Here is a 115,343-nt window from a genome sequence, read left to right on the forward strand (position 1 = left end):
ACACCCCGCTCGACAAGGCCGGTCCCCAGGCCCTGTTGGGCGTCAGCTCCTTCGGGCTGTCCGGCACCAACGCCCACGTCGTGGTCGGCGAGTTCGTCGACGACCGGCGGCCGGCCGAGCCCGTGGTGCCCGCGGTCCCCGGCCCCCGCCTCCTGGTGCTCTCCGCCCGCTCGGCCGCGGCCCTGCGCCGCCTGGCCGGCGCCTACGCGGACCACCTCGGCCCGGGCGGCGCGGGCCGCGACCAGGCACTCGCGGACATCTGCGCGACCGCGGCGACGCGCCGCGACGCGGGCCCGCACCGGCTCTGGGCCACCGGCACCTCGCACGACGAACTCGCGCAGGTGCTGCGGGCGTTGGCGGCGGGCGAGCAGAGCCCGCACGGCGGCGTCGGCGAGGCGGGGTTCAGCGGTCCGCGGCGTGCCGTCTTCGTCTTCTCCGGACAGGGCTCGCAGTGGCTCGGCATGGGCCGGGACCTGCTCGCCTCCAACGAGGCGTTCCGGACCACCCTGCGCGCCTGCGACCAGGCCGTCCGCGAGGAACTCGGCTGGTCCATCGAGGAGTTGCTGACCGCGAACGCCGATCGCTTCCCCGGCGGGGTGGAGATCGTGCAGCCCGCGCTGTGGGCGGTGCAGGTGGCGCTGGCGGCGGCCTGGCGGGACCTCGGCGTGGCACCGGAGGTGTGCGTCGGGCACAGCATGGGAGAGGTGGCGGCGGCCTGTGTCAGCGGGGCGCTGTCGCTGCGGGACGCGGCGACGGTGATCTGCCGTCGCAGCCGGCTGATGCGACGCGTGGCGGGCGGAGGCGCCATGCTCGTCGTGGAGTTGTCCGCGGACCGGGCCCGCGAGGCGGTCTCCCGGATCCCGTCGGTGTGCGTGGCCGCGGAGAACTCCCCCACCTGCACGGTGCTCGCCGGCGACCCGGAGGCCCTCGCCGAGCTGACGGCCCGGCTGGAGGCCGACGGGGTGCTGTGCCGGCTGGTGAACGTCGACGTGGCCTCGCACTCCCCCCAGATGCGCCCGCTGCACTCGGAACTGGCCGCCGAACTTGCCGGGTTGGCGCCCCGCGCGGCCGCCACCGAACTGTTCTCCACGGTCCGCCGCGCCGAGCTGGCGGGACCGGAACTGGATCCCGGCTACTGGGCGGACAACCTGTGCGAGCCGGTGCGCTTCCGGGAGGCGGTCTCCGACCTGACCGCCACCGGCACGGTGGAGAACGTCTTCCTGGAGATCAGCCCCCACCCGGTGCTCACCGCCTCGGTCGCCGAGACCCTGGCCCACGACGGCTCGCCCGGCACCGCCGTGCCCTCGCTGCGCCGCGACACCGACGAGACGGCCGAACTGGTGCGCGCGGCGGGCCGGTTCTTCGCCGCGGGCGGCCGGATCGACTGGGCGCGGTGGTACGGCCATCCGGTGCGGCCGGTGCCGCTGCCCCACTACCCGTGGGAGCGCACCGAGTTCCGGCAGGTTCCGTCCGCCCCGCGCCCGGCGCGGACCGTTCTGGAGGGCCGGGTGGAGCTGGACCGGTGGGGCTTCGCCGCGTGGGCGGAGCAGCTGACCGTGGCCGGGCTGACCGCGGTGCCGCCCGCCGTGCAGATCGCCGCCGTGCTCGACACGGCCGCCGAGAAGCTGCCCGGCACGATGTACGCGGTGCGCGACGTCCGGCTCGCCCCCGCTCCGGTCCTCCTCCCGGACCCCTCGGCCGCCGTGCTGGCCGTCGTTCTGGAGCGGGGCGGGGACGGATGGCGGGCGGTCGTCGAACTTGAGCGGCCGGACAGCGCCGAGCGGACCTTCTGCGCCACCGCTTCGCTCACCCCCGTGGACGACAGCGACGGCCGCCGGGCGCTCCGCGAGCTGGACGGTGCCCTGGCCCGCTGCCACACGTACCTGTCCGCCGCCGGGTTCCGGGAACTGGCCGGCAGCTACGGGCTGGAGATCGGCGAGACGTCCGGCGCGGTGGAGCAGGTGTGGCGCAGGCGCGGTGAGGCGGTGGCCCGGATCAGGCTCGCCAAACCGGCGCCGGGGCTGTGGGAGGCGGCGCTGCTGCCGCTGGTCGCGGCCTGGCCGCAGGCGCGCCGCGGCGAGGAGGACCGGGGCTTCGTGCCGACCGGCTTCGACAGTGTGCAGCTGTACGGCGAGCTGACGGACGACCTGTGGAGCCTGGCCGTCGTCGCCCCCGGATCCGACGCCCGGCAGGCGCGCGGCGACGTGCTGGTGCTCGACGGGGACGGGCGGGTGCTGGCGGAGTTCCGGGGGATCGCCCTGCGGCGCCCGGGGCGGCCGGCCGGCCCGGCGGCCTCCCTGGTGCGCGCGCTGCCGGCCCGGCTGGGCGCGCCCCGGCGCGGCCCCGCGCGTCCGCTGCTGTCCCGGTTCGCCACCATGATCCGGCCGCCGGCGGCCCGGCGGGCGCCGCGGCTCGGCGAGGCCCCGGCCCGGCCCGCGCCGCTCCGGGCGGACCACCGCGCCGCGGCCCCGACCGTGGTGCCGGCGGCCGGGGCGACGGCGGCCGGGGCGACGGCGGCCGGGGCGACGGCGGCGACGGTCGCGCCGGACGCGGCGACCGTGCGCGTGGACCCGGCGACCGTGCGCGTGGACCCGGCGGACGCGATCCTCACGGCGGCGTCCGAGGTGCTCGGGGTGGCCCGGGCCGACCTGGACCCGCGCCGCTCGCTGCGCGATCTCGGGCTCGACTCGCTCATGGCACTCCAGCTGCGCAAGCGGCTCCAGACCGGCTGCGGTGTGGAGATCACCGCGGGCCGGCTGCTGGGCACGGAGAGTCTGGAGCGGATCGTCCGGGGCCTCGCGGAGGCGCCCACGCCCGTGTGACCCGTCCGGCAACAGGCTCCGGGGCCGTCACGTCCAACTGGCGTGACGGCCCCGGCACTTATCCGGAAATGATACTCGCCCCCATAGTTAGACTGTGGTATAAAAATCAATGTCAAAGCCTAGACGCTACTCAGCGTTGTCAGCCCCGTGAAGCGGAGATGAACATGGCTCCTGGTCCGTCAGGCGGGACGCAGTCGCCCGGTCGACGCGAACGCAACAAACAGCGCGTCAAAGAACGCCTCTACACATCCGCGTTGTCCCTGTTCACCGAACAGGGCTACGACCGCACCTCGGTCGACGAGATCGCGGAACGCGCGGATGTCGCCCGGGGGACGTTCTTCAACTACTTCCAGCGCAAGGAAGACGTCATCAGTGCCTGGGGGGAGGAGCGGCGAACCAAATTGCTCACTTATCTGGAACAGGAAGACGTCCACGGTTCGCACGCCGTCGCCCAGCTGGTGCGATGTATGTCGGTGCTGGCCCGGATCAACGAGGAGGAGCAGGAGGTCACCGCGGCCATGCTCTCCGCCTGGGTGAAGGCGGGCCGGCCGCTGAGCGAGGAACCGTACGTCGCCGAGATATTCGCCGACATCGTCGCCTCCGGCACCCGCTCCGGTGAACTCGACCCCGACCTCGTGCCCGAGCGCGTCGGCAATCTGCTGCGCGACGTCTACTTCGGCGCCCTGTACCGCTGGTCCCAGCACGCCCACAACGAGCGGCCCGGAGAGCTGGACGACGAGTTGCAGGCGGTGCTGAAGGTGCTTCTGCACGGCATCGCCACCGTGGAGCACGCCCACCACGTCTGACGGGACGGGCGCGCGACAGCCGGTGAGATCCCCGCCGTACCCGGGGAGCCCGGGCCGTCGCGACCGAGCCGGACCCCCCACACCGGCCCCTCCCGGCCGTTGTCCGTCACAGCTCCCGCGGCACCCAGTCCGGCAGTGCCTCGGCCCGCCGCGTCCACTCGGCGGGCGGCGCCGCCTTCCCCGCCGCGAGCACCCCGCCCACGATGGCGCAGGTGGTGTCCACATCGCCGCCGACCCGGGCCGTCGTCCAGAACGCCGCCTCGAAGTCGCCGAGGCACCGCGCGGCGGACCACAGCGCGAAGGGCACGGTGTCATGGGCCGTCCTGCGGCGCCCGCACCCCAGTACCGCGGCGACGGTGGTCGCGTCACCGTAGTCGAGCATGTCCCGGGCACGGCGCAGCCCCTGCCCGACCGCGCTCTTCGGCACGAGCGCGATGACGCCGTCGAGCAGCTCCCCCGGTCCGGGCGGACCGTCCGGCGCACCGGCCAGCGCCGCGGCCGCCGCCACCGCCATGGCCCCGACCACCGCCTCCCGGTGCTGGTGCGTGGGATAGGCGGAGATCTCCGCCTGATGGGTGGCCTGCTCCGGATCGTCCGCGTACCAGGCGCCCAGGGGCGCGGTCCGCATCGCCGCGCCACTGCCCCAGGACCCCCGCCCGTGGAAGAGCGCCGCGGCGGGCCCGCGCCAGTCCTCGCCCGCGCGCACGAGCGCCAGCAGCCGGCTCGCCGTGGCGCCGTAGCCCCGGTCCGGGTCGTGGTGATCGGCGAAGGAACGGGCCAGGGCGTCCTGGTCGACGCGCTGGTGGGCGGCGAGCACGGCGAGGACGGAACAGGCCATCTCGGTGTCGTCGGTCCACCGCCAGGGCCCCGGCGGCAGCTCGCGCCGCTTCAGCAGGGCGTGATGGGCGGGCACGAAGAACTGGGCACCCAGGGCGTCCCCGACGGCCAGTCCGCGCAGGCTCGCCAGGGCGCGCTCATGGCGTCCACGGAGTGAGAAAGGTGCGGTCATGGCTCTGCCACTCTATCCGGTGGCCCAGTCCGGCACCGGCTCACGCCAGCGCTCGAAGGGCCGGTCGAGGGTGTACTTGCCGTCGTCGCCGAGCAGCAGCATCCGCATCTCGGCGTTCCCGGGGTTGGACAGCGACTCGAACTCGGCGACCGTCCAGTGGAACCAGCGCATGCAGAACAGCCGCATCGCCAGTCCATGGGTCACCAGCAGCACGTTGGGCGGGTGGTCCGGCGCCTCGAAGCTGCGGAAGAGGCTCTCCAGGAAGCCGCCGACCCGGTCGTAGACGTCGGCCCCGGACTCGCCCTGCGGGAACCGGAAGAAGAAGTGGCCGTAGGCGTCGCGGTAGGCCTTCTGCAGCCGGACGTCGTCGCGGTCCTGCCAGTTGCCCCAGTCCTGCTCGCGCAGCCGGGGTTCCTCGCGCACGCGTATGAGGTCGGGGTCGAGCTGGAAGGCGCGCAGTGTCTCGTGGGTACGGCGGTACGGCGAGACGTACACGCTCACGCGCTCCGGGCCGAACAGCTCACGGAGCCGTTTGCCGGTCTCCTCGGCCTGCCGCCGGCCGCGCTCGGTCAGCGCCAGGGCGTGGTCCGGCTCCCGCTCGTACACGGAGTCGTCGATGTTGCCCGTCGACTCGCCGTGCCGGACAAGAACGATGCGCCGTGGTCGTGCCATGCCAAAACCCTAGATCGAGCGACGCGCGGGCGGGCACCCGGACCGGGCCCATACAGCGTAGGTCACAAGTTTGATTTTCCAACCAGCTCGGTTGGAATTCCGGACCGACCTCCCGCCGACAAGGCCGGCAGGAGGGAGCGGCTCGCTCACACCGTCCAGGACGGCTCCATGTCCACGATGTCCCCGGTGAGCGCCGCGATGTCCGCCTCGGTCTGGGCGCGCAGCGCGAGCCGTTCCACCCGTTCGGTGCGGTACTTGCCGTGCTCGGCCGCCGCCCGCCACATCGAAAGGATCAGGAACTCCTGCCCGGGCGCCTCGCCGAACATCCCGCGGATCATCCCCGGCGAGCCCGCAACGGCCGGGTTCCAGACCTTCTCCTGCATCAGCGTGAAGTGCTCCACCCGCTCCTCGTGGACCCGGCAGTGGGCCAGCCTGAGCAGATCGGCGTCGGTGAACCGCGGCTCGAAGCCCGTCTTCACGTCGAAGCGGTACTCGAACAGCTTGACCTGGGCGTCCTTGAACGTGCCGGACTGGGCCGCCGCCAGCCGGTCGTGCGAGCGGGCCATGAAGGAGTCGTAGAAGGCACGGCTCTCCCAGAAGGCGACGATGTGCGCCACGCCCGGCCGATGCCGGCTCCATCCTCCGCCCTGTCCCCGGAATCCCGGCTCACCCAGAAGCCCCGCCCATTTCCGCTGCCCCCGCTCGAACCCCCGGCGGTCCACCACGGTGCAGCGAATCCACTTGACCAGCACCGCGCCATCGTAAGGCCACCGGACGTGGCGCCGGTCACGCTCCGCGGGAGTTCGCCCGCGCGCACACCCCCGTGTGCGTGGCACGATGGGCAAGCATCCCCGACCTCAGGGGAGTTGGGGACGACGTGCCCACAGGGAAGGGGAGGCCCGGTGACCGGATTCAGCAAGGGACTGCACAAGGTCGAGGTCGCGCTCAAGTGGGACCCCAGTCCCACCGGACAGGCGCCCACCGACCTCGACATCATCGCCGCGACGTTCGAGTCGCGCGACGCCTACGGCGCTCCGGCGTATCTGGTGCACTTCGACAGCCGTTCGCCGGACGGCACCATCTTCCTCAACCGGGACAGCACCGACGGCCGCGGCTTCGGCTGGGACGAGGTCATGACCCTGGAGCTGGACCGGCTCAGCGAGCGGTACACGCGCGTGGTGGTGGGCGCCGTCATCCAGCAGCAGCCCGTACGCCGTACGTTCGGCGAGGTGCTGAACCCGGCCATGCGCGTACGGGAGGGCTACACGGTGCTGTCCGAGGACGACTTCACCTCGGTCCGCGACGCAACGGCGGCCACCCTCGCGGAGTTCGTGCGCAACGAGGCGGGCGAGTGGAACTTCCGGCCGGGCGTCCACGGCTTCGACGAGGACCCGGACACGTTCACCCATGTCATGGGGCGGGCCCACCAGTCCTGAACGACACCTGGTGCACGTGTGAGGGGCGCCGACCGGTGGTCGGCGCCCCTCACTTCAGCGCTTCAGCGCCTCAGCGGCAGTCCGTCAGCTGCAACCGCTGGTGGAGCCGCAGCCCTCGCAGATGTAGCAGGAACCGGCGCGCTGCATCTTCGTACCGCAGGAGAAGCACAGCGGGGCGTCGGCCTGGATGCCCAGCTGCATCTCGACCAGCTCGGCGCTGGTGTGGGCCTGCTTCGGGGCGGGCTTGGCCGCCTCGGTCTCGGCCTTCGGCGCGGCGACGGCCTTCAGCTCCTGGGCACGCGGCGCGGACTGCGCCAGGCCCTCCACGTCGACCTCGTCGTCGGCCGGCTCGTACGAACCGGTCTCCAGGTGACGCTGGCGCTCCTCGGCGGAGTGGATGCCGAGCGCGGAGCGGGTCTCGAAGGGCAGGAAGTCCAGCGCCAGGCGGCGGAAGATGTAGTCCACGATGGACTGCGCCATCCGCACGTCCGGGTCGTCCGTCATACCGGCAGGCTCGAAGCGCATGTTGGTGAACTTCGAGACGTAGGTCTCCAGCGGCACGCCGTACTGGAGGCCGACGGAGACGGCGATGGAGAAGGCGTCCATCATGCCGGCGAGGGTGGAGCCCTGCTTCGACATCTTCAGGAAGACCTCGCCGAGGCCGTCGTCCGGGTAGGAGTTGGCCGTCATGTAGCCCTCGGCACCGCCGACGGTGAAGGACGTGGTGATGCCGGGACGTCCCTTCGGGAGGCGCTTGCGGACCGGACGGTACTCGACGACCTTCTCGACCGCCGTGCGGATCGTGTCCTCGGCCTTCTCGGTGATCTCGGCCTTCTCGTCCTTCTTCTTGGCGGACAGCGGCTGGCCGACCTTGCAGTTGTCGCGGTAGATCGCGAGCGCCTTGACGCCGAGCTTCCAGGCCTCGAAGTAGATCTCCTCGACCTCCTCGACGGTCGCCGTCTCCGGCATGTTGACCGTCTTGGAGATGGCGCCGGAGATCCACGGCTGGATCGCGGCCATCATGCGGACGTGACCCATCGGGGAGATGGCGCGCTCGCCCATGGCGCAGTCGAACACCTCGTAGTGCTCCTGCTTGAGACCGGGGGCGTCGATCACATTGCCGTTCTCGGCGATGTGGGCGACGATCGCCTCGATCTGCTCCTCCTGGTAGCCCAGGCGGCGCAGGGCCTGCGGGACGGTGCCGTTGACGATCTGCATCGAGCCGCCGCCGACCAGCTTCTTGAACTTCACCAGCGCGAGGTCGGGCTCGACACCGGTGGTGTCGCAGGACATCGCCAGACCGATGGTGCCGGTCGGGGCGAGGACGGACGCCTGGGAGTTGCGGAAGCCGTTCTTCTCGCCGAGGCGCAGCACGTCCTGCCATGCCTCCGTGGCGGCGGCCCACACCGGGGTGTCCAGGTCGTCCATGCGCACGGCCGTGCCGTTGGCGTCGGCGTGCTGCTTCATGACGCGCTTGTGGGCGTCGGCGTTGCGGGCGTAGCCGTCGTAGGTGCCGACGACCGCGGCCAGTTCCGCGGAGCGGCGGTAGGCCGTGCCGGTCATCAGGGAGGTGATGGCGCCGGCCAGCGCGCGGCCGCCGTCGGAGTCGTACGCGTGACCGGTGGCCATCAGCAGGGCGCCGAGGTTGGCGTAGCCGATGCCGAGCTGGCGGAAGGCGCGGGTGTTCTCGCCGATCTTCTGGGTCGGGAAGTCCGCGAAGCAGATCGAGATGTCCATCGCGGTGATGACCAGCTCGACGACCTTCTGGAACCGCTCGGTCTGGAAGGACTGGTGGCCCTGGCCGTCGTCCTTGAGGAACTTCATCAGGTTCAGCGAGGCCAGGTTGCAGGACGTGTTGTCCAGGTGCATGTACTCGCTGCACGGGTTCGACGCGGTGATCCGGCCGGACTCGGGGCAGGTGTGCCAGTTGTTGATCGTGTCGTCGTACTGGATGCCCGGGTCGGCGCAGGCCCAGGCGGCCTCGGCGATCTTGCGGAAGAGCGCCTTGGCGTCGACCTCCTCGATGACCTCACCGGTCATCCGGGCGCGCAGCCCGAAGTTGCCGCCCTCCTCGACCGCCTTCATGAACTCGTCGTTCACCCGGACCGAGTTGTTGGCGTTCTGGTACTGGACGGAGGTGATGTCGTCCCCGCCCAGGTCCATGTCGAAGCCCGCGTCGCGCAGGACGCGGATCTTCTCCTCCTCCTTGACCTTGGTCTCGATGAAGTCCTCGATGTCGGGGTGGTCGACGTCGAGCACGACCATCTTGGCCGCGCGGCGGGTGGCGCCACCGGACTTGATGGTGCCGGCGGAGGCGTCGGCGCCGCGCATGAAGGAGACCGGGCCGGAGGCGTTGCCGCCGGAGGACAGCAGCTCCTTGGAGGAGCGGATGCGGGAGAGGTTCAGGCCGGCACCGGAGCCGCCCTTGAAGATCATCCCCTCTTCCTTGTACCAGTCGAGGATCGACTCCATGGAGTCGTCGACGGACAGGATGAAGCAGGCCGAGACCTGCTGCGGCTGCGCCGTGCCCACGTTGAACCACACGGGGCTGTTGAAGCTGAAGATCTGGTGCAGGAGGGCGTAGGCCAGCTCGTGCTCGAAGATCTCGGCGTCGGCGGGCGAGGCGAAGTACTTGTGGTCCTCGCCGGCCTTCCGGTACGTCTTCACGATGCGGTCGATCAGCTGCTTGAGGCTGGTCTCGCGCTGCGGGGTGCCGACGGCACCCCGGAAGTACTTGCTGGTGACGATGTTGACCGCGTTCACCGACCAGAATTCGGGGAACTCGACGCCACGCTGCTCGAAGTTGACCGAGCCGTCGCGCCAGTTGGTCATGACGACGTCACGGCTCACCCACTCGACCTCGTCGTACGGGTGTACGCCGGGCGTGGTGTGGATGCGCTCGATGTGCAGTCCCTTGTTTCCCGCCTTGCCGCCCTTGGCGCGGGAACCTCGTGCCGGACCGCTCGCCGTCTCTGTCATGCCGCCTCCCTGTACGGGCAAAAACGCCCTGAAGTGCCCCGTTTGTTCCCGTGGCACGGTGTTCTGTCATGTGTCGCGGGCACCCTCAGCTGCCGCCCGCAACAGGTCTTCGGTTGCCGCCTCGCGGCAGGAGTCCGGGCCCTCTCCCGGTCTCCGCACCGCTCAGTCGGCGGCGTGCGCGGGTTCGGGGACCTGGCCGGCCCCGCCCGTCCCGCGCTTGTCCTCCCGGCATCCCGCCGCCGTGTCCGTCTCGCCGTCCTCGTCCGCCGCGGGACCCTGCGCCGTCTGCCTCAGTTCCGCGATCGCGGCCTCGAAGTCATCGAGCGAGTCGAACGCCCGGTAGACCGAGGCGAACCGCAGATAGGCGACGAGGTCGAGCTCCTGCAACGGGCCGAGTATGGCCAGGCCCACGTCATGGGTGGTCAGCTCGGCGCTGCCGGTGGCCCGCACCGCCTCCTCGACCCGCTGGCCGAGCTGGGCCAGCGCGTCCTCGGTGACGGGCCGCCCCTGGCACGCCTTGCGCACACCGTTGATGACCTTCGTACGACTGAAGGGCTCGGTGACTCCGGACCGCTTCACCACCATGAGCGAGCACGTCTCCACGGTCGTGAAACGACGGGAGCAGTCGGGGCACTGGCGGCGCCTGCGGATCGACGTGCCGTCGTCGGTCGTACGGCTGTCGACCACGCGGCTGTCGGGGTGCCTGCAGAAGGGGCAGTGCATGATCTCCAACCCTCCTCACAGCAGACTCGATGGCCTCACGAGTCCCACGGGCCCCGCGAAGCAGCCCTAAGCATAGGCGATCGTAGAGCCGCCCCCGACCGGGGGGACCACAACTTGTGGGCTGCTGTAGCCATCCAACCACTACATGTGGGGATCGACTCATTCTTCGAGGCCGGATCGCGTGTCGCGCGGGAACGGCCGCCGCAAGGGCGGCCGGAAGGACACGCGGGCGCGCGTCCGTACCGCTGTGACGCTTACGGAGATACGGTGGGCGCCGCACGGAGGATGCGTAGGACTCCGGCGCAGAACGGCCCCCTGGTCCCGGCGGGCCGGGCTCCGGATGGCAGACTGGGGAAGCACCCACGAGGTCGGCAACCCCGGCGGGGCAGACCATCAACGTACAACAGAGAACGCTTTTGCCCGCCCGGTGCCGCGTCAGCCCATACACCGAAACACACGATCGCAACAGGTGAATCGCTGTTTTTCACTCGAACGTGTGTTTGGCGCAACCTTTCGAAAGCAACTACCGTTGTCCAGCAGGGAGACCATCGAGAGGGGCCGACGTGACCACCACCGCAGACAGTGCCACCATCACCGCCCAGGACCGCTCCCAGGGCCGAGTCGAGCCGGTACACGCGATGAACGAAGCCGCGAATCCCGAGGGACACAAGCGCTCCCTGCCGGGCCGACCTCCAGGCATCCGGGCTGACAGCTCGGGGCTCACGGACCGGCAGCGCCGGGTGATCGAGGTCATCAGGGACTCGGTGCAGCGGCGGGGCTACCCGCCGTCGATGCGGGAGATCGGCCAGGCCGTCGGCCTCTCCAGCACCTCCTCCGTGGCACACCAGCTGATGGCACTGGAGCGCAAGGGCTTCCTGCGCCGCGACCCGCACCGTCCGCGCGCGTACGAGGTGCGCGGCTCCGACCAGGCCGTGTCCGTGCAGCCCACGGACACCAGCGGCAAGCCCGCCGCGTCGTACGTCCCGCTGGTCGGCCGGATCGCCGCCGGTGGCCCGATCCTCGCGGAGGAGTCCGTCGAGGACGTCTTCCCTCTCCCCCGCCAGCTCGTCGGCGACGGCGAGCTGTTCGTCCTCAAGGTCGTCGGCGACTCCATGATCGAGGCGGCGATCTGTGACGGCGACTGGGTCACCGTCCGCCGCCAGCCGGTCGCCGAGAACGGCGACATCGTGGCCGCCATGCTCGACGGCGAGGCCACCGTGAAGCGCTTCAAGCGCGAGGACGGCCACGTCTGGCTCCTCCCGCACAACGCGGCCTACGAGCCCATCCCCGGCGACGACGCCACCATCCTGGGCAAGGTGGTCGCCGTACTGCGGCGCGTGTGACGCCCGCGGCGAGCGGACCCCGCTCGCCCTCCCTGACCGGGCCCCGGAACCCCTGCGCCGGTTCCGGGGCCCTGCCTTGTGCCGCGGGCCCCGCTCACTCGGCTCCCGCGGCCTCCGTCTGCTTCGCCGCCGCGTCGATCGCCGCGAGCGACCTGCGCACCTGGTCGCGGTCCGTGGTGTACCAGAAGTCCGGCAGCGAGGCCTTGAGATAGGAGCCGTACCGCGCCGTGGCGAGGCGTTGGTCCAGTACGGCGACCACACCCCGGTCCCCCGAGGCGCGCACCAGCCGGCCGGCGCCCTGCGCCATCAGCAGGGCGGCATGGGTGGCGGCCACCGCCATGAAACCGTTGCCGCCCGCGTCCTCCACCGCCTTCTGCCGGGCGCTCATCAGCGGATCGTCGGGACGCGGGAACGGGATCTTGTCCATGACGACCAGCTGGCAGCTGGGTCCGGGCACATCGACGCCCTGCCACAGCGACAGCGTGCCGAACAGGCAGGTCCTGGGGTCGGCCGCGAAGTTCTTGATCAGCTCGCCGAGCGTCTCCTCGCCCTGGAGCAAAATCGGGTACTCGGGAATGCGCGAACGCAGCTCCTCGGCGGCGAGCTGGGCCGCGCGCATGGACGAGAACAGCCCGAGGGTGCGGCCACCGGCCGCCTGGATCAGCTCCGTCAGCTCGTCGAGCATGTCGCCCCGCTCGCCGTCCCGCGCGGGCCGGGCCAGGTGCTTGGCGACGTACAGGATGCCCTGTTTGCGGTAGTCGAACGGCGAGCCGACGTCGACGCCCTTCCACTGCGGCAGGTCGTCGCCCTCCATGCCCTCCGGGCCGAGCCCCAGCGAGGCGCCGACGCCGTTGAAGTCGCCGCCCAGTTTGAGCGTGGCGGAGGTGAGGATCACGGCGCGGTCGGCGAACAGCTTCTCCCTGAGCAGGCCCGAGACCGACATGGGGGCGACGCGCAGGGAGGCGCCGAAGCGGTCGTGGCGTTCGTACCAGACGACGTCCCACTCGGAGCCGTTCAGCACCCGTTCCGCCACGTCGTGGACCGTCTCGACCGAGGCCAGGGCCTGCTTGCGGACGGCGTCCTCGTCCTGGACCGACTTGTCACGGGTGGCGCCGATCGCGGAGATCACCGTACGGGCGGCGTCCCGAAGCGTCATCAGGGCGTACCCCAGGTCCTCCGGGATCTCCTCCAGCCGTCCGGGCAGCGCCAGCTCCATCAGCCGCTCGAAGCCCTCGGCGGCGGTCTGCAACTGGTCGGCGGCCTTCTCGTTGACGAGCTTCGCGGCGCGGCGCACGGCACGGTTGACCTGGCCCGGGGTCAGCTCGCCGGTGGCGACGCCGGTGACCCGGGAGACCAGTTCGTGTGCCTCGTCCACGATCAGCACCTCGTGCTGGGGCAGCACCGGGGCGCCCTCGATGGCGTCGATGGCCAGCAGCGCGTGGTTGGTGACCACCACCTCGGCGAGCTTGGCGCGCTCCCGGGCCGCCTCGGCGAAGCACTCGGCGCCGTACGCGCACTTCGTGGCGCCGAGGCACTCCCGCGAGGACACCGACACCTGCGCCCAGGCGCGGTCCGAGACGCCCGGGGTGAGGTCGTCGCGGTCACCGGTCTCCGTCTCGTCCGACCAGTCCCGCAGCCGCAGCAGGTCCTGGCCCAGCTTGCTGGTGGGCGCGGCGGCCTCGAACTGGTCGAAGAGGCCGTCCTCCTCGTCCTGGGGCATGCCCTCGTGCAGGCGGTGCAGGCAGAGGTAGTTGGAGCGGCCCTTGAGCATCGCGAACTCCGGGCGGCGGCGCAGCAGCGGATGCAGGGCGTCCACGGTGCGCGGCAGGTCGCGCTCGACCAGCTGGCGCTGGAGCGCGAGCGTGGCCGTCGCCACGACCACCCGTTCTCCGTGCGCGAGCGCGGGCACGAGGTAGCCCAGCGACTTTCCGGTGCCGGTGCCGGCCTGGACCAGCAGATGGGATCCGTCGTCGATCGCCTCGGCGACCGATTCGGCCATGGTCACCTGGCCGGGGCGCTCCGTGCCGCCGACGGCGGCGACGGCGGCATGCAGGAGTTCGGAGAGTGAGGGCTTCGTCATAGCCCGACCAACCCTACGGCCCGGCACCGACAAACGGATGCCGTTCCCACCCATGGTGACCCCCCGATCACCTGTCGCTACAGCACATCGCGCAGCTCCCGGTCCCTGATCATCAGCGCGGCCCGCTTGCCGGGCAGGTCGGCCTCGGCCGCGTACCGGAACCCGGCGCGAAGGAACGCGGCGACGGACGGGGTGTTGCGCAGGTCCGGTTCCGCCACGACCCGCGCGCAGTGCGGCCGCCGGTCCAGGACGAGGTCGGCCACGGCCCGGAGCAGGGCGGAGCCCAGTCCCCGGCCCCGGTCCCCGGCACCGCCGAGGAGGAGGTGGATCCCGGTGTCGTGCGGCCCGACCGGGCAGTGGCGGGCGAGCGGGTCCAGGTCCGCGCGGTAGATCTCCCAGTAGCTCATCGGGGTGCCGTCCAGCACGCCCAGGCAGGGCACGCTGCGTCCGTCGCCGTCGAGTTGGGCCCGCATGTGCTCCTCGGTCAGGCGGCGGGGCCCGGCCAGTTCCCAGAACTCGGCGACGGCCGGGTCGCACATCCAGCCGTGCACCAGGGGCAGGTCCCGGTCGAGCAGTACGGGCGTCAACCGGAAGACGCCGACGGGGGTGTGCACGGGACCCCAGTCGTGGAGGCGGTCGAGGAGATCGGTGGCCGCGAGGGTGGGAGACACGGTGCGCTCCGCTCTGCGCTGACGAAGTGGCTCAAGGGTGCAGGGGGTTGTCGATGGTGACGTAGACGGACTGGGTGTCGACCGGGCCGACGAGTTCGTCCATGCCATGCAGCCGCGTCAGCAGATTGGCCTTGCAGCGCAGGGTGGGCGAGTCGAGCAGCCGGCCGGGCACGGGGGTGCGCAGGGCCGCGGGTCCGGTGGCGAGGCCGGCCAGGAAGCGGCGGAAGGCGGCGAGGAGCAGCCGCTCGTCGGCGAGGTGCTGGGAGCCGAAGGCGCCGATCAGGCCGAGGACGTTGTTGACGGCGAGGTAGTAGGCGAGGCGTTCGTCGGCGACCTCGTCCGCCACGAAGGTGTCGCTGTGCTCGCCGATGCCGGGCAGCCGGGCGGCGAGTTCGGCGCGCCGGGACTCGCGGAAGTAGTAGCCCTGGTTGTCGCGGTAGCGGCCGCCCGCGGGCCAGCCGTCGCCGTCGAGCAGGACCAGGGTGTTCTGCTGGTGGGCTTCCAGGGCGACGCCGGCCTCCGCGTCCAGCCAGAACACCGGACGGACGACCTGTTCCAGATAGCGCAGGAACCACTCGGTGGCGACGGCTGCCGGGGGCCGGCCGGTGCGTACGGCGAGCCGCGCCACCAGCACGGACAGCCGGGACCGCATGGCCGGCGGATGCCCGCCGGCCGCGGCGCCCAAGGCCGGTTCGGCGAGCGGCCGGGGCGAGACGAGCCCGGCGAGGCAGCCGACGTCGTCGGCCGGGGTGAACGGGTTGTGCCGGATCACGACGTCCAGTCCGGGCACGGGCCGGCCGTCCGGGTCGTCCACGGCCAGCCAAGCCGGGTCGCGCACGATGTCGAAGCCGGGGTGCGCGGCGGCCCACCGCCTGGACAGTCCGGTGCGCAGCAGCCGGTGCACCTCGACGCCGCGGCGCAGTTCCTTGCGCAGGTTCTCCCGGCGGGAGTTGGTGATCCGCAGGCCCAGCGACAGCTTGAGCATCGCGGGGGCGCCGCAGCGGTGGACGGTGCGGACGGAGGAGGTGGGATGCCAGGCGGGTCCGTGCGGGCCGAGGTCCCTGAGCAGTCCCGAGTCGAGCAGGGCGGCGACGGCCGGGCGGTGCCGTACCTCGCGGGCCTGCCAGGGGTGCAGGGGCAGGGCGGTGTGGCCGTCGGGCAGGGGCAGCGCGATGCCCGCGAGGTGCCGGGTGAGCCGGTCGGCGGGGACGGGGCGCCCGCGCTCGGTCCAGGCCGAGTCGGTGGCGAGCAGGGCGGGGGCCACGGCCATCCAGTGCAGCGGAAAGGCTCCGCGCGTCTCCGGTGAGTACAGCGCGGCCTCCCCCTCGGTCAGCCCCTCCCGGCTCTTGGGTGTCGGGTGCAGGGGGTGGCCGAGGAGGAGGGCCTGTTCGGCGTTGAGGAAGAGGTCGGGGCCGTCGGCGGGGTGCGCGCGCCGGTCGCGGATGAAGGTGGCGGTACGGCGCAGGCTGTCGGCGACCCGGGCCACGAGATCGCCGTCGTCGGCGGCGGGGCCCTCCCTGGTGAGCAGCGCCGCGAGGGTGACGGCGTCGACGGGCGGGGCGGCCTCGGGCGCCTCGGCGAGCCGGGGCGGTCCGAAGCGGTGCCAGCCGGTCGGGGACCAGTAGCGGACCGGGACGAGCAGACCGGCACCGCTGGCGGGGAGCGGGATGCGCAGGGTGCCGTCGGCGGGGGCGCGCAGACCGGTCTCGCGGACCCAGCAGCGCAGCAGGTTCTCCACGGCGGCGGACTGCGCCGCGGCGCCCGGTTCGCGATCGTCCAGCGCGTCGGCGCCGGGCTCGGTCCGCCGAACGGGGGCCGAGCCCGGCTCGGTCCGCCGAACGGGGGCCGCGTGCCGCCTGCGCTGCTGCGGAACCGACTCGGTGACGGGGGCACGGGAGCCGGACGCTCCGTGTTCCTCGGGGGCGGGGGTGGCGTTCATGGGGGTCCTCGGGGCGGGGCGGATGACGGAGCGGTCTGGACGGGCGGGTCGGACGGGCGGCTTCGGAGGGCGGCCCCGCGCGGGCCGGGGCGGGGCTCGGCCCGGAGCTGGTCGGACGGCGCGGGCGGCGGCTGCCCTTGCGGGGCCCCGGGACGCGCCGCGGGTCCCGGCCTCGGGCGGACGAGCGTGCCGGTCGCGCCCCTCAAGCCGGGCGCGGCACCGGACCACCTCGGCGGGCCGGCGCGCCGTGGCCGTCGGAGCCGGGGGGCGGGGCCGGGGTGAGCCCATCCCACGGCGGACCGGATCTCCCGGCACGGCGCGGCACGGTCGCCCCGGACCCGCCGGGCGCGGTCGTGCCGGGCCGGCCGGGCGCCGTCACCCCCGGCACGGTGCCGCGTCCCCTCGTCTGGGCCCGGGCGGGCCGCAGGTCTCGTGGTCGCGGGCCACCGTCGCCACCGCGTCGGTCAGCCGGTCCAGTACGGCCGTGGCCTGTTCGTCGCTGATCGTGAGCGGTGGCAGCAGCCGGACCACGGCGCCGTGCCGGCCGCCGAGTTCCACGATGAGCCCGCGCCGCAGGCACTCCCGCCGTACGGCCGCGGCGAGTTCGGGCGCGGCGGGACACGGGACCCCGGCGGGCTCCGGTCCGGGCGGCGCCGCGTACGGGCCGTGCGCGGCGAAGTCCCCGCCGCCCGGAACGGCTTCCGCATCCACGGCGTCGCCCGCCCCGCGGGCCGGCCCGTCGGCAGCCGGCTCCACCATCTCCACCCCGATCATCAGCCCCCGCCCCCGCACCTCGCCCACGCACGCCAACCCGCCGATCTCCGACCGGAGTCTCGCCAGCATCCGGGCGCCCAGCCGCCCCGCCCGCTCGGCGAGCCCGTTCTCACGGACGTACGACAGCGTCGCGGTCCCCGCGGCCATGGCCAGCTGGTTGCCGCGGAAGGTGCCCGCGTGGGCGCCGGGCTCCCAGACGTCGAGGTCGTCACGGTAGACGAGCACGGCCAGCGGGAGGCTGCCGCCGATGGCCTTGGAGAGCACCATGACGTCGGGGGTGATCCCGCTGTGGTCGACGGCCCAGAAGGCGCCGGTGCGGCCCACGCCGGTCTGCACCTCGTCGGCGATCAGCGGGACGCCCCGGTCCGCGGTGATCCGGCGCATCCGGCGCAGCCAGTCGTCCGGGGCCGGGAGCACCCCGCCCTCGCCCTGCACCGGTTCGAGGATCATCCCGGCGGGCAGCGGCACACCGGACTTGGGGTCGTCCAGGAGCGACTCGGTCCAGCGGGCGCCGAGTTCGGCGCCGCGCGGGCCGCCGACGCCGAACGGGCAGCGGTAGTCCTGCGGGTAGGGCAGCCGGACGGCCCGGACCTCCCGCGCACCGCCGGAGGCGGCGAGGGCGCCGGCGGTCATGCCGTGGTACGCGCCGGTGAAGGCGAGGATCGCGCCGCGCCCGGTCGCGGCCCGCACCAGTTTGAGCGCGGCCTCCACGGCGTCCGTGCCGGCCGGTCCGCAGAACTGCCCGCGGGCCCGGTCCGCGAGGCCCGGCGGCAGGGTGCGGAACAGCTCGGTGACGAAGGCGTCCTTGACCGGTGTCGCGAGGTCCAGGACGGTCAATGGAGCGCCGGAGTCCAGGACTTGGCGGATGGCCTGCAACACCACCGGGTGGTTGTGGCCGAGGGCGAGGGTGCCGGCGCCGGAGAGGCAGTCCAGGTAACGGCGGCCGTCGGCGCCCTCGATGGTGAGCCCCCGCGCCCGCACCGGCACGATGGGCAGGGCCCGCGCATAGGTGCGCGCCGAGGACTCGCGCGCCGACTGGCGCCGCAGGATCCCCTCGTGCGCGTCTTCCGCCCTCGACTCCGTAACGGCCACGACTCGCTGCCCTCCCGCTGTGCACCCATCGCCTACAACCGTTCATCGCGCGCCGGGTTACGGCTTTCCTCCGGATCGATGCGTGTCGGCGGCGCGCGCTCGTAGCGAAACCGTTGCCGTTCCGGCGGGAGTCGCCCACGGCGAACGCATAGGGTGTGATGCCGTTCCGAGAAGGTCGTGGCACCGGTCCGAACTCGCCGTCGGCGGGCGGCGGGTGTCACGGCCGAGCGCCGAGTTCCGTCTTCACACGGGGAGTCAAGAGCATGCGATCCATACGGCCGTCGTCCACCGCCCGGCAGGGGAGGGGCCGTCGCACCCGCCGCGCCTCGTCCTCGCTGGCGGCGGTCGCCCTCGCCTCGGCGCTGGCGCTGACCGCCACCGCCTGCGGGGGCGACGACCAGGCCGACGGCAACCCGTCCGCCTCCGCCGCCGCTGCGGGCAGCGGCGACGGCAAGGTCAGGATCCCGGACGACCTGAAGCAAAAGCTGAAGGAGCACGGGATCGACGTCGACAAGTGGAAGAACGGCGCCTGGAAGGACTGGAACAGAAAGGACTGGCTGCGCGAGGCCAACGACTTCATCAACCCGATCATCAAGGGCCTGTGGGACCCGAACCGGATGCGGCACGCGGGCGACCCGGACAAGGGCGTCGACGACAACGACATCTCCGGTGACCAGGGCGTGACCGACCCGACGCCGGCCCCGGTGCAGGCGCGGCAGGTGGCGGCCCCGTACCACGTGAACGCGGCCACCTCGGGCAAGGTGTTCTTCGACTCCCCCGAGGGCCACATGGTGTGCTCGGGCACGGTCGTGGAGGATCCGGCGCACCCGGGCAAGTCCAACCTCGTCTGGACGGCGGGCCACTGCGTGCACGCGGGCAAGAGCGGCGGCTGGTACCGCAACCTCGCCTTCGTGCCGTCGTACAACAACGCGGCCAAGTCCGTCGACCAGCTGCAGAACGCCGCCCGGTCCGACATCGCCCCGTACGGCGTCTGGTGGGCGGATGCCGCGCAGACCTCCCAGCAGTGGATCGACCAGGGCGGCGAGACGGGAGGCAACGGGGCCCCGTACGACTTCGCGGTCATCCATGTGACGCCGGAGCAGGGCAGCGGCGGCAAGTCGCTTGAGGAGACGGTCGGCGGGGCGCTCCCCGTCGACTTCGACGCGCCGGCCGTGCCGAAGGTGCGGACCATGACGGCGTCGGGGTACCCGGCGGCGCCGCCGTACGACGGTCAGCTGCTGTACCGGTGCGAGGACAAGCCGGGCCGGCTGTCGATCGACCGGTCCGCCCCGACGATGTACCGGATCGGCTGCTCGATGACCGGTGGCGCCTCCGGCGGCGGCTGGGTGGAGACCGGCGCGGACGGCAAGCCGAAACTGGTGTCCAACACCTCGATCGGCCCGGTGACCGCGGGCTGGCTGGCGGGTCCCCGGCTGGGCGACGTCGCCAAGGGCGTGTACCAGTCGGTGAGCGAGAAGTTCGCCGGGCGATAGCCCGGTCGCAGGCCGGGGCGGCGCCGGCCACGGCCGCACGATGACGAAGGCCCGCCACCCCGAGGGGGTGGCGGGCCTTGGTGTCGCGGTGGGTCAGCCCGCGGAGACCGGCGTGTACGGCGCCAGGTCCGCGGCCAGCTCCTCGTGCACCCGGACCTTGAGCAGGGTGCCCTCCGCGGTGTGCTCCTCGGAGATCACCTCGCCCTCGGTGTGGGCGCGGGCGACGAGCTTGCCGTGGGTGTACGGCACCAGCGCCTCGATCTCGACCGAGGGGCGGGGCAGCTCGTCGTCGATCAGGGCGAGCAGTTCGGCGATGCCCTGGCCGGTGCGGGCCGAGACCGCGATGGCGCGCTTCTCGACCCTGAGCAGCCGCTGGAGGACCAGCGGGTCGGCGGCGTCCGCCTTGTTGATCACGACGATCTCGGGCACGTCGGTGGCGCCGACGTCCCGGATGACCTCGCGCACGGCGGCCAGCTGCTCCTCCGGGACGGGGTGCGAGCCGTCCACCACGTGCAGGATCAGGTCGGAGTCGCCGACCTCCTCCATGGTGGAGCGGAACGCCTCGACCAGGTGGTGGGGCAGGTGCCGGACGAAGCCGACGGTGTCCGCCAGGGTGTACAGCCGCCCGCTCGGGGTCTCCGCGCGGCGCACGGTCGGGTCCAGGGTCGCGAACAGCGCGTTCTCGACCAGGACGCCGGCGCCGGTGAGCCGGTTGAGCAGGGAGGACTTGCCGGCGTTGGTGTAGCCCGCGATGGCGACGGAGGGCACCTTGTTGCGGCGGCGCTCCTGGCGCTTGATCTCGCGGCCGGTCTTCATGTCCGCGATCTCCCGGCGCATCTTCGCCATCTTCTCGCGGATCCGGCGCCGGTCCGTCTCGATCTTGGTCTCACCGGGACCACGCGTGGCGAGGCCACCGCGACCGCCACCCATCTGCCGGGACAGCGACTGGCCCCAGCCGCGCAGCCTCGGCAGCATGTACTGCATCTGGGCGAGGGCGACCTGTGCCTTGCCCTCGCGGGACTTGGCGTGCTGGGCGAAGATGTCGAGGATCAGGGCCGTACGGTCGATGACCTTGACCTTGACGACGTCCTCCAGCTGGATCAGCTGGCCGGGGCTCAGCTCACCGTCGCAGATCACGGTGTCCGCGCCGGTCTCGAGGACGATGTCGCGCAGCTCGGCGGCCTTGCCGGAGCCGATGTAGGTGGCCGCGTCGGGCTTGTCGCGGCGCTGGATGACGCCGTCGAGCACGAGCGCGCCCGCGGTCTCCGCGAGGGCGGCCAGCTCCGCGAGGGAGTTGTCCGCGTCCTGTGCGGTGCCGGTGGTCCACACGCCGACGAGCACGACCCGCTCCAGGCGGAGCTGCCGGTACTCGACCTCGGTGACGTCCTCCAGCTCGGTGGACAGGCCCACCACGCGGCGCAGGGCCGCGCGCTCGGACCGGTCGAACTGGTCTCCGTCCCGCTCGCCGTCGATCTCGTGGCTCCAGGCGACGTCCTCTTCCATCAGGGCATCGGCCCGAAGACCCTCGGGGTAGGCGTGCGCGAGGCGCTTGGCGTCCTGGGAAGGGGAAGAAGAGGAGGTCATTGGATCCTTACGTCGATGGGAGTCGTTACGGCGTCGGCACGACGGTCACGGCGTGCCGCTCACAGGGAACAACACACGGGTACCCCGGGAGATTCCCGTGTCCCGTGCCGCGCCGACCCGAAGATGGTCGCACGAGGCGGCGCGTCCCGTCACGGTGTTATCCCGGGTCCCGGCGCGGCCCCTCGCGGTCACTTGTGGGCCGGCCGCTGCGCCGCCTTCACGCTCGGGTCCGGCTTCCAGTCCGGGTGGCCGGGCATCGGCGGGGTCTTCTCGTCGTAGAGCCAGGCGTGCAGGAAGCCGCCGAGGTCGCGGCCGGCGACGGCGGAGGCCAGCTCGATGAAATCGCCGGTGGAGGCGTCGGAGTCGCGGTGGTCGCGGACCCAGAGCCGCTCCAGGCGCTCGAAGGCGGGGCGACCGATCTCCTGGCGCAGGGCGTAGAGGGCCAGGGCGGCGCCGTCGTAGACGCTGGGCCGGAAGATGCTGATCTTCTGGCCGGGCACCGGCGGCTTGGGCCGGGCGGGCGGCCCGCCCACGGCGCGCCAGCCGTCGGAGGCGGCGTAGGCGGCCTTCATCCGGTCGGCCATCGGGCGGTGCGCCTTCTCCTCGGCGTACAGCGCCTCGTACCAGGTCGCGTGCCCCTCGTTCAGCCAGACGTCGGACCAGGTGCGGGGGCTGACGCTGTCGCCGAACCACTGGTGGGACAGCTCGTGCACCATGACCGACTCGACGTACCAGGCGGGGTAGGCGGGGTCGGTGAACAGCTTCTTCTCGAACAGGGAGAGAGTCTGTGTCTCCAGTTCGAATCCGGTGGTGGCGTTCGCCATGATCACGCCGTAGTTCTCGAACGGGTACCGGCCGACCTTGCTCTCCATCCAGGCGATCTGGTCGGGCGTCCTGGCGAGCCAGGGTTCGAGGGCCTCGCGGTCTGCGCTGGGCACCACGTCGCGCAGGGGCAGCCCGTGGGGACCCTCGCGGCGCGGTACGGCGGAGCGGCCGATGGAGACCTGGGCCAGCTCGGTGGCCATGGGGTGCTGGGTGCGGTAGGTCCAGGTGGTCTCCCCGCCCGCGCGCCGGATGCCGCCGGGCAGGCCGTTGGCCACCACGGTGTAGGCGTTCGGCGCGGTGACCCGGAAGGTGAACATCGCCTTGTCGGACGGGTGGTCGTTGCACGGGAAGACCATGTGGGCGGCGTCGGCCTGGTTCGCCATGACGAGGCCGTCGGTGGTGCGCACCCAGCCGCCGTCGCCCTTCTGGTCCTCGGCGGGCACGGGGTCGCTGGTGTGCCGCACGGTGATCCGCACCCAGTCGCCCCGGTGCAGGCGCTCGGCGGGGGTGACGACCAGGTCCTCGCCCGCACCGGCGAACTCCGCGGGTACCCCGTCGACCTTCACGGACCGCACGGTGCCGTGCGCGAAGTCCAGGTTGAGGCGGTCGAGGTCGGCGGTGACCCAGGCGTCGATGGTGGTGACGGCCTGGAGCGGCTTGTCGTTGGTGCCGGGATAGGTGAGGTCCACGTCGTACGACGTGACGTCGTAGCCGGGGTTGCCCAGGGTCGGGTAGAGCCGGTCGCCGATGCCGAGCGGCACGGGCGGCGCCGCGGCGGCGACCAGGCAGACGGAGCACAGGGTGGCGGCGGAGGCCAGCAGGACGGCCTTCCGGCGCCGGGCGACAGGGCCGGGGACGCCCCGGCGGCGGGGGTTGAGCAGCATGGACCACCGCTACCAGCGCCCGCCCCCGTCCCCGGGGCGACGCGCACCCGTCCCACCCGAACGGATGGTCCCGGGGCCGCCGTTCTCCGCAGATCCGCCTCCGGGCGCCGGCCTCTTCTCACCATCCCTGTGACTGATGCCGGGCGCGGTCCACGTCGTAGACGCCGGGGACGTCGCGCATGGCGCGCATGAGGGCCGGCAGGCCCGCGGCGTCGGGGAGTTGCAGGGTGTAGGTGTGCCGCACCCGTTGCTGGCTCGGGGGTTCCACCGTGGCGGAGACGATGTCGCCGCCCGCCAGGGCGATGGCCTCGGTGAGGTCGGCGAGCAGGTGCGGGCGGCCGAACGATTCGGCGACCAGCGTGACCCGGCACGCGGTGGAGTCCCCCCAGCGCACCCCGGTCTCCGCGCGCCCCTTGCTCTTCATGTGTGCCACCGCCGCGCACTCCACGCGGTGCACGGTCACCACTCCCCCGCGGACCGGGAAACCGGTGATCTCGTCCGGCGGCACGGGCGTACAGCACCCTGCGAGGCGGACGGCGGCCCCGGGCGGGTCGGTGCGCACGTCGGCGCCTCCGGGGGGCCCGGCGGGCCCGGTGCCGCCGGCGCGCCGCTCGGGGAGACCGGAGGCGGCGCGGTAGCCGCCCGGCTCCTCGGCCGGGGCTCCCCCGTCGGGATGCGTGGCCAGCCACCGCTGGATGGCGATGCGGGCCGCCGGGGTGTGGGCGTGCTCCAGCCACTCGCGGGACGGCTCCGAGGCGGGGTCCTGGCCCATGAGGAGTTCCACCGTGTCGCCGTCCTTGAGGACGGTGCTGAGGGTCGCCAGGCGGCCGTTGACGCGGGCGCCGATACAGGCGTGCGCGTCCTCGCCGTACTGCCCGTACGCCGCGTCCACGCAGGTGGCGCCCTCGGGCAGGCCCAATGTGCCGCCGTCGGGGCGGAAGACGGTGATCTCGCGGTCCTGGGCGAGGTCCTCGCGCAGGGTGGACCAGAAGGTGTCGGGGTCGGGCGCGGCCTGCTGCCACTCCAGGAGGCGGGAGAGCCAGCCGGGGCGGGTGGGGTCGGCGCGCTCGCCGTCGGCGGGATCGTCGGCGCCGGGCGCGTAGGGGTTGCCGAGCGCGACGACACCGGCCTCGGCGACCTGGTGCATCTGGTGGGTGCGGATGAGGACTTCGACCACCTGGCCGTCCGGGCGCGCGACGGCGGTGTGCAGCGACTGGTACAGGTTGAACTTCGGTACGGCGATGAAGTCCTTGAACTCCGAGACCACCGGCGTCATACAGGTGTGCAGTTCGCCGAGCACGCCGTAACAGTCGGCGTCCTCCCCCACCAGCACCAGCAGCCGGCCGAAGTCGGCGCCGCGCAACCGCCCGCGTTTGCGGGCCACTCGGTGCACGGAGACGAAGTGCCGGGGGCGGATGAGGACTTCGGCGCTGATGTCGGCCTCGCGCAGCACCGCGCGCATCTCGTCGGCGACCTCGGCGAGGGGGTCGTCCGGGCGGGCCGCGTTCTCGGCGATGAGTTCCCTGGTGTGCGCGTACTCCTCGGGGTGGAGGATGGCGAAGACCAGGTCCTCCAGTTCGGTCTTCAGCGCCTGCACGCCGAGGCGTTCGGCGAGCGGGATGAGGACGTCCCGGGTGACCCCGGCGATCCGCGCCTGCTTCTCCGGGCGCATCACGCCGAGGGTGCGCATGTTGTGCAGCCGGTCGGCGAGTTTGATCGACATCACCCGCACGTCGCTGCCGGTGGCGACGAGCATCTTGCGGAAGGTCTCGGGTTCGGCGGCGGCGCCGTAATCGACCTTCTCCAGCTTGGTGACGCCGTCGACCAGGTACCGCACCTCCTCCCCGAACTGCTCGCGCACCTGGTCCAGCGTGACGTCGGTGTCCTCGACGGTGTCGTGGAGCAGGGAGGCGGTCAGTGTCGTGGTCTCGGCGCCGAGTTCGGCGAGGATGAGGGTCACGGCGAGCGGGTGGGTGATGTACGGCTCGCCGCTCTTGCGCATCTGGCCGCGGTGCGAGGACTCGGCCAGCACGTAGGCGCGGCGCAGGGGTTCGAGGTCGGCGTCGGGGTGGTGGGCGCGGTGCGCCTCCACCACATGGCCGATCGCGTCGGGCAGTCTGTCCCGGGCGGCGGGCCCCAGCAGCGCGGCCCGGCCGAGCCGGCGCAGGTCGATCCTGGGCCGGGACTTGCGGCGGGCGGCCGCGGGTGCCACGGCGGCCGTCGGGGCCGTGGGCACTACCGGGATGGGGGTCGGGGGGTTCGTGGCCTCCGCACTCATGGGCACCTCCGGCTCGTGGACCGGCGGACGGAGCCCCAGGGCATGCGCGGCTCAGGGTGGCGCGTTCCCCCGTCCGTGCCGGTGCTTGATGCTATCGAGCCGGACACGTGCGACCGACCGCCTCTCGCCGACCGTGAAACGGATCACCCATTCGAGCGACGGAAAAGAGGTTTAAGGTTTGCGCCACCTGGCCTGGGATCGTCCGTGGATTCGATCCGGGCGGGCGCCGCGGAACCGCTGTTCCGGGCGCCCGGAGCCGCCCGGACGACGGTTTCGGCAGGTCAGCGAAGCGCGTTTTCCAGCCACTCGGCATCGATCTCGCCCTCGGCGACGATCACGGCGGGGCCGGTCATCTCGATCTGTCCGTCCGGCCGTTCGGTGATGACGAGCCGGCCGCCGGGCAGGTCCACGGTGTACGTCACCGGGGTGCCGGTGACGGCCGGGCCGGCGCCGTCACGTCGGGCGGCGGCCACGGCGACGGCGCAGGCGCCGGTGCCGCAGGAGCGGGTCTCGCCGGAGCCGCGCTCGTGCACCCGCATGGCGACGTGCCGGGGCCCGCGGTCGACCACGAACTCGACGTTGACCCCGTCCGGGTAGGCGCCCTCGGGGCTCACCGGCGGCGCGCTGTACAGATCCCCGGCGTGCCGGAGGTCGGACACGAAGGCGACCGCGTGCGGGTTGCCCATGTTCACGTTCCGCGCGGGCCAGCTGCGCTCGCCGACCCGCACCGTGACGTCCCCTTCGGGCAGGCGGGCGCTGCCCATGCCCACGGTCACGTCCCCGTCCTTGGCGATGTGGACGCTCTTGACGCCGCCGCGGGTGGCGATCGCGAGGTCGCCCTCGGCGACGTGCCCGGCGCGCTGGAGGTAGCGGGCGAACACCCGGACGCCGTTGCCGCACATCTCGGCGACCGAGCCGTCGCTGTTGCGGTAGTCCATGAACCACTCGGCCTCGCCGGCCATCGCCCGGGCGTCCGGGTGCGCGGCGGAGCGTACGACGTGCAGCACGCCGTCCGCGCCGATGCCGGCCCGGCGGTCGCACAGGGTGGTCACGGCGGCCGGGGACAGCTCGATGGCGTTGTCGGGGTCCGGGACGATCACGAAGTCGTTCTCGGTGCCGTGACCCTTGAGGAAGGCGATCCGCGTGCTCATTCCTCGATCGTACGGGGTGGGTGCGGCAAGGGGGTCGGGCCCGTGCCCCGGCGGCGGTCAGCGCAGCCGGGCCACGCGCCACACGGCGAGTACGGCCACGACGGCGACCAGCACCGCGTACCCGAGGACGACCCGCCAGTCCGGGCGGCGGCCGGAGCCGCGCGGGGGCAGGCCCGGCCACGTGTGGCCCACCCGGCGGGCGGCCATCATGCCCCAGCCGGCGGCACAGCTGCAGATCAGCAGGCCGAGCATGGCGATGACCGCGCCGCTGTCGCCGTCGAAGGCGAGCGGGAAGGCGAACATCAGGGAGCCGAGCGCGGAGAGGCCCACGATCGGCGCGAGCTGCCAGATGCGCAGCCGGCGCTGCGGGCGCAGTTCGACCTCGACCTCGGGGCCGCTGGTGTACATCTCCTCGGGCGCCGGGCCGTCCTCGGTCACGCCGTCCGTGGTCTCGTCGAGCCCGTCGTCGGCCAGAGCGTCCTGGTCGTCGGACGGCCCGGGCGGGTTCTCGGCCGGGCGGTCCTCACCGCCGGACGGCCGGGGCAGGCGGTCCCCGCCCCCGGCGAGCCCGCTCACGCCCTCGGCGGGGCGGTCCTCGCCCCGGTCCGGTTCGTCACTCTCGGTGGTGACGCGCTCGGCACTTGGTGCGGTGTCACGAGGGCCGGCCTCCATCGCCACGCGCCCTCCCAACTAGGACTCCACTTGGTCGATCGAAGCTCGATGATGGCACGGCGCCGAAGGCCCCGATGACCGGCGGCGCATCCCGATGCCATCACGTGATCAGGCTGTAACCGGTCGTTCGACCAACGTCAGGGCCTGCCGCGGAAGTTCCCCGCGGTCGGCCTCGGCCCCGCTCAGCCAGTGCACGCGGGGGTCGCGCCGGAACCAGGAATCCTGCCGGCGCGCGAAGCGCTTGGTGGCCCGCACGGTCTCGGCGCGCGCCTCCGCTTCGGTGCACTCGCCGCCGAGCGCGGCGAGCACCTGCTGGTAGCCCAGCGCGCGCGAGGCCGTGCGCCCCTCGCGCAGGCCGCGCGCCTCCAGCGCGCGCACCTCGTCCACCAGCCCGGCCTCCCACATCCGGTCGACACGCCGGGTGATCCGGTCGTCCAGCTCCGGGCGGGCCACGTCGACGCCGATCTGGACGGTGTCGTACACCGAGTCGTGACCGGGGAGGTTGGCGGTGAAGGGCTGGCCGGTGATCTCGATCACCTCCAGGGCCCGGACGATCCGGCGGCCGTTGCTGGGCAGGATCGCGCGGCCGGCCTCGGGGTCGGCGGCGGCGAGCCGGGCGTGCAGCGCGCCGGAGCCGCGCAGCGCCAGTTCCTCCTCCAGGCGGGCCCGCACCTCGGGGTCGGTGCCGGGGAACTCCAGGTTGTCGACGGCCCCGCGGACGTACAGGCCGGAGCCGCCGACCAGGATCGGCCAGCGACCCTCGGCGAGCAGCGCGTCGATGCGGGCGCGGGCCAGTTTCTGGTACTCGGCGACCGAGGCGGTGACCGTGACGTCCCAGATGTCCAGCAGGTGGTGCGGGACGCCGCCGCGCTCCTCGGGCGTCAGCTTGGCGGTGCCGATGTCCATCCCGCGGTACAGCTGCATCGAGTCGGCGTTGACGACCTCGCCGCCGAGTTGCTGGGCCAGGAAGACGGCGAGATCGGACTTTCCGGCCGCGGTGGGTCCGACGACGGCGATGACGCGGGGGACGAGGGGTGCGCTGCTCACGGCACCAGTCTCGCAAACCCCGCGGCGAGGTCTCGAACGAGTTACGTGACGGGGCGGTCGCCGGGTCGTTGCCCGACGTGAGGTGCCGTCCGCGGGCTGCCCGTGGCGGTGACCCGGGCGGCGCGAGCGTACGCACCGCGTGACGCGGGAACTCCCCCGCGCGAGTACCGTATGGAGTGACTATGGGCGTGTTTGCACGACTCCTCGGCAGGTCGAAGGCGACTCGGGAGGCGTCGGCCGCCGCGGCGATGGCCGGTACGGAGCCGGTGGGGGCCGAGGCGGAGGAATCGCGGTCGGCGCGGCCGGGGGCGAAGGGAGTCGGGGCGGCACAGGCACGGGGCTCCTCCGGGCGTGAGGGGGAGGGTTCCGGGCAGGATGCCGACGAGGGGCGTGCGGATGTGGCGGCGCGGCAGGGCGCCGACGCGGAGGACGCGTCCGAGGGCTCCGGGATTCCCCGGCAGCAGTCGGCCGAGGAGGCGGCCGACAGCGAGACCGGCGAGGGCGTCCGCAAGTAACCGTTCCGCGAGGAAATCCCGCGGGCAGTCCCGCAAGGGAAGGTGGATCATGGGTCTGTTTGACAACATGAAGGCCAAGCTCGGCCCGGCCAAGGACAAGGTGTCCGACCTCGCGCGCCAGCACGGGGACAAGGTGCAGCACGGCATCGACAAGGCCGCGAAGGCCGTCGACGAGCGGACCAAGGGCAAGTACAGCGACAAGATCCAGGCGGGCACCGGCAAGGCCAAGGAGGCGGTGGACCGCCTCGCGCAGAAGGACGGCGGCCCGGACGCGGCACCGGGCGCCCACCCGAACCCGCCCACCCCGCCGCAGGGCCCGCCGCCGGCCTCCTGACCGGGGGCTTGCCCCCGGGGGCCGGGCGGCGGCCGGACCCCTAGGACCAGGTGGCGACCAGATAGCCGACGCCGTAGGGCGCGTCCTCGTGGAGCAGGGCGCCGTCGAGGTCCGCGTCCTCGGCGGCGCCCGCGAGGATCTGCCAGGGGGCGCGGCCGGACGCCTTCAGTTCGCGGGCGAGCCCGGCGTCCAGCGCCCGGACGGCCGCGAGGTCGGCCGCGCCCAGTGCCCGGGCGACCGCCGCGTCGAACGGCTGCGCCCGCTCGTCCAGATAGCCCGGCGCCTTGACCGTGCGGCAGGCGCTGGCGTCCCCCATGACCAGCAGCGCCACGCGCCCGGCCCGGGCCGCGAGTTCCCGCCCGGTCTCCGCGCACCGCTCGGGCGCGAGCGTCTCCTCGACGCCGAGCCCCTCGACCGGGGTGTCCCGTCGGCCGGTCCGCTCCAGCAGCCAGGCGCCGACCGCCAGCGACGACGGCAGCGCGGGCCCGTCGACGGCGCCGTGGCCCAGCCGCACGTCCAGCTCCACCCCGAACCCCCGGAACGACCCCGGCGCGCCCTGCGGGAACGCCCCGCTCTCGCCCTGTCCGGCGGGGCCGACCACCACCAGCAGATCGGGGCGGGCGGCCGCGAGCACGCCGAGCGCGTCCGTGCACGCCGCGCGCAGGGCGTCCAGTTCGGGGGCGGCGCCCGCGGCGACCTCGGGCACGAGCAGCGGCGGGCAGGGGCAGACGGCGGCGGCGACAAGCATGATCGGCAGCGTAACGCGCGCCCGGTGCGCGCGGGCAGCCCCAGGGGGGTGCGCGTGTGGCGGCAGGGGTCGGTCTCCCGGCGCGGAGGCGCTGTCGTACAGGGGTCGGCCGGTAGCTCCGTGCGGACGTCCGGCCGCTCCCCCTTCTGGCCGCCTGTCCGGACGGTCACCGCCCGGACAGGCGCCGCGGTCAGTCGCAGCCGCAGCCGCTCGCGGCGGCCGGCAGCGGCGCCGGAACGCCGACCTTCGGCAGGCCGAGCATGACGCCGGCGGGCTTGGCGGCCTCTTCGGCGGTGCGCTTCTCCCAGGCGTCGCCCGCGCGCGTGCGGCGCACGCCGAGCACGGCGCCCTCGGCGAGCAGGTGGTGCGGGGCGGCGTACGTCACCTCGACCGTGACCACGTCACCGGGGCGTACCTCCTGCTCCGGCTTGGTGAAGTGGACCAGGCGGTTGTCCGGGGCGCGGCCGGAGAGCCGGTGGGTGGCGCCGTCCTTGCGGCCCTCGCCCTCGGCCACCATCAGTTCGAGGGTGCGGCCGACCTGCTTCTTGTTCTCCTCCCAGGAGATCTCCTCCTGGAGGGCGACCAGCCGCTCGTAGCGCGCCTGGACGACCTCCTTGGGGATCTGGTTCTCCATGGTCGCGGCCGGGGTGCCGGGGCGCTTGGAGTACTGGAAGGTGAAGGCCTGCGCGAACCGCGCCTCGCGGACCACGTGCAGGGTCTGCTCGAAGTCCTCCTCGGTCTCGCCGGGGAAGCCCACGATGATGTCGGTGGTGATGGCCGCGTGCGGGATGGCGGCGCGCACCTTCTCGATGATGCCGAGGTAGCGCTCCTGCCGGTACGAGCGGCGCATGGCCTTGAGGATCGCGTCCGAGCCGGACTGGAGCGGCATGTGCAGCTGCGGCATCACGTTCGGCGTCTCGGCCATGGCGGCGATGACGTCGTCGGTGAAGTCGCGCGGGTGCGGGGAGGTGAAGCGGACGCGCTCCAGACCGTCGATCGTGCCGCAGGCGCGCAGCAGCTTGCTGAAGGCCTCGCGGTCGCCGATGTCGGAGCCGTAGGCGTTGACGTTCTGGCCGAGCAGGGTGATCTCGGAGACGCCCTCGGCGACCAGCGCCTCGACCTCGGCGAGGATGTCGCCGGGGCGGCGGTCCTTCTCCTTGCCGCGCAGCGCCGGGACGATGCAGAAGGTGCAGGTGTTGTTGCAGCCGACGGAGATCGACACCCAGGCCGCGTAGGCGCTCTCGCGCCGGGTCGGCAGGGTGGAGGGGAACGCCTCCAGGGACTCGGCGATCTCGACCTGCGCCTCCTCCTGCACGCGGGCGCGCTCCAGCAGGACGGGCAGCTTGCCGATGTTGTGCGTGCCGAAGACGACGTCCACCCAGGGCGCCTTCTTGACGATGGTGTCGCGGTCCTTCTGCGCGAGGCAGCCGCCGACCGCGATCTGCATGCCGGGCCGGGAGGCCTTCCTGGGCGCGAGCCGGCCGAGGTTGCCGTACAGCCGGTTGTCGGCGTTCTCGCGCACCGCGCAGGTGTTGAAGACGACCACGTCCGCGTCGCCGTCGGCGCCCTCCGGCGCCCGCACGTACCCGGCGTCCTCCAGCAGACCGGCCAATCGCTCGGAATCGTGGACGTTCATCTGGCACCCATAGGTGCGGATCTCGTAGCTCTTGGGTGCGGGCACGTCCACTGCGGGGCTCCGGTCGCTGCTGCTGGTCATGGGTCAAGGGTAGGCGGTCCCGGACGCGCCGCGGCCCGCCCTGTGGACAACCCCGGCCGCCCCGGCCGGGACCCCGGACGGCCCGGCCCGGCGGGAAAAAGCGGGTGGTGGACCGGGCGCCGGTCCGCCTAAGGTCGCCGGATGAGCATGCGAACCTTCCGTATCACCGTGCGCGGTGCCTTCGACGGCCTCACCGGGGACCAGCGGGCCGCGCTGCTGGCGGACGCCGCCGCCCATGACGTGCTGCGCGCCGCCTACACCCCCGAGGGGACCCTGACCTACGACATCGCCGCCCGTCCCGCCTTCGTCTTCCGCTTCTCCGCCACCGGGGAGGAAGAGGAGGACATCCTGGAGGCGACCGAGCAGGCCGAGGCGGCGGCCGAGGCATGGCTGACCGAGCGCGGCTACGGCTTCAAGAACCTCCGCTCCTCGGCCGAGGACCTCTCCCAGGCGCCCCTGAGCAAGCGGCAGCGCCGCGCGGCCCGTTCGGCACAGGCATGAGAACGCGACACTTTCCGCCCATAAACTTGAGCAGTCAAGGAGTACACAAGGAAGGGCGGGGGCATGAGTGACACCCTGGACGCGGCCCTGCGGCTGGTGCGGGCCCAGGCGACGCTGGTGCGGCGGTTCGACGCCCGGCTGGGCGGGCTGCACGGGGTGAGCCTCGCCGACTTCACGCTGCTGCTCCGGCTGGGACAGGCACCCGGCGGCCGGATGCGCCGGGTGGACCTCGCCGAGGCGCTGGGGCTGACCGCGTCCGGGGTCACCCGGGCGCTTGCGCCCCTGGAGCGGATCGGTCTGGTGACCCGGGAACCGGACGCCCGGGACGCGCGCGTGGCCTACGCGTCGCTGACCGGGACGGGCCGCGAGCGGCTGACGGAGATGCTGGCCACGGCCGAGGAGACGGCCGACGACCTGTTCGCCGCCCCGGCCTGGGACGAGCGGGACGTCCCGCTGTTCGCGGGCCTGCTGTCCCGGCTCGGCGGCACCTCCTCGCGCCCCTGACCCGGCCGCGCGGCGGACGGTGGGCGCCTCCCCGCACCCCGGGGGCTCAGGCGCCCACCTCCGTGGCGCCCTCCCGCGCCGCCGGCTCCCAGCCCTGGCGGCGCAGGACGGACGACACGTCCGGGGCCCGGTAGAACTCGCCCTTGAGGACCTTGCCGTCGGCGCGGCGCGCGACCTGGCCGTCGGGGCCGAGCTTGCTCATGTTGGCGCGGTGGATCTCGGCGATCACCTCGTCCAGGTCGATGCCGTGGACCAGGGCGGTGCCGTACGCGACGTAGACCACGTCGGCCAGCTCGTGCGCCAGCTTGTCCAGCGGACCTTCGACGGAGACCTCCTCGACCTCCGCGGCCTCCTCGGCGAGCATGTCCCAGCGGTGTGCGGCCAGTTCGGGGGACACCTCGGCCGGCGTGGCCCGGACGTCGAGGCCGAAGGCGCGGTGGAACTCTCGGACGAGGTCGGCGGGGGAAGTGCTCATGCGACGACTCTAACGGCGGCCACCGACAGCGCTCGCCGCCCGGCTCCAAGCCGCCGTACCGCCCCGGCCCTGGTCAGCGCCGTACCCCGCCTGGCAGGATCACCGCCATGTCCACGCTGTTCCCCCGGATCGGCAGGCGCCGGGCGCTGCCGGGCGCGGCCGCCGGTGCCGTCGTCCTCGGCCTGCTGCTGTGGTGGCTGCTGCCCCTGGGCGAGAAGCCGCCGAGCGGGACGATCGTCTTCAGCACCGGCACCTCCAAGGGCGTCTACCAGGAGTACGGCGAGCGGCTGCGCAGCGAGCTGGCCAAGGACATGCCCGGACTGAAGGTGAAGCTGCTCCACAGCGCGGGCTCCCAGGAGAACGTCCAGCGGGTGGCGACCGGGAAGGCCGACTTCACCATCGCGGCGGCCGACGCGGTGCAGACGTACGAGGTGGCGCACGGCGAGGGTGCCGGGCAGCTGCGCGGGGTGGCCCGGCTCTACGACGACTACGTGCACCTCATAGTGCGCAGCGACTCGGGCATCCGGAGCATCCGCGACCTGCGGCACAAGCGGGTGGCGACCGGGCTGCCCGACTCCGGGGTGAAGCTGATCGCCGACCGGGTGCTGCGCGCCGCCGGCATCGATCCGCTCAAGGACATCACCCCGGCCGCCGACGGCATCGACATCGGTCCCGACCAGCTCGAACAGGGCCGCATCGACGCGTTCTTCTGGTCGGGCGGCCTGCCCACCAGGGGCCTGGTCTCGCTGGCCGGGAAGGGCGCCTTCCGGTTCGTCCCGATCGAGGCCGACCTGGTCGCCAAGCTGCACGCCCAGGGGGAGGAGACGCGTTACTACCGGGCCACCAACATGCCCGAGTCGGCGTACCCGGGCGTCCAGCAGGGCGAGGAGGTGCCGACGATCGCGGTGTCCAACCTGCTGATGACCCGCGCGGACATGGACACACGGCTGACCGAGTGGGTGACCCGCACGGTGATCAAGAGCCGGGACGGCATCGGCGCCCATGTCCATTCCGCCCAGCTGGTCGACCTGCGCACCGCCATCTACACCGATCCGATCCCCCTCCAGGAGGGCGCGCGGCGCTACTACCGCTCGGTCAAGCCCTGAGGGTTCGCACCGCCCGCTCGTCCGCCCCGGCGCCTTCCGCGTGCCTCGGCACCGACACCGTCACCCGCAGCCCGCGCGGCTCGTGGTGGCCGTACTCGATCGAGCCGCCGCCGGCCGCGAGGAGGGCGCGGGTGATGGACAGGCCGAGGCCGGAGCCCTTGACGTTCTGGTGGCGGCCGCTGCGCCAGAAACGGTCGCCCACGCGCGCGAGCTCCTCGTCGGTGAGGCCGGGCCCGGTGTCGGTGACGACGACCTTCGCGGTGTCACCGTCGAAGGAGACGGTGACCTCGACCCGGCCGCCCCCGGGGGTGAACTTCACCGCGTTGTCGATCACCGCGTCCAGCGCGCTGGACAGGGCGATCGGATCGGCCCAGCCTGTGGTGGCCGGGCAGTCGCCGGTCAGCAGCACGCCCTTGGCCTCGGCGGCCGGTGCCCAGGCGGCCAGCCGCTCCCCGGCCAGCTCGCCGATGTCGGTCAGGCACAGCTCGGCCTCGGCGTGCTCGGCGAGCGCCAGGTCGAGCAGGTCGTCCAGCACCTGGGCGAGGCGCTTGCCCTCGGTGCGGACCGAGGCGATCTCCTCGTTGTCCTCCGGGAGTTCGAGTGCCAGCAGTTCGATGCGCAGCAGCAGCGCCGACAGCGGGTTGCGCAGCTGGTGCGAGGCGTCCGCGACGAAGGCGCGCTGCTGCTCAAGCACGTCCTCGACATGGTCCGCCATCTCGTTGAACGACCGGGCCAGGCGCCGCAGTTCCGGCGGGCCGCCGGCCGCCGCCACCCGGGACTTCAGCCGCCCGGTGGCGATGTCGTGGGTGGTGGCGTCCAGGACCCGGACCGGTCTGAGCACCCACCCGGTCAGCCGCAGCGCCGCGCCGACCGCCAGCAGCATGGCCGCGCACTCGCCGGCCGCGATGAGCAGCCAGTCGTGCAGGGTCCGCGAACGCAGCGACCCGGTCGGCGAGTCGGTGACGACGACCGCGATCACGTCGCCGTCCCGGATCACCGGTGAGGCGACGACCAGCCGGCCGCGCCGCCAGGGCCACACCTGCTCGGGGTCGTGGCTGCGCCGGCTGAGCAGTGCCTCGTCGAAGGCCGAGCGCACCTCCCCCGTCCGCGGTACGAACCAGTCGCCGGGCGCGTTGGCCATGGCGGAGCCGTTGCGGTAGAAGACGCCCGCGCGAATGCCGTAGACGTCGTGATAGCTGTCCAGTTCGCTGCGCAGGGTCTCCCAGCGCTCGTCCGTGCTGGTGCGCCGGGAGCCGCTGGGCCCGTCGGTGACGAACTGGGCGAGGGCGGCGAAGCGCGCCGTGTCGTCGATCCGGTCCACGACGACCTTCTGCTGCTCGGCGGCGGCCATGCTGGCGGCCAGCGGTACGCCGAGGGCGAGGAGTACGGCCGCCATCAGGACGATGAGCAGCGGCAGCAGCCGTGTGCGCACCCGGCCCCGCTAGGCGGCCGGGGCGACGAGCCGGTAGCCGACGCCGCGTACGGTCTCGATCAGCGCGGGCATGCGCAGCTTGGCGCGCAGGGAGGCGACGTGCACCTCCAGGGTGCGGCCGGTGCCCTCCCAGCTGGTGCGCCAGACCTCGCTGATTATCTGCTCCCGGCGGAAGACCACACCGGGGCGCTGGGCGAGCAGCGCGAGCAGATCGAACTCCTTGCGGGTCAGCTGGACGACCGAACCGTCCACGCTGACCTGCCGGGTGGGCAGTTCGATGCGCACCACTCCGAGGTGCAGGCTGCTCTCGCCGCCCTGCGCGGCCTCCTCGTGGGTGGTGCGCCGGCTGACGGCGTGGATCCGGGCGAGCAGTTCCCCGGTGTCGTACGGCTTCACCACGTAGTCGTCGGCGCCGAGGTTGAGCCCGTGGATGCGCGAGCGCACGTCGGAGCGGGCCGTGACCATGATGACCGGGGTGCTGGTGCGCTTGCGGATCTTGCCGCAGACCTCGTAGCCGTCCTGGTCGGGCAGGCCGAGGTCGAGCAGGACCACGCCGAAGCCGGCGCCTTCCGGGACGAGCGCCTGGAGGGCCTCCTCGCCGTTGCGCGCGTGGGTGACGTCGAATCCGTGCCGCTTGAGCACGGCGGACAGGGCCGCGGCGACGTGGTTGTCGTCCTCGACGAGCAGCAGTCTCATTCCGGCCCCCTCCGGTTCAGCGGTCGTACGGACGCGGTTCGTGTCCGCCTGGTAGATCGAATGCACGAGCGCGTGCACCAAGGCAGTGACGCCGATGGAGCGGGACCCCGTCAAGGGGGTTCCGGTCGCCGCCCGCTTCCGTTACCCGGCCGATATCCATCCGGTCACATGGTGCTACAAGATGTCGGCGCCGGTTGTCCGATCGTGATGCTCAGATCTCCCTCAGATGTGATGACGCAGGTCACAGCCCGTCATTACTGTCCTCCGAAACCGAGGAGGACGGAGCCGGAAAGCGATGACCGAAGTACAGGTGGCCAAGGAGGACAGGGCCGCTTCCGACGAACTGGTCGTCCTGAAGAGCGTCAACAAGCACTTCGGCGCGTTGCACGTGCTCCAGGACATCGACCTGACGATCGACCGCGGTGAGGTGGTGGTGGTCATCGGGCCCTCCGGGTCCGGCAAGTCGACCTTGTGCCGCACCATCAACCGCCTGGAGACGATCGACTCGGGCACCATCACGATCGACGGCAAGCCCCTGCCGCACGAGGGCCGGGAGCTGGCGCGGCTGCGCGCCGACGTCGGGATGGTCTTCCAGTCCTTCAACCTCTTCGCGCACAAGACCGTGCTCGAGAACGTGATGCTGGGCCAGATCAAGGTCCGCAAGGCGGACAAGAAGGCGGCCGAGGAGAAGGCGCGGGCCCTGCTGGACCGGGTCGGGGTGGGCACGCAGGCCGACAAGTACCCCGCGCAGCTGTCCGGCGGCCAGCAGCAGCGTGTCGCCATCGCCCGGGCGCTGGCGATGAACCCGAAGGTGATGCTCTTCGACGAGCCGACCTCGGCCCTCGACCCCGAGATGATCAACGAGGTCCTGGACGTCATGCAGCAGCTGGCGCGTGAGGGCATGACGATGATCGTCGTCACCCACGAGATGGGCTTCGCGCGGTCGGCCGCCAACCGCGTGGTCTTCATGGCGGACGGCCGGATCCTCGAACAGGCCACGCCCGAGCAGTTCTTCAGCAACCCGCGCAGCGACCGGGCCAAGGACTTCCTGTCCAAGATCCTGCACCACTGAGGGTGCGGGCGGCCGTGGCCGCCGCACCCGCCCGGGCCCGGTTCCCGACGGATCTCGGCCGCCCTCTCCGACGGACCTCGTTCTCACCACTTCGAAGGATGTTCAGCATGCAGCTCCGCAAGGTCACCGCCGCCTCGGCCGTCGTCCTCGCCCTCGCCCTGTCCGCCACCGCGTGCGGCGGCGACAAGAAGGACGACAAGGGTTCCTCCGGCGGCAAGAAGATCGCCATCGGCATCAAGTTCGACCAGCCGGGCCTCGGCCAGAAGACCCCGCAGGGCTACTCGGGCTTCGACGTCGACGTGGCCACCTACGTCGCCAAGAAGCTCGGTTACGGCCCCGACCAGATCGAGTGGAAGGAGTCGAAGAGCGCCGACCGCGAGACCATGCTGCAGCGCGGTGACGTCCAGTTCATCGCCGCCACCTACTCGATCACCCCGGAGCGCGAGCAGAAGGTCGACTTCGCCGGCCCCTACCTGCTGGCCCACCAGGACGTGCTGCTGCGCGCCGACGAGTCGGGCATCAAGGCCGCGGGCGACCTGAACGGCAAGAAGCTGTGTTCGGTAGGCGGTTCGACGTCGGCGCAGAACCTCAAGGCCAAGCTGGCCCCGAAGGCGAACCTCCAGACGTACCCGACCTACTCCGCCTGCCTTTCGGGCCTGCAGAGCGGCGCCATCGACGCCCTCACCACCGACGACTCGATCCTCGCCGGTTACGCCGCCCAGGCCCAGTTCAAGGGCAAGTTCAAGCTCGGCGGCCTCAAGATGACCAATGAGAACTACGGCATCGGCGTCAAGAAGGGCAGCGACCTCAAGGCCAAGATCAACAAGGCCCTGGAGTCGATGGTGTCCGACGGTTCCTGGGAGGCGGCCGTGAAGAAGAACTTCGGCCCGGCCAACTACCACTACGAGCCCGCGCCGAAGATCGGCGACATCAAGAGCTGAGGCAACGCCCTGCCGGTGCGCCGCCCTGACGGCGGCGCACCGGGGCATCCCTACACGCGGAAGCGCGGGAGATCGTGTTCGATTTTCTAGGACATTACGACGTACTGGGCGCCTTCTGGAAGACGGTGCAGCTCACCCTGCTGGCCGCCGTGGGCTCCCTGGTCTGGGGCACTCTGCTGGCCGCCATGCGGGTGGGCCCGGTACCGCTGATGCGCGGTTTCGGCACCGCCTACGTGAACATCGTGCGGAACATCCCGCTCACGGTGATCATCCTCTTTTCCTCGCTCGGTCTGAGTCAGACGCTGGGCGTCAACCTGGGCGCCAAGGACTTCGACACGATCAACTTCCGGCTTGCCGTGCTCGGTCTGATCGTCTACACCTCGGCCTTCGTGTGCGAGGCGATCCGCGCCGGCATCAACACGGTGCCCGTCGGCCAGGCGGAGGCGGCCCGCGCCATCGGTCTCGGCTTCTCCCAGGTGCTGGGTCTGGTCGTGCTGCCGCAGGCCTTCCGCGCGGCCGTGGGCCCGCTGACCAACGTGCTGATCGCGCTGACGAAGAACACGACGGTGGCCGCCGCGATCAACGTGGCGGAGGCAGCCCTGCTGATGAAGTCGATGATCGAGAACGAGGCGCAGTTGCTGGCGATCTCGGCGGTCATCGCCTTCGGGTTCGTCTGCCTGACCCTGCCGACCGGGCTGATCCTCGGCTGGGTGGGCAAGAAGGTGGCGGTGAAGCGATGAGTTCGGTCCTGTTCGACACGCCGGGGCCCCGCGCCAAGCGGCGCAACGTCCTGTACACGGCGGGCTTCCTGGTCGTCCTCGCGGCCGTCGTCTGGTTCGTGTACTCCGCCCTGGACGAGAAGGGACAGCTGGCCTGGTCCCTGTGGAAGCCGTTCTTCACCGGCGCCGAGGCGTACACGACGTACATCTGGCCGGGTCTGGAGAACACCCTGGAGGCCGCGGCGCTGGCGATGGTCATCGCGCTTCCGCTGGGTGCCGTGCTCGGCATAGCCCGGCTCTCGGACCACGTCTGGGTGCGGGTCGCGGCCGCGGTCGTGGTGGAGTTCTTCCGCGCGATCCCCGTGCTGGTCCTGATGATCTTCGGGCTGGCGCTCTTCGCCCAGTACACCGACGTGAGTTCGGACGACCGGCCCTTCTACGCGGTCGTCACCGGTCTGGTGCTCTACAACGCGTCGGTGCTCGCGGAGATCGTCCGCTCGGGCATCCTCTCGCTGCCCAAGGGCCAGTCCGAGGCGGCTCAGGCGATCGGTCTGCGCAAGGGTCAGATGATGCGGCTGGTGCTGCTGCCGCAGTCGGTCACCGTGATGCTCCCGGCCATCGTCAGCCAGCTGGTGGTCATCGTGAAGGACACCGCCCTCGGCGGCGCGGTCCTCACCTTCCCCGAACTGCTGGCCTCGGCCAACACCATGAGCGGCTACTACGGCAACATCATCGCCTCGCTCACCGTCGTGGCCGTGATCTACGTGGCCATCAACTTCTCGCTGACCTCCTTCGCGCACTGGCTGGAGGGCCGGCTGCGGCGCGGCAAGAAGTCGACCGGGGCGGTGCTGGGCGTCCAGGACGTCACGGACGCCGCGGGTACGGCGGCGACGGGCGCCGATCCGGCCGGTGGCCCCTCCGGCGCCGGTGACATCGTCGGCACCAAGAAGTGACGATCATTCAAGTCGCATGATTGGGCCGGGGGCGGTGGCGTGATCGCCACCGCCCCCGAGGGTCACTTGACGCATACTCTGCCAATGGGTTGCATACGTTCTGTGATCGTGCACCCGGCCTCACCTTGCTGTTCACCCACCGCCGTCGAGGCATCGCCGCGGACGGGGGGCGCCGCGCCGTGGACCCGGTGATCATCGTCGGAGCGGGGCCCGTCGGGCTCACGCTCGCCCTGGCGCTGGCCCGCCAGGAGGTGCCGTCCGTCGTCCTGGACGAGGGTCCGGGCAAGGAGGAGGCCCGCCCGGCGCGCACCGCCGTGCTCTTCGAGGACACGGCCGCCTTGCTGGGACGGCTGACCGGTGCCGATCTCGCGTCGCACGGGGTGCGCTGGACCGGCTGGCGGTCGCTGCGGCGCAAGCAGGTGGTGAGCGAGATCGCCTTCGCCGAGGACGAGCCCGCGCCGCTGCACATCGCCCAGCATGTGATCACCGGGCTGCTGCGGGCTGCCGCGGCCGGGGAACCGCTGGTGGAGATCGCCACGGACAGCCGCCTGGACTCGGTCGAGCAGGAACCCTCGGGGGTCACCGCGCACACCCGTGGCCCCAAGGGCACCTGGTGGCGCGGCAGTTACCTGGTGGGCTGCGACGGCACCCGGTCCACCGTGCGCAAACTCCAGGACATTCGCTTCCCCGGCCGCACGGCGGTGGAGCGGCACGCGGTCGCCGCGCTGCGCACGGAACTCCCGTGGCGGCACGAGGCGTTGCTCCACCGGTCGCCGCCCTGGCGGTCGTCCGGGCCGTTCGCCGGGGAGGTGACCGCCCGCCCCCTCCCCGACGGAGTGTGGCGCCTGGACTGGCTGATGCCGCCGGGCAAGGACCTGGTCACCCCCGAACTCCTCGTGGCCCGGATCCGCGAGACCCTCGCGGGCTGGACCGACGGCTCCACGCCGCCGTACGACCTGCTCGACACCGGCGTCCACACGGTGCACCACCGGCTGGCCCGGCGGTGGCGCGCCGGCCGTGTCTTCCTCGCCGGGGACGCGGCGCACCTGCTCGGCGCGCTGGGCACCCAGGGGCTGGACGAAGGGCTGCGGGACGCCGACAACCTCGCCTGGAAGCTGGCCCCCGCCTGGCACCACGGGCCGCACGAGAGGCTGCTCGACAGCTACCAGGCCGAGCGGCGCGCGGCGGTCGCCGCCCGGCTGCGCGCCGCCGACCAGGCGCTGCCGGCGCTGCGCGGCGGTGGCGGGCTGCGCCACATCGTGCCGGTGAAGGCCCGCAACCAGGACGCACTGCTCGCCGACGGCCACTTGGGGCGGGGAACGCTCGGCGCGCCGGGGGCGTACACCGGCTCCCCGCTCACGCCCCGTGACCTGGAGGGCGAGATCCCCGTCGACACTCCGCGCGGCGCGCCGGTCGCCGATGTGCGGGTCACGGCGGAGGACGGCTCCTTCGTCCGGCTGCGCGACCGCCTCGGCCACGGCGCCCTCCTCGTCGTCCTGGTCGCCCCGGGCACCGGCGTCTGGGACCGCAAGCACTGGGTCTCCGCCGGGGTGATGCCCCGTCTCGCCGCGGCCGTCACCGCCCTTCCGCACCCCGCGGAACTCCTGGTCGCCGAGAACTACCCGGGCGCTCCCGCGCACAGCGTCCTGCTGGTCCGCCCCGACGGCCACCTGGTCACCGCGCTGAGCGGAGTGCGCCCGGCCGACCTGTACGCGGCGGCCGAGGCCACGGTGGGCGGGCCCATGGCGGAGGACGCGCAGGCGGAGGCCGGGGTGCGGTGAGAGGCCGGAGTGCGGTGAGCACCGACTCCCGGGCGTGCGGGCCGTGTTGCCCCGGGGCCCGCCGTACCGCGAGCCCCCCCCGCCGCGCTTCCGTGAGCCCCGTCACGCTCTGTCCACATGGTGACGGTCGGTTGACCCGCCTCCGGTGGCGTGCTGTACTCCCGATCGTGACCGACACCTGTGTGCGCCTGTGGCGGAGGGTCCATATGGACCTCGTCCGCTATGCGGGCTGCGTGTGTCGGCCGTCCTGCTGAATTCGCCTCCATTTTCTTCCGGGCGCCGTCGTGCGCCCGTTCCGCGAACCCTCTTCAGGACGGTGCACGTGTCCCTCCCGTCTCCTTCGACGTCTCCTTCCGCGTCCGCTGCCGCCGCTTCGGCGCCCGCCTCCGCGCCCACGCAGGCGGACCTCCTCGACTTCGTGCGACGCACGGCGGCCGACGCCGAACTGCTCGCCTCCCTCCCGCTCGACCCCGAGGGCCGCACATGGGTGCGGCTGGCGGGCCCCGGCGGCAGCGAGGCGTGGCTGATCGGCTGGCCTCCCGGCAGTGGCACCGGCTGGCACGACCACGCCGAATCGGTCGGCGCCTTCCTCACCGCCTCGGGCGAGCTCAAGGAGAACGCGCTCGCCGCCCGGCTGCCCACCGACGGCTGGAAGACCCTGGAACTCGCCGAGGGCGTGGACCGCGAACGGCGGATGCCCGCCGGACAGGGCCGCGCCTTCGGCCGCCACCATGTGCACGAGGTGCTCAACGAGTCCCCCGACCGACACGCCGTCTCCGTGCACGCCTACTACCCGCCCCTCCCCCGGATCCGTCGTTACAGTCGCTCCGGCCAGGTGCTGCGCCTGGAGCAGGTCGAACGCCCGGAGGACTGGCAGTGAGCCCCACCCCGTCCCCGCACCCGGTCGGCATCGACGAGCTGCTGGAGCGGGTGCGCACCGGCTACCGGCGCGTCGAGGCGCGGGAGGCGTACGACGCGGCGCGCGCCGGCGAGGCGCTGCTGGTCGACATCCGGTATGCGGCCCTGCGCGAGCGGGACGGTCTCATCCCCGGGGCCCTGGTGATCGAGCGCAACGAACTGGAGTGGCGCCTCGATCCCCGGGGCAGCCACCGTCTCCCCGAGGCCACCGGCCACGATCTGCGCATCGTGCTGGTCTGCAACGAGGGCTACGCCTCCTCGCTCGCCGCCGCCTCCCTCCACCAGCTCGGCCTCCATCGGGCCACCGACCTGGTCGGCGGCTTCCAGTCCTGGCGCGCGGCCGGTCTGCCGGTGGCGCCGGCGGGAGCCTGAGCGCTGCTCCTTCACCGTGGCCGCCGTCACCGCCGGAACACCGCGGTGCCTCGGTGTTCCGGCCGGGGGTCGACCCCCGGCGGGCCGCCCTGGCGCCCGGCCCGCCCGTTGTCACAGGTCGGGCTCGCCCAGGAAGTCGGTGTCCTCGCCCTCTTCCTCCAGTGCCCGGCGGACGATGCGCAGGGACATCCCTTCCGGGTATCCCTTGCGGGCGAGCATGCCGGCGAGGCGGCGGATGCGCTTGTCGCGGTCGAGGCCCCGGGTGGCGCGCAGCTTGCGGGTGACGAGTTCCCGGGCGGTCGCCTCTTCCTGGTCGGAGTCGAGCTGCCCGACGGCCTCGTCGATCAGCGCCGAGTCGACCCCCTTGGTGCGCAGTTCCCGGGCGAGGGCGCGCCGGGCGAGCCCCCGGCCGTGGTGGCGGGACTCCACCCAGGCGTCCGCGAACGCGCCGTCGTCGATCAGCCCGACCTCCTCGAACCGCGACAGCACCTCCTCGGCCACGTCCTCGGGGATCTCCCGCTTGCGCAGGGCGTCCGCGAGCTGTTTGCGGGTGCGCGGGGTCCCGGTGAGCAGGCGCAGGCAGATCGCCCGTGCCCGCTCGGCCGGGTCCCCGGAGGACTCCCCCCGCTCGGCCCTCGACGAGGAAGAGGCGCCTTCGTTCTCACCACCGGGCGGGTCCCCGAAGCCTCGCCGGCGGCGCCCCCGCGTGCCCCGGGAGCCGGGATCGGCCGGGCCGCCCCCGTGCGGCTCGCCGCTCCCGCCGGCCGGCCGGGTGCCGTCCCCGTGTCCCTCGTGTCCGCCGGTCGCGTACGCGTCGTCGTCACCGCCCGGGGCGAAGGCCGGGTGGCCCCCGGTGCCCCTCCCCCGAGGGGCACCGGGGGTGGCGTACTCGTACTCGGCCCAGTCGGTTCGTCGTGTCACGGTCAGCTCTTGGCAGCGGCGGCCTTGGGCTTGGCGGCCTTGGCGGCCGTCTTGGCGGTGTCTTCGGCCGTCGGGACGGTGGCCGCGGCGTCCGCGGCGGGCTCGGCCGCCGGCTCCTCCGGCCGGACACCCACGCCCAGCTTCTCCTTGATCTTCTTCTCGATCTCGTTGGCCAGGTCGGGGTTGTCCTTGAGGAAGTTGCGCGCGTTCTCCTTGCCCTGGCCGAGCTGGTCGCCCTCGTACGTGTACCAGGCGCCGGCCTTGCGCACGAAGCCGTGCTCCACGCCCATGTCGATCAGGCCGCCCTCGCGGCTGATGCCCTGGCCGTAGAGGATGTCGAACTCGGCCTGCTTGAAGGGCGGCGCGACCTTGTTCTTGACGACCTTGCAGCGGGTGCGGTTGCCGACCGCTTCCGTGCCGTCCTTCAGGGTCTCGATGCGGCGGATGTCGATGCGCACCGAGGCGTAGAACTTCAGCGCCCGGCCGCCGGTCGTGGTCTCCGGCGAGCCGAACATGACACCGATCTTCTCGCGGAGCTGGTTGATGAAGATGGCGGTGGTCTTGGACTGGTTGAGCGCGCTGGTGATCTTCCGCAGCGCCTGGCTCATCAGCCGGGCCTGGAGACCCACGTGGCTGTCGCCCATCTCGCCCTCGATCTCCGCGCGCGGCACGAGCGCGGCGACGGAGTCGATGACGATCAGGTCGAGCGCGCCGGAGCGGACCAGCATGTCCACGATCTCCAGCGCCTGCTCGCCGTTGTCCGGCTGGGACAGGATCAGGTTGTCGATGTCGACGCCGAGCTTGCGCGCGTACTCGGGGTCGAGGGCGTGCTCCGCGTCCACGAACGCGACCTGGCCGCCCGCCTTCTGCGCGTTCGCCACGGCGTGCAGGGTCAGGGTCGTCTTACCGGAGGACTCCGGTCCGTAGATCTCGACGACACGGCCGCGGGGCAGGCCGCCGACGCCGAGCGCCACGTCCAGCGCGGTCGAGCCGGTCGAGATGACCTCGATGGGCTCCTTCGACCGCTCGCCCATGCGCATGACCGCGCCCTTGCCGAATTGCCGTTCAATTTGTGCGAGCGCGGCGTCGAGCGCCTTCTCGCGGTCGGTTCCTGCCATGGGTTCCACCCGGTTTGCTTGAGTCGATCGCTTCACGTCAAAGACGCTAACGCCTGCCACTGACAACGCGCCCCGACGTCGGCCCGGCCTGTGGATAACTGGGGGGCGTATCCACCCAAACCATGACCAAATCTCCCGCTCACGGTCCTGCCGGAGCCTTCATAAGAATGGATGTTCGATTTTCGTGTCAAGCGACACACCGCCCGGCGGACCGCTGGTGACGGCAGCGCGCGGTCTCCCCCGAGACACGGAGCGGACGGACGGTTTCCCAGGCCGCGGCGGGCTCGAAGCGGCAGCCGGTCCAGAACGTGTCGGCATATGTCGACGCCCTTGAGCGTCAGCGTTCCGGGGCGCGGATCGCCCGGACTTCGACGGCACGGGAACCCACGCGCGGGACGTCACCGCCGCGTGCGGGCCGCCCTGATCCGCGCGAGCACCCCGGGACCGGCCGGGGCACGGACGCGGTAGCCGTTCACCCGGGGGTCGTCGGTGACGTCGTACCGCTTCACATAGGCGCCCAGGAACGCCTGGAGGGTGGCCACCGCGGGGATGGCGATCAGCGCGCCGACGGCACCGAGCAGGGCCGTGCCGACGATGACCGAGCCGAAGGCGACGGCCGGGTGGATGTCGACGCTCTTGGCGGTCAGCTTGGGCTGGAGCATGTAGTTCTCGAACTGCTGGTAGATCACGACGAAGACCAGCACCCACACCGCGTACCAGGGCGCGACGGTGAACGCGATCAGCATCGGCAGCGCGCCCGCGAGATAGGTGCCGATGGTGGGGACGAACTGAGAGACCAGCCCCACCCAGACGCCGAGCACGGGCGCGTACGGCACACCCAGGGCCTGGAGCAGGATGTAGTGCGCGATCCCGGAGACGAGCGCCATCAGACCGCGCGAGTAGAGGTAGCCGCCCGTCTTGTCGACGGCGATCTCCCAGGCGCGCAGCACCTCGGCCTGGCGGGCCGGCGGCAGCACGGAGCACAGCGCGCGGCGCAGCCGGGGCCCGTCGGCGGCGAAGTAGAACGAGAACAGCGCGACGGTCAGCATCTGGAAGAGGCCGCCGAGCACCTGCTGGGAGACGTCGAGCACACCGGCCGCGCTGTTCTGCGCGTACTTGCGCAGCCAGTCGGAGCGCAGCACCCCCTCCTGGACGTCGACCCGCTTGAGGTTGGTGTGGAAGGTCGCGTTGGTCCAGTGGATGAGGGAGTCCAGGTAGTCCGGGAAGCCCTCGATCATCTTGATGATCTGCCCGGCCAGCATCGAGCCGAGCAGGGTGACGAATCCCGCGGCGGCGACGGTCAGCAGGAAGAAGACCAGGAAGGTGGCGAGCCCTCTGCGCATGCCACGGGCGGCCATCCGGCTCACCGCGGGCTCGACCGCCAGGGCCAGGAAGAACGCGATCAGGATGTTGATCAGCAGTCCGGTGAGCTGGTGGAAGGCCCAGGTGCCCAGCTGGAAGGCGGCGATCAGCGCGAGCGCGAGCACCATGGCGCGCGGCAGCCAGCGCGGCATGCGGCCCTCCGGCGCGCCGGCCCCGGGGGCCGGTGGCCGGTCGGTCCCCGGCGTAGCGGCCGGGATCGCGGGCCGGGTCGGCTGCTCGATGTCCTCGTCAGTGCGTGCCACCCGCCAAGTCTCGCCCACACCGCCGACAAACGGCGCCCACCTGCGGTTTTCGTGACCGTACGGTGCCGTAGCGTCGACCTCATAACGGACTTCCCAGGCATTTCACCCGAGATCGGTCGGCCTCGATATCGTTCCCTCGATACCGTTCCCTCGGTACCGTTCCCTCAGCGCCGCTCCGCCGGCACGTCCATGACGGTGCACACCACTCGCCACACGTCCTTGGCCGCCCAGCCGGCGTCCAGGGCCTCGTTCACCGTGCGCCCGCCCAGCTCCGTCATCACGTGGTCGCGCGCGAACGTGTCGGCGTACCCGGGACCGAAGTGCTCCGCCATCCGCTGCCAGAAGACCGTCAACCGCATGAATCCAGTATCCCGCCCCTGAGGGTGGGGCCCGCCCGGGACCGCTTGCCAAGGCCGCTTTCCGTCCTACGGTCTGACGCATGGCCGATACCGGAGCTTCCCCACGCCCCTGCGCGCCCCCGGCGCGCTCCCCGCTCTTCAGTGCCGAGCAGTTCGTGTGGCTCACCGCGCGCGTGCTGGAGCAGCGGTTGTTCGCGTACCACTTCCTGCGCGGCGCGCCGGACGCGGTGGAGGCGGCGCTGGACGCCTACCGCAACGAGGACGGCGGGTACGGGCACGCCCTGGAGCCCGATCTGCGCGGCCCCGTGAGCCAGCCCCTGCACACCGCGCACGCGCTGCGCGTGCTGGACGCCGTCGGGCGCTGCGGCGGGCAGCGGGTGGAGCGTGTGTGCCGCTATCTGACCTCCGTCTCCACGGCGGACGGCGCGCTGCCCGCGGTCCACCCGAGCCAGCGCGGATATCCGGCGGCGCCGTTCGTCCCGGTCGTCGACGACCCGCCCAGCGATCTGCTGGCCACCGGGCCGGTGGTGGGGCTGCTGCACCGCAACGAGGTCTGGCACGCCTGGCTGTTCCGGGCCACCGACTTCTGCTGGCAGGCCGTGGAGAACCTGGAGAAGTCGCATCCTTACGAGGTGCAGGCCGCCGTGGCCTTCCTGGACTGCGTTCCCGACCGCCCGCGGGCACAGGCCGCCGCGGACCGGCTGGGCCGCCTGGTGCGCGAGCAGCGGCTCGTTGCCCTGGACCCGGACCGGCTCGACGCCTGCCCGGTGGCCCCCGGATACGCCCCGGGGGAGCACCACTTCCCGCACGACTTCGCCAGAAGCCCCGCCTCGCTCGCGCGCGCGTGGTTCACCGACGAGGAGATGGCGCGCTCCCTGGACCACCTGGCCGCCGAGCAGCGGTCGGACGGCGGCTGGCCCGTCCGCTGGCGCCGCTGGGCACCGGTGCCCGCGCTCGAGGCACGTCCCATGGTGACGATCGAGGCGCTGCGCACCTTGAGGGCGTACGGCCGCTTCGTGGGCTGATCCGATCCGGACCGCGGCGCCCCTCCTGGACCCTCCCCTCGGGACCGCACGCCGCTCAGCCGCCGAGGGCCCGTACGCCGGCCGTCACGACCACGGCCGCCGCGACGACCACGAGGAACGGCGCGCGCAGCACCAGGGCCACGGCGGCCGCCCCGAGCCCCGCGGCCCGGGCGTCCAGCACCAGCGCGTGCCCCTGGGCGAACGTCTGCTGCGCGGTGAGCGCGGCCAGGAGGGCGACGGGCAGCAGAGCCGCGAGCCGCCGCACGAGGGGCCGTTCGATGACATGGGCCGGCACCAGCAGACCCGCGAGCTTGACGGCGTAGCAGCCGAGCGCGGTCAGGCCGATCGCGATCCAGGTGTTCACCGGGCCTCCGCCTCCTCGGGCGCGCCCCCGGGGCCGCGGCCCGCGCGCCGTCCCGACACGAACAGGGCGAGCGGCGCGGCCAGCGCCGCCACCAGGACCGGTACGCCGGCCGGCAGCACGGGCAGCAGACCGAGGCCGAGCAGCACCGCGAGGCCCGCGACCGCGCGCTCGGTTGCCGTCGTCAGCATGGGCGCGAGCAGGGCCAGGAACACGGCCGGTCCGGCCGCGTCCAGCCCCCACGCGCGCGTGTCGCCGATCGCCTTGGCGCCCAGGGCGCCGAGCAGGGTGGTGAGGTTCCACAGCACGTACAGGGTGAGCCCAGTGGCCGTGAAGCCGATCCGGGCGGCCCGCCGGGTGGGCTGTGCCAGGGTGACCGCCGTGGTCTCGTCGATCACCCACTGGGCGGCGAGGGGCCGCACCGCGCGCGGGAGCGCGAGCAACTGGGACAGGCGCAGTCCGTAGAAGGCGTTGCGAACGCCCAGGAAGAAGGCCCCGGCCGCGGCGGTGTAGGGGTTGCCTCCGGCGGCGAGGGCGCCGACCAGGGCGAACTGGGAGGCGCCGGTGAAGACCAGGAGGCTCAGCGCGCAGGTCTGCAGGAGCCCGAGTCCGCTGCCGGCCGAGGTCACCCCGAAGGCGAACCCGGACAGGCCCACGGCGATGCCGACGCCGAGGGCGTCCCGTACGACGGCGGCGTCGGGCTTCGCCGAGCCGCCCAATCCGTCTGTTGTTGCCGTCTGCTGTGCCACCCAGGGACCGTATGTTCGAACGTCAGTCCCGGTCTTGTACGTTCTTGCGCTCGCGCTGGTAGGCGCCCGGGGGGACGCCGACGATGCGGGCGAAGTGCCGGTTGAGGTGCGGCTGGTCGGTGAAGCCGACGGCGACGGCCGCCTCGGCCGGCCGGACCCACTCGTCCAGCAGCAGCCGTGCGCGCCGCACCCGGGCGTCGGTCAGCCAGGTGTGCGGCGGCATGCCGTAGGTCTCGCGAAACGCCCGCAGGAGTGCGAACGGGCTGGTGCCGAGGTCGGCGGCCAGCCGCTCCAGGGTCGGCGGCCCGGCCATGTGCTCCTCCAGCACGGCACGCGCGCGGGCCGCGATCCCGGCCCCTGCCGTGCGCGGCCGCCGCTCGGGCAGCGGGCCGCCGTTCAGCCGCAGCAGCCGGGTCACGGCGATCCGCAGCAGGGTGTCGGCGGCCAGCGCGTTGCCCTGCTCGGCGGCGCGCAGCACCTGGTGGACGAGGCGGACGGTGGCGGGGTCGTCGAGGACGGGACCGACGAAGCCCGGGGTGCCGCGCAGGGTCGTGGTCTCCGCCGCTATCGCCGCCACCACCTCGGGCGAGGGGTAGACCGCGGCGTACCGCCAGCCCTCGGGCACCCCGGCCCGGCCGGTGTGCGGGGTGTCCGGGTTGACCAGCGCGAGGGCCCCCGCGCCCGCGGACACGTCGGAGCCGCCGTGGTGGAACACCTCGACGCCGTCGGCGATGGCGGCGATCACGAAGTTCTCGTGGGTGTGCCGGACGAAGGTCTTGTGGACGTACCGGGCGCGCAGCAGGTCCACGCCGGGCAGCTCCTCGTAGCGCCAGTGCCGCGCCCGCTCCACCGCCCGCCGTTCCCGCTCGCGGGGCGGCCGGTCGTGCCGCGCTCCGGCCGTTCCTGCCATGGGGCCATTCTCCGTCCGGCCGTTCCCGTCCCGCGTTCAGCGTCCATTCTCCGTCCGGCCGGTCCGCCCCCACAGCCGTTTTCCGTCCCGCCGACCGCCCCCTCCTCGCCCGCCCGTCGGGGTGGGGCATTTGCCCAGGTCAGACCGATTGTCAGTGGTCGGGTGCAGGATGGACGCATGGTCAGCTCAGCACACCGGGCCCTCGACGGCTTCTCCCCTGCGACCCGCGGCTGGTTCACGGGGGCGTTCTCCGCGCCCACCGCGGCCCAGGCGGGCGCGTGGCAGGCCATCCAGGCGGGCTCGGACGTGCTGGTGGTCGCGCCGACCGGCTCCGGCAAGACGCTGGCCGCGTTCCTCGCCGCCCTGGACCAGTTGGCCTCGACCCCGCCTCCGGCCGACCCCAGGAAGCGCTGCCGGGTGCTGTACGTCTCACCGCTGAAGGCCCTCGCGGTCGACGTCGAGCGCAATCTGCGCAGCCCGCTGACCGGTATCCGCCAGGAGTCCGTCCGGCTGGGGCTGCCCGAGCCCGAGATCAAGGTCGGCATCCGCTCCGGCGACACCCCGGCCGCCGAGCGCCGCGCCCTGTCCACGCGTCCGCCGGACATCCTGATCACCACTCCCGAATCGCTCTTCCTGATGCTCACCTCGGCCACCCGCGACGCGCTCACGGGCGTGGAGACGGTGATCCTGGACGAGGTGCACGCGGTCGCGGGCACCAAGCGCGGCGCGCACCTCGCGCTCTCCCTCGAGCGCCTGGACGAACTGCTGCCGAAGCCCGCCCGGCGGATCGGCCTGTCGGCGACCGTGCGCCCGGTGGACGAGGTGGCGCGCTACCTCTCGCCGCACCGCAAGGTGGAGATCGTCCAGCCGGAGTCCGGCAAGGAGTTCGACCTCTCGGTGGTCGTCCCGGTCGAGGACATGGGCGAACTGGGCGGCTCCCCCGCCACCGACGCGGCCGAGGGCGCCGAGCGGCCGTCGATCTGGCCACAGGTCGAGGAGCGGATCGCCGACCTGGTGCAGTCGCACCGCTCCACCATCGTCTTCGCCAACTCCCGGCGCCTGGCCGAGCGGCTGTGCAACCGGCTCAACGAGATCGCGTACGAGCGCGCGACCGGCGAGCCGCTGGCCGAGCACCACGCGCCGGCCCAGCTGATGGGCGGCTCGGGCGCGGCCCAGGGCGCGCCCCCGGTGATCGCCCGCGCCCACCACGGCTCGGTGTCCAAGGAGCAGCGCGCGCTGGTCGAGGAGGACCTGAAGGCGGGCCGGCTGCCCGCGGTGGTCGCCACCTCCAGCCTGGAGCTGGGCATCGACATGGGCGCGGTCGATCTCGTCGTCCAGGTGGAGTCCCCGCCCTCGGTCGCCTCCGGGCTCCAGCGCGTGGGCCGCGCCGGGCACCAGGTGGGCGCCGTCTCCACCGGTGTGGTCTTCCCCAAGTACCGGGGCGACCTGGTACAGGCGGCGGTGGTCACCGAGCGGATGCGCACGGGCGCCATCGAGTCCCTGAAGGTGCCCGCGAACCCACTGGACGTGCTCGCCCAGCAGCTCGTGGCGATGACGGCACTGGACACCTGGCAGTTCGACGACCTGCTGACCGTGGTGCGCCGCGCGGCTCCCTTCGCCTCCCTCCCCGAGTCGGCGTTCACGGCGGTCCTGGACATGCTCGCCGGGCGCTACCCGTCGGACGCGTTCGCCGAACTGCGCCCCCGGGTGGTGTGGGACCGGGTGGCCGGCACCATCACCGGCCGGCCCGGCGCCCAGCGGCTGGCCGTCACCTCCGGCGGCACCATCCCGGACCGGGGCCTGTTCGGGGTCTTCCTCGCCGGCAGCGACCCCAAGAAGGGCGGTGGCCGGGTCGGCGAGCTGGACGAGGAGATGGTCTACGAGTCGCGTGTGGGCGACGTCTTCACACTGGGCACCAGTTCCTGGCGCATCGAGGACATCACCCGCGACCGGGTGCTGGTCTCGCCCGCGCCGGGCGTGCCGGGCCGGCTGCCGTTCTGGAAGGGTGACCAGCTGGGCCGTCCGCTCGAACTGGGCCGCGCGGTCGGCGCGTTCCTGCGCGAGGTCGGCTCGCTGCCCAAGGACGACGCCCGGCTGCGGCTGCTCACCGCGGGCCTGGACGCATGGGCGGCGGACAACGTGCTGTCCTACCTGGAGGAGCAGCGCGAGGCCTGCGGCCACGTCCCGGACGACCGCACGATCGTGGTGGAGCGCTTCCGGGACGAGCTGGGTGACTGGCGGGTGGTCGTCCACTCCCCCTTCGGCGCCCAGGTCCACGCCCCGTGGGCGCTCGCGCTCGGCGCCCGGCTGTCCGAGCGTTACGGCATGGACGCGCAGGTCATGCACGCCGACGACGGCATCGTGCTGCGCCTGCCCGACGCGGATCTGATGAGCCTGGACCTGCTCGACAACGACCCCGTGAGGGCGGGCACCGAGTACGACAGCGAGCAGGCGCCCGTGGGCGCGGCGGACGTCGCCTTCGACAAGGGCGAGGTCGACCAGGTCGTCACCGACCAGGTCGGCGGCTCGGCCCTGTTCGCCTCCCGGTTCCGCGAATGCGCCGCGCGCGCCCTGCTGCTGCCGCGCCGCAACCCGGGCAAGCGCACCCCGCTGTGGCAGCAGCGCCAGCGGGCCGCCCAACTGCTCCAGGTGGCGAGCGAGTTCGGCTCGTTCCCGATCGTGCTGGAGGCCGTCCGCGAATGCCTCCAGGACGTCTTCGACGTCCCCGGGCTGGCCGAGCTGATGGGCGACATCGAGTCCCGCAAGGTGCGTCTGGTCGAGGTCACCACCCCGGAGCCGTCCCCGTTCGCCCGCTCCCTGCTGTTCGGTTACGTCGCCCAGTTCCTGTACGAGGGCGACTCCCCGCTGGCCGAACGCCGGGCCGCCGCGTTGTCCCTGGACTCCCGGCTGCTGGCCGAGCTGCTGGGCCAGGCGGAGCTGCGCGAGCTGCTCGACGCCGATGTGCTGACCGAGCTGGAGCGCGAACTCCAGTGGCTGACCGACGACCGCCGGGTCAAGGACGTGGAGGGCGTCGCCGACGTGCTGCGGCTGCTCGGGCCGCTCACCGAGGCCGAGCTGGTCGCGCGCGGCGCCGATCCGCACTGGGTGCGGGAGCTGGCCGGGGCCCGCCGGGCGATCAAGGTCCGGATCGCCGGCGCCGACCACTGGGCGGCGATCGAGGACGCGGGCCGGCTGCGCGACGCGCTCGGCACCGCGCTGCCCGTCGGCGTCCCCGAGGCCTTCACCGAGCCGGTCAAGGACCCCCTGGGCGACCTCCTCGCGCGCTACGCCCGTACGCACGGGCCGTTCACCTCGGCCACCGCGGCCGACCGTTTCGGCCTGGGCGTGGCGATCACCGACGGCGCCCTCCAGCGGCTCGCCGCCGGCGGCCGGGTGGTGCAGGGCGAGTTCCACCCCGCGGGCATCGGTCAGGAGTGGTGTGACGCGACCGTGCTGCGACGGCTGCGCCGCCGCTCCCTGGCGGCCCTGCGGCACGAACTGGAACCCGTGCCGCCCGCCGCGCTCGCCCAGTTCCTGCCCCAGTGGCAGCACATCGGCAAGGGGCACGGCCTGCGGGGCATCGACGGACTGGTGCGCGCCGTCGAGCAGTTGCAGGGCGCCTCGGTGCCCGCCTCCGCGCTGGAGAAACTGGTCCTGCCGTCCCGCGTGGCCCACTACACCCCGTCGATGCTGGACGAGTTGACCGCAGCCGGCGAGGTGGTGTGGGCCGGCGCGGGCGCGCTGCCCGGCAAGGACGGCTGGGTCTCGCTCTATCTGGCGGACGCGGCACCGCTGTTGCTCCCGCCCCCGCACCCGCTGGAGCTGACCGCGCTCCACCAGTCCGTCCTGGACGCGCTGTCCGGCGGCTACGGCCTGTTCTTCCGGCAGATCGCCGACCAGGTCCGCGCGACCACCCACCCCGACGCCACGGACCCCCAACTCGCCGACGCCCTCTGGGACCTGGCCTGGTCGGGCCGGCTCACCAACGACACGCTGGCCCCGATGCGGGCCCTGCTGGGCTCGGGCCGTACGGCGGGTTCGACCGCCCACCGCGCCAAGCGCTCCGTGCCGCGCGGGCGTTACGGCTCTCTGACGGCCGCCGCCCGCACCGCCTCCCGTACCGGCCCGCCGTCCGTCGCGGGGCGTTGGTCGCTGCTGCCCGTGGCCGAGCCGGACGCCACCGTGCGCGCGCACGCGCTGGCCCGCACCCTGCTGGACCGGCACGGCGTGGTGACCCGGGGAGCGGTCGCCGCGGAGGGCGTCGAGGGTGGCTTCTCCGCGGTCTACCGGGTGCTGTCCGCCTTCGAGGAGAGCGGCCAGGCCAGGCGCGGTTACGTGGTCGAGGGGCTGGGCGCGGCCCAGTTCGCCATGGACGGCGCGGTGGACCGGCTGCGCGCGGTGTCCAGCGCCCGCGATCGGGGCGAGGCCGCGCTGCCCGCCCCGGCCCCGCCCCACGGCTTCACCCCCGCCGCTCCGGACGGCTTCGCCGGTACCGACGGTGATCCGCACGGCCACACGCCGTCCGGCGCCGACGGCGGCTTCGCCCACCCGGGTCTCGACGACGACTTCGCCTGGCCCCCGGCCGGCCTCCCGCCCACCGGGCCCGGTGGGTACGTCTCGCCCCGCGACCTACCCGACCCCTTCTCCGCCCCCGGCTACGGCGGCCCCCGCGGCGGCGGGGCCACCGGTTACGGCGCGGCCCCGCTCGGGGGGTACGGCGAGCAGCGCACCCGGGGCCGTGCCCCCGACCCGCGAGCCGTGGTGCTCGCCGCCGCCGACCCGGCGAACGCCTACGGCGCGGCCCTGCCCTGGCCCGAGCCGCCGACCGGGGCCGGCCACAAGCCGGGCCGCAAGGCGGGCTCCCTGGTCGTCCTGGTGGAGGGCGAGCTGACCCTGTACATGGAGCGCGGCGGCAAGACGCTCCTGGCCTGGCCCGTCACCCCCGACACCGCGGCCGGGGACGACCCCCGTCTGCGCACGGCCGCCGAGGCCCTCGCCGAGGCCGCCCGCGCCGGCTCCCTCGGCACGGTCACGGTCGAGCGGATCAACGGCACCCCGGCCCTTACCTCCCCGACCGGCGCCCTCCTGGAAGGAGCGGGCTTCGTGGCCACGCCGCGCGGCCTGCGCCTGAGAGCGTGACCCCGTTGCCCGCGGCCCGCCGCCCTGCCGCCTCGCCGTGGCACCCTTGGACCCATGCCCGAAGGTGACACGGTCTGGCAGGCCGCGCGGCGGCTGCACGAGGCCCTCGCGGGCAAGACGCTGACCCGCAGCGACTTCCGGGTGCCGAAGTACGCCACGGTCGACCTTGCCGGCCGCCGGGTGCTGAGCACCATCCCGCGCGGCAAGCACCTGCTCACCCGCTTCGAGGGCGGTCTGACCCTGCACACGCATCTGCGGATGGAGGGCTCCTGGAAGGTGTACGGCACGGGCGAGCGCTGGCGGGGCGGACCGGCGCACCAGATCCGCGCGATCCTCGCCGCCGCCGACCGCACGGCCGTCGGCTATCGCCTCCAGGTCCTGGAACTGCTGCGCACCACCGAGGAGGAGCGGGTCGTCGGTCACCTCGGCCCCGATCTGCTCGGCCCGGACTGGGACCCGGAGCGTGCCCTGGACCGGCTGCTCGCGGACCCGGCCCGCCCGCTCGGCGAGGCCCTGCTGGACCAGCGCAATCTGGCCGGAATCGGCAACATCTACAAGAGCGAACTGTGTTTTCTGCTCGGCGTCACCCCCTGGCTGCCGGTCGGCGCGCTGCCCGCGGACCGCGCCGAGAAGCTGCCGGGCCTCGCCCAGCGGCTGCTGGAGGCCAACCGCGACCGCCCGGTCCGCCGGACCACCGGGCTGCGCCACCACGACCTGTTCGTCTACGGTCGCGCGCCCCGCCCCTGTCTGCGCTGCCACACCTCGGTCCGCGTGGCCGACCAGGGCGACGGCTCCCAGGACCGCCCCACCTACTGGTGCCCCACCTGCCAGACCGGCCCCGCCCCGGCTCCGGGCGCGCCCCAGCGCTGGCGCGAGCGCCACCGCCGAACTCCCACCTGACCCCCCGGCGACCGGCGACCGTATACGGGGATACGGGATACGGGCCACCGTTCACAATCGACCGAGCGACCTCACCCGAACGCGATCACGAACTAGATCACGCAGACGCCGCTCACGCTCCTCACCCACCGGACGGACCCGTGCCGGCCCTCCGTTCACCGACCCCGGCCCCAGTCGGCCCGCACAGCCGGGCCACCTTCACCACGGCCCGGATATCTCACCCGAACGAGACCCCGCCGCCCCCGCGTCCTCCACCCCCGCGTCCGCCACCCTCTCCCCCGCTTCCCCATCCCCCGTCTCTCCCACCCGCCAGGCCGCCGCCCAGCGCCCGGAGTCCAGCGCCCCCGCCGCCCGCCCCTTGGGCGCGCAGTGCACCGGCAGCACGCTCAGTCCCCACCCGCCGGCCGCGACAGCCGCTTCCAGGACGCCCGCGCCCTGCCCCAGGGCGAGCCGCAGCACGGCCCACCACCACACCGCGCCGCATCCCAGCGCCACCGTCCGGCGCACCGTACGCCCGGTCATGCCCGCCACCACCTCCCGCCGGACGCCGCCCCGTCGTGCCCGCCCCGCGCGCCAGGCGCGTCAGGGGCGTCAGGGGCGCGTGGTCGCGGCGCCGGGCCGCCGGCCCGGCCCGTACCGGGCCCCGAGCCGCACCGGCAATCGCTACGCGTTCTCCGCCTGGAACATCCAGTGGTGCTTCTCCAGGTCCGCGGTGATCCCGATGAAGATGTCCTGGGTGACCGGGTCCGGCTCCGCCGTGGCCCGCACCCGCTCCCGCATGCGGCCGATCACCGCGCCGAGGGCGTCCACCATCGTGCCGACCGCGTCCCCGTCCTTGACCCAGCCCGACGGGGTGCCTTTGATGCCGCTGCCGGAGGCGACCGTGGCGGCACGGCCGTCGGGCGGGATGCCCAGCGCCGAGGCGCGCTCGGCAACCGTGTCGGAGTGGGCGCGGGCGGAGGCGACGACCTCGTCCAGCTGGAGGTGGACCGACCGGAACCGGGGCCCGACGATGTTCCAGTGGATCTGCTTGCCGGCCAGGGACAGGTCCACCAGATCGACCAGGGCGCCCTGCAACGCCTCGGACACGGTCTTCAGGTCCGCGTCGGCCAACGGGCTCTTCACGACGTACATCCGCTTCCTCCGGCGGTCGGGCGGCCCTCACGGCCGTCACGTCCCTCCACCATGACCGCCCGGCCGGATACCGGCAAACGGACGCATTCCGGACAGACACCGTGCGTCACCGAGGCACCTTCAGCCCCCGCCCCCTCACGGGCCTCACGCAGAGGCCACGCACAGCACAAAGCCCCGGCCGCGCCCCTGGGTTGGATCCCGGGAGCCCCGGCCGGGGCCTCACTGTGTCTGTCGGTCGGACCGCCGGAAAACTCAGGCGGCGACCACGTCCACCGCCTTCGCGGGTGCCTTGATGGTCACCCGTTCCGGTGGCACACCGGTCACCGAGACAGAACCCAGCATCGGACGGACCGGCGTGGGCACGGGCTCGGTGGCCGCGGCGGACTGGGCCAGCTCGGCGAGCGCCAGCTCGTCGCTCACTTCTCGCATGAGTTCCGACATCCGTACGTCCAGCGCGTCGCAGATGGCGGAGAGCAGCTCGGAGGAAGCCTCCTTCTGCCCCCGCTCCACCTCGGAGAGATAGCCGAGTGAGACTCGGGCGGACGAGGAGACTTCGCGCAGAGTACGGCCCTGGCGTTGGCGCTGCCGACGCAGCACGTCACCCAGCAGGCGACGGAGCAGAATCATCGGTGGCTCCCTCCTCGGACCGCGTAGCCGCATCCTTCACGCCCCACCGTACCGCCTCGCGCTGCGGCCGTGCGGGGAGCGATGTCGTGTTCACTCAGGGCTGCAAACATCAAAACCCCCCGTTCCGTTCCGTATCCTGTGCCCGCTCATTCCCATACTGTTCGCCCGCAACCCGCTCCAGGAGCAGTGCGAGTACGCTCCGTACACTCTCCATACGAATTTCCGTACGGCTGCCGTTCAACCGCAGGGCCTCCACTTTTCCGCCACCGGCGGAACGAGCGGCTGCCGTCAGCGGTCCGTCGACGGCCACGAAGACCGTACCGACCGGTTGGCCGTCCTGTGGGTCGGGGCCGGCGACCCCGGTGGTCGCGATGCCCCAGTCGGCCCCCAGAGCCTTCCGCACCCCGGCCGCCATCTGACCCGCGACCTGCGGGTCCACCGCCCCCTGCCGCTCCAGCAGGGTGGCGTCGACGCCCAGCAGCCGGTGCTTCAGCTCGGTGGCGTAGGCGGTGACCGAGCCCCGGAACACCTTGGACGCCCCGGGCACCGCGGTGATCTCCGCCGCGACCATTCCACCCGTGAGCGACTCGGCGACCGCGAGGGTCTCGCCCCTCACCGTCAGTAGTCTCACCAGGTCGGTGGCCGGAGAATTCACGCTTCCTTCTCCTCCAACGCCGCCGCGCGCTCGGCGATTCCCCGCCGGCGCAGCACAATGGCCTGTCTTACATAGTCGAGACCGGTGGCGACGGTCAGGACGACCGCCGCAGCCATCACCCAGAACCGCAGTGTGGCCAGCCATCCCGTCAGCGCCAGCACATACATCCCGACCGCCACACCCTGAGTGAGGGTCTTGAGCTTGCCGCCGCGGCTGGCCGGGATCACGCCATAGCGAATGACCAGAAAACGCAGCAGGGTGATGCCGAGTTCCCGGCCGAGGATCACGATCGTCACCCACCACGGCAGATCGCCGAGGGACGACAGACAGATCAGCGCCGCCCCCATGATCGCCTTGTCGGCGATGGGGTCGGCGATCTTTCCGAAGTCGGTGACGAGGTTGTAGGTACGCGCCAGGTGACCGTCGAACAGGTCGGTGATCATGGCGATGGCGAAGGCCGCCCAGGCGAGGGAGCGCCAGGCCGGGTCGTATCCGCCGCCCGCCAGCATCAGCGCCACGAAGCCCGGCACCAGCACCAGCCGGAGCATGGTCAGCAGATTGGCGACGTTCCAGACGCTCGCCTGGTTGACCGCCGCGGCGGTGATCTTCCCGCCGCGTGCGGGCCGCCCGTCGGCCGACGGACCGGCGCCGGGAGCGGATTCGGGTGCGGGACCGGAGACCTCGGGAGCCACGCCGTCGGCAGCTGCGGCGCTCCGGGCGCCGTGCGCGCCGGAGGAGCCGCCCGCGGCGGATGCCGGGACTCCGGTCATCTGCCCGCCTCCTCACTACACGCGAGCGAGCCGGTCAGCGGCTCGGCCACCAGGTCGACACCCTCCGTACCGACCACCTTCGCCTCGACCATACGTCCGACGGCAAGGCCCTCGCCGCTCGTGAGCAGCACCTGGCCGTCGGTCTCGGGAGCCTGGTGCGCGGCACGGCCGTACACGCCCTCCTCGCCGTCCACCGACTCCACCAGGACGTGCACACTCTCGCCGACGCGCTCCTCGGCGCGCTGCGAGACCAGTTCCTCGGCGAGCCGGGAGATGCGGGCCAGGCGCTCGGCGACGACGTCCTCGTCCAGCTTGTTGTCGTAGGTGGCCGCCTCGGTGCCCTCCTCGTCGGAGTAGCCGAAGACGCCGATGGCGTCCAGGCGGGCGCCGTTCAGGAACCGCTCCAGCTCCGCCAGGTCCGCCTCGCTCTCGCCGGGGAAGCCGACGATGAAGTTGGAGCGCACACCGGCCTGGGGGGCCTTGGAACGGATGGTGTCGAGCAGCTCGAGGAAGCGGTCGGTGTCGCCGAAGCGGCGCATCGAGCGCAGCACGCCGGGAGCGGAGTGCTGGAAGGACAGGTCGAAGTACGGCGCGATCTTGGGCGTCGAGGTGAGCACGTCGATCAGCCCGGGGCGCATCTCGGCCGGCTGGAGGTAGCTGACCCGGATCCGCTCGATGCCGTCGATGCCGGCCAGTTCCGGCAGCAGGGACTCCAGCAGGCGGATGTCGCCCAGGTCCTTGCCGTAGGAGGTGTTGTTCTCGGAGACCAGCATGATCTCCTTCACGCCCTGCTCGGCCAGCCAGCGCGACTCGTTGAGCACGTCACTGGGGCGGCGGGAGATGAAGGAGCCGCGGAAGGACGGGATGGCGCAGAAGGAGCAGCGCCGGTCGCAGCCGGAGGCGAGCTTCACCGAGGCCACCGGGGAGCCGTCCAGACGGCGGCGCAGGGGCGCGCGGGGGCCGGAGGCGGGGGCCACGCCCTCCGGGAGGTCGGCCGGGCCGTGGCCGGGCAGCGCGACGGCGGCCGCCGAGTCCTGGCGCTCGGCCGGGCTGATCGGCAGCAGCTTGCGGCGGTCGCGCGGGGTGTGGGAGGCGTGGATGCCGCCGGACAGGATGGTCTGCAGGCGGTCGGAGATGTCCGCGTAGTCGTCGAAGCCGAGCACGCCGTCGGCCTCGGGCAGCGCTTCGGCGAGCTCCTTGCCGTATCGCTCGGCCATGCAACCCACCGCCACGACGGCCTGGGTTCTGCCATGGTCCTTGAGGTCGTTGGCCTCCAGGAGGGCGTCGACGGAGTCCTTCTTGGCGGCTTCGACGAAGCCACAGGTGTTGACCACGGCGACGTCGGCTTCCGCGGCATCCTCGACGAGCTGCCAGCCGTCCGCCTCCAAACGGCCTGCGAGCTCCTCGGAGTCCACCTCGTTACGAGCGCAGCCGAGAGTGACGAGTGCGACGGTACGGCGTTCAGGCATGGGCTCAAGAGTACTTTGTCTCACCGACAGCCCATGTCGACGGGGTTGGCCGAATCCGGCCGACCCCGTCGGCGACGTGCCGCCGAGGGCGGTCAGCCCGCTACCGGGTCGCCCTTGGTGTAGGTCAGGCGCTCCACGGCGCCGGGCCGGAAGTTGTCCTCGATCTTCTTGCCGTTGACGTACAGCTCGATCGCGCCGGCGTCCCCGAGGATGAGGTTGATCTTGGTGTTGTCCTGGAACGTCTTGGACTGCCCCTTGTCCAGCAGGCCGTCGAAGAGCATCCGGCCGTTGTGGTCCTTGGCCGAGATCCAGCTGCGTCCGTTGGGCGCGCTGACCTGGACGGTCACCTTGTCCTGCGGGGCGGCCGCGATGGCGCTGTCGGTGGGCTCGGGGGTCGGGTCGGCGGGCTTGTCCCTGGTCGGCGCGGGCGAGGCCGGCTTACTGGCGGCGGGCGTGGAGCCCTCGGCCAGCTGCGACTTCGCGTCGCTGCTGCCGCCGCCGCCCTTGACTGCGGTGAAGCCGACGAAACCGATCACGACGACGATCGCGGCGACCATGGCCGCGGTCCAGTTCGGACCGCGCCGCTCGGGCCGGATCCGCTCGGCCTCGAACAGGGGCGCGGCCGGGGTGGGCGCGGGCCGGCCGCCGTGTTCCGCGTCGTACTGGGCGACGAGCGGCTCGGGATCGAGGTGGACGGCCCTGGCCAGCGTGCGGATGTGACCGCGCGCGTACACGGCACCGCCACAGGGGCCGAAGTCGTCCGCCTCGATGGCGTGCACGATGGCGAGGCGGACACGAGTGGCGCTGCTGACGTCGTCCACGGTGAGCCCGGCCGCGATCCGCGCCTGCTGGAGGGCACGGCCCACGGAGATTCGGGCTTCCTGGGACTCGTCTGGGAAGGGACGCTCGTCTTCAGGGGAGTTGCCGATGGACACGGGGGCGCCTTTCGAGCGTGTAGCCACCTGTGCTGGAAGCTCAGTCTAGGGGGGGTACGAAAGGGTGGGGCAACCGGGCGGTACGACTTTCTACGCCATCGGAATGGCCCGACAATCCGGTGGCTGGACAGGCGCGTGCCCCGCAACGGGAGGCTCACCCGTCCTCTCGCTCAACTTGACGTGGGACAAAGGGAAACGGTTGCCCGCCGCTCTCTAACGGGTGGATCACGACGACGGTCGAGCACGGCGGGCCCGCCGCCCGGCAGACCTCGCGTGAACCGGGCGGCTCTTCGTACTATCCCTCAGTCTCACCGCGGATCAGGGCGAGCACGCCGTCCAGTTCATCCGGTTTCACCAGAACGTCACGCGCCTTGGAGCCCTCGCTGGGTCCCACGATGTTGCGGGACTCCATGAGGTCCATGAGCCGGCCGGCCTTGGCGAAGCCGACGCGCAGCTTGCGCTGGAGCATGGACGTGGAGCCGAACTGGGTGGAGACGACCAGCTCGGCCGCCTGGCACAGCAGGTCGAGGTCGTCGCCGATGTCCTCGTCGATCTCCTTCTTCTGCTTGGTGCCGACCGTGACGTCGTCCCGGAAGACCGGGGTCATCTGCTCCTTGCAGTGCCGGACGACGGCCGCGACCTCCTCCTCGGTCACGAAGGCGCCCTGCATACGGGTCGGCTTGTTGGCGCCCATCGGCAGGAAGAGGCCGTCGCCCTTGCCGATCAGCTTCTCGGCGCCGGGCTGGTCCAGGATGACGCGGGAGTCGGCCAGCGAGGAGGTGGCGAAGGCGAGCCGGGAGGGCACATTGGCCTTGATCAGACCGGTGACCACGTCGACGGAGGGGCGCTGGGTGGCGAGCACCAGGTGGATGCCGGCCGCACGGGCGAGCTGGGTGATGCGCACGATCGCGTCCTCGACGTCGCGCGGCGCGACCATCATCAGGTCGGCCAGCTCGTCCACGATCACCAGCAGATAGGGGTACGGCTGGAGCTCGCGCTCGCTGCCCTCCGGCGGCTTGACCTTGCCCTCGCGCACGGCCCGGTTGAAGTCGTCGATGTGCCGGTAGCCGTAGGCCGCGAGGTCGTCGTAGCGCAGGTCCATCTCGCGCACCACCCACTGCAGCGCCTCGGCGGCCCGCTTGGGATTGGTGATGATCGGCGTGATCAGGTGCGGGATGCCCTCGTAGGCGGTCAGCTCGACCCGCTTGGGGTCGACCAGGATCATCCGTACGTCCTCCGGGGTCGCCCGCATCATGATCGAGGTGATCAGACAGTTGATACAGGACGACTTGCCGGAGCCGGTGGCGCCCGCGACCAGCATGTGCGGCATCTTCGCCAGCGAGTGCATGACATAGCCGCCCTCGACGTCCTTGCCGAAGGCGACCAGCATCGGGTCGTCGTCCTCGGCGGACTCCGCGAGGCGCAGCACGTCGCCGAGGTTGACCATCTCCCGGTCGGTGTTGGGGATCTCGATGCCCACCGCGGACTTGCCGGGGATGGGGCTGATGATCCGCACGTCGGGGCTGGCGACGGCGTACGCGATGTTCTTGGTGAGCGCGGTGATCCGCTCCACCTTGACGGCGGGTCCGAGTTCCACCTCGTAGCGGGTGACCGTCGGGCCCCGGGTGAAGCCGGTGACGGCGGCGTCGACCTTGAACTCGGCGAAGACCTGGGTGAGCGCGGCGACTATGGCGTCGTTGGCGGCGCTGCGGGCCTTGCCGGGGCCGCCGCGCCGGAGCAGGTCCAGGGCGGGCAGCGCGTAGGTGATGTCCCCGGACAGCTGTAGCTGCTCGGCCCGGGAGGGCAGGTCGCGGGGCTTGTCGGGGGCCTTCTTGGTGAGGTCGGGTACGACGGACCCGCTCTCGGTCCTCCGCTGCTCGGGGCGCGCGCCCGGGACCGGCTTCGCGGGCGGCTCCGGCACCGGGACCGGGGTGGTCTCCTCGCGGTCGCCGACGCTGACGCCCTGGGTGAGGTCGGCGACCAGCGGGGAGGGCGGCATGCCGTGCAGGACGGCGCCGTCGAGCGCGGCGGCGGCAGCGGCGGCCACGTCCACGGCGTCCATCTGCCGCTGCGGGTCCGGCTGGGGCACCGCGGAGCGCCTGGGGCGGCCGCGGCGGCGCGTGAGGGCCTCGTCCTCGGCACCCTCCGGGTCGTAGGCCCCGGGCCCGGTCGCGCGCTTGCGGGAGCGGGCGGGCAGCGCCTCGCGCCACTGCTCCTCGTAGCGCTCGTCGTCCTCGGTGTACTCCTCCGCCTCGCGGTCGTGCAGGACACCCAGCCGCACGCCCAGGGCGCGCAGCCGCTGCGGGATGGCGTTGACCGGGGTGGCGGTGACCACGAGCAGCCCGAAGACGGTCAGCAGCACCAGCAGGGGCACGGCGAGCATCTCGGTCAGGGCGTACGTCAGCGGGGTGGCCGCGGCCCAGCCGATGAGGCCGCCGGCGTCCCTTATGGCCTGCATGCCGTCGTCGCGGGCGGGCGAGCCGCAGGCGATGTGCACCTGGCCGAGCACGCCGATGACGAGCGCGGACAGGCCGATCACGATCCGTCCGTTGGCCTCGGGTTTCTCCGGGTGCCGGATCAGCCGTACGGCGATCACCGCGAGCAGTATCGGCACCAGCAGGTCGAGCCGGCCGAAGGCGCCGGTGACCAGGACCTCCACCAGGTCGCCGACCGGGCCCTTGAGGTCGGCCCAGGTGCCGGCGGCGACGATCAGCGCGATGCCGAACAGCAGCAGCGCGACGCCGTCCTTGCGGTGGGCCGGGTCGAGGTTGCGCGCGCCCTGTCCTATGCCGCGGAAAACGGCGCCGACCGCGTGCGCGAGACCGAGCCAGAGGGCGCGCACCAGGCGGAAAAGCCCCCCGGTGGGGCTCGGCGCCGGCCTCGGCGGGACCTTCTTCGCCGCGGCCTTCCTGGCGGGTGCCTTCCTGGCGGGCCCCTTCTTGGCCGGGGCCTTCTTCACGACGGCCTTCCGCGCCGGAGCCTTCGCGGGAGCGACCGCCTTCTTCGCGGGCTGCTTCTTGGCTGCGGAGGGACGTGAGGCCATGGAAGTGAGGTTACCGGGGGAGACGACAGCGGACACGTGTGCCCACAGCTTCACCCGTTCGTGTCGCCCCGGCCGACGCGCGGAACTGACGCGCACTCACAGGCAACGGAGCACCTGCGCGGATCAGTTGGGCGACGACAACGCCGAGCCACCGGACCCGGTGCCGGGCTCCAGTGCGTCGAGGGCGCGGCGCAACCCGGTGAGTTTGCGCTCCAGATGTGCCGCCGTGGCCACCGCGGCCGCGTCCGCCGAGTCGTCGTCCAACTGCTTGGACAGCGCCTCGGCCTGCTCCTCGACGGCGGCGAGCCGCGCGGACAGCTCGGCGAGCAGCCCGGCCGACTCCTTGCCGCCGACCGCGCCCTTGCCGCCCTCCAACTGGAGCCGCAGCAGCGCCGCCTGCTCGCGCAGCTGGCAGTTCTTCATGTACAGCTCGACGAAGACCGAGACCTTCGCGCGCAGCACCCACGGGTCGAACGGCTTGGAGATGTAGTCCACCGCGCCGGCCGCGTAGCCCCGGAAGGTGTGGTGCGGGCCGTGGTTGATCGCCGTGAGGAAGATGATCGGGATGTCGCGGGTCCGCTCGCGCCGCTTGATGTGCGCCGCGGTCTCGAACCCGTCCATGCCCGGCATCTGGACGTCCAGCAAAATAACCGCGAAATCGTCCGTGAGCAGCGCTTTGAGCGCTTCCTCCCCGCTCGATGCCCGCACCAGCGTCTGATCGAGCGCAGAGAGGATGGCCTCCAGCGCCAGCAGATTCTCCGGCCGGTCATCGACCAGGAGGATCTTGGCCTTCTGCACCATGGCCCGCCCTCCTCGCCCCGGCGGTACACCGGGCGCCGCCCCAGGGGACGACTCCCTTTCGCCGCCCGTCCTTGTGCCGGTCATCGTAGCCGCACCCCGCTCGTCGCCACACCCTGTCACCGCGATGTCACCGCGCACGTAGCGGAAACGCGGCGGGAACCCGGATGGTTCCCGGAACCCCACGTTCCCATACGTCCGCACCCACCTTAGGCGGGCGGCTCCCCGCGTCCGCCGAGGGATCCCCGGTGTTCACAGCACGGTCGGCCGATCCCGTCACTTCCCCCGCATCCACTCCTGGAGCACGCCGAGCAGATGGTCCGAGTCGACCGGCTTGGTCACGTAGTCGGACGCGCCCGCCTCGATCGCCTTCTCCCGGTCGCCCTTCATCGCCTTCGCGGTCAGCGCGATGATCGGCAGCCCGGCGAACTGCGGCATCCTGCGGATCGCCGTCGTCGTCGCGTAGCCGTCCATCTCGGGCATCATGATGTCCATCAGGACGACCGCCACGTCGTCGTGCTGTTCCAGGACCTCGATGCCCTCACGGCCGTTCTCCGCGTACAGCACCGACAGGCCGTGCTGCTCCAGGACGCTGGTGAGCGCGAAGACATTGCGGATGTCGTCGTCGACGATCAGCACCTTCTGGCCGCCGAAGCGCACCCCGCGCGCGGACGGCGCGCTGTCCTGCTCGGGCACCGCCGCCCACTGCTCAACGCGCTGCTCCCCTTGCGGCAGGCTCCGCCGGCGGCGCCGGAACAGCGCCGCGGGGCCGTTCTGCATCTCCATGTACGACTTGACCTCGGCCGGCGTCTCGATCTCGGAGGCGGACAGCTGCGAGGACTGCTCCGCGTCCGAGGCGGCCAGGTCACCGGCCTCCGGCGGGGCCACGGACTGCTGGTAGCCCTGCGGCGGCAGCTCGCTCGGGTACAGCGGCAGGTACAGCGTGAACGTGGAACCGCGGCCCGGTTCGCTCTGCGCGTGGATCTCACCGCCGAGCAGCTGCGCGATCTCCCGCGAGATGGACAGGCCGAGCCCCGTGCCGCCGTACTTGCGGCTGGTGGTGCCGTCCGCCTGCTTGAACGCCTCGAAGATCACCCGCATCTTGCTGGCCGCGATGCCGATGCCGGTGTCCGTCACCGAGAACGCGATCAGCTCGCCCTCCGGATCGGTCAGCGACCCGGCCTCCAGCAGCTGCTCCCGGATGTTCCGCGGCACGTCCGCGCCCGCCGGCCGGATGACCAGCTCCACCGACCCCGAGTCGGTGAACTTCACCGCGTTGGACAGCAGGTTGCGCAGCACCTGGAGCAGCCGCTGCTCGTCGGTGTGCAGGGTCGCGGGCAGCTCCGGGGAGACCCGCACCGACAGGTCCAGGCCCTTCTCCGCGGTCAGCGGCCGGAAGGTGGCCTCCACGTAGTCCACGAGCTGGACGAGCGCGATCCGGGTCGGCGAGACGTCCATCTTGCCGGCCTCGACCTTGGCCAGGTCCAGGATGTCGTTGATCAGCTGGAGCAGGTCGGACCCGGCGCCGTGGATGGTCTCGGCGAACTCGACCTGCTTGGGCGAGAGGTTGCCCTCGGCGTTGTCGGCGAGCAGCTTGGCGAGGATCAGCAGCGAGTTCAGCGGTGTGCGCAGCTCGTGCGACATGTTGGCGAGGAACTCGCTTTTGTAGCGCATCGACACCGCGAGCTGCTCGGCGCGCTCCTCCAGGACCTGCCGGGCCTCCTCGATCTCGGTGTTCTTCACCTCGATGTCCCGGTTCTGCCGGGCCAGCAGCTCGGCCTTCTCCTCCAGTTCGGCGTTGGACGCCTGGAGCGCCTTCTGCCGGTTCTCCAACTCCGCCGACCGCTCGCGCAGTTGCTCGGTCAGCTCCTGCGACTGCTTGAGCAGCTGCTCGGTCTTGGTGTTGACCGAGATGGTGTTGACGCTGGTCGCGATGACCTCGGCGATCTGGTTGAGGAAGTCCTTCTGGATCTGCGTGAACTTCGTGAACGAGGCCAGCTCGATCACGCCGAGCACCTTGTCCTCGAACAGCACCGGCAACACGATCACCTGGGCCGGCGGGGCCTCGCCGAGCCCGGAGGAGATCTTCAGGTAGCCGCTGGGCGCGTCCGAGACCAGGATGGTGCGCTTCTCCTGGGCGGCCGTGCCGACCAGTGCCTCACCGGGCCGGAACGACGTCGGCATGGAGCCCATCGAATAGCCGTAGGAGCCGAGCATCCGCAGCTCGTAGGCGTTCTTGCCGTCACCGGCGGCCTTGCCCTCCACGAGCGGCATCGCCAGGAAGAACGCGCCGTGCTGCGCGGAGACCACCGGCGTCAGCTCGCTCATGATCAGCGACGCCACGTCCTGGAGGTCCCGGCGGCCCTGCATCAGCGCGGAGATGCGGGCCAGGTTGCCCTTGAGCCAGTCCTGCTCCTTGTTCGCGATCGTGGTGTCGCGCAGATTGGCGATCATCTTGTTGATGTAGTCCTGGAGTTCCTGGATCTCGCCGGACGCGTCGACGTCGATCTTCAGGTTCAGGTCGCCGCGGGTCACCGCGGTCGCCACCCGCGCGATGGCGCGCACCTGCCGGGTCAGGTTCCCGGCCATCTCGTTCACCGACTCGGTCAGGTCCCGCCAGGTGCCGTCCACGTCCCGCACCCGCGCCTGCCCGCCGAGCTGGCCCTCGGTGCCCACCTCGCGGGCCACCCGCGTGACCTCCTCGGCGAAGCTGGACAGCTGGTCCACCATGGTGTTGATCGTCGTCTTCAGCTCGAGGATCTCGCCGCGCGCGTCGATGTCGATCTTCTTGGTCAGATCGCCCTTGGCGATGGCCGTGGTGACCATCGCGATGTTGCGCACCTGGCCGGTCAGATTGGACGCCATCTGGTTCACCGACTCGGTGAGGTCCTTCCAGGTGCCCGCCACGCCCGGCACGTGCGCCTGCCCGCCCAGGATGCCGTCCGTGCCCACCTCGCGGGCCACCTTGGTGACCTGGTCGGCGAACGAACTCAGCGTCTTCACCATGGTGTTGATGGTGTCGGCGAGCTGCGCGACCTCACCGCGCGCCTCGATCGTCACCTGCCGCGTCAGGTCACCGTTGGCGACTGCCGCCGCCACCTGGGAGATGTTCCGCACCTGCATGGTCAGGTTGTTGGCCATCAGGTTGACGTTGTTGCTCAGGTCCTTCCAGATGCCCGTGACACCCGGCACGTGCGCCTGCCCGCCGAGGATTCCCTCGGTGCCCACCTCGCGCGCCACCCGGGTCACCTGCTCGGCGAAGCTGGACAGCTGGTCGACCATGGTGTTCACCGTGGTGACCAACTCCAGGATCTCGCCCTTGGCGTCGACGGTGATCTTCTTCGACAGATCGCCCTTGGCGACCGCGGTCGTGACCTCGGCGATGTTGCGCACCTGGATCGTCAGGTTGTTCGCCATGAAGTTCACCGACTGCGTGAGGTCCTTCCAGGTGCCGGAGACCCCCTGCACCTCGGCCTGCCCGCCGAGGATGCCCTCCGTACCCACCTCACGGGCCACCCTGGTGACCTCCTGGGCGAACGACGACAGCTGGTCCACCATCGTGTTCAGGGTGTTCTTCAGCTCCAGGATCTCCCCGCGCGCGTCCACGGTGATCTTCTGGGAGAGGTCACCGCGCGCCACCGCGGTGGCGACCTGCGCGATGTTGCGCACCTGGGCCGTCAGGTTCCCGGCCATGCCGTTCACCGAGTCCGTCAGGTCCCGCCACACGCCGGCGACGCCGGGCACCTGGGCCTGACCGCCCAGCCGGCCCTCCGTGCCCACGTCCCGCGCCACCCGGGTCACCTGGTCGGCGAACGCGGACAGCTGGTCGACCATCGTGTTGATCGTGTTCTTCAGTTCCAGGATCTCGCCGCGCGCGTCGACGTCGATCTTCTGCGACAGATCGCCGTTGGCCACCGCCGTGGTCACCTGGGCGATGTTGCGCACCTGCGAGGTGAGGTTGCCGGCCATGAAGTTGACGGAGTCCGTCAGCTCCTTCCAGGTGCCCGAGACGCCGTCCACCCGCGCCTGACCGCCCAGCCGGCCCTCGGTGCCCACGTCCCGCGCCATCCGCGTCACCTGGTCGGCGAAGCTCGACAGCTGGTCCACCATGGTGTTCACGGTGTTCTTCAGCTTGAGCATCTCGCCGGAGACGTCCACGGTGACCTTCTGCGACAGATCGCCGTTGGCCACCGCCGTGGTCACCTGGGCGATGTTGCGCACCTGCCCGGTGAGGTTGCGGAACGCCGTGTTGACGGAGTCCGTCAGGTCCTTCCACGTACCGGCCGCACCCGGCACCTGCGCCTGGCCGCCCAGCTCGCCCTCGACGCCGATCTCCCGCGCCACCCGCGTCACCTCGGCACCGAACGCGGACAGCTGGTCCACCATGCCGTTGACGGTGTTCTTCAGTTCCAGCATCTCGCCGGCCACGTCCACCGTGACCTTCTGCGACAGGTCACCGCTGGCCACCGCGGTCGTCACGGCGGCGATGTCCCGCACCTGCGTGGTCAGGTTCCGGAACACCGTGTTGACCGAGTCCGTCAGGTCCTTCCAGGTTCCCGCCGCCCCCGGCACGTTCGCCTGACCGCCGAGCCGGCCCTCCGCGCCGACCTCGTTGGCGACGCGCGTCACCTCGTCCGCGAAGATCCGCAGCGTCTCGGTCATCTGGTTGATGGTCTGGGCGAGCTGCGCCACCTCGCCGCGCGCCTGGACGGTCACCTTCTGCGACAGGTCGCCGTTGGCGACGGCCGTGGTCACCTGCGAGATCCCGCGCACCTGGGCGGTGAGGTTGCCCGCCATCGTGTTGACGGAGTCGGTCAGCTCCTGCCAGACGCCGGCCACCTCGGGCACCTGCGCCCGGCCGCCGAGGATGCCCTCGGTGCCCACTTCCCGGGCCACCCGCGTGACCTCCGAGGAGAAGGCCGACAGCTGGTCCACCATCGTGTTGACGGTGTTCTTCAGCTCCAGCATCTCGCCCGCGACGTGCACGGTCACCTTGCGCGACAGATCGCCCTTGGCGACCGCCGTCGTCACCAGGGCGATGTCCCGCACCTGGGCGGTGAGCCGGTCCGCCATGGTGTTGACGGACTCGGTCAGGTCCTTCCAGGAACCCGACATCCCGCGCACCCGGGCCTGACCACCCAGCTTGCCCTCGGTGCCGACCTCGCTGGCCACCCGCGTGACCTCGTCGGTGAACGTCGACAACTGGTCGACCAGGTTGTTGACCGTGCGGCCGACCTTCAGGAACTCGCCCCGCAGCGGATGCCCGGTGCCGCCGTCCGGCGCCTGCGCCCGCAGCTCCATCCGCGGCGACAGATCGCCCTCCGCGACCGCCGTGAGCACCCGGCCGACCTCCGACACGGGCCGCACCAGATCGTCCACCAGCGCGTTCGAGTGGTCGATCGCCGTCGCCCAGGAGCCCTCGCAGGCCCCGGTCTCCAGCCGTTCCGTGAGCTTGCCCTCGCGGCCCACCATCCGCCGCACCCGCGCCAGCTCACCGGTCAGATGCAGATTGCGGTCGGCCACCTCGTTGAAGACCGCCGCGATCTCCGACATCACGCCGTCCCCGGACACCGTCAGCCGTTTACGGAAGTTCCCGTCGCGCATCGCCACGAGAGCCGCCAGCAGGCGGTTCAGGGCAGCGGTGTCCACCTCGGTGACACCGCCGCTCCTGCCCAGGGACGGTCCGCCCTTCGCGCGCGTCTTCGTGCCACGCGTCGCTGCGCCAGACTCCACTGTGTCCCTCCCGGGGGATCGACCCTTACTGCCGTATGCGGCCGCTTCGGCCCGGCACGCCGGTCATCGGCGTACCGGATGCGTCCGCGTACCGGTTACTGCTGCGTATTTCTGCCAGACGAGATCCGGCCACACCAGGGGCTGCTGCCCGTCGTACACGGAACACACGCGGTGCGACCCGACCTTCATCAGAAGCTTGCCCAGTGTTTCACCCTGCCCGAACCAGGCCATAACAGTTCGGCAGCTTCGCACATCGTCCGCACACCCTGGGGGGTAAACACCGGCGACCGGCATCCGCTCGGACCGCGAAGGTAAGTAACCTTGCATCCGGCTGTCCAGCCGCACCGGTCCCGACCGGCCTGGGCGGTGGCACGAGAACGAGCGGGCATCGGAGGGGCGGCCGCAGACCATGACCACCGGACTGATTCCCGGGGGACAGACCCCGGAGCCGCGGCCGACCGACCCGCAGATGCCACAGCAGCAGCGGCACGACCCGGCCGGCCGGTCAGCCCCGCACGACGACAACCGGCCGAGGAGTTCTGTGATCACCGCGCGCGCGGCCGCCAGTTTCGAGCCCGTCGGACGATCCGTGGCGACCGCCCGGGCCTTCGTCCGCGACACCCTCCAGGGCTGGGGCTTCGCCGACATCACCGACGACGCCGTCGTCCTCACCAGCGAACTGGTCACCAACGCGGTCGTGCACGCCGGTACCCACGCCGAGGTGCTCTGCCTGCGCACCGAGGACGGTGTGCGCATCGAGGTCTCCGACCACTACCCCGAGCGCGAGGTCCCGCTCCAGACCTCTGCCCACCCGATGGCGGGCCCCGACCGCGAGGGCGGCCGCGGCCTCCAGCTCTGCGCGGCCCTCGCCACCCGCTGGGGCGTCGACTACACCCCGACGCACAAGCACGTCTGGTTCCAGCTGAACCTGCCCGAGCGACCGGTCGGCACCCGCACCGCGGGCCCCGCGCTCCCCACGGACCTGCTTCCGCTGGCCGACGGCCGGGTCCGCGTCGCCGTCCTCCAGATCGACCGCAAGGGCGCCATCACCGCCTGGAACGAGGACGCCGAGGAGCTGTTCGGCCACCCCGCCGCCGAGGCCATCGGCAGGCCCCTCACCGAACTCGCCGCCTGGCCGCACACCCCGGGCACCGGCACCGGCGTCGCCGAGGCCCTCCGGCTCTCCCGCTGGGAGGGCAGTTACGGCATCCGCGGCGCCGACGGCCGGGTCGTCCAGGTGTACGCCTCCCACCTCAGGGTCCGCGACACCGGCGGCGAGCCCTCCACCGTCTGCCTGCTGGTGCGCGACCACGAGCGCGCCGTGCTCCAGACGCCCGCGCGGGTCCCGGCCGGCGACCAGGGCAGCGCGCAGGACGGCCAGAACACCGACCCCTTCGAGGTGTTCATCGGCTCCCCCGCCCCGGACGACCTGGACGGACTGCTCCAGCGCACCGTGGAGCGCGCCCGCGACATGCTCGACGGCGACTCCGCGTTCCTGCTGCTGGCGACCGACGACGAGACCGAGCTGGAGGTCCGCGCCTCCACCGGGCTGCCCTCCGCCCGACAGCGTTTCGCCCGGGTCCCCGTGGAGGCGGGCCCCGGCCGCTACGGCTCGGCGCGCATGCCCGCCGTGCACGACGACCTCAGCGCCGTCCCCGGCGCCGTCCCGCTGCTGACCGGCACCGGCATGCGCTCGGTCGTCACGGTTCCGCTCAAGGTCGAGGGGCGCCTCACCGGTTCCCTCGGTGTCGCGGCCGAGGCACCGGGCCGCTACTCCAACGAGGAGGCGCTGCGCCTGCAGTTCGCCGCCGACCGGATCGCCCTCGCCGTGGAGTCGGCCCGCCTGGGCGAGCTGGAGCGGCTGCGCCGCGGCTCCCTGAGCTTCCTGGTCGAGGCGTCCGATCTGCTGGCCGGCACTCTGGACCGCGACCAGACGCTGGCCCTCATGGCCCAGATGACGGTTCCGACGCTGGCCACCTGGTGCGCGGTGTACACCATCGCCGACCAGGCCTCGGAGCCGTACCTGTCGTACGTCCTGCACGAGGACGAGGAACTCATCGACGGCATCAAGTCGTTGCTGGCCAAGGTCGCCCCGCCGGATCCGGTGCCGACGCCCGGCGCCCGCGTCTGGACGGTCCCCGGCGAGGTCGCCCACCAGGCCGCCCTGCGCACCTCCATGCGCACCCTGGGCCTGGCGGGCGGATCCACGCACCGGGTCGCCGCGGGCATCGGTCCGACTCTGGCGACGGCTTCCGCCGTCGGCGGCGAAACGGTCGTGCTGCCGCTGGTCGCCCGCAACCGGGTCATCGGCATGCTGGTGCTCGGCAAGCCCACCGACGAGCACTTCCGTCAGGAAATCCTGGAGCTGGCCGAGGACTTGTCCCGCCGGGCCGCCCTGGCCCTGGACAACGCCCGTCTGTACTCGGAGCGCACGGCCATCAGCCAAGCCCTCCAGCGCAGCCTGCTGCCGCCGGACACCCCGGACATCGAGGGCGTCGAGGTGGAGGTCATCTACCGCGCGGCCGGCGAGGGCAACGAGGTGGGCGGCGACTTCTACGACCTGTTCCCCATCGGCAACGGCGCTTACGGCTTCGCCATCGGCGACGTCTGCGGTACCGGTCCCAACGCGGCGGCGGTGACCGGCCTGGCCCGGCACGCCCTGCGGCTGCTGGCCCGGGAGGGTCTCAGCGGCCCGGCGGTCCTGGAGCGGCTGAACTCCGCCATTCTGGACGAGGGCGACCGCAGCCGCTTCCTGACGCTGCTGTACGGCGAGATGCGCCCGCAGGAGGACGGCAGCGCCGAGTTGAAGGTGGTCTGCGCCGGCCATCCGCTCCCGCTCCGGCTGCGCCAGGACGGCACGGTGACTCCGGCCGCCGAACCCCAGCCGCTGCTGGGCGTGATCGAGGACCTGGAGCTGTACGAGGAGACGGTCACCCTTGATCCCGGGGATGTGCTGCTCTGTGTCACGGACGGCGTCACCGAACGCCGCGAGGGCACGCGGATGCTGGGCGACGACGGTCTCGCCGATGTCCTCACCACCTGCACGGGTCTGACGGCGGGTGCGGTCGCGGCCCGCATCATGCGCGCGGTGGAGCGTTTCGCGTCGGATGCCCCGTCGGACGACATGGCGATTCTGGCGATGCGGGTCCCGGGAATCCACAAGGACGCCTGAGGGCATACGAAAAGACCCCGCCCGGATGGGCGGGGTCTTTTTCACGGAGCCCCCAAACGGAATCGAACCGTTGACCTTCTCCTTACCATGGAGACGCTCTGCCGACTGAGCTATAGGGGCCTGTCGTTTCGGAGGTTTCCCTCGCGGCGACAAGAAAACTGTACCCCGAAGTGGCCTGACTTCCCAAATTCGTTCGGCGGGCGGTCAGAAGGCGGGCTGGAGGAGTCCGCCGAGGGCGTTGCACGCGGCGGCGATCCGCTGCATCTCCCGCTTCGTCAGGGCGGCTTCGACGGGCAGTGCGAGGGTTTCGTCGGCGGCCAGCTCGGTCTGCGGCAAGGACACGCACCGGCGGAATTCCGGCAGCCGGTGCACGGGTGTCTTCACCGGTACCCGGCAGTCGACGCCTTTGGTCCGCAGGGCGCGTGCGAAGGCGTCCCGGTCCGGCCGGCCGTTGCCGGGGACGCGTACGACGTACTGCTGGTAGGTGTGTCCGTCACCGCCGTCGGGGGTGCGTACGCCCTTCAGCTTGGCGTCGAGGTAGGCGGCCCGCTCCCGGCGCTGTGCCGTCTCGTCGTACGGCGCCTCGGATTCGCCCTGCTCCAGGACCAACAGCTGGTGCCGTTGCCCGAGGGCGTGCATCCGTCCGATGTCGGCCCGCCGTCCGAAGCGGTGGACGACGACGACGGCCGCGGTGCGGTGGGTCAGGGCCGCTTCCACCGCCGCCGGGTCGAGGCAGTAGGTGACGGGGTCTATGTCGGCGAACACGGGGAGCGCGCCGGCCCGGGTGACGGCCTCGGCCACTTCGACGTTCCCGAAGGCCGGTACGACGACCTCGTCACCGACTCCGACGCCGGCCGCCCTGAGCATTTCGGAGGTTCCCATGTCAGGGATGCTGGGCGCGCAACGTGAACGACACGTTACGCACAACAGAAAAAGGCCGGACCCCGAACCGAAGTTCAGGATCCGACCTCTTCTAAAAGGAGTTCGGCGGCGTCCTACTCTCCCACAGGGTCCCCCCTGCAGTACCATCGGCGCTGTGAGGCTTAGCTTCCGGGTTCGGAATGTAACCGGGCGTTTCCCTCACGCTATAACCACCGAAACACTATGAAACTGACAACCAGCACAATGGTTGTTCGTGGTTTCAGAACCAACACAGTGGACGCGAGCAACTGAGGACAAGCCCTCGGCCTATTAGTACCGGTCACCTCCACCAGTTACCTGGCTTCCAGATCCGGCCTATCAACCCAGTCGTCTACTGGGAGCCTTACCCCATCAAGTGGGTGGGAGTCCTCATCTCGAAGCAGGCTTCCCGCTTAGATGCTTTCAGCGGTTATCCCTCCCGAACGTAGCCAACCAGCCATGCCCTTGGCAGAACAACTGGCACACCAGAGGTTCGTCCGTCCCGGTCCTCTCGTACTAGGGACAGCCCTTCTCAAGACTCCTACGCGCACAGCGGATAGGGACCGAACTGTCTCACGACGTTCTAAACCCAGCTCGCGTACCGCTTTAATGGGCGAACAGCCCAACCCTTGGGACCGACTCCAGCCCCAGGATGCGACGAGCCGACATCGAGGTGCCAAACCATCCCGTCGATATGGACTCTTGGGGAAGATCAGCCTGTTATCCCCGGGGTACCTTTTATCCGTTGAGCGACGGCGCTTCCACAAGCCACCGCCGGATCACTAGTCCCGACTTTCGTCCCTGCTCGACCCGTCGGTCTCACAGTCAAGCTCCCTTGTGCACTTACACTCAACACCTGATTGCCAACCAGGCTGAGGGAACCTTTGGGCGCCTCCGTTACCCTTTAGGAGGCAACCGCCCCAGTTAAACTACCCATCAGACACTGTCCCTGATCCGGATCACGGACCCAGGTTAGACATCCAGCACGACCAGACTGGTATTTCAACGACGACTCCACAACCACTGGCGTGGCCGCTTCAAAGTCTCCCAGCTATCCTACACAAGCCGAACCGAACACCAATATCAAACTGTAGTAAAGGTCCCGGGGTCTTTCCGTCCTGCTGCGCGAAACGAGCATCTTTACTCGTAGTGCAATTTCACCGGGCCTATGGTTGAGACAGTCGAGAAGTCGTTACGCCATTCGTGCAGGTCGGAACTTACCCGACAAGGAATTTCGCTACCTTAGGATGGTTATAGTTACCACCGCCGTTTACTGGCGCTTAAGTTCTCAGCTTCGCCCCACCGAAGTGAAGCTAACCGGTCCCCTTAACGTTCCAGCACCGGGCAGGCGTCAGTCCGTATACATCGCCTTACGGCTTCGCACGGACCTGTGTTTTTAGTAAACAGTCGCTTCTCGCTGGTCTCTGCGGCCACCCCCAGCTCAGACCGTAAAGATCATCACCAGGTGTGGCCCCCCTTCTCCCGAAGTTACGGGGGCATTTTGCCGAGTTCCTTAACCATAGTTCACCCGAACGCCTCGGTATTCTCTACCTGACCACCTGAGTCGGTTTAGGGTACGGGCCGCCATGAAACTCGCTAGAGGCTTTTCTCGACAGCATAGGATCATCCACTTCACCACAATCGGCTCGGCATCAGGTCTCACCCTGCATGAGCGGCGGATTTACCTACCACTCGGGCTACACCCTTACCCCGGGACAACCACCGCCCGGGATGGACTACCTTCCTGCGTCACCCCATCACTCACCTACTAACCGCTTGGTTCAGCGGCTCCACCACTCCCCTTCACCCGAAGGATCCAGGGCGGCTTCACGGCCTTAGCATCACGATGCTCGATGTTTGACGCTTCACAGCGGGTACCGGAATATCAACCGGTTATCCATCGACTACGCCTGTCGGCCTCGCCTTAGGTCCCGACTTACCCTGGGCAGATCAGCTTGACCCAGGAACCCTTAGTCAATCGGCGCACACGTTTCTCACGTGTGAATCGCTACTCATGCCTGCATTCTCACTCGTCAACCGTCCACAACTACCTTCCGGTGCTGCTTCACCCGGCAGACGACGCTCCCCTACCCATCACAGCAGGCGTTGGCCCTCATGCTGCAATGACACGACTTCGGCGGTACGCTTGAGCCCCGCTACATTGTCGGCGCGGAATCACTAGACCAGTGAGCTATTACGCACTCTTTCAAGGGTGGCTGCTTCTAAGCCAACCTCCTGGTTGTCTGTGCGACTCCACATCCTTTCCCACTTAGCGTACGCTTAGGGGCCTTAGTCGATGCTCTGGGCTGTTTCCCTCTCGACCATGGAGCTTATCCCCCACAGTCTCACTGCCGCGCTCTCACTTACCGGCATTCGGAGTTTGGCTAAGGTCAGTAACCCGGTAGGGCCCATCGCCTATCCAGTGCTCTACCTCCGGCAAGAAACGCACGACGCTGCACCTAAATGCATTTCGGGGAGAACCAGCTATCACGGAGTTTGATTGGCCTTTCACCCCTAACCACAGGTCATCCCCCAGGTTTTCAACCCTGGTGGGTTCGGTCCTCCACGAAGTCTTACCTCCGCTTCAACCTGCCCATGGCTAGATCACTCCGCTTCGGGTCTTGAGCGTGCTACTAAAATCGCCCTATTCGGACTCGCTTTCGCTACGGCTTCCCCACCCGGGTTAACCTCGCAACACACCGCAAACTCGCAGGCTCATTCTTCAAAAGGCACGCAGTCACGAGAAGCACCGAAGTGCTTCCGACGCTCCCACGGCTTGTAGGCACACGGTTTCAGGTACTATTTCACTCCCCTCCCGGGGTACTTTTCACCATTCCCTCACGGTACTATCCGCTATCGGTCACCAGGGAATATTTAGGCTTAGCGGGTGGTCCCGCCAGATTCACACGGGATTTCTCGGGCCCCGTGCTACTTGGGTGTCTCTCAAGCAAGCCGCTGACATTTCGACTACGGGGGTCTTACCCTCTACGCCGGACCTTTCGCATGTCCTTCGCCTACATCAACGGTTTCTAACTCGCCCTACGGCCGGCAGACCGCAGAAGAGAGATCCCACAACCCCGCACACGCAACCCCTGCCGGGTCTCACACGCATACGGTTTGGCCTCATCCGGTTTCGCTCGCCACTACTCCCGGAATCACGGTTGTTTTCTCTTCCTGAGGGTACTGAGATGTTTCACTTCCCCTCGTTCCCTCCACACTGCCTATGTGTTCAGCAGCGGGTGACAGCCCATGACGACTGCCGGGTTTCCCCATTCGGAAACCCCCGGATCAAAGCCTGGTTGACGACTCCCCGGGGACTATCGCGGCCTCCCACGTCCTTCATCGGTTCCTGGTGCCAAGGCATCCACCGTGCGCCCTTAAAAACTTGGCCACAGATGCTCGCGTCCACTGTGCAGTTCTCAAACAACGACCAGCCACCCATCACCCCGAACCCAAAGGATCCGAGTGCACTGGGGCCGGCGACTGAGGAGAAGTTCATTCCCTCAGACACCCAACAGCGTGCCCGACCACAACCCGTCCGAAGATCAAGCGTTCCACGCTCCGAAGAGCAGTACTAGCAGCCTCCGACCCGAGATACCGGCCGAGTAGTCAACGTTCCACCCATGAGCAACCAGCATCAGACATTCGCTGATGTACTGGCCTCTGACCAGGCAAGCCCGGTAAGAAGTGCTCCTTAGAAAGGAGGTGATCCAGCCGCACCTTCCGGTACGGCTACCTTGTTACGACTTCGTCCCAATCGCCAGTCCCACCTTCGACAGCTCCCTCCCACAAGGGGTTGGGCCACCGGCTTCGGGTGTTACCGACTTTCGTGACGTGACGGGCGGTGTGTACAAGGCCCGGGAACGTATTCACCGCAGCAATGCTGATCTGCGATTACTAGCGACTCCGACTTCATGGGGTCGAGTTGCAGACCCCAATCCGAACTGAGACCGGCTTTTTGAGATTCGCTCCACCTCACGGTATCGCAGCTCATTGTACCGGCCATTGTAGCACGTGTGCAGCCCAAGACATAAGGGGCATGATGACTTGACGTCGTCCCCACCTTCCTCCGAGTTGACCCCGGCGGTCTCCCGTGAGTCCCCAGCACCACAAGGGCCTGCTGGCAACACGGGACAAGGGTTGCGCTCGTTGCGGGACTTAACCCAACATCTCACGACACGAGCTGACGACAGCCATGCACCACCTGTACACCGACCACAAGGGGGGCACTATCTCTAATGCTTTCCGGTGTATGTCAAGCCTTGGTAAGGTTCTTCGCGTTGCGTCGAATTAAGCCACATGCTCCGCCGCTTGTGCGGGCCCCCGTCAATTCCTTTGAGTTTTAGCCTTGCGGCCGTACTCCCCAGGCGGGGCACTTAATGCGTTAGCTGCGGCACGGACAACGTGGAATGTTGCCCACACCTAGTGCCCACCGTTTACGGCGTGGACTACCAGGGTATCTAATCCTGTTCGCTCCCCACGCTTTCGCTCCTCAGCGTCAGTATCGGCCCAGAGATCCGCCTTCGCCACCGGTGTTCCTCCTGATATCTGCGCATTTCACCGCTACACCAGGAATTCCGATCTCCCCTACCGAACTCTAGCCTGCCCGTATCGACTGCAGACCCGGGGTTAAGCCCCGGGCTTTCACAACCGACGTGACAAGCCGCCTACGAGCTCTTTACGCCCAATAATTCCGGACAACGCTTGCGCCCTACGTATTACCGCGGCTGCTGGCACGTAGTTAGCCGGCGCTTCTTCTGCAGGTACCGTCACTTTCGCTTCTTCCCTGCTGAAAGAGGTTTACAACCCGAAGGCCGTCATCCCTCACGCGGCGTCGCTGCATCAGGCTTTCGCCCATTGTGCAATATTCCCCACTGCTGCCTCCCGTAGGAGTCTGGGCCGTGTCTCAGTCCCAGTGTGGCCGGTCGCCCTCTCAGGCCGGCTACCCGTCGTCGCCTTGGTGAGCCATTACCTCACCAACAAGCTGATAGGCCGCGGGCTCATCCTGCACCGCCGGAGCTTTACACCATCAAGGATGCCCAAGATGGTCATATCCGGTATTAGACCCCGTTTCCAGGGCTTGTCCCAGAGTGCAGGGCAGATTGCCCACGTGTTACTCACCCGTTCGCCACTAATCCACCCCGAAGGGCTTCATCGTTCGACTTGCATGTGTTAAGCACGCCGCCAGCGTTCGTCCTGAGCCAGGATCAAACTCTCCGTGAATGTTTACCGGTAATCCGGTGACACACACGGGAGCGGAACCAAGAGGAGGAATAGTCCCCTCGGTCCTCAGCGTCCTCGCTGTGTTTCTTCAAAGGAACCTCGACCATCGGTGATCCGATGGACGGGGTATCAACATATCTGGCGTTGACTTTTGGCACGCTGTTGAGTTCTCAAGGAACGGTCGCTTCCTTTGTACTCACCCTCTCGGGCTTTCCTCCGGGCGCTTCCCTTCGGTGTTTCCGACTCTATCAGATCTTTTCTCGATCCGATTTCCTCGGTGCTTTCCAGGTTCCCGCTTCCGCGTTTCCCTTTCCGGCGGTTCCGACTTTATCAGAAGTTCTGAGTCGGTTTTCCCATCCGGTCCGGGACACCGTGTCCAGCGCATGAAGTGCTGGGGTTCCCAACCGGGCGGGGTCGTAAACGTACTGGAGCGGGGCGCCCCGATGCAAATCGAGGCGCCCCGCTCCTGGTCACAGCCGACGGGTCGTCAGACCTCCACGACCACAGGGAGGATCATCGGCCTGCGGCGGTAGGTGTCCGAGACCCACTTGCCGAGGGTGCGGCGGATCAGCTGCTGGAGCTGGTGCGGCTCCACGACGCCGTCCTGGGCGGACCGCTCCAGGGCGTCGTTGATCTTCGGGACGACACCGGCGAAGGCCGAGTCCTCGATACCCGAGCCGCGGGCCTGGATGTGCGGACCACCCGTGATCTTGCCGGTGGAGGAGTCCACCACCACGAAGACCGAGATGATGCCCTCGTCGCCGAGGATCTTGCGGTCCTTGAGCGCCGGCTCGCCGACGTCGCCGACGGAGAGGCCGTCGACGTAGACGTACCCCGCCTGCACCTTGCCGGAGATCTTCGCCTTGCCCTCGACCATGTCGACCACCACGCCGTCCTCGGCGATGACGATCCGGTCGTGCGGGACGCCCGTGAGCGCTCCCAGCTCGGCGTTGGCGCGCAGATGGCGCCATTCGCCGTGTACCGGCATCAGGTTCCTGGGGCGGCAGATGTTGTAGAAGTACAGCAGCTCGCCCGCGGAGGCATGGCCGGAAACGTGCACCTTGGCGTTGCCCTTGTGGACGACGTGGGCGCCCCAGCGGGTCAGGCCGTTGATCACGCGGTAGACCGCGTTCTCGTTGCCGGGGATCAGCGACGAGGCCAGGATGACCGTGTCGCCGTCGACGATGCGGATCTGGTGGTCCCGGTTGGCCATCCGGGACAGGGCCGCCATCGGTTCGCCCTGGGAGCCCGTGCAGACGAGGACCACCTCGTGGTCGGGCAGGTCGTCGAGCGCCTTGACGTCGACCACCAGGCCCGGCGGGACCTTCAGATAGCCGAGGTCACGGGCGATGCCCATGTTGCGGACCATGGAGCGGCCGACGAAGGCGACCCTGCGGCCGTACTCGTGCGCGGCGTCCAGGATCTGCTGGATGCGGTGGACGTGGCTGGCGAAGCTCGCCACGATGATCCGCTTGCGGGCGCCGGCGAACACCTGGCGCAGCACGCTGGAGATGTCGCGCTCGTGCGGTGTGAAGCCGGGGACCTCGGCGTTCGTGGAGTCGGTCAGCAGGAGGTCGATGCCCTCCTCGCTGAGCCGCGCGAACGCGTGCAGGTCGGTGAGGCGGTTGTCCAGCGGAAGCTGGTCCATCTTGAAGTCGCCGGTGTGCACCACCATGCCGGCCGGGGTGCGGATGGCGACGGCCAGGGCGTCCGGGATGGAGTGGTTGACGGCGATGAACTCGCAGTCGAAGGGGCCGATGCGCTCGCGGTTGCCCTCCTCCACCTCCAGGGTGTACGGCCGGATGCGGTGCTCCTGGAGCTTGGCCTCGATCAGGGCGAGGGTCAGCTTGGAGCCGATCAGCGGGATGTCCGGCTTCTCGCGGAGCAGGAAGGGGACAGCGCCGATGTGGTCCTCGTGGCCATGGGTGAGGACGATGCCCTCGATGTCGTCGAGGCGGTCCCGGATGGACGAGAAGTCCGGCAGGATCAGGTCGATTCCGGGCTGCTCCTCCTCGGGGAAGAGCACTCCGCAGTCGACGATCAGCAGGCGGCCGCCGTACTCGAAGACCGTCATGTTCCGGCCGATCTCGCCGAGGCCGCCGAGCGGGGTGACCCGCAGGCCGCCCTTGGGAAGCGGCGGGGGCGGGCCGAGTTCAGGGTGCGGATGACTCAAAAGACTCTCCTCAAACCATGCGCGCCACGTACCGGTACGGCACGTGGCGCGCATGACGTTCGTGCGAAGCAGTTGTCGTTGTGGAAGGCGGGCACCGGTGGCCCGCGTATGCGGTTGTCTCTTCAGTTGTCTCTTCAGGGGTGAAGCCCGGAGGCTTCTGGACCGCCTGGGTCCGGGTCGTGCGAAGTCTGTTGCTAGAGCTGTACCCCGCCGGCGGCAAGATCGATCTTGAGCTGCTCGATCTCCTCGGGCGAGCACTCGACCATGGGCGAGCGCAGGGGCCCGCCGGGCAGTCCGAGCAGGCCGAGCGCGGCCTTGGTGGTCATGACGCCCTGGGTGCGGAACATGCCGGTGTAGACCGGGAGCAGCTTCTGGTGGATCTCGGTGGCCTTGACCACGTCGCCGGAGGTGTACGCCTCGACCAGGGCGCGCAGGTCCGGGGTGACCAGGTGGCCGACGACCGAGACGAAGCCGACCGCGCCCACGGAGAGCAGGGGCAGGTTCAGCATGTCGTCGCCGGAGTACCAGGCGAGTCCGGACTGGGCGATGGCCCAGCTGGCGCGGCCGAGGTCGCCCTTGGCGTCCTTGTTCGCGACGATCCGGGGGTGCTCGGCGAGCCGGACGAGCGTCTCGGTGTTGATCGGGACGCCGCTGCGGCCGGGGATGTCGTACAGCATGTTCGGCAGCCCGGTGGCGTCGGCGACGGCCGTGAAGTGCCGGTACAGGCCCTCCTGCGGGGGCTTGTTGTAGTACGGGGTGACGACCAGGAGGCCGTGGGCGCCGATGCGCTCGGCCTCGCGGGCCAGCTCGACGCTGTGGTGGGTGTCGTTGGTGCCGACGCCCGCCACCACGTGGGCCCGGTCTCCGACCGCCTCCAGTACGGCTCGTACGAGGTCCGCTTTCTCCGCGTCGCTGGTGGTGGGGGACTCGCCGGTGGTGCCGTTGACGATCAGGCCGTCGTTGCCTGCGTCCACCAGGTGGGCGGCGAGCCGCTGCGCGCCGTCGAGGTCGAGTGCGCCGTCCGCCGTGAAGGGCGTGACCATGGCGGTGAGGACCCGCCCGAAGGGGGTCTGCGGAGTCGAGGTCGGAGCCATGGGTAACACGCTACTCGGTGCTCCGTGCGCGGTCTGCCCTTGGGGGGCCGGGTAAGTCAGGACAAATATGGAACCCGGCACTGCCTGCTCGGGGGTTCAAGCAGTGCCGGGTCCGTTTGATCAGGCTAGATGAACTTCTCTAAATGCCGCAATACGGACACTTCAGGAGGCTGACCCGTACATCCGTTCCGCGCTCCGCAGCGGCGCCCGGTCAGGGGGCCACGCGGCCGTTCGCGTTGTAGGCGGCGTACGTCAGCGGCATGAGCTGGGCCCACTCCGCCTCCATCTTCTCGCCCACCATCTCGATCTCCCGCTGCGGGAACGACGGCACCTTGGCCAGCTCGTGCTGGGTGCGCAGGCCGAGGAAGTGCATCAGGGAGCGCGCGTTGCAGGTGGCGTACATCGAGGAGTACAGGCCGACCGGGAGCACCGCGCGGGCGACCTCGCGGGCGACGCCCTCGTCGAGCAGCTTCTGGTAGGACGCGTAGGCCTGCCGGTACGACTCCTCCAGGGTGCCGCTCACCGTGGCGTGCTGCTCCGGGGTGCCCTCGACGAAGACGTACTTGCCGGGGCGGCCCTGCTGCACGAGCTTGCGGTCGGCGTCCGGGACGTAGAAGACGGGCTGGAGCTCCCGGTAGCGGCCGGACTCCTCGTTGTACGACCAGCCGACCCGGTGCCGCATGAACTCCCGGAAGACGAAGATCGGGGCGCTGATGAAGAAGGTCATCGAGTTGTGCTCGAACGGGCTGCCGTGCCGGTCGCGCATCAGGTAGTTGATCAGGCCCTTGGAGCGCTCGGGGTCCTTCTTCAGCTCGTCCAGGGACTGCTCGCCCGCGGTGGAGACGCGGGCGGCGAAGAGGACGTCGGCGTCCGAAGCGCTGGACTTCACCAGCTCGACGGTGACATCGCTGCGGAACGTGAGCGACTCGGGGGTGGTCACGGGGGTTGGGGTCCTTCCCATCACTTCGGGTGGTTCGCGCCCACCTTACGGGGCACCCGGCGGAGCCCGAGCGGGACCTCACCCCAAAAAACCCGCCGACGATTTTTTCGGACATGGGCACCTTTTGCCGCACTCGGTCGTCTGTACCGGTGAGGCCTACATGTTCGACCCCACATGGGAAAGGAGTGGCACCGCGATGTCCCGTCGGAGCGAGCCCGTCCCCTTCGCGTTCCTCGCCGAAGCCGACACGTTCCGCAGCAATGTGGCTCCCCCGCCGCGGCAGCGGGCGTCCTTCGGTGAGATAGCCGGGCGCTGGCTGCTGGGTCTGACCATCGTGGCCGGGCTCGTGGGCTCCCTGCTCATCGGCATGCCGGCGCTGTCCACTCCGTCCGGCCCGCCGGCACCCCAGTCGCAGGCGTCCCAGGGGCACCGCTGACCCTTACGGCGGCTCAAGGCTGGTGAGCGGGAAGCGGGCCGGATAGCCTCACCGGGCACAGCCCCCGTGAGGACCGAGTGAGGACCAGCCGTGCCCCTGCCCTTCCTGACGGCCGACCGCACCTTCGAGTCGGCCTCCGAGAGCGCGCTGCCGTACGACGACCGGGACCGCTGGCGGCGTCCCTACCGGCCCGGCCCCTGGCGGGTGGCCCTGGCCGCGCTGGTGCTGATGGTCGCCTCCTTCGTGCTGTTCGCGGCGGTGCTGATCGCGCTGACCGGCTCGGCCTCCTCCGCCGCGGTGGTCCTCGGCACGGGACTGCTGGTGATCGCGGGTGCGCTGCGCCTGCTGCGCATGGGCGTCTGGGTGAGCGCGCGCGGGCTGCGTCAGGTGGGCTTCGTGATGACGCGTACGGTGCCGTGGGCGCGGGTGGTGTCCGTGCGGACGGTGCAGCAGCCGGTGCGGTGGCTGGGGCTGCCGAGGACGGTGCAGGGCCAGGCGTTGACGCTGTCGCGCAAGGACCGTCCGGCCGCGGAGACCCCGGCGCTGCTGACCACGCACACCCTGGACTTCGTGGGGCGCCCGGCGGCCTTCGAGCGGGCGGCGGACGTGGTGGAGGCGTGGGCGGCGGAGGCGGGCCGGGGCCACTGAGTCCCGGCGCGTGACCGCCGGCCGGGCGGGGCGGGTACGCCCGCGCGGTCCGGCGGACACGCGGCGGCGCGGCCGGCCCGTCGGGTGTCCGCGGCCGGGCCGGCTACGGCACGTCAGGCGTCCGTCGGCGTGCGGCCCGCGTGCAGGGCGATCGCCCGCTGCATGGCCTTGCGGGCGCGGGGGGTGTCCCGGGCGTCGTGGTAGGCCACGGCCAGGCGGAACCAGCAGCGCCAGTCGTCCGGGGCGGACTCGGTCTCGGCCTTGCGCTTGGCGAAGACCTCGTCGGCCGAGTCGCGGTCGATCCGGCCGCCGGGGGTGCGCCGCAGCTCGTCCACGGGCAGGCCGCCCTCGGCGTCGAGTTCGGCGGCGAGCTGGTTGGCCCGGCGGACGAACTGGGTGTTCTTCCAGAGGAACCACAGCCCGATGACCGGCAGGATCAGCACCGCGACCCCGAAGGTCACGGTGAGGACCGTACCGGTCTCGATGAGCAGCACACCGCGGCTGCCGACCAGGACGAAGTAGAAGACCAGGACGGCGGCCGTGATGAGGTAGTTGATCTTCGCGCGCATCGCAGGGACCGTCTCAGCTCAGGTCGAGGAAGTGCTCCAGGCCGAAGGTCAGGCCCGGAGTGGTCACCACGCGGCGGGCGCCGAGCAGGATGCCCGGCATGAAGCTGCTGTGGTGCAGGGAGTCGTGGCGGATGGTGAGGGTCTCGCCCTCGGCGCCGAGCAGCACCTCCTGGTGGGCCAGGAGGCCGCGCAGCCGTACGGCGTGCACGGGGACGCCGTCCACGCTCGCGCCCCGGGCGCCGTCCAGCGCGGTGACTGTGGCGTCCGGCGCGGGGGCGGTGCCGGCCGCCCGGCGGGCCTCGGCGATGAGCTGCGCGGTGCGGGTGGCCGTACCGGACGGCGCGTCCACCTTGTTGGGGTGGTGCAGCTCGACCACCTCGACCGACTCGAAGTACGGCGCGGCGATCTGCGCGAACTTCATGGTCAGCACGGCCCCGATGGAGAAGTTCGGGGCGATGAGCACGCCGGTCTGCGGGGATCGGTCGAGCCAGCCCGTCAGCTGCGCGAGGCGTTCCTCGGTCCAGCCGGTCGTACCGACGACCGCGTGGATGCCGTGGCGCACGCAGAAGTCGAGGTTGCCCATGACCGAGGCGGGGGTGGTCAGTTCGACGACGACCTGGGCACCGGTCTCCGCCAGCGTCTCCAGCTTGTCGCCCCGGCCGAGGGCGGCCACCAGCTCCATGTCCTCGGCGGCCTCGACCGCCCTGACCGCCTCGGACCCGATCCGGCCCTTGGCGCCGAGGACCGCCACGCGCAGCTTGCTCATCCTTGCTTCCTCACGATCCTTGCCGGCTTGCCGACTTGTCGATTCCGTTGGTCAGGCGACGGCGTCGTGCAGCCGCGCGGCCTGTTTGTCCTTCAGCGGGCCGATGACCGACAGCGACGGACGCCTGCCCAGGATGTCGCGGGCGACCGAGCGCACCTCGTCCGGGGTGACCGCGGCTATCTTCGCCAGCATGTCGTCCACCGACATCTGCTCGCCCCAGCACAGCTCGCTCTTGCCGATACGGTTCATCAGCGCGCCGGTGTCCTCCAGGCCGAGGACGGTGGAGCCCCGCAACTGGCCGATGGCGCGGGTGATCTCGTCGTCGGTCAGCCCGTTGGCGGCCACGTGGTCGAGTTCGTCGCGGCAGATCCGCAGCACGTCGTGCACCTGGCTGGGACGGCAGCCGGCGTAGACGCCGAACAGGCCGCAGTCGGCGAAGCCGGACGTGTACGAGTACACGCTGTAGGCGAGGCCGCGCTTCTCCCGGACCTCCTGGAAGAGCCGCGAGGACATCCCGCCGCCGAGGGCGGTGTTGAGGACGCCCATGGCCCAGCGGCGGTCGTCGGTGCGGGCGAGGCCCGGCATGCCGAGCACGACGTGCGCCTGCTCGGTCTTGCGGCCGAGCAGTTCGACCTTGCCGAAGGTCCGGATGGTACGGCTGCCGTGGCGCGGGGCGATGGGCTGCGCGTCCAGGTTCTTCAGGGCGCCCGCCTTCTCGAAGGCGGCGCGGACCTGTCGTACGACCTTGTTGTGGTCGACGTTGCCGGCGCAGGCGACCACCAGGTGGGTGGGGTCGTAGTGCTTGCGGTAGAAGCGGCGGATGCGGTCGGCGGTGAGGGCGTTGACGGTGTCCACGGTGCCGAGGACCGGGCGGCCGAGGGCGTTGTTCCCGAACATGGTGTGCGCGAACAGGTCGTGCACGCAGTCGCCGGGGTCGTCCTCGGTCATCGCGATCTCTTCGAGGATGGCGCCGCGTTCGACGTCGACGTCCTCCTCGACGATGAGCGAGCCGGTCAGCATGTCGCAGACGACGTCGATGGCGAGCGGCAGGTCGGTGTCGAGCACGCGTGCGTAGTAGCACGTGTACTCCTTGGCCGTGAACGCGTTCATCTCGCCGCCGACGGCGTCGATGGCGGCGGAGATGTCCAGCGCGGAGCGGCGCTCGGTGCCCTTGAAGAGCAGGTGCTCCAGGTAGTGCGTCGCGCCGTTCAGGGCGGGGGTCTCGTCACGGGAGCCGACGTGGGCCCAGATGCCGAAGGTGGCGGAGCGGACCGACGGCAGGGTTTCGGTGACGATGCGCAGGCCCCCGGGGAGGGTGGTCTTGCGGACGGTGCCGATGCCGCCGGTGCCCTTGATCAGGGTTTGGGTACGGGCGACGGCCCGCGCCTCCGAAGAGGAGCGGGCCGTCACCTTCGAGCCACGGGACGTCACTGCTCGGCGTCGTCCTTCGCCTCGTCGCCGTCCTCGCCCTCGATCACCGGGATGAGGGACAGCTTGCCGCGGGAGTCGATCTCGGCGATCTCGACCTGGACCTTCTGGCCCACGCCGAGGACGTCCTCGACGTTCTCCACGCGCTTGCCGCCGGCGAGCTTGCGGATCTGCGAGATGTGCAGCAGACCGTCCTTGCCGGGCAGCAGGGAGACGAACGCACCGAAGGTGGTCGTCTTGACGACCGTACCCAGGTAGCGCTCCCCGACCTCGGGCATCGTCGGGTTGGCGATGCCGTTGATCGTGGCGCGGGCGGCCTCGGCCGAGGGGCCGTCGGCGGCACCGATGTAGATCGTGCCGTCGTCCTCGATGGTGATCTCGGCGCCGGTGTCCTCCTGGATCTGGTTGATCATCTTGCCCTTGGGGCCGATGACCTCACCGATCTTGTCGACCGGGATCTTGACGGTGATGATCCGCGGGGCGTGCGGGCTCATCTCGTCGGGCCGGTCGATGGCCTCCATCATCACGTCGAGGATGTGCAGGCGGGCGTCGCGGGCCTGCTTGAGGGCCGCGGCCAGGACGGAGGCCGGGATGCCGTCCAGCTTGGTGTCGAGCTGGAGGGCGGTCACGAAGTCCTTGGTGCCGGCGACCTTGAAGTCCATGTCGCCGAAGGCGTCCTCCGCACCGAGGATGTCGGTGAGGGTGACGTAGTGCGTCTCGCCGTCGATCTCCTGGGAGATCAGACCCATGGCGATACCGGCGACCGGGGCCTTCAGCGGCACACCGGCGTTCAGCAGCGACATGGTGGAGGCGCAGACGGAGCCCATGGACGTCGAACCGTTGGAGCCGAGGGCCTCGGACACCTGGCGGATCGCGTAGGGGAACTCCTCGCGGGTCGGCAGCACCGGCACGAGCGCGCGCTCGGCGAGGGCGCCGTGGCCGATCTCGCGGCGCTTCGGGGAGCCGACGCGGCCGGTCTCGCCGGTGGAGTACGGCGGGAAGTTGTAGTTGTGCATGTAGCGCTTGCGGGTCACCGGGGAGAGGGTGTCCAGCTGCTGCTCCATGCGGAGCATGTTGAGGGTGGTGACGCCCAGGATCTGGGTCTCGCCACGCTCGAACAGCGCGGAGCCGTGCACCCGCGGGATGGCCTCGACCTCGGCGGCCAGGGTGCGGATGTCGGTGACACCGCGGCCGTCGATGCGCTTCTTCTCCTTGATGACGCGCTCACGGACCAGGGTCTTGGTCAGCGAGCGGTACGCGGCGGAGATCTCCTTCTCGCGGCCCTCGAACTCGGGCAGCAGCTTCTCGGCGGCCAGACCCTTGACGCGGTCCAGCTCGGCCTCGCGCTCCTGCTTGCCGGCGATGGTGAGCGCCTGGGCGAGCTCGGGCTTGACCGCGGCGGTCAGCGCCTCCAGGACGTCGTCCTGGTAGTCCAGGAAGATCGGGAACTCGCCGGTCGGCTTGGCGGCCTTGGCGGCGAGGTCGGACTGGGCGCGGCACAGGACCTTGATGAACGGCTTCGCGGCCTCCAGGCCGGCGGCCACGACCTCCTCGGTCGGCGCCTCGGAGCCACCCTCGACCAGCTTGATGGTCTTCTCGGTGGCCTCGGCCTCGACCATCATGATCGCGACGTCGCCGTCCTCCAGGACGCGGCCCGCGACGACCATGTCGAAGACGGCGTCCTCGAGCTCGGTGTGCGTCGGGAAGGCCACCCACTGGCCGCGGATCAGCGCGACGCGGACGCCGCCGATCGGGCCGGAGAAGGGCAGGCCGGCCAGCTGGGTGGACGCGGACGCGGCGTTGATCGCGACGACGTCGTACAGGTGGTCGGGGTTGAGCGCCATGACCGTGCAGACGACCTGGATCTCGTTGCGCAGGCCCTTCTTGAAGGACGGGCGCAGCGGACGGTCGATCAGGCGGCAGGTGAGGATCGCGTCCTCGCTCGGCCGGCCCTCGCGGCGGAAGAAGCTGCCGGGGATCTTGCCGGCGGCGTACATCCGCTCCTCGACGTCCACCGTGAGGGGGAAGAAGTCGAGCTGGTCCTTGGGGTTCTTGGAGGCGGTGGTGGCCGACAGCACCATGGTGTCGTCGTCCAGGTACGCCACGGCGGAGCCGGCGGCCTGCTTGGCCAGGCGGCCCGTCTCGAAGCGGATGGTGCGGGTACCGAAGGCGCCATTGTCGATGACGGCCTCGGCGTAGTGGGTCTCGTTCTCCACTAGCGTTTTCTCCTCGTCTTCGTCCCTGGACTGCCCGTGTGGCAGGGGGACGGTGGTGGAGAAGCGCGCCTGCTGTGCGGGCCGGTCTTCGATCGAAGCACCCGGGGCTCGCTTCCCCCCGGGGGCCACTACCGAGGACCGGCGGCGGCGTGGTGCGCTTCTCCTCGTTCTGTGTCGTGCCTAATGCGTTGTGCTACCACACTACAAAGCGTGAGTGACACCGCGCACGTTTCCGCACGTACAGCAAAGGGAGCGGTCCCCGAGTCCTGCCGGGAACCGCTCCCCTCACGGCGTCCTTACTTGGCGCCCGCCGCACCGCGGCGGATGCCGAGGCGGTCGACCAGCGCGCGGAAGCGCTGGATGTCCTTCTTCGCCAGGTACTGCAGCAGGCGACGGCGCTGACCGACCAGGATCAGCAGGCCACGACGGCTGTGGTGGTCGTGCTTGTGGGTCTTGAGGTGCTCGGTCAGGTCGGAGATCCGACGGGACAGCAGAGCGACCTGGACCTCGGGGGAGCCGGTGTCACCCTCCTTGGTACCGAACTCGGCGATGATCTGCTTCTTCGTAGCGGCGTCGAGCGACACGCGTACTCCTCATAGTCTGTGAGAGCCACCGAGTGCCCCCGGTCTACATCTCGGGAGAGCTTCCGTTACTCGGGAGGCGGGGATCCGCTGCGCGCGGCCTCCAGGGCACGGGGCTCCGGGGGTGCGTACACGAACGGCCGTCACTCAGGGTACCAGGCGGCGGCCGGCCTCTTCGCCCCGGTCGCCGAGCGTCCCCGCTGGTCCGCCCGTGGCCACTAGGGTGAGCGCCGGGACCGTACGCAAACGTCGGGAAGGGGTCGCCGCACCATGGCGGAGACGGAAGCGGAGATCAAGGCACGCAAGGAGCGCGAGCGCGACGAGCTGTACGCGCTCGACATCTCGGACGTCGAGTGGCACTGCGCCCCGGGCACCGAGGAGCACGAGGAGCGCGTGGAGATCGCGTACCTCCCCGAAGGGGCCGTCGCGATGCGTTCCTCCCTCGATCCGGACACGGTGCTCCGCTACACGGAGGCGGAGTGGCGGGCGTTCGTGCTGGGGGCGCGGGACGGCGAGTTCGACCTGAAGCCCATGGCGCACGACGGGGGACCCGAAGCGCGGTAGGCGGTCAGGGAGGGGGCGGCACGCGTTGTGCCGCCCCTCTCGTGTGCCCGAGGGTCAGTGCTCGAGGCCGGCGGTGCCGACGCCGAAGACCGAGATGACCGGGCCCGCCTTCCTCGGGTCCTCGCGCTCCAGCCGGTACGGGGCGAAGAAGGCGCGGCCGTGCTCGTACAGCAGGACCGAGAACTCCGGGTCGTCCTCCACCTTCCCGTCGGACGTCCTGTCCTCCTCCGTCGGCAGGCGGAACAGGAGGAACGGGGTCTCCTTGCCGGTGCGCGGGTTCCAGTCGACGATGGCCGCGGGCTGCACCTCGTCCATGCTGCTGCGGTAGACGATCAGGTCGTCGCCGTTCATGCGGACGGGGAGCACCGACTGGAATTTGCGGCCGCTGAACGTGGCCACGGCGGTGCCCTTCCGAACGTCGAACGCCGTGATGTGGTTCGCCGGCTTGAAGGGGTCGTCGGAGTCCTTGCTCCTGACGAAGACGCGGTCGCGGCCGGTCACGATGCCGGAGCACTTGTCGACGACGCCGAAGAAGCCGGAGGTCTCCGGATCGCAGTAGGGCTCGTAGTTCTTCAGCGAGATGGTGGCCAGCCGCTCGCCGTTCCCGGGGTCCAGGGTGATCAGGTCGGTGACCATGACGTCCCCGGCGGCGACGGCGAGCACGGGCGGGTCGGAGGACGGCAGGAAGACCTCCTGGACGCCCTTGCTGACCGAGTAGCTCCACGCGACCTTGCCGGTGCGCGGTGCGAGCTTCTCCACCCGGTAGGTGCGCTCGCCGGCCTGCTTGCAGGTGACCAGGGCCAGCAGCGCGGGGCCGCCGGCGTAGCCCGCGTCGTGGCACTGCGAGGTGGCGAGGGTGGTGTTCCACAGCCGCTTGCCGCTGTCCGTGTCGTACGCCGCCGAGCCCTGACCCCAGGCGATGGCCACGACCCCCCGGGTCAGGGCGACGTTGGTGTTGGTGACGTAGGCGAACTCGGACGACGGTATCTTGCGCTGCCAGAGCTTTTTGCCGGTGTTCAGGTCGACCATGAGCACCTGGTCGCAGGAGCTCCCCGAGGTCTGGATCACGACCGGGGTCCGGCCGTCGACCGTGACGTCGCGACTGACGGCGCAGACGGGGCCGTCGAGGTCCAGCTTCCAGGCCCGGTTGTCGGTGTCCAGCGAGCCACCGATCTTGTAGCCCGCGATCCAGTTGGCGACGGTCCGGGCGACGATCTTGTCCGTGGCCCAGGTCCCGGGCGCGTACCGGAACTTGTTGGCGAGGACGTTCTCCTCGTGGTCGACGACGGTCTGCCCCTCCGGGGAGACGGGCGCCTTCTCCACGCTCTCGCGGCCGTCGCGCACGTCGCCGGGGGCCTGCTTCGCCGCCTTGGCGTCGCCGTGCCCCGCGTCGCCGGACGAGTGGTACCAGAGCAGCCCCGCACCGGCGCACAGCACGACCGCGACGACCGCCGCGAGCACGCCCAGGAGGCGTCGGCGGCGGCCGCGCGACTGGTCGGCGGCCAGCGCCGACTGTGTGTACATGGACGGGGGCGGGCCGAAGCTCACGCTGCGAGATCCTTCTCTTGGCCGCCCCCGCGGGGGCGGGCGGGCCGACGGGGCGGTGCCTCAGGTCACTTGCTGGTCATCGCGCGGGCCGCGGCGTACACGTCGAACACGGCGAGGGCGAGGGGTACCAGCGTGAGGAGCACGAAGCCCTCGACGATCTCCAGGAACCGGCCCCAGAAGGGGCTCAGGCCCCGGCGCGGGACGATGAGTCCCAGGGCCGCCACGAGGGCCGCGCCGGCCGCGATCGCGGCGGCGAGCCAGACGGCGCGGATGTCGAGGCCGGAGCGGTCGCCGGTGAGGGCGTCGCGCAGGATGGACTGCGGCGGGTTGAGCGCCAGGCCGAGACCGAGCAGGACGAGCGAGCCGAGCCCGGCCGCCAGCAGCGGGGCGACCTGGCCGGTGTAGCGGAAGAGCTGGGCGCGCATGAGGAGTGCCACGGCCGTGGCGAGGGCGAGCAGCTGGGCCCAGATGTCGTCGGAGAAGCCGAGCACCGCGGTCGAGGCGAGGGCGGTGAGCGCGCAGCCGGCGACGAGCCCGACCAGGATCTCGTGGCCGCGGCGGGCCTGGGCCTCGATCCGCTTCATGTCGACCGGCTCCTGCACGGTGGTCTCCGTGCCGTAGACGCTGCTCTGGGCGGAGTTCGGCGGTTCGAAGCCGATGGGCAGCCGGGCGAAGCGCATGGAGAGCCCGGGCAGGAAGGCGAGGCCGCCGACCGCGAGGGGCGCGCACAGGGCGGCGATCTCCTTCGCTGTCCAGTGCGCCAGGACGGCCGTGAACACGGTGAGCAGGCCGAGCGCGGCGGCGAGGACGAAGGCGACGAACGGGGCGTCCCCGCCCGGTGTGCACAGCGTCAGGACGACGGCGGCGAGCAGCACGGCCGCGCAGGCGAGCAGGAACTGGAGTTTCCCGATGCCCTGGCCGTGGGCGAGGGGGAGCAGTCCGGAACCGGCCACGGCGGCGTTGGGCAGGGCGCCGAGGCCGAGGGCGATGGCCGCGCCCCGGTCGTCGTAGACCCGGCCGCGTACGGCGGCGAAGACGACGAGGAGCACCGCGGCGACGCCCGCGAGGACGCCGGGCAGGCTGTGCATGTCGTGCCCGGGGTCCGCCTGCCAGGTGACGAAGGCGAGCAGGGCCGACAGGACGCCCGCGCCGACGAGGCCGGCGGCACGGGTGAGGTCGTCGCTCCACAGGGTGCGGTGCCGGGTCACCGAGGAGGCGACCGCCTCGGAGACGTCGTCGAAGACGGCCGGCGGCAGCGACTCGGAGAAGGGGCGCAGGGTGAGCAGTTCGCCGTCGAGAATCCGCTGCGCGGCGAAGGACCGCGCGCTGTCCAGGACGGTGCCGTCCCGGCGTACGAGGTGGTAGCCGACCGGTGCGCCCTCGGCGGGCTCCTGCCGGGAGAGCCTGAGGACCTCCGGGTAGATGTCGGCGACCGGGATGTCGTCGGGCAGCGCCACGTCGATCCGGCTGTCGGGCGCGACGATCGTGACCCGGCAGAAACCGAGCCCCGACCCGGACCCCGTGCCGGGCACCGCTGTTCCCGTGGTCGTCGTGGTCACCTCGTACTCCCCCTCAGTGATGATTCTGCGCCCGTGATGTGAAAATCCTGCTCGATCCCCGGGGCGGACACCCGAGAATCGACGCAGAGGGCGTCGCCCGGCTCCGCCAGGGGTGGCGTGCGGAGACGCCTCGCACGGAATACCCCGGTTCGCGGGGTGTGTTCGCGTGTGCTCAAGCGAACACCCGGCACCCTACCCCGCACCGGTCATTCGTGGAGTCAGTAGGATCACGCGGCGGCCTGCGTCCGTCCGTCAACGGGGGACGGACCTCATTCTTGGGGCCCGGCAAAGGAATTGGGGAGCAGTGAGTCACATCGTCGTGAAGCGCCCGCCTCGGGCGCTGCCGTCCGAAGTGCCCACGGGGGAGGTCGTTCTCCAGCCTCCTCCGGAATTGCCCCGGGGGCCGCAGGAAAGCGTCCTCATGCAATTGCTGCCGACACTCGGCATGGGTGGCTCGGTGGTCTTCTTCTTCACGAACGGACAGCCGTTCATGAAGATCATGGGCATGGTGATGATCGCGTCCACCGTCGCCATGTCCATCGCGATGGTGATCCGCTTCCGGCGTGGCTCGCAGGGCCAACTCGCCGATGTGCGGCGCGACTACATGCGTTACTTGTCGCAGACCCGGAGCGCCGCCGTGGCCACCGCCAAGGCCCAGCGCGACGCGCAGTACTACCTGCACCCCTCGCCCGAGCAGTTGTGGGCGCTGGTCGCCGAGGGCAGCCGGGTGTGGGAACGCAGGCCGGGCGACGAGGACTTCGCGCAGGTGCGCATCGGGCTGGGCGCCCAGGAACTGGCCACGCCGCTCATCGCCCCCGAGGCCGGCCCGGCAGGGCGGCTGGAACCGCTCACGGCCGGGGCCATGGAGCGGTTCGTCGACGTCCACGGCACCCTGGGCGACCTGCCGATGGCAGTCTCGCTGCGCGCCTTCTACCACGTCACCGTCAGCGGTGACGCGGAGTCCGCGCGCTCCTGTGTACGCGCCCTGACCGGCTCGCTGGCCGCGCTGCACTCCCCCGAGGACCTGATCGTCGCCGTGGCGGCCGGCCGGGACACGCTCCCGCAGTGGGAGTGGGTCAAGTGGCTGCCGCACGCGCAGGCGGCCGACGCCGTGGACGGGGCGGGCTCGCGCCGGCTGATCGGCCCCGACGCCCGCGAGCTGGAGGACCTGCTGGCCGACCGCCTCGCCGGCCGGCCGCGGTTCCACCCGAGCGGCGCGCCGCTGCTGGAGGAGCCCCACATCGTCCTCGTCCTCGACGGCGTCTCCCTGCCGCCCGACTCCGTCCTGTCCAACCTGGAGGGGCTCCAGGGCGTGACGGTGATCGAGGTCGTGCCCGGGGAACTCGCCGCCGCCCGCGGCGACCTGTGGATCGTCGCGCAGCCCACCGCGCTGCGCCTGGAGTCGGCGAGCGGCGAGGTCTACGAGGGCACGCCGGACGCCCTGTCGTACGAGTCCGCCGAGGCCCTCGCCCGCCAACTGGCCCCGCTGCGCCTCGCCTCCGGCGGTGATGACGACGAACCGCTGCTCGCCAACCTGGAGTTCACCGAACTGCTGAACCTGGGCGACGCGGCGTCCGTCGATCCGCAGCGCACCTGGCGGCCGCGCGGCCTCGCCGAGCGGCTGCGGGTGCCGATCGGTGTCGGCGTGGACGGCCGCCCGGTGATGCTGGACCTCAAGGAGGCCGCCCAGGAGGGCATGGGCCCGCACGGTCTGTGCGTGGGCGCCACCGGTTCCGGCAAGTCGGAGCTGCTGCGCACCCTGGTGCTGGGCCTCGCGGTCACCCACTCCTCGGAGACCCTGAACTTCGTCCTCGCCGACTTCAAGGGCGGTGCGACCTTCGCCGGCATGGCGCAGATGCCGCACGTGGCGGCGGTCATCACCAACCTGGCCGACGACCTCACCCTGGTCGACCGCATGGGCGACTCGATCCGCGGCGAGCTGAACCGCCGCCAGGAGCTGCTGCGCGACGCGGGCAACTACGCCAACATCCACGACTACGAGAAGGCGCGCGCGGCCGGCGCCCCGCTGCAGCCGATCCCCTCGCTCGTGCTGGTGATCGACGAGTTCAGCGAACTGCTGACCGCCAAGCCCGACTTCATCGAGATGTTCGTGCAGATCGGCCGCATCGGCCGTTCGCTGGGCGTGCATCTGCTGCTGGCCTCGCAGCGTCTGGAGGAGGGCCGGCTGCGCGGCCTGGAGACGTACCTGTCGTACCGGATCGGTCTGCGCACCTTCTCCGCGGCCGAGTCCCGCGCGGCCCTCGGCGTCCCGGACGCCTACGAACTCCCGAACGTGCCCGGCTCCGGTTTCCTGAAGTTCGGCACGGACGAGATGGTCCGCTTCAAGGCGGCGTACGTCTCCGGTGTGTACCGCTCCGGGGGCCGGCAGTCCGCTTCGGCCGGCGGGCCGCTGCCCGTCGACCGGCGGCCGGTGCTGTTCACCGCCGCGGCGGTGCCCGTGCGGTACGCGCCGGTGCCGCAGCAGCGGACGGAGCCGACCGCGCAGGTCGACGACGCCCTCGCGGACACCGTCCTCGATGTGATCGTGCGCCGGCTGGAGGCGCAGGGGCCCGCGGCGCACCGGGTGTGGCTGCCGCCGCTGGACAGCCCGCCCTCGCTGGACGGGCTGCTGCCCAAGCTCACGGCCGTCCCGGGGCGCGGGCTCACCCAGCCCGGCTACGAGGGCGCGGGGCGCCTCGTCGTCCCCGTGGGCCTGGTCGACAAGCCGTACGAGCAGCGTCGTGAGCCACTGTGGCTGGACTTCTCCGGCGCCGCGGGCCATCTGCAGCTGCTGGGCGGTCCGCAGTCCGGCAAGTCCACCATGATGCGGTCGCTGATCTGTGCCTTCGCGCTGACGCACACTCCGCAGGAGGTGCAGTTCTACGGCCTGGACTTCGGTGGCGGCGGCATGGCGGCGGTGGCCGGCCTTCCGCACGTGGGCGGGATCGCCTCCCGCCTGGACCCGGAGCGGGTGCGGCGCACGGTGTCCGAGGTCTTCGGTGTGCTGCGGCGCCGCGAGGAGTACTTCCGGACGGCGGGCATCGCCTCGATCCAGGACTTCCGCGCCCGGCGCGAGCGGGGCGAGATCTCGGTCACCGACCAGCCGTGGGGCGATGTGTTCCTGGTGATCGACGGCTGGGGCAATTTCCGCACGGACTACGACAGTCTGGAGCCGGCCGTCCTGGAGATCGCGGCGCGCGGCCTCGGGTACGGCATCCACCTGGTGCTGACGGCGTCGCGCTCGATGGAGGTCCGCGCCAACCTCAAGGACCACCTGATGAACCGCCTCGAACTGCGGCTCGGCGACACCATGGACTCCGAGATCGACCGCAAGGTGGCGGCGAATGTGCCTGCGGGCGTGCCGGGGCGTGGTGTGTCGCCGCAGAAGCTGCACTTCATGGCGGCGGTGCCGCGGATCGACGGCCTCACCTCCGACACGGACCTGGCCGACGCGACGGCGGCCCTGGCGGCCGAGGTCTCCCGGCACTGGCAGGCACCGGGCGCACCGCAGGTGCGGATGCTGCCCCGGGAGCTTCCGGCGGAGCAGCTGCCCACGGGGGACCGCTTCCCGCGGCAGGGCGTCGCCTTCGGCATCGACGAGAACGACCTGGAGCCGGTCTTCGTCGACTTCGAGCAGGACCCGTTCTTCCTGGTCTTCGGCGAGAGCGAGTCGGGCAAGTCGAACCTGCTGCGGCTGCTCATCACGCAGCTGACGCAGCGCTACTCGGGCGACGAGGCGAAGTTCTTCGTGGTCGACAACCGGCGGTCCCTGCTGGATGTCACGCCGGCCTCGCACCTGGCCGAGTACATCCCGATGTCCAACGCCATGGACCACCACATGGTGGCCCTCGCCGACCTGATGAAGCGGCGCACGCCCACCGCCGATGTCACCGCCCAGCAGCTGCGGGAGCGCAGCTGGTGGCGGGGCCCGACGGTGTACGTGGTGGTGGACGACTACGACCTGGTGTCCACGTCCAGCGGCAACCCGCTGGGGGGCCTCGTCGAACTGCTGCCGTTCGCCCGTGACGTCGGCGTGCGGTTCATCATCGCCCGCTCCACCGCGGGCGCGGGCCGGGCCTCCTTCGAGGCGTTCATGCAGCGGATGACCGAACTGGGCGCCCAGGGCGTGATCCTGTCCGGCGACCCGAGCGAGGGCGACCTCCTGGGCGGGGTACGGCCGCGGCCGATGCCGGCGGGGCGCGGTGTCTTCGTCTCGCGCAGGAGGGGGAAGATGCTGGTGCAGACGGGATTGGTGGACGTGGAGTACTGACGCCCCGGCCGAGGGGCCCGGCGGCGTTTCCGCCGGGCCTCGGCAGCGCTCCGGTCGCCGCGATGGTCTGGATCGCCGTCGTGGTCGTGGATGCCGGGGCGGAGTGTGGGGCAGCGGGGCTGCTCGGCACCGGAGAAGCCGCCACCGCCACGGAGACGCCCGCGGGTGTGGCCGCGTGGCACCGGGTCGCAAGGGCGACGGAATGCCACAGACGAGGGGTGGGTACCTCCCGCGCGTACCCACCCCTCGTCGTTCTCAAGGCGTCCGACTCACTCGAAGTAGCTGGCGCCCTTCAGGTCGCCACCGCGGTAGTCACCGCCGGCGGCGTGCACCCGCTGCGTGATGGAGAGCAGCGCCTGGTGGATGCCGGTGGCGTGCTGGTCCCACGCCTTGGACTTGCGCTGGAAGGCGTCGTACGCCTCGCCGCCCCAGCCCTCGGCCACGTCGAGGACGCCCTTCTTCAGAGCGCTGAGGTCGTCTTCCAGCTTCTTGGCCACGTTGCCGAGCTCGGTGGCGAGCGAGTCCAGGGCGCCGTACTTGACGGTCAGATCCTGGTAGTGCGGATCGGTCATGTCTTCTTCCTCTTCCTTCGGATCCGGTCAGTACAGGTTGAGCGCCGAGGTGCTCGCGCCGGCGTCCACCTCGATCTTGTTGATCGTCGAGTGGAGCTCGTCCTCGAGCTTCGTCTTGTCGGCCTTGTTGAGACGGATGCCCTCGAGGAAGTCCTCGAGCATGCGGCCGATGGCGGCCATGTGCTCGTTGATCTCGTGCTGCTTCGTCTTGAACGCGTTGGCGCCGTGGCCGGTCCAGTGGGTCTCGATCATGTCGATCGTGCCCTGGAGCTTGCCGAGGCTCGTCTTGACCGACTCGTAGCGGTCGATGACGTTCGTCTGGAGCTTTTGTGCGTGGTCATCATGAAACTTACGGCCGTCGGCCATGTCGGCACTCCCCTTCGTGAGAGCTGTGCTTCTTGTGACTGCGCATCACCGAGTGGTGACGCCTTTCGTGTGAACCGTCAGGCACGTCGTCGTGACCGGATGACGGCGAACGCGGCGCCACCGATCACCACCAGTGCGGCGGCCGCTCCGACGACCACCCACGTCAGGGTGTTGCCGGACGACTTGGAGCTTGTGTCGGCGGCGGAGGTTTCTCCGCCGGAGGGGGACTTGGCGGGGTCCGAGGAGCCGGCTGGGCTGGGTGAGGACGAGGTCTTCGGCTTGCCGCGCCAGTTCTCCGTGGCGAGCGGGTCGACGTTCGCCGGTCCGGGGTTGTAGTGGGGGTTCTCCAGCACCTTGCGGGGACGGACGATGCCGTAGCCGAGGTAGTTGCTGGGGGTCTCCTTGGGCCACTCCCGGCCGGCGGTGTCGATCAGCGAGCGGAGGACCTGGTTGGCGGTCCAGTCGGGGTGTACGGACCAGATGAGAGCTGCGGAGGCGGAGGCTACGGCGGTGGCGGAGCTGGTGCCGTACTGGTCGCAGTAGGAGCGGAAGGTCGCATCACACCACCCGGGCATGTCCACGCCGGGAGCGGCCAGATCGACATCGCGCCCATGGGTGGAGAACTTCCCCACCGTTCCCGTCTTGTCGATGGCAGAGACCCCGACGACGTAAGGGTATGAGACCGGGTAACCGGCGTTGTTCGTCGTCTTGGCGTCGTTGCCCGCAGCGGCGAACATCAACTTGCCCTTCGAGGCGGCGTATTTGATTGCCGCCTGCTCGTCGTCATAGCTGATGTCGCTACCGAAGGACATGTTGATGATCTTGACGTCGCTGTTGGCGATAGCCCTGATCACTTTGCTCACGTCGGGCGCCTTGTTCGCCTCGGGGAGAGTGAACCCGTTGCCCGCGATGCGGTAGGGGACGATCTTGGCTCCGGGTGCCAGGCCCTTCATGCCTCCACCGTGCCCTGTACCGGCGATGATCTCGGCCATCGTGGTGCCATGGCCGTCCAAGTCCTTTGTGGCCCCGTAGGAAAGGGACTTTGGTACTTCGTCACCCAGTACCTGGCCCTGGAGAGAGGGGGTCGAGGGATTGACGCCCGAGTCGACGACGGCAATCTTGACCCCCTTTCCCGTGCTCGTCTTCCACATCTGATCGGCCTTCATCGCCGACAGGTACCACTGCTGCGACTGGACGTCGGCGGCAGCCGCGCTGGGGGCCAGGCCCACCGGCAGAGCCATCAGTGCGCCGAGTGCTGCACACGCGGCGGTCACTCGTTTCGTGCTCGCTGACAACATGCCTCTCGTACGTCCTCGCTTCATGTCGTTACTCGGTCTCCGGCGCCTGTCGCCGGCGCGACTTCTTGTCGTCGCGGTCCCGTGGGGGGCGTCGGGCGGTCGCGCGCCCCGGCAGGTGCTCATCGGAGGCACGCGCACCGTTCCTGGCCGTCGCCGCCTTGCTGTTGGAAGCCCCCACCGCACCGCCGGAGGGCACGGGCCTGCGCGCAGCCTGTGCCTCACCGCCCTCCGGCTCGGCTGCTCGGATCACCCCGCGCTGACCGGGCCGCTCGACGGCGCGCGAATCACGAGCGGCAGGCTCACCGCCGATGACCGTGCCGCGCGGCACTCTGGAGCCGTTGACACCCTTCGCGGGGGGCGTGGTCGGCCGACCGCCGACGACACCGCTGGTGCGTGCCGCCCCGGTCGGGCCCGTCCCGCCTACACGCTCGCCGGGCGCGCCCCCGGTCCGGGGCGTTCCGCCGACGATGCTGCGACCGACCGGGCCCTGCCCCACCGGGGCCTTGCCCAGGGGGGACTGGCCCATGGGCGTCCTGCCCATGGGCGACACCGGCCCACGCGCGCTCGCCTGTCCCGGCCCTATAAACTGCCGCCCCCCGGCAATCGGGCCGCGTCCCGTGCCTGTTCCGACTGCCGGCTCTTCAACAGCGGGAACGGCCAACCGGGAAGGGGAAACCGGACCTCGCGTCCCACCTGCTCCGGTACGTCCCGCAGGCATGCCCATGTTCGGGACCATAGGGCCGGTGGGGAAGGGAGTAATCGGCCCCCCACCGCCGCCGGGGGCAGGCGTCGTCGGCGGCGTGACCTGCACCGGCGGCTTCACGGTGTCCGGGGGCAACGTGTTCACGCTGTCGATATTGGTCCCGACATGCGGGGCCGGGTCCACATGTGCATGCCCGCTCGGCGGCACCACCACGTGGTGCAGCTTCGTTCCGGAGTCGGTTCCTGTCACGCTATGCCCGCCTGGAGCGATAACGGAGTGACTGACCGGCGCCCCTGCCGCGGTTGTGTGGCTGGAAGTCGTCTGCCCTCCGCCGGTCGCACCGTCGTCCCGCCAACCATTGAAGGCCTTCGGCACCCCCATGTCCGGCATCTTCCCGAACGTAGGGCCGTCCTGCCCCCGCAGGTTCTCTTCCGATACGGCGTAGTACGACGCAAGCCGGTTCATCTGGTTGATCGCCTCTTGGCGATTCCTCTCGACGGCCTGGGCCGTTATGCCGTGCGGGTCCATCTTGACCTGCTCGGCGGGCGTGAGGCCCTTGGGCCGGGTGTCGCGGGGCGGCATGGATTTGCTCACGGAGGCGAGTCCCATGCTGGCCGCGGAGACCTGGGTGCCCACGGTGTCCGCGAAGAAGCCCAGTTCGTAGGAGTTGTTGACGAGATCACTGGCCCAGTTGTGGAACGCGGTGGCCGCCTCGCCCTGCCAGTCGATCCGGCTGATGTGACCCAGGAGTTCATCGGCGGCGGCCCAGATGGCATCCCGGGCGTCCCAGAAGCCGTTCGCGGCGTTCTCCAGGTCCTCCGGCTTCGCGGACTTCACCATGTCGATCATGTCGTTCAACTGGTGGTTCTCGAAGTCGCTGACCCGGCAGCCGCCACCCTGTTTGTTCAAGCTCGGCGCGGCGCACTGGTTCTGGTCCATCGCCGACTTCTCTTGCTTGAACTGCTGATCAGCCGCCCAACGATCAAACTGGTGCAGATCCGGCTGCTTGTCGTGGTCGCCCATCAGATGTCCCCGTGTGCCTGCTTGTCGTCGGTGCGCTTCTGGTGCTTGCGCACATCGTCGTACTGCTCGTTGATCTCCGTCCGGATCTCGTGGAAGCGGCGCCGCTGGTCGTTGTCCAGGTTGGCGAATCCGATGTCCGCGCCGTGCACGGCGATCTGCATCGCCTCGATCTGCAACGTCAGCGACTGGGAGAGCGTCATGAGGCGGTCGTGCACCCGCGTGTACTGGTTGTGCAGACTCACCGACTCGGGGAACCCGCCATTGCCGCAGAACGAATCGGCGGCCAGCGTGTGCATCGCCACCTTCTTGGCCGAGCCGGGCGAATCCTCGAACGTCTTCAGTACCGCGTCCACCCGTGTCTTGAAGGTCTTCAGTGCCTCCAGACCAACCTTCAGTCCGCCCGCGCCGTCGTCAGGCCGCACGTTGCGCCACCCCCGTTTCCATCCCCTGCTTGAGGCGGCAGCACTCCTCAAGCTTTCGTTTCTGCGATGCAATCACTCTAGTCAAGGCGACTGACAGTCCCAACTCACTTGTGTGACAAGACTGCTGCAGTCAGCTACCTTCACGTGTCGTTCACGACCCGGACGTGCCGGTTCCCCTGGTCATCGACCTTCTGCGCGCGTCGCGGACCGCCACCGCCATCCCCGCCAGGGCGGCCACCAGCACGGCCGCGCCCACGGCGACGTAGGTCGCCAGGCGGGCGTTGCGTTCGTCCGCCGTCTCGCCGAGCACCAGGCGGGCCGGGGTCGGGGCCTTGGCCCGGGTGAGGCCCTCCCGGGCGGTGGGCTTCTCGATGGGGTGGTCGTCGTCCGTCAGGGCGCGGACGGGATCGACCACGCCCCAGCCGACCAGGTGGTCGTGGCCGGCGACCGAGCGCTCCGCGGTCTGCTCGATCTGGGCGATGACCTCGCGGGCCGTCCAGTCGGGGTGCTTGGCCTTGATGAGGGCGGCGACCCCGGCGACGTACGGGGCGGAGAAGCTCGTACCGCTGTCGGAGCAGTGGCCGCCCTTGGGCACCGTGGAGATCATGTCGACGCCGGGGGCGGCCACGCCCACGAAGTCGCCGGACTGGGAGAAGGCCGCGCGCTCGTTGTTGCGGTCCGAGGCGGCGACCGCGAGGACGCCGGGGTAGGACGCGGGGTAGGTGCGCTTGTCGTTGCCGTCGAGGCCGTCGTTGCCCGCGGAGGCGACCACCACGATCTGGTGCTGAAGGGCGTCGTCGACCGCCCGTCTCAGGCCGTCGGCCGGCTGCACGGCGTTCGCCGTGTCCTGGGAGATGTTGATGACCTGGGCCTTCTCGCGGATCGCGTGCTCGATCGCCGCGGCGAGGGTCTCCGCGGTGCCGTCGCCGTCCGCGTCGTTCTGCTTGATCGGGATGATGGTCGCCTCGGGCGCGAGCCCGACGAATCCCGTTCCCGGCAGGGGGCGGGCGGCGATGATGCCCGCCACCCGGGTGCCGTGTCCGACGGTGTCGGTCGTGCCGTCCGCCTTGCCGCGGTCGATCTTCTCTCCCTTGCCGTTCTTGTCCGGGAGCAGGTTGGCCCCGCTCGACGCGTCCACGGCGTGGGTCAGCTGGGGGTTCTTGGTGTCCACCCCGGTGTCGATGACCGCGACCCGCACGTTCTTGCCCTTGGACTGGCTCCACAACTCGTCCAGCAGCACCCGTTGCAGGGCCCACGGGCGCCCGGGATACAGCTTGTTGGGAAAGTTGCACTGGTCGCTGAAGGAGTCCGCGGCGGCGGGCGGCGCCAGGGCGACTGTGGCGGTGCACAGGGTGGCGGCCGCGATCGCGGCGGTGCGGAGCAGACGCGAGGACGACGGCGCGTAGGACACGTGGCTCCCCCTACGAGCCCTGCGGCTGGCTCGCCGCGGTGGTCGACAGGCGAGGCCCCGTCGGCAGGAACAGGGACCAGGCGGCGGGGATGGGCGCGGGGTCCAGACCGGCGTACCCGAGCCGGGTCTGGGCCAGTTGGGCCTCCTGCCGCATCTCCTTGCGCTGCTTGTCCGTCATCCCGTACTCGGTCCCGGTGGAGTCGCTGTCGGCGTTGGACTGCATGGCGTAGCGCAGGCCGGTGTCCGTGACCAGGAAGACCCCGCCGGCCTTGGTGTCCGTGCCCTGGAACTGACGGTAGAGCTGGCCGGACCCGGGGGTCACATAGGCGCTCGACGACCCGGTGGGCAGTGTGGCGGGGAAGTCGGTGCCCGCCCAGGTGCTCAGGGTGGTGGTGCCGTGGCCGGGGTCGACGTGGTCGAGGACGTTGCAGACGGTGTCGCGGCTGCCGCTCCCGGTGCCCGCGTCGTTGACGACCTTCGGGGCGAGGGCCGGCCACTTGCGGTCGGCCGCGAAGGGGGTCGCGCCGGGCACGAACGCGCCCGCGCTGACGTCGAGGGCCTTGCTCGCCTGGCCGAGGCGGACGAGCTCCTTGCTGTTGAGGAGCAGCTTGGCGGTGAAGTCCGAGACGGGCAGGACCTTGCCCTGTTCGACGATGTAGTACTGCTGGCGGTCGCCGTCGGGGGCCCGCAGCACCATGCCGACCCGGTTGGCGGCGGCCGGCAGGCTGCCCTGGACACCGGCGGGCGCTGTCGCGGTTCCCTCGATCCGGGGAAACTCGATCGGGTCCCCCTTGTGCAGGGTGTCGAGCCAGTCACCGGAGACGCGCTGGGGCTGCCGGTTCGCACCGACCAGCGTGCGCAGCAGCAGTTCGTCGTTCTTGTCGACCTGGTACGCGGTGCCGTGCGCGTCCACGATGAAGCGCTGCCCGTCCGGGGCGGCGACGTACAGGATGTCCCCGCCGCCGAGCTTCTCGCTGGGGCTCTCGGTCTTCTTCAGGTCGCGGGCGGCGAGGACGAACGCGGCCTTCTGGATGGCCCCGCCGCCCGCGCTCGGGCGCTCGCAGACGGCCCAGCGCTTCTTGGCACCGGCCTCCTGGCTGGAGGGCAGGCGGTCGGGGGCGTAGGGGATGCCGATGGTGACGCCGTGCGGGATCTTGCCGTTGTCGAGGATCGACTCGTCGACGGTGACCACGTCGCCCTTGCCGTCGGCGAGGAGGAGTTTCGCCGAGGCCATGTTGAGCACCGGGTGCAGCTCCGTCTTGCCGTCCGTCTTGAGGACGACGTACCGGGTGGTGGACTTGCTGGCGATGATCACCTTCTCGCCGGGGGTGTCCCAGCCCTGCGGCGCGGTCGGCCGGAACATGCCCCAGGCGCCGAAGACGGCCAGGACGACCACGCCGGCGATGGTGCCGGGCAGGATCGCGCGCAGGGGCTTGGGGGCTCCTTCTTCCGAGCCGTCGGAGGAGGGCTGGACGAACGCGGCGAGCATGCGCCGCTTCGCAAAGGTGTAGGCGTTGAGTTGATCCCGCCGAGATGCCATCTGCCCCTGATTCTCCCCGTGTGCCGTCCGGATGTCGGTCGGAGACGACCGTCTCCGGCACCGCGTTGTCGGACCGAGCCCCTACTATGCCTGGTGTCTGATCGGTTCCGTGGAGCAGGTAGGGTACCGGGGCTCTCAAGGCCTCTGCCCAGGGGCGGAATTGCTGGGAGTTGTGAGGAAAATGGGGGGATGAGTTGAGGGCTTCCGGGACGCGGGCTCGTACGCGCGGGCACGGGCGGGCGGCCGCCCCTTCGGCGGCCGGTCCGGAACCGGCCGGACCGCGGCCGGCGCCGCCCCGGGAACAGCGGCCCCCGAACGCGGCACGCCCGGCCGTCCGTCCGGCGCTGTCCGGCTCGTTCCGCATGCAACGGCTCGTGCTGCCGGAACTCGCGCTGGCCGTGCTGGTCGTCGGCTGGGTCGTCGGCCCGGTCGCCCTGGTGCCCGCCGCGGTCCTCGCCGTGCTGCTGGTGGCGCTCGCGTTCGTCCGGCGCCGCGGCCGGTCGCTGCCCGAATGGCTCGCCACCGCCCGGGAGTTGAAGGCACGGCAGCGTCGGGCCGCGACCACCCCGATACCGCCGGGCACCGAACCCTCGTTGGTGCCCGCCCTGGAGTGCGAGCCGAGCCTGCGCACCTACTCCTACGCCCCCCGCGACCGCCGCCCCGTCGGCATCGTCGGGGACGGCACGTTCGTCACCGCCGTGTTGCAGGTGGAGGCGGACGCGACGGCGCTGCGGGCGGAGCGCAGCCGGCAGCCGCTGCCGCTGGGGCTGGTACGGGACGCGCTGGAGGTGGACGGGATACGGCTGGAGTCGGCGCAGACGGTGCTGCACACGCAGCCGGCGCCGGCGCTGCATCTGCCGCAGCAGTCCGTGGCCGTCGCCAACTACCTCCCCTTGCAGGAGCAGACGGGCGCTCCCGCCGTGCGCATCACCTGGATCGCGCTGAAGCTGGACCCGGAGGCCTGCGCGGAGGCCGTGGCCGCGCGCGGCGGCGGGCTGCTCGGGGCGCAGAAGTGCGTCGTACGGGTCGCGGACCATCTGGCGAGCCGGCTGACCGGGGCGGGCTTCCGGGCGCGGGTGCTCGACGAGGAGGAGCTGATCGCCGCGCTCGCCACGTCGGCGTGCGCCAACCCGCTGGTCACGGCGGAGGCGGGGCGCAGCGAGGCGCGGGAGCGGCGTACCGAGGAGTCCGGGCGCAGCTGGCGCTGCGACAACCGGCGGCACACCACCTACTGGGTGCGGCGCTGGCCCCAACTGGGCGGCGGCCGGGGCGAGTCGCTGCCGCAGTTCGTCGCCCGGGTCACGGCGATACCGGCGCTCGCCACCACCTTCAGTCTCACCCTCGCGCGCGGCGACCGGCAGGAGGTGTCGCTGTGCGGGCACCTGCGGGTGACCGGCCGCAGTGACGACGAACTCGTCGCGGCACGGCGCGCGTTGGAGGCGGCGGCGCGTGGGGCCGGGGCCGGTCTGGCCCGCCTCGACCGTGAGCAGCTGCCCGGCATGCTGGCCACACTGCCCCTCGGAGGTGTGCGGTGACGATGACGAATCAGCCGGCCTCGCCGGAGAACCGGCAGACGGCGGGGGGCGAGCCCGCGGGGCGGGGGCTGGGCGAGCGGCTGCGGCACGGCCTCGGACTGCTCGGGCCCCGGCACGGCCGGCACGCGCTGTCCGCCGAACTGCTGGACACCCTCGCCCTGCCCATCGGCGACGACGGCGTGGTGGCCGGGGTGGACGCCGAGGGCCAGCCGGCCGTGCTGGGCATCAACCGGCCCACGCCGTACGACGTGGTGCTGATCGGCGGTCTGTGGACGGCGCAGGTGCTGGCGCTGCGGTCGGCGGCCACCGGTGCGCGGGTGGCCGTGGAGACCGGCCGGCCGCAGGCCTGGATGCAGATGGTGCACGCCATGGGCGGCGGGCAGAACGGCCTGTCCGTGTACGACGTCGGACGGGTGCCTCCGCAGGGCGCCTCGGCCGGTACGCCGGTCCTGGTGGTGCGGGACTGCGGCATGCGGCCCCCGCGCGGCCGTGTGGTGTCCGGTCCGTGGCAGTCGGTGCTGACCCTGCTGCCGTATCTCTCTCCGGTCGCGCCCCGGTTGCTGCGGCAGGCGCGGCTCGCCGGTATCCAGCGGGTCTCCCCGGACGAGGCCGCCGAACTCGGGCGCACCATGGGTCTGACGCGCACCGAGGTGGAGACGCTGCCCGCGCTGCCGGACGGCGTCACCCTGTGGTGTACCGACCGCGATCGGCAGTATGTGCTGACCCAGCCCACCGACGCCGAGACCGGTTTGCTCGGCACGCCCCGGCGCATGGACTGAACTGCCCTTGTCCGTCCTGTTTGTTCGTCTTCCCTCTCTTTTCCGTTCGCCGTTCCTCTTCCGTTTGCTCCCGGTTTCGTGCGACAACTCGGTTGGCGGGCGCGGTGCTTCGCCGTGCCCACCCCGCCGGTGTGCGCGAGCCGACCGGTGGGCGGGCCTGCCGAGGGGCGGCTCGTGGTGATTAGGCTGGGAGCGGGCGTGATGGCAGGACCCGTGGAACGGACTGCCCCTGACGACTACGGACGACTCGAACGACACGACATGGTCGCCCCGGCACGGCATGAGGGTGCTCGACCACACCAGGAGGAACTGTGAGCAGCGATCGGGACGGGATGCGCGGGGGCTGGGCCACACCCGGCGATGACCAGCCCGACGCGGAGGCCGTCGAGACCACCGGCGAGTTCACCATCGACTACGCTCCCCCCGCCTGGTACACGCAGAACGCGTCCGGCCCCGCGGGTTCCGGCGGTGGCGGTTCGATCGGGGGTCCGGGCGGCGTGGGCGGTGCCGGGGGCTTCGCCGAGCAGGGTGCGGCCGGGGCCGGTGGCCCGGGGAGCGCCGCGGCCGCGCCGTTCTCCTCGTCGCCGGGTACGACGGTGCCGGGCGCCGGGGCGACTCCGCCGCCGCCCGGCACCCCGCCGGTCGGTACGCCTGCGCAGGGGACGCCGTTCGCTCCCCCGGCCGAGGGTTCCGTTCCGATGCCGGGGCTGCCCGACGGGTTCGAGTTGCAGCAGCCGCAGCAGCCGTCCCAGCCGCCGCAGGCCCGGCCCGAGGCCCCGGCCGTCGAGCCGGAGACCGACAACGGGGACCTGGAGAGCGGGGCCACCATGCGGTTCTCCGCGGTCGCCCTGAAGCGGGAGATGGCCGAGCTCGCCGAGCAGGCCGCCGCCATGCAGAAGGCCGCCGCGGAGTCCGAGGCCCGGTCGGGTGCCGGCTCCCGGTCCGGCTCCCCGTCCGATGCGGGTTCCCAGTCCGGTTCCGGTTCCGGTTCCGGCCTCGGTTCCGGTTCGCGGTCCGGTGGTGGGTCCGAGTCAGAGCCCAGCGCGGAAGGGGCCGTGGACGCGGTCGTCGCGGAGGACGCGGCCGAGGAGGACTCCCCGGGCAAGAGGGAGGGCGAGGGCGCGGAGACGGACGGCGACGGCGCCGCGGGGACCGAGGTCTCCGACGCCGCGGACAGCGCGCCGGAGGACGCGGGCGACGGCGATTCCGGCCAGGAGGAGGCCTCCGCGGAAGCCGGGGCCGGCGAGGAGGCGACGCCGCAGGACGCCGTACCGGCGAACGGCACCGCCCCCCAGGACGCCGTACCCGCGAACGGCACCGCACCTCAGGACGCCGCCTCTCAGCCCGCTCCTCCCGTCCCGGCCCCGGCTCCGGCGCCGGGCCCGCAGGACTTCCCGCCCGCGTGGACGCCGCCGCCCGCGCCGCAGAGCGGTGTTCCCCCGCTGCCGCCGTCGTACCAGCCCGCCGCCCCGGCGCCCGCGGCCCAGTGGCCCGCGCAGCAGCCGATGCCGCCGCAGGCCGGACCGCAGCCCATGCCCCAGCCGCCCGTCCCGCAGCAGGCCGGGCCCCAGCAGCCCGCCCCGGCGCAGGGCCAGCAGCCGCCGTTCCAGCCGCAGGCGCCGCAGCCCGCGCCCGCCGCCTGGAACCAGCCGGGTCAGCCGGGTCAGCCGGGTGTGCCCCCTCAGCCGTACCAGCCCGGCACGCCCACTCCCCCGGCCCCCGCACAGCCGGGCCCGCAGAGCGGCCCGCAGAGCGGCCCGCAGGCCGGTCCCGCCGGTTCCTACGGCTTCCCGCAGCCCCCGGTCCCCCAGGCGGGACCCCAGCCCCCGGCGCCCAACGCCCCTTCGCCGGCCGCCGGTTACGGTTTCCCGCAGCCCAGCGCGCCCAACGGCCCGGGCGGACCGGCGCAGCAGGGCGGTTACGGCTTCCCCCAGTCGGACGCCCCGGCCGTCGGGCCCGGTGGTTACGGCTTCCCGCAGTCTCCGGAACAGCAGCCGCAGCCGCCCGTCGACCCCCGTGCCGGGGCCGCCTGGCCGCAGCCGATCCAGCACGATCAGCGGCAGCCCACCAACCCCGGTGCCGCGCCGCTGGGTTACACGGCCGCCGTGGAGCTGTCCTCGGACCGGCTGCTGAACAACCGGCGGCAGAAGGCGAAGAGCGGCCGGCCCGCGGCGGGCGGTTCCCGGTTCAAGCTGGGCGGCAAGAAGGAGGAGGCCGAGCGGCAGCGGAAGCTGGAGCTGATCCGCACGCCGGTGCTGTCCTGCTACCGGATCGCGGTCATCAGCCTCAAGGGCGGCGTGGGCAAGACCACCACGACCACCGCGCTCGGCTCCACCCTGGCCACCGAGCGGCAGGACAAGATCCTCGCCATCGACGCCAACCCGGACGCCGGCACGCTCGGCCGCCGGGTGCGCCGGGAGACCGGGGCCACCATCCGTGACCTGGTCCAGGCGATCCCGTACCTCAACTCGTACATGGACATCCGCCGGTTCACCTCGCAGGCGCCCTCCGGTCTGGAGATCATCGCCAACGACGTGGACCCGGCCGTGTCGACCACGTTCAACGACGAGGACTACCGGCGCGCGATCGACGTGCTCGGCCGCCAGTACCCGATCATCCTGACCGACTCGGGCACCGGTCTGCTGTACAGCGCCATGCGCGGGGTGCTCGACCTCGCCGACCAGCTCATCATCATCTCCACGCCGTCCGTGGACGGTGCGTCCAGCGCCAGCACGACGCTGGACTGGCTGGCCGCGCACGGGTACTCGGACCTGGTGTCCCGCTCCCTGACCGTGATCTCCGGGGTACGCGAGACCGGCAAGATGATCAAGGTCGAGGACATCGTGGCGCACTTCGAGACCCGTACCCGCGGGGTCGTGGTCGTGCCCTTCGACGAGCATCTGGCCGCCGGTGCCGAGGTGGACCTCGACATGATGCGGCCGCGCACCCGCGAGGCGTACTTCAACCTCGCCGCGATGATCGCCGAGGACTTCGTGCGGCACCAGCAGGCGCACGGGCTGTGGACCAGCGACGGCAACCCGCCGCCGGTGGCGGCGCCGCCGATGCCCGGCCAGCAGATGCCCGGCCAGCCCGTGCCGGGACAGCCCGCGCCCGGTCAGCCGTACCCGCAGGTCCCCGGCCAGCCGTACCCCGGTCAGCAGGGCCAGCCCGGCCAGCCCTATGCGCCGCAGGGCCGGCAGCCCTACCCGCCCCAGCAGGTGCCCTACCCTCCGCAGCAGGGCCAACCGCCGTACCCGGCCCAGCCGTACCCCCAGGGTCAGCCGCCGCAGCAGTAGCGCCGCTCACGGCATGCACAAGGGCGGCCGGTGCTCCTCGCACCGGCCGCCCTTCGCCGTCTCCACGGCATGATCCGGACGAGAGGCCGTAGGGTCTTTCGAGCCCGGCATGATCCAGACGAGAGGCCCTAGCCCTCCGCCGCCACGATCTCCCGGCACCGCGACACATCCGCCGTCATCTGCTCCAGCAGCGCCTCCAGCGACTCGAACTTCGCCTGGCCGCGGACGTAGGCGAGGAAGTCGACGGCGACGTGCAGGCCGTACAGATCGAGGCCGACGCGGTCGATGGCGTACGCCTCCACCGTGCGCTCGGTGCCGTCGAACTGCGGGTTGGTGCCCACCGAGATCGCGGCCGGCATGACCTCGCCCTGGGCGTGCAGATAGCCGGCGTACACGCCGTCGGCGGGGACGGCGGTGTGCGGCAGCGTCTCCACGTTGGCCGTGGGGAAGCCCAGCTCACGGCCGCGCTGGGCGCCGCGCACGACGACGCCCTCCACCCGGTGCGGACGGCCCAGGATCTCCCGGGCGCCCTCGACGTCGCCCTCGGCGACCAGGCGCCGGGTGAGGGTCGAGGAGAACGGCTGCCCGCCGCCCGCCGTGCCGGACACGTACAGGTCGACGACCTCGACCTCGAAGTCGTAGACCTTGCCCTGCTCGGCGAGGAACTCGACGTTGCCCGCCGCCTTGTGGCCGAAGCGGAAGTTCGGGCCCTCCACGACCGCCTTGGCGTGCAGCTTGTCCACCAGGACCTTCACCACGAAGTCGGCGGGCGACAGCTTGGAGAACTCGGTGGTGAAGGGGAGGATCAGCACCGCGTCGACGCCCAGCCCGGCCATCAGCTCGCAGCGGCGGTGGTGCGCGGCGAGCAGCGGCGGGTGGCTGCCGGGGCGCACGACCTCGCTGGGGTGCGGGTCGAAGGTGACGACGACGGCCGGGACGCCCAGCTCCCGGGCGCGGTCGACGGCGTGCTTGATGATCAGCTGGTGGCCGCGGTGGACACCGTCGTAGGAACCGATGGTGACGACGCTGCGCCCCCAGTCCTCGGGGATGTCCTCCAAGCCACGCCAGCGCTGCACTGTGACCGCTCCTCGACCCGTGTCCGTGTCCACCTTGACTCTTGTGCAGGTCTAAGGGTGCCATGCCGGGTGCCCGCGGCCCGCATCGGTGGGGGCGCTGTGACCTGGCGCACGTCGCCCGCGGCGGTGGGCGAGCGGTCTCAGGCCGGTACGCGGGCGCCCGCCAGGTTCTCCAGGGTGCGGCGGGTGCTGGGACCCACGACGGCGGCCCAGTCGTCCGGGGCGTCGGCGAGCCAGCGGGTCATCCGGGCGGCGAAGCCGGGGACGTGCCGGGCCAGGTCGACCAGGGCGCGGTCGAAGCGGGTGGCGCCCTCCGGGGTGCGGCCGAGGAGCAGCCCGGTGCGGTGGACCAGGCCGCGTTCCGCGGGGCCTTCGCCGCCCGCCGCCGCGTGCAGGACGGCGTCCAGCACGGACGGTTCCCGCTCGCGGTCGAGCAGGAACTCCAGGAGTTCGCGGCGCGGTGAGCCGGGGGCGGTGAGGACGGTGGCGAGGGCGGCCCGCAGTGGCTCGGGGCCGTCCTTGAGCAGGCCGGTGACCAGGGGGAACAGCGCCGGGTGGGCGGGTGCGCGGGCCAGCCCGCGGTCGACGGCGGCGGCGACGCGGCCGGCGGTCTCCGGGTGCGGCCGCACCGCCTCGCGCAGCAGACCGGCGGCGCGGCGGGCGAGGGCCGGGGTGGTGGCGTCGGCGAGCAGGCGCCGCAGACACCGGGCCGCCTCCCGGTGCGGGCCGCGCAGCCGGGTCCGGAAGGCCTCCAGGACCGGTTCCGGATGAGTGGGCAGGGCGGGCAGCAGGGCGGTCGGCGGGATGAGCGGGTCGCCGTCGGCGAAGTGGCGCAGCGCCTCGGGCAGATGCCGTTCGCGGGTGCCCGGGTCGCCGGCCAGGAGGGCGTGGGCGGCGCCGTGCAGGGCGGGGTCGGCGGGGCGGTCGAGCAGGGTGCGGGCGGCGCGGCAGAGCAGTTCCCGGTCGGCGGCCGTGCGCGCGTGCGGGGCGGCGCGCAGCCCGAGGGTCACCGCGGCCGTGTGCCGGGCGGGTGCGTCCCCGCGCGCCCAGCGGTCCACGGCCCGGCAGAGCGCGGACGGCTCCTCCTCGGCAAGCACGGCAAGCAGTTCCTCGGCGCGCGGGTGGCCGTCGGCCGCCAGCACCTCGGTCAGCTCGTCCAGGGCGCCGTGCCGATGGGTGTGCAGCAGGGCCTGCGCGGCGGTCGCCACGGTGGCGTGCGGGGTCGCGGGCAGCGGCCGCTCGTCCGTGAACCAGCGGACCAGCTGCGGCTGTACGGCGCGGGGGTCGGCGGCGAGCAGCCGGGCCACGGCGTCGAGGTAGCGCTCGCCGGGCGCGGGCGGCGCCTGGTCGGCGAGGACGAGCCGGCGCAGCAGGTCCAGGCGCTCGGCGCCGGACAGCGGCAGGGCGGTCCAGAAGTCCGGGCCGAACTCCCCCGGCACCGGCCGCCGGTCGGCCCGCCAGGCCACCAGCCGCTCGGCGAGCAGCCGCAGCACCTCGGTGTACGGCGTCGCGTCCGGCACTTGGAGCAGGGTCCCGGCGAGCAGCCGGGCGGCCCACCAGGAGTCGGTGTCCAGGTCCAGGGCGTCCGTCAACTCTCTCAGCTTGAAGGCGAGTCGGCGTTCGCCTTGGCGGCGGCCCAGATGCAGCAGGGCCTGCACCACGGGTCCGATGCGGTGGCGCGGCACGGGCGGCGCGTCCCCCGGGTCGGTCCGCGGGTCGCGGGCGCGGTGCACCAGGGCGTGCACGGCCTGGTCCAGGTCCAGGTGCATGCCCTGGAGCCAGTCGGCCAGTTCCTCGTGGGCGAAGCGGTGGCCGCGGCCGGCCGACACCAGCAGGCCCTCGGCGAGCACGGCGGAGGCCCAGCCGGTGCCGCCGCCGAGCCGGGCGGGGGCCGGTCCCC

86 protein-coding genes, 1 tRNA gene and 3 rRNA genes (2 of these 90 running past the window's edge) are annotated in these 115,343 nt (G+C 71.4%); 29 read left to right on the top strand and 61 right to left on the bottom strand.

Translation table 11 applies throughout. From position 1 onward, the window contains the following. A protein-coding gene (locus tag HZZ00_RS28315; protein ID WP_180329097.1) for a type I polyketide synthase crosses the window boundary here: on the top strand, window positions 1-2,822 show its 3' portion. It extends 1,150 nt beyond the left edge of the window; the window shows 2,822 of its 3,972 coding nt (coding positions 1,151-3,972); its start codon lies off the left edge, out of view; the stop codon is at window positions 2,820-2,822. A gap of 254 nt (window positions 2,823-3,076) precedes the next feature. Continuing rightward, window positions 3,077-3,628 (top strand): TetR/AcrR family transcriptional regulator, encoded by a 552-nt coding sequence (locus tag HZZ00_RS28320; protein WP_257585430.1) that lies wholly within the window; start codon window positions 3,077-3,079, stop codon window positions 3,626-3,628. A gap of 106 nt (window positions 3,629-3,734) precedes the next feature. Here the strand turns inward: HZZ00_RS28320 and HZZ00_RS28325 are convergent, their stop codons facing one another. The 3 genes from HZZ00_RS28325 to HZZ00_RS28335 all read right to left on the bottom strand — a co-directional run bounded on the left by HZZ00_RS28325 (window position 3,735) and on the right by HZZ00_RS28335 (window position 6,061). Beyond that, the gene (locus HZZ00_RS28325; RefSeq protein ID WP_180329099.1) at window positions 3,735-4,637 is read right to left on the bottom strand and encodes an ADP-ribosylglycohydrolase family protein; all 903 of its coding nucleotides are present in this window, start codon (window positions 4,635-4,637) and stop codon (window positions 3,735-3,737) included. A 12-nt stretch (window positions 4,638-4,649) separates the two neighbouring features. After that, window positions 4,650-5,309, bottom strand: coding sequence for a histidine phosphatase family protein (locus HZZ00_RS28330; protein ID WP_180329100.1), 660 nt, complete (start codon window positions 5,307-5,309; stop codon window positions 4,650-4,652). 146 nt (window positions 5,310-5,455) lie between these two features. Further along, a complete protein-coding gene (locus HZZ00_RS28335; protein ID WP_180329101.1) occupies window positions 5,456-6,061 on the bottom strand; it encodes a YdbC family protein in 606 nt (201 codons plus the stop codon). Window positions 6,062-6,211: 150 nt separating this feature from the next. Here HZZ00_RS28335 and HZZ00_RS28340 point away from each other — a divergent pair, with 150 nt between their 5' ends. Then, a complete protein-coding gene (locus tag HZZ00_RS28340) occupies window positions 6,212-6,745 on the top strand; it encodes a TerD family protein (RefSeq protein WP_180329102.1) in 534 nt (177 codons plus the stop codon). 84 nt (window positions 6,746-6,829) lie between these two features. Here HZZ00_RS28340 and HZZ00_RS28345 read toward each other — a convergent pair whose 3' ends face one another. Beyond that, window positions 6,830-9,724: a vitamin B12-dependent ribonucleotide reductase gene (locus tag HZZ00_RS28345; RefSeq protein ID WP_180329103.1), complete on the bottom strand. Its 2,895-nt coding sequence runs from the start codon at window positions 9,722-9,724 to the stop codon at window positions 6,830-6,832. 162 nt (window positions 9,725-9,886) lie between these two features. Further along, window positions 9,887-10,447 (bottom strand): transcriptional regulator NrdR, encoded by a 561-nt coding sequence (gene nrdR / locus HZZ00_RS28350; RefSeq protein ID WP_180329104.1) that lies wholly within the window; start codon window positions 10,445-10,447, stop codon window positions 9,887-9,889. A 563-nt stretch (window positions 10,448-11,010) separates the two neighbouring features. Here nrdR and lexA point away from each other — a divergent pair. Further along, entirely contained in the window at window positions 11,011-11,790 is a 780-nt protein-coding gene (gene lexA / locus HZZ00_RS28355; RefSeq protein WP_070025981.1) for a transcriptional repressor LexA, read from the top strand. A 94-nt stretch (window positions 11,791-11,884) separates the two neighbouring features. On the opposite strand, the gene HZZ00_RS28360 is transcribed toward lexA, so the two are convergent. From HZZ00_RS28360 to HZZ00_RS28375, 4 genes are all read right to left on the bottom strand, one after another. Continuing rightward, window positions 11,885-13,870, bottom strand: a complete 1,986-nt coding sequence (locus tag HZZ00_RS28360) for an ATP-dependent DNA helicase (RefSeq protein ID WP_180329105.1) — start codon at window positions 13,868-13,870, stop codon at window positions 11,885-11,887. 77 nt (window positions 13,871-13,947) lie between these two features. Further along, window positions 13,948-14,649 (bottom strand): GNAT family N-acetyltransferase, encoded by a 702-nt coding sequence (locus tag HZZ00_RS28365; RefSeq protein ID WP_180329106.1) that lies wholly within the window; start codon window positions 14,647-14,649, stop codon window positions 13,948-13,950. After that, entirely contained in the window at window positions 14,573-16,480 is a 1,908-nt protein-coding gene (locus HZZ00_RS28370; protein WP_180329107.1) for an IucA/IucC family siderophore biosynthesis protein, read from the bottom strand. Before HZZ00_RS28370 ends, HZZ00_RS28365 begins: the two co-directional genes overlap by 77 nt. 375 nt (window positions 16,481-16,855) lie before the next feature. Then, window positions 16,856-18,346 (bottom strand): diaminobutyrate--2-oxoglutarate transaminase family protein, encoded by a 1,491-nt coding sequence (locus tag HZZ00_RS28375; protein ID WP_180329108.1) that lies wholly within the window; start codon window positions 18,344-18,346, stop codon window positions 16,856-16,858. Window positions 18,347-18,609: 263 nt separating this feature from the next. Here HZZ00_RS28375 and HZZ00_RS28380 point away from each other — a divergent pair, with 263 nt between their 5' ends. Further along, window positions 18,610-19,839, top strand: a complete 1,230-nt coding sequence (locus HZZ00_RS28380) for a serine protease (RefSeq protein ID WP_180329109.1) — start codon at window positions 18,610-18,612, stop codon at window positions 19,837-19,839. Window positions 19,840-19,932: 93 nt separating this feature from the next. Here HZZ00_RS28380 and hflX read toward each other — a convergent pair whose 3' ends face one another. The 6 genes from hflX to miaA all read right to left on the bottom strand — a co-directional run bounded on the left by hflX (window position 19,933) and on the right by miaA (window position 28,280). Continuing rightward, window positions 19,933-21,423, bottom strand: coding sequence for a GTPase HflX (gene hflX, locus HZZ00_RS28385; protein ID WP_146467067.1), 1,491 nt, complete (start codon window positions 21,421-21,423; stop codon window positions 19,933-19,935). Between the two features lie 188 nt (window positions 21,424-21,611). Continuing rightward, on the bottom strand, window positions 21,612-23,132 hold the full coding sequence (locus HZZ00_RS28390; RefSeq protein WP_180329110.1) for a M1 family metallopeptidase: 1,521 nt from the start codon (window positions 23,130-23,132) through the stop codon (window positions 21,612-21,614). A 118-nt stretch (window positions 23,133-23,250) separates the two neighbouring features. After that, the gene (locus HZZ00_RS28395; RefSeq protein ID WP_180329111.1) at window positions 23,251-25,410 is read right to left on the bottom strand and encodes a bifunctional (p)ppGpp synthetase/guanosine-3',5'-bis(diphosphate) 3'-pyrophosphohydrolase; all 2,160 of its coding nucleotides are present in this window, start codon (window positions 25,408-25,410) and stop codon (window positions 23,251-23,253) included. 281 nt (window positions 25,411-25,691) lie between these two features. After that, window positions 25,692-26,561, bottom strand: a complete 870-nt coding sequence (gene dapF, locus HZZ00_RS28400; protein WP_180329112.1) for a diaminopimelate epimerase — start codon at window positions 26,559-26,561, stop codon at window positions 25,692-25,694. 57 nt (window positions 26,562-26,618) lie between these two features. Next, a complete protein-coding gene (locus HZZ00_RS28405) occupies window positions 26,619-27,233 on the bottom strand; it encodes a hypothetical protein (RefSeq protein ID WP_180333749.1) in 615 nt (204 codons plus the stop codon). Window positions 27,234-27,341: 108 nt separating this feature from the next. After that, window positions 27,342-28,280, bottom strand: coding sequence for a tRNA (adenosine(37)-N6)-dimethylallyltransferase MiaA (gene miaA, locus HZZ00_RS28410; protein ID WP_180329113.1), 939 nt, complete (start codon window positions 28,278-28,280; stop codon window positions 27,342-27,344). Between the two features lie 182 nt (window positions 28,281-28,462). Between miaA and HZZ00_RS28415 the strand changes: the two genes are divergently transcribed. After that, a complete protein-coding gene (locus HZZ00_RS28415) occupies window positions 28,463-28,795 on the top strand; it encodes a hypothetical protein (protein ID WP_180329114.1) in 333 nt (110 codons plus the stop codon). A 49-nt stretch (window positions 28,796-28,844) separates the two neighbouring features. Next, window positions 28,845-29,129 (top strand): antitoxin, encoded by a 285-nt coding sequence (locus tag HZZ00_RS28420; protein ID WP_180329115.1) that lies wholly within the window; start codon window positions 28,845-28,847, stop codon window positions 29,127-29,129. Window positions 29,130-29,169: 40 nt separating this feature from the next. On the opposite strand, the gene HZZ00_RS28425 is transcribed toward HZZ00_RS28420, so the two are convergent. Together HZZ00_RS28425 and miaB are read right to left on the bottom strand one after the other, a co-directional pair. After that, window positions 29,170-29,877, bottom strand: a complete 708-nt coding sequence (locus tag HZZ00_RS28425; protein WP_180329116.1) for a class III extradiol dioxygenase subunit B-like domain-containing protein — start codon at window positions 29,875-29,877, stop codon at window positions 29,170-29,172. A 190-nt stretch (window positions 29,878-30,067) separates the two neighbouring features. Further along, a complete protein-coding gene (gene miaB, locus HZZ00_RS28430) occupies window positions 30,068-31,594 on the bottom strand; it encodes a tRNA (N6-isopentenyl adenosine(37)-C2)-methylthiotransferase MiaB (protein ID WP_180329117.1) in 1,527 nt (508 codons plus the stop codon). A 141-nt stretch (window positions 31,595-31,735) separates the two neighbouring features. Between miaB and HZZ00_RS28435 the strand changes: the two genes are divergently transcribed. After that, window positions 31,736-32,095 carry a DUF6204 family protein gene (locus tag HZZ00_RS28435; protein WP_180329118.1) on the top strand — a complete coding sequence of 120 codons (360 nt, stop codon included), beginning with the start codon at window positions 31,736-31,738 and terminating at the stop codon, window positions 32,093-32,095. Between the two features lie 63 nt (window positions 32,096-32,158). Then, complete coding sequence (locus tag HZZ00_RS28440; RefSeq protein ID WP_180329119.1) at window positions 32,159-32,599, top strand: MarR family winged helix-turn-helix transcriptional regulator; 441 nt, start codon at window positions 32,159-32,161, stop codon at window positions 32,597-32,599. Window positions 32,600-32,645: 46 nt separating this feature from the next. On the opposite strand, the gene HZZ00_RS28445 is transcribed toward HZZ00_RS28440, so the two are convergent. Further along, the gene (locus HZZ00_RS28445; RefSeq protein ID WP_180329120.1) at window positions 32,646-33,074 is read right to left on the bottom strand and encodes a MazG nucleotide pyrophosphohydrolase domain-containing protein; all 429 of its coding nucleotides are present in this window, start codon (window positions 33,072-33,074) and stop codon (window positions 32,646-32,648) included. Between the two features lie 107 nt (window positions 33,075-33,181). Here HZZ00_RS28445 and HZZ00_RS28450 point away from each other — a divergent pair, with 107 nt between their 5' ends. Beyond that, entirely contained in the window at window positions 33,182-34,180 is a 999-nt protein-coding gene (locus HZZ00_RS28450; protein ID WP_180329121.1) for a TAXI family TRAP transporter solute-binding subunit, read from the top strand. On the opposite strand, the gene HZZ00_RS28455 is transcribed toward HZZ00_RS28450, so the two are convergent. Together HZZ00_RS28455 and HZZ00_RS28460 are read right to left on the bottom strand one after the other, a co-directional pair. Beyond that, complete coding sequence (locus HZZ00_RS28455; protein WP_180329122.1) at window positions 34,170-35,612, bottom strand: HAMP domain-containing sensor histidine kinase; 1,443 nt, start codon at window positions 35,610-35,612, stop codon at window positions 34,170-34,172. The two genes, HZZ00_RS28450 and HZZ00_RS28455, sit on opposite strands and share 11 nt — an antisense overlap. A gap of 9 nt (window positions 35,613-35,621) precedes the next feature. After that, window positions 35,622-36,308 (bottom strand): response regulator transcription factor, encoded by a 687-nt coding sequence (locus tag HZZ00_RS28460; RefSeq protein WP_180329123.1) that lies wholly within the window; start codon window positions 36,306-36,308, stop codon window positions 35,622-35,624. Window positions 36,309-36,603: 295 nt separating this feature from the next. Here HZZ00_RS28460 and HZZ00_RS28465 point away from each other — a divergent pair, with 295 nt between their 5' ends. The 8 genes from HZZ00_RS28465 to HZZ00_RS28495 all read left to right on the top strand — a co-directional run bounded on the left by HZZ00_RS28465 (window position 36,604) and on the right by HZZ00_RS28495 (window position 43,064). After that, a complete protein-coding gene (locus HZZ00_RS28465; RefSeq protein ID WP_070026001.1) occupies window positions 36,604-37,380 on the top strand; it encodes an amino acid ABC transporter ATP-binding protein in 777 nt (258 codons plus the stop codon). Window positions 37,381-37,487: 107 nt separating this feature from the next. Further along, window positions 37,488-38,321: a glutamate ABC transporter substrate-binding protein gene (locus HZZ00_RS28470; protein ID WP_180329124.1), complete on the top strand. Its 834-nt coding sequence runs from the start codon at window positions 37,488-37,490 to the stop codon at window positions 38,319-38,321. Window positions 38,322-38,395: 74 nt separating this feature from the next. Continuing rightward, window positions 38,396-39,061, top strand: coding sequence for an amino acid ABC transporter permease (locus HZZ00_RS28475; RefSeq protein ID WP_180329125.1), 666 nt, complete (start codon window positions 38,396-38,398; stop codon window positions 39,059-39,061). Next, on the top strand, window positions 39,058-39,993 hold the full coding sequence (locus tag HZZ00_RS28480; protein ID WP_180329126.1) for an amino acid ABC transporter permease: 936 nt from the start codon (window positions 39,058-39,060) through the stop codon (window positions 39,991-39,993). The genes HZZ00_RS28475 and HZZ00_RS28480 overlap by 4 nt, the downstream gene beginning before the upstream one ends. A gap of 179 nt (window positions 39,994-40,172) precedes the next feature. Then, window positions 40,173-41,774, top strand: a complete 1,602-nt coding sequence (locus HZZ00_RS28485) for an FAD-dependent monooxygenase (RefSeq protein ID WP_180333750.1) — start codon at window positions 40,173-40,175, stop codon at window positions 41,772-41,774. A 206-nt stretch (window positions 41,775-41,980) separates the two neighbouring features. Next, window positions 41,981-42,028, top strand: a complete 48-nt coding sequence (locus HZZ00_RS39285; protein ID WP_309506048.1) for a hypothetical protein — start codon at window positions 41,981-41,983, stop codon at window positions 42,026-42,028. A gap of 68 nt (window positions 42,029-42,096) precedes the next feature. Beyond that, window positions 42,097-42,654, top strand: coding sequence for a cysteine dioxygenase (locus HZZ00_RS28490; protein ID WP_180329127.1), 558 nt, complete (start codon window positions 42,097-42,099; stop codon window positions 42,652-42,654). After that, on the top strand, window positions 42,651-43,064 hold the full coding sequence (locus HZZ00_RS28495; RefSeq protein ID WP_257585434.1) for a rhodanese-like domain-containing protein: 414 nt from the start codon (window positions 42,651-42,653) through the stop codon (window positions 43,062-43,064). The genes HZZ00_RS28490 and HZZ00_RS28495 overlap by 4 nt, the downstream gene beginning before the upstream one ends. Before the next feature lie 111 nt (window positions 43,065-43,175). Here HZZ00_RS28495 and recX read toward each other — a convergent pair whose 3' ends face one another. From recX to HZZ00_RS28515, 4 genes are all read right to left on the bottom strand, one after another. Then, window positions 43,176-43,985 (bottom strand): recombination regulator RecX, encoded by an 810-nt coding sequence (recX, locus tag HZZ00_RS28500; RefSeq protein WP_180329128.1) that lies wholly within the window; start codon window positions 43,983-43,985, stop codon window positions 43,176-43,178. A 2-nt stretch (window positions 43,986-43,987) separates the two neighbouring features. Beyond that, window positions 43,988-45,103 carry a recombinase RecA gene (gene recA / locus HZZ00_RS28505; RefSeq protein ID WP_180329129.1) on the bottom strand — a complete coding sequence of 372 codons (1,116 nt, stop codon included), beginning with the start codon at window positions 45,101-45,103 and terminating at the stop codon, window positions 43,988-43,990. Window positions 45,104-45,501: 398 nt separating this feature from the next. Further along, entirely contained in the window at window positions 45,502-46,728 is a 1,227-nt protein-coding gene (locus HZZ00_RS28510) for an AI-2E family transporter (protein ID WP_374028488.1), read from the bottom strand. 164 nt (window positions 46,729-46,892) lie between these two features. Beyond that, complete coding sequence (locus HZZ00_RS28515; protein ID WP_070026009.1) at window positions 46,893-47,087, bottom strand: DUF3046 domain-containing protein; 195 nt, start codon at window positions 47,085-47,087, stop codon at window positions 46,893-46,895. Window positions 47,088-47,167: 80 nt separating this feature from the next. Between HZZ00_RS28515 and HZZ00_RS28520 the strand changes: the two genes are divergently transcribed. Beyond that, a complete protein-coding gene (locus HZZ00_RS28520) occupies window positions 47,168-48,112 on the top strand; it encodes a hypothetical protein (protein WP_180329130.1) in 945 nt (314 codons plus the stop codon). A gap of 55 nt (window positions 48,113-48,167) precedes the next feature. Here the strand turns inward: HZZ00_RS28520 and HZZ00_RS28525 are convergent, their stop codons facing one another. Genes HZZ00_RS28525 through HZZ00_RS28535 form a run of 3 tightly spaced genes read right to left on the bottom strand, consistent with a single transcriptional unit; the run spans window position 48,168 to window position 50,132 of the window. After that, window positions 48,168-48,476: an AzlD domain-containing protein gene (locus tag HZZ00_RS28525; RefSeq protein ID WP_180329131.1), complete on the bottom strand. Its 309-nt coding sequence runs from the start codon at window positions 48,474-48,476 to the stop codon at window positions 48,168-48,170. Next, entirely contained in the window at window positions 48,473-49,222 is a 750-nt protein-coding gene (locus tag HZZ00_RS28530) for an AzlC family ABC transporter permease (RefSeq protein WP_180329132.1), read from the bottom strand. Before HZZ00_RS28530 ends, HZZ00_RS28525 begins: the two co-directional genes overlap by 4 nt. A 22-nt stretch (window positions 49,223-49,244) precedes the next feature. Next, the gene (locus HZZ00_RS28535) at window positions 49,245-50,132 is read right to left on the bottom strand and encodes an AraC family transcriptional regulator (protein ID WP_180329133.1); all 888 of its coding nucleotides are present in this window, start codon (window positions 50,130-50,132) and stop codon (window positions 49,245-49,247) included. Window positions 50,133-50,309: 177 nt separating this feature from the next. Here HZZ00_RS28535 and HZZ00_RS28540 point away from each other — a divergent pair, with 177 nt between their 5' ends. Next, the gene (locus HZZ00_RS28540) at window positions 50,310-55,271 is read left to right on the top strand and encodes an ATP-dependent helicase (RefSeq protein ID WP_180329134.1); all 4,962 of its coding nucleotides are present in this window, start codon (window positions 50,310-50,312) and stop codon (window positions 55,269-55,271) included. Window positions 55,272-55,325: 54 nt separating this feature from the next. Then, entirely contained in the window at window positions 55,326-56,171 is an 846-nt protein-coding gene (locus tag HZZ00_RS28545; RefSeq protein ID WP_180329135.1) for an Fpg/Nei family DNA glycosylase, read from the top strand. 198 nt (window positions 56,172-56,369) lie between these two features. Here HZZ00_RS28545 and HZZ00_RS38845 read toward each other — a convergent pair whose 3' ends face one another. The 10 genes from HZZ00_RS38845 to HZZ00_RS28595 form a co-directional block, all read right to left on the bottom strand. Further along, window positions 56,370-56,693: a hypothetical protein gene (locus HZZ00_RS38845; protein WP_257585435.1), complete on the bottom strand. Its 324-nt coding sequence runs from the start codon at window positions 56,691-56,693 to the stop codon at window positions 56,370-56,372. Between the two features lie 141 nt (window positions 56,694-56,834). After that, on the bottom strand, window positions 56,835-57,305 hold the full coding sequence (locus HZZ00_RS28555) for a Dps family protein (RefSeq protein ID WP_180329136.1): 471 nt from the start codon (window positions 57,303-57,305) through the stop codon (window positions 56,835-56,837). 252 nt (window positions 57,306-57,557) lie between these two features. Beyond that, complete coding sequence (locus tag HZZ00_RS28560) at window positions 57,558-57,932, bottom strand: helix-turn-helix domain-containing protein (RefSeq protein ID WP_070026017.1); 375 nt, start codon at window positions 57,930-57,932, stop codon at window positions 57,558-57,560. A gap of 109 nt (window positions 57,933-58,041) precedes the next feature. Then, window positions 58,042-58,587 carry a CinA family protein gene (locus HZZ00_RS28565; RefSeq protein ID WP_180329137.1) on the bottom strand — a complete coding sequence of 182 codons (546 nt, stop codon included), beginning with the start codon at window positions 58,585-58,587 and terminating at the stop codon, window positions 58,042-58,044. Continuing rightward, entirely contained in the window at window positions 58,584-59,357 is a 774-nt protein-coding gene (gene pgsA, locus HZZ00_RS28570; protein WP_180329138.1) for a CDP-diacylglycerol--glycerol-3-phosphate 3-phosphatidyltransferase, read from the bottom strand. Before pgsA ends, HZZ00_RS28565 begins: the two co-directional genes overlap by 4 nt. After that, on the bottom strand, window positions 59,354-60,826 hold the full coding sequence (rimO, locus tag HZZ00_RS28575; RefSeq protein ID WP_180329139.1) for a 30S ribosomal protein S12 methylthiotransferase RimO: 1,473 nt from the start codon (window positions 60,824-60,826) through the stop codon (window positions 59,354-59,356). Before rimO ends, pgsA begins: the two co-directional genes overlap by 4 nt. A gap of 92 nt (window positions 60,827-60,918) precedes the next feature. Further along, a complete protein-coding gene (locus HZZ00_RS28580; RefSeq protein WP_180329140.1) occupies window positions 60,919-61,761 on the bottom strand; it encodes a helix-turn-helix domain-containing protein in 843 nt (280 codons plus the stop codon). 295 nt (window positions 61,762-62,056) lie between these two features. Further along, window positions 62,057-64,804 carry a DNA translocase FtsK gene (locus HZZ00_RS28585; protein WP_180329141.1) on the bottom strand — a complete coding sequence of 916 codons (2,748 nt, stop codon included), beginning with the start codon at window positions 64,802-64,804 and terminating at the stop codon, window positions 62,057-62,059. A gap of 123 nt (window positions 64,805-64,927) precedes the next feature. Continuing rightward, a complete protein-coding gene (locus HZZ00_RS28590; protein ID WP_146468336.1) occupies window positions 64,928-65,605 on the bottom strand; it encodes a two-component system response regulator in 678 nt (225 codons plus the stop codon). A gap of 273 nt (window positions 65,606-65,878) precedes the next feature. Next, entirely contained in the window at window positions 65,879-71,335 is a 5,457-nt protein-coding gene (locus HZZ00_RS28595) for a HAMP domain-containing protein (RefSeq protein ID WP_180329142.1), read from the bottom strand. Window positions 71,336-71,744: 409 nt separating this feature from the next. Here HZZ00_RS28595 and HZZ00_RS28600 point away from each other — a divergent pair, with 409 nt between their 5' ends. After that, window positions 71,745-74,507, top strand: coding sequence for a SpoIIE family protein phosphatase (locus HZZ00_RS28600; RefSeq protein ID WP_180329143.1), 2,763 nt, complete (start codon window positions 71,745-71,747; stop codon window positions 74,505-74,507). A gap of 47 nt (window positions 74,508-74,554) precedes the next feature. Here HZZ00_RS28600 and HZZ00_RS28605 read toward each other — a convergent pair. The 8 genes from HZZ00_RS28605 to thyX all read right to left on the bottom strand — a co-directional run bounded on the left by HZZ00_RS28605 (window position 74,555) and on the right by thyX (window position 84,858). After that, window positions 74,555-74,627 (bottom strand) — tRNA-Thr (locus tag HZZ00_RS28605). A gap of 84 nt (window positions 74,628-74,711) precedes the next feature. Beyond that, window positions 74,712-75,374, bottom strand: a complete 663-nt coding sequence (locus HZZ00_RS28610) for a DegT/DnrJ/EryC1/StrS family aminotransferase (protein ID WP_180333753.1) — start codon at window positions 75,372-75,374, stop codon at window positions 74,712-74,714. A 115-nt stretch (window positions 75,375-75,489) separates the two neighbouring features. Further along, window positions 75,490-75,606, bottom strand: a 5S ribosomal RNA gene (gene rrf / locus HZZ00_RS28615). Window positions 75,607-75,678: 72 nt separating this feature from the next. Further along, window positions 75,679-78,798, bottom strand: a 23S ribosomal RNA gene (locus tag HZZ00_RS28620). A 307-nt stretch (window positions 78,799-79,105) separates the two neighbouring features. Continuing rightward, window positions 79,106-80,630: ribosomal RNA gene (locus HZZ00_RS28625) — 16S ribosomal RNA — on the bottom strand. Together the 16S, 23S and 5S rRNA genes form the textbook arrangement of a ribosomal RNA operon. Window positions 80,631-81,117: 487 nt before the next feature. Beyond that, the gene (locus HZZ00_RS28630) at window positions 81,118-82,803 is read right to left on the bottom strand and encodes a ribonuclease J (protein ID WP_180329144.1); all 1,686 of its coding nucleotides are present in this window, start codon (window positions 82,801-82,803) and stop codon (window positions 81,118-81,120) included. A gap of 194 nt (window positions 82,804-82,997) precedes the next feature. Beyond that, window positions 82,998-83,897 (bottom strand): 4-hydroxy-tetrahydrodipicolinate synthase, encoded by a 900-nt coding sequence (gene dapA, locus HZZ00_RS28635; protein ID WP_180329145.1) that lies wholly within the window; start codon window positions 83,895-83,897, stop codon window positions 82,998-83,000. A gap of 211 nt (window positions 83,898-84,108) precedes the next feature. Next, on the bottom strand, window positions 84,109-84,858 hold the full coding sequence (gene thyX / locus HZZ00_RS28640) for an FAD-dependent thymidylate synthase (protein WP_180329146.1): 750 nt from the start codon (window positions 84,856-84,858) through the stop codon (window positions 84,109-84,111). A gap of 175 nt (window positions 84,859-85,033) precedes the next feature. On the opposite strand from thyX, the gene HZZ00_RS28645 reads away from it, so the two are divergent. Then, window positions 85,034-85,273, top strand: coding sequence for a hypothetical protein (locus HZZ00_RS28645; protein WP_180329147.1), 240 nt, complete (start codon window positions 85,034-85,036; stop codon window positions 85,271-85,273). Window positions 85,274-85,363: 90 nt separating this feature from the next. Continuing rightward, window positions 85,364-85,921, top strand: coding sequence for a hypothetical protein (locus HZZ00_RS28650; protein WP_180329148.1), 558 nt, complete (start codon window positions 85,364-85,366; stop codon window positions 85,919-85,921). Between the two features lie 113 nt (window positions 85,922-86,034). Here the strand turns inward: HZZ00_RS28650 and HZZ00_RS28655 are convergent, their stop codons facing one another. The 5 genes from HZZ00_RS28655 to rpsO form a co-directional block, all read right to left on the bottom strand. Further along, entirely contained in the window at window positions 86,035-86,490 is a 456-nt protein-coding gene (locus HZZ00_RS28655) for a tetratricopeptide repeat protein (RefSeq protein ID WP_070022121.1), read from the bottom strand. 13 nt (window positions 86,491-86,503) lie between these two features. Then, window positions 86,504-87,256, bottom strand: a complete 753-nt coding sequence (gene dapB, locus HZZ00_RS28660) for a 4-hydroxy-tetrahydrodipicolinate reductase (RefSeq protein WP_180329149.1) — start codon at window positions 87,254-87,256, stop codon at window positions 86,504-86,506. A gap of 51 nt (window positions 87,257-87,307) precedes the next feature. Continuing rightward, the gene (locus HZZ00_RS28665) at window positions 87,308-88,687 is read right to left on the bottom strand and encodes a pitrilysin family protein (RefSeq protein ID WP_180329150.1); all 1,380 of its coding nucleotides are present in this window, start codon (window positions 88,685-88,687) and stop codon (window positions 87,308-87,310) included. Continuing rightward, complete coding sequence (locus tag HZZ00_RS28670; RefSeq protein ID WP_180329151.1) at window positions 88,684-90,900, bottom strand: polyribonucleotide nucleotidyltransferase; 2,217 nt, start codon at window positions 90,898-90,900, stop codon at window positions 88,684-88,686. The genes HZZ00_RS28665 and HZZ00_RS28670 overlap by 4 nt, the downstream gene beginning before the upstream one ends. Before the next feature lie 296 nt (window positions 90,901-91,196). After that, window positions 91,197-91,484: a 30S ribosomal protein S15 gene (rpsO, locus tag HZZ00_RS28675; protein ID WP_003997419.1), complete on the bottom strand. Its 288-nt coding sequence runs from the start codon at window positions 91,482-91,484 to the stop codon at window positions 91,197-91,199. A 267-nt stretch (window positions 91,485-91,751) separates the two neighbouring features. On the opposite strand from rpsO, the gene HZZ00_RS28680 reads away from it, so the two are divergent. Next, complete coding sequence (locus HZZ00_RS28680; RefSeq protein ID WP_070022128.1) at window positions 91,752-92,045, top strand: DUF397 domain-containing protein; 294 nt, start codon at window positions 91,752-91,754, stop codon at window positions 92,043-92,045. A 54-nt stretch (window positions 92,046-92,099) separates the two neighbouring features. Here the strand turns inward: HZZ00_RS28680 and HZZ00_RS28685 are convergent, their stop codons facing one another. Next, window positions 92,100-93,593, bottom strand: coding sequence for a PQQ-binding-like beta-propeller repeat protein (locus tag HZZ00_RS28685; protein WP_180329152.1), 1,494 nt, complete (start codon window positions 93,591-93,593; stop codon window positions 92,100-92,102). A gap of 65 nt (window positions 93,594-93,658) precedes the next feature. Further along, window positions 93,659-95,152 (bottom strand): type VII secretion integral membrane protein EccD, encoded by a 1,494-nt coding sequence (gene eccD, locus HZZ00_RS28690; protein ID WP_180329153.1) that lies wholly within the window; start codon window positions 95,150-95,152, stop codon window positions 93,659-93,661. Window positions 95,153-95,456: 304 nt separating this feature from the next. Here eccD and eccCa point away from each other — a divergent pair, with 304 nt between their 5' ends. Then, complete coding sequence (eccCa, locus tag HZZ00_RS28695) at window positions 95,457-99,422, top strand: type VII secretion protein EccCa (protein ID WP_180329154.1); 3,966 nt, start codon at window positions 95,457-95,459, stop codon at window positions 99,420-99,422. Window positions 99,423-99,691: 269 nt separating this feature from the next. Here the strand turns inward: eccCa and HZZ00_RS28700 are convergent, their stop codons facing one another. The 7 genes from HZZ00_RS28700 to eccB form a co-directional block, all read right to left on the bottom strand. Continuing rightward, window positions 99,692-99,994, bottom strand: a complete 303-nt coding sequence (locus tag HZZ00_RS28700; RefSeq protein WP_070022134.1) for a WXG100 family type VII secretion target — start codon at window positions 99,992-99,994, stop codon at window positions 99,692-99,694. Between the two features lie 27 nt (window positions 99,995-100,021). After that, on the bottom strand, window positions 100,022-100,360 hold the full coding sequence (locus tag HZZ00_RS28705) for a WXG100 family type VII secretion target (RefSeq protein ID WP_070022136.1): 339 nt from the start codon (window positions 100,358-100,360) through the stop codon (window positions 100,022-100,024). Between the two features lie 77 nt (window positions 100,361-100,437). Continuing rightward, complete coding sequence (locus HZZ00_RS28710; RefSeq protein WP_180329155.1) at window positions 100,438-101,658, bottom strand: S8 family serine peptidase; 1,221 nt, start codon at window positions 101,656-101,658, stop codon at window positions 100,438-100,440. A 28-nt stretch (window positions 101,659-101,686) separates the two neighbouring features. After that, window positions 101,687-103,384 (bottom strand): hypothetical protein, encoded by a 1,698-nt coding sequence (locus tag HZZ00_RS28715; RefSeq protein ID WP_180329156.1) that lies wholly within the window; start codon window positions 103,382-103,384, stop codon window positions 101,687-101,689. Beyond that, window positions 103,384-103,806, bottom strand: coding sequence for a hypothetical protein (locus HZZ00_RS28720; protein ID WP_180329157.1), 423 nt, complete (start codon window positions 103,804-103,806; stop codon window positions 103,384-103,386). The genes HZZ00_RS28715 and HZZ00_RS28720 overlap by 1 nt, the downstream gene beginning before the upstream one ends. Window positions 103,807-103,957: 151 nt before the next feature. Beyond that, window positions 103,958-105,217 carry a type VII secretion-associated serine protease mycosin gene (mycP, locus tag HZZ00_RS28725; RefSeq protein WP_374028489.1) on the bottom strand — a complete coding sequence of 420 codons (1,260 nt, stop codon included), beginning with the start codon at window positions 105,215-105,217 and terminating at the stop codon, window positions 103,958-103,960. A 10-nt stretch (window positions 105,218-105,227) separates the two neighbouring features. Continuing rightward, complete coding sequence (gene eccB / locus HZZ00_RS28730; protein ID WP_180329158.1) at window positions 105,228-106,757, bottom strand: type VII secretion protein EccB; 1,530 nt, start codon at window positions 106,755-106,757, stop codon at window positions 105,228-105,230. A 362-nt stretch (window positions 106,758-107,119) separates the two neighbouring features. Between eccB and eccE the strand changes: the two genes are divergently transcribed. The 3 genes from eccE (at window position 107,120) to HZZ00_RS28745 (ending at window position 112,367) form a co-directional block, all read left to right on the top strand. Continuing rightward, window positions 107,120-108,292 (top strand): type VII secretion protein EccE, encoded by a 1,173-nt coding sequence (gene eccE / locus HZZ00_RS28735; protein WP_180329159.1) that lies wholly within the window; start codon window positions 107,120-107,122, stop codon window positions 108,290-108,292. Between the two features lie 2 nt (window positions 108,293-108,294). Continuing rightward, the gene (locus HZZ00_RS28740) at window positions 108,295-109,071 is read left to right on the top strand and encodes a hypothetical protein (protein WP_180329160.1); all 777 of its coding nucleotides are present in this window, start codon (window positions 108,295-108,297) and stop codon (window positions 109,069-109,071) included. Between the two features lie 311 nt (window positions 109,072-109,382). Continuing rightward, the gene (locus HZZ00_RS28745; RefSeq protein ID WP_257585436.1) at window positions 109,383-112,367 is read left to right on the top strand and encodes an SCO5717 family growth-regulating ATPase; all 2,985 of its coding nucleotides are present in this window, start codon (window positions 109,383-109,385) and stop codon (window positions 112,365-112,367) included. Window positions 112,368-112,495: 128 nt separating this feature from the next. Here HZZ00_RS28745 and HZZ00_RS28750 read toward each other — a convergent pair whose 3' ends face one another. Both HZZ00_RS28750 and HZZ00_RS28755 read right to left on the bottom strand, forming a co-directional pair. After that, window positions 112,496-113,443 carry a bifunctional riboflavin kinase/FAD synthetase gene (locus tag HZZ00_RS28750; protein WP_070022151.1) on the bottom strand — a complete coding sequence of 316 codons (948 nt, stop codon included), beginning with the start codon at window positions 113,441-113,443 and terminating at the stop codon, window positions 112,496-112,498. Window positions 113,444-113,583: 140 nt separating this feature from the next. Further along, a protein-coding gene (locus HZZ00_RS28755; protein ID WP_257585437.1) for a trypsin-like peptidase domain-containing protein crosses the window boundary here: on the bottom strand, window positions 113,584-115,343 show its 3' portion. 1,846 nt of this gene lie beyond the right edge of the window; 1,760 of the gene's 3,606 nt are visible here — the last part of the coding sequence; its start codon lies beyond the right edge, outside the window — the gene reads right to left on this strand; the stop codon is at window positions 113,584-113,586.

It is taken from the genome of Streptomyces sp. NEAU-sy36 (assembly GCF_013423905.1).
Lineage (GTDB): Bacteria > Actinomycetota > Actinomycetes > Streptomycetales > Streptomycetaceae > Streptomyces > Streptomyces misionensis.

What these genes read in the sequence shown, in the direction of transcription:
- HZZ00_RS28325 (WP_180329099.1), bottom strand. Translation starts at nt 4,637, where the DNA reads ATGACCGCACCTTTCTCACTCCGTGGACGCCATGAGCGCGCCCTGGCG.
- HZZ00_RS28330 (WP_180329100.1), bottom strand. Translation starts at nt 5,309, where the DNA reads ATGGCACGACCACGGCGCATCGTTCTTGTCCGGCACGGCGAGTCGACG.
- HZZ00_RS28345 (WP_180329103.1), bottom strand. Translation starts at nt 9,724, where the DNA reads ATGACAGAGACGGCGAGCGGTCCGGCACGAGGTTCCCGCGCCAAGGGC.
- nrdR (WP_180329104.1), bottom strand. Translation starts at nt 10,447, where the DNA reads ATGCACTGCCCCTTCTGCAGGCACCCCGACAGCCGCGTGGTCGACAGC.
- HZZ00_RS28360 (WP_180329105.1), bottom strand. Translation starts at nt 13,870, where the DNA reads ATGACGAAGCCCTCACTCTCCGAACTCCTGCATGCCGCCGTCGCCGCC.
- HZZ00_RS28365 (WP_180329106.1), bottom strand. Translation starts at nt 14,649, where the DNA reads ATGGCATGGACGAACTCGTCGGCCCGGTCGACACCCAGTCCGTCTACG.
- HZZ00_RS28370 (WP_180329107.1), bottom strand. Translation starts at nt 16,480, where the DNA reads ATGAACGCCACCCCCGCCCCCGAGGAACACGGAGCGTCCGGCTCCCGT.
- HZZ00_RS28380 (WP_180329109.1), top strand. Translation starts at nt 18,610, where the DNA reads ATGCGATCCATACGGCCGTCGTCCACCGCCCGGCAGGGGAGGGGCCGT.
- hflX (WP_146467067.1), bottom strand. Translation starts at nt 21,423, where the DNA reads ATGACCTCCTCTTCTTCCCCTTCCCAGGACGCCAAGCGCCTCGCGCAC.
- HZZ00_RS28390 (WP_180329110.1), bottom strand. Translation starts at nt 23,132, where the DNA reads ATGCTGCTCAACCCCCGCCGCCGGGGCGTCCCCGGCCCTGTCGCCCGG.
- HZZ00_RS28395 (WP_180329111.1), bottom strand. Translation starts at nt 25,410, where the DNA reads ATGAGTGCGGAGGCCACGAACCCCCCGACCCCCATCCCGGTAGTGCCC.
- dapF (WP_180329112.1), bottom strand. Translation starts at nt 26,561, where the DNA reads ATGAGCACGCGGATCGCCTTCCTCAAGGGTCACGGCACCGAGAACGAC.
- HZZ00_RS28405 (WP_180333749.1), bottom strand. Translation starts at nt 27,233, where the DNA reads ATGGAGGCCGGCCCTCGTGACACCGCACCAAGTGCCGAGCGCGTCACC.
- HZZ00_RS28415 (WP_180329114.1), top strand. Translation starts at nt 28,463, where the DNA reads ATGGGCGTGTTTGCACGACTCCTCGGCAGGTCGAAGGCGACTCGGGAG.
- HZZ00_RS28420 (WP_180329115.1), top strand. Translation starts at nt 28,845, where the DNA reads ATGGGTCTGTTTGACAACATGAAGGCCAAGCTCGGCCCGGCCAAGGAC.
- HZZ00_RS28425 (WP_180329116.1), bottom strand. Translation starts at nt 29,877, where the DNA reads ATGCTTGTCGCCGCCGCCGTCTGCCCCTGCCCGCCGCTGCTCGTGCCC.
- miaB (WP_180329117.1), bottom strand. Translation starts at nt 31,594, where the DNA reads ATGACCAGCAGCAGCGACCGGAGCCCCGCAGTGGACGTGCCCGCACCC.
- HZZ00_RS28435 (WP_180329118.1), top strand. Translation starts at nt 31,736, where the DNA reads ATGAGCATGCGAACCTTCCGTATCACCGTGCGCGGTGCCTTCGACGGC.
- HZZ00_RS28440 (WP_180329119.1), top strand. Translation starts at nt 32,159, where the DNA reads ATGAGTGACACCCTGGACGCGGCCCTGCGGCTGGTGCGGGCCCAGGCG.
- HZZ00_RS28445 (WP_180329120.1), bottom strand. Translation starts at nt 33,074, where the DNA reads ATGAGCACTTCCCCCGCCGACCTCGTCCGAGAGTTCCACCGCGCCTTC.
- HZZ00_RS28450 (WP_180329121.1), top strand. Translation starts at nt 33,182, where the DNA reads ATGTCCACGCTGTTCCCCCGGATCGGCAGGCGCCGGGCGCTGCCGGGC.
- HZZ00_RS28460 (WP_180329123.1), bottom strand. Translation starts at nt 36,308, where the DNA reads ATGAGACTGCTGCTCGTCGAGGACGACAACCACGTCGCCGCGGCCCTG.
- HZZ00_RS28465 (WP_070026001.1), top strand. Translation starts at nt 36,604, where the DNA reads ATGACCGAAGTACAGGTGGCCAAGGAGGACAGGGCCGCTTCCGACGAA.
- HZZ00_RS28470 (WP_180329124.1), top strand. Translation starts at nt 37,488, where the DNA reads ATGCAGCTCCGCAAGGTCACCGCCGCCTCGGCCGTCGTCCTCGCCCTC.
- HZZ00_RS28480 (WP_180329126.1), top strand. Translation starts at nt 39,058, where the DNA reads ATGAGTTCGGTCCTGTTCGACACGCCGGGGCCCCGCGCCAAGCGGCGC.
- recA (WP_180329129.1), bottom strand. Translation starts at nt 45,103, where the DNA reads ATGGCAGGAACCGACCGCGAGAAGGCGCTCGACGCCGCGCTCGCACAA.
- HZZ00_RS28515 (WP_070026009.1), bottom strand. Translation starts at nt 47,087, where the DNA reads ATGCGGTTGACGGTCTTCTGGCAGCGGATGGCGGAGCACTTCGGTCCC.
- HZZ00_RS28520 (WP_180329130.1), top strand. Translation starts at nt 47,168, where the DNA reads ATGGCCGATACCGGAGCTTCCCCACGCCCCTGCGCGCCCCCGGCGCGC.
- HZZ00_RS28535 (WP_180329133.1), bottom strand. Translation starts at nt 50,132, where the DNA reads ATGGCAGGAACGGCCGGAGCGCGGCACGACCGGCCGCCCCGCGAGCGG.
- HZZ00_RS28540 (WP_180329134.1), top strand. Translation starts at nt 50,310, where the DNA reads ATGGTCAGCTCAGCACACCGGGCCCTCGACGGCTTCTCCCCTGCGACC.
- HZZ00_RS28545 (WP_180329135.1), top strand. Translation starts at nt 55,326, where the DNA reads ATGCCCGAAGGTGACACGGTCTGGCAGGCCGCGCGGCGGCTGCACGAG.
- HZZ00_RS38845 (WP_257585435.1), bottom strand. Translation starts at nt 56,693, where the DNA reads ATGACCGGGCGTACGGTGCGCCGGACGGTGGCGCTGGGATGCGGCGCG.
- HZZ00_RS28555 (WP_180329136.1), bottom strand. Translation starts at nt 57,305, where the DNA reads ATGTACGTCGTGAAGAGCCCGTTGGCCGACGCGGACCTGAAGACCGTG.
- HZZ00_RS28560 (WP_070026017.1), bottom strand. Translation starts at nt 57,932, where the DNA reads ATGATTCTGCTCCGTCGCCTGCTGGGTGACGTGCTGCGTCGGCAGCGC.
- pgsA (WP_180329138.1), bottom strand. Translation starts at nt 59,357, where the DNA reads ATGACCGGAGTCCCGGCATCCGCCGCGGGCGGCTCCTCCGGCGCGCAC.
- rimO (WP_180329139.1), bottom strand. Translation starts at nt 60,826, where the DNA reads ATGCCTGAACGCCGTACCGTCGCACTCGTCACTCTCGGCTGCGCTCGT.
- HZZ00_RS28585 (WP_180329141.1), bottom strand. Translation starts at nt 64,804, where the DNA reads ATGGCCTCACGTCCCTCCGCAGCCAAGAAGCAGCCCGCGAAGAAGGCG.
- HZZ00_RS28590 (WP_146468336.1), bottom strand. Translation starts at nt 65,605, where the DNA reads ATGGTGCAGAAGGCCAAGATCCTCCTGGTCGATGACCGGCCGGAGAAT.
- HZZ00_RS28600 (WP_180329143.1), top strand. Translation starts at nt 71,745, where the DNA reads ATGACCACCGGACTGATTCCCGGGGGACAGACCCCGGAGCCGCGGCCG.
- HZZ00_RS28610 (WP_180333753.1), bottom strand. Translation starts at nt 75,374, where the DNA reads ATGCTCAGGGCGGCCGGCGTCGGAGTCGGTGACGAGGTCGTCGTACCG.
- dapA (WP_180329145.1), bottom strand. Translation starts at nt 83,897, where the DNA reads ATGGCTCCGACCTCGACTCCGCAGACCCCCTTCGGGCGGGTCCTCACC.
- thyX (WP_180329146.1), bottom strand. Translation starts at nt 84,858, where the DNA reads ATGGGAAGGACCCCAACCCCCGTGACCACCCCCGAGTCGCTCACGTTC.
- HZZ00_RS28645 (WP_180329147.1), top strand. Translation starts at nt 85,034, where the DNA reads ATGTCCCGTCGGAGCGAGCCCGTCCCCTTCGCGTTCCTCGCCGAAGCC.
- HZZ00_RS28655 (WP_070022121.1), bottom strand. Translation starts at nt 86,490, where the DNA reads ATGCGCGCGAAGATCAACTACCTCATCACGGCCGCCGTCCTGGTCTTC.
- dapB (WP_180329149.1), bottom strand. Translation starts at nt 87,256, where the DNA reads ATGAGCAAGCTGCGCGTGGCGGTCCTCGGCGCCAAGGGCCGGATCGGG.
- HZZ00_RS28680 (WP_070022128.1), top strand. Translation starts at nt 91,752, where the DNA reads ATGGCGGAGACGGAAGCGGAGATCAAGGCACGCAAGGAGCGCGAGCGC.
- HZZ00_RS28700 (WP_070022134.1), bottom strand. Translation starts at nt 99,994, where the DNA reads ATGACCGATCCGCACTACCAGGATCTGACCGTCAAGTACGGCGCCCTG.
- HZZ00_RS28705 (WP_070022136.1), bottom strand. Translation starts at nt 100,360, where the DNA reads ATGGCCGACGGCCGTAAGTTTCATGATGACCACGCACAAAAGCTCCAG.
- HZZ00_RS28710 (WP_180329155.1), bottom strand. Translation starts at nt 101,658, where the DNA reads ATGTTGTCAGCGAGCACGAAACGAGTGACCGCCGCGTGTGCAGCACTC.
- HZZ00_RS28715 (WP_180329156.1), bottom strand. Translation starts at nt 103,384, where the DNA reads ATGGGCGACCACGACAAGCAGCCGGATCTGCACCAGTTTGATCGTTGG.
- eccB (WP_180329158.1), bottom strand. Translation starts at nt 106,757, where the DNA reads ATGGCATCTCGGCGGGATCAACTCAACGCCTACACCTTTGCGAAGCGG.
- eccE (WP_180329159.1), top strand. Translation starts at nt 107,120, where the DNA reads ATGCAACGGCTCGTGCTGCCGGAACTCGCGCTGGCCGTGCTGGTCGTC.
- HZZ00_RS28740 (WP_180329160.1), top strand. Translation starts at nt 108,295, where the DNA reads ATGACGAATCAGCCGGCCTCGCCGGAGAACCGGCAGACGGCGGGGGGC.